Source organism: Aeromonas taiwanensis (assembly GCF_000820165.1).
Taxonomy (GTDB): Bacteria; Pseudomonadota; Gammaproteobacteria; order Enterobacterales; family Aeromonadaceae; genus Aeromonas; species Aeromonas taiwanensis.
In genome coordinates this window covers 54738-147243 of record NZ_CDDD01000008.1, presented here as the reverse complement: position 1 = coordinate 147243, position 92506 = coordinate 54738, and the positions used below count along the sequence as shown (strand labels likewise).

The following is a 92506-nucleotide window of genomic DNA, read 5'->3' as shown; positions in this document are numbered from 1 at the left end:
GGGCTCGCCGCTCACTGGATGGACAAGGTCCAGGGCGCTCGCGTGCAGCATCAACCGTGGCGTCAGCTCGGTGCCGGGCAATCGCAGGCCGCCATAGAGATCGCAGCCGAGGATGGGGTGCCCCAGCCACTGGCTGTGGATGCGCAGCTGGTGGGTGCGGCCCGTCTCGGGGACCAGCCTGACCCGGGTCAATGGGATGTCACCCTGCGCCTCCCGGCGCACCAGGCGCTCCAGCACCTGAAAGCGGGAGCGGGCCGGCTTGCCGCTGACGGCGCAGATGCTCATCAGGGGGAAGAGGGCCGGATCCTTGGCGATGGGGGCATCGATCACCCCCTCGTCTGCCGCCAGATGGCCGCACAGTAGGGCCTCGTAAGCCTTGCTCACGGTGCGCTGGCTGAACTGGTGGCAGAGCAGGGCATTGATGCCCTTGTTCCTGGCCACCACCATGATCCCCGAGGTGCCAAAGTCGAGGCGGTGCACCAGGGTGCAACCGGGGTACGCCTGCACCAGCCGATGGTGCACCGAATCGAGGTTCTGCGGGTTCTTGCCCGAGAGGCTCAGCAGGCCGCTCGGCTTGTTGATGAACAGCAGGTGTTCGTCTGCAAAGAGGATCTCGATGGCGGCGTCGCAGGGCGGGGCAACAAAGGTATCGACGATGACGGACATAGGGCATGCTGGCTGGAAAAGGGGGAAGTGATCATACCCGAACGGTTGAGGCGCGGCGAATCGGGATGCATGAGGCCAGTGGAAGAGGTCAAGTGATTGATCTGACAGGGTGAGTCCGTTTTGTGACTCCCTCCCGAGTTAATGGGGCCGCCGCTTGCTAAGGTATGGCTCCCTGTCATGTTGCAAGGAGTCCGTCCATGGCGCTGCCCGTTATTCTCGATTGCGATCCCGGCCACGATGATGCCATCGCCCTCATCCTGGCGCTGGCGAGCCCCGAATTGCAGGTGCTGGCGGTCACCACCAGCGCCGGCAACCAGACGCCGGACAAGACCCTCAACAACGCCCTGCGCATCCTGACCCTGCTGGGGCGCCGCGACATTCCGGTTGCGGCGGGGGCCCCCAAGCCCCTGGCCCGGGAGCTCATCATCGCCGACAACGTGCACGGGGAGTCGGGCCTCGATGGCCCGAAATTGCCGGATCCCGCCTTTGCCCCACAGGCGATGACGGCACTCGAATTGATGGTCAAATGCCTGCGCGAGAGTCCCGAGCCCGTGACCCTGGTGCCGACCGGTCCGCTTACCAACATCGCCCTGCTGTTGGCGGCCCACCCCGAGCTCAAGCTCAAAATAGCCCGCATCGTGCTGATGGGGGGCGCGGCCGGACCGGGCAACTGGACCCCGGCGGCGGAATTCAATATTTATGTGGATCCCGAGGCGGCCGATATGGTGTTCAACTCAGGGATCCCCATCACCATGTGCGGGCTGGACGTGACCCACGAGGCCCAGGTGATGGACGAAGATATCGCGCGGGTGCGCGCCATCGCCAATCCGGTGGCCCGGTGCGTGGCGGAACTGCTGGACTTCTTCATGATCTACCACCGGGATCCCAAGTGGGGATTTGCCGGTGCCCCGCTGCACGATCCCTGCACCATCGCCTGGCTGCTGGCCCCCGCGCTGTTCCACGGGGTGGAGTGCCGTGTCGATATCGAGACGCAGGGGGCACATACTAGCGGCATGACGGTGGTGGACCGCTACGGTCTCACCGGCAAGCCCGCCAATGCGCTGGTGTTGCTGGGGCTGGACAGGACCGGGTTCATCGACCTGCTGGTGCAGCGGCTGCGATCATTTGGCTGACATCTTGGACATCGAATAAGGGGCTGGGAATGTGGAAAGGGACGTTGGCACTGCTGACATGTATGCAACTGGCGGGCTGCGCCAGCCCGTTCGAGACCATGTGGCAGGGGCTGGCGACCTGCGAGCTGGACGACCTCCATCTCGACAGCGAGAGCGGGGCCCCGGTGCATCCGCAGCTCGCGAAGTACACCCCGGACAAGGTGAGCGACGGTTTTGCCTGGTACAAGGTCCATGAAGAGCTGCACGGCCTGCCCATCGTCGGCTTCCTAGTGCCTGCCTCCACCTTCGAGGTGCACGCCCTCTTCGTGGATACCCCCATCGCCAACGCGCGCCGGCTGACCCACAACGCCTATGGCAGCGAGTTTGCCGACGAGGCGCTGCACGATGAAGGGGAGGCTCCCTTGCTGCTGCGCGACCCCAACAACCCCAAGCGTTCCATCATCGACTGTACCCGGGCGGAGTCGGCGGAACCGCCGTCGGAAGAGTCCTTTGACGAAGGGGAATGAGCGTCCGGCATTTGCAGAAGGGATAACCGGCCAGACAAGAGAGGGGCCAGCCGCAAGGCTGGCCCCATTGTTATGGGATGCGGACGGGGGAGTCAGGGATAACCCAGGGTCTCCTTGATGACGGGCAGCTGCGCGTTGATCCAGGCCGGGTTGATGGGCCCCCAGTCGCTGATGCGATAGTGCCCCTGCAGGTGGCGAGCCCCCTCGGTCTGCTCGAAGCCACAACAAATGTCGAGTTCCGCCAGGGCGCTCAGGGTGTCCTGGGCGGTGCGGCGAGGCATGCCGGTGGCCGCCATGATGGCGGGCACGGTGTCCGTGCCCTGGCTGATGAGGTGAGCCACGTAGAGCCGGCGATAGAAGCTGGTGCGCGTCTTGCTCGGCTCGCTCATATCTCGTCCTCGAGACGATCGAAGTAGCGCCAGGTGGCGATGGCGGCCTTGCCCATCACCAGGGCCCAGACGCCAAACCAGAACCAGCGGAAGAAGCTCCAGGTGGAGGCATCGGGCTCGGCGCTCTCTATCTTGGTGACGTTGGGGAAGAGGGAGAACATGTTCACGCGCCAGCCGTAGGAGGTGATCATGGCCAGGCGCTTCTCGAACTCCATGGACTTGGCCTTGGCCTGGACGTCGGCGGCGTTGAACTTGAAGTAGAAGGGCCAGCCCCAGAGCGTGTCCTCGTTGCGGAACACCCGGATCTTCTCGCCGGGGCGCTCGGTATAGATGTAATAGACGTCCACTGTGGGGCCGTCAGCCGGGTTCTTCTGGCTGATGGGGCCATCCTTGTCGGTGCGTTTTACCTCCACCCCTGTGATGGTGGCGATGGTGTGTTCCGGCAGATAGAAATCGAGCCAGATCGCGGAGAGCAGGGCGATGAGGCCGAGCGTGACAAAAGCGGGTTTCTTGAACTTCAGGCTCATGATGGTCTCTAGGTGAGGGGGAATGACGTGCCTCTACCATACCCATATTTGCGGACACAGCCCAGCCCCCAATGACACCTTGATGGCAAAAACCCGTTTTAAACAGCGAACTATGGGAGGGGGGGCGCTCACGGGGCCCGTGGCGGGCCCCGGTGTGCCGAGTGGCGGGATCAGAGCTGGAACTGGGCGAGCTGCTTGCGCTGCTGCTCGGCGAGCTGTGACAGTTCGTGACTGGCGGCGGCACTCTGGCTGATGCCGGCCGCATTCTGGTTCACTATCTCGTGGATGTTGCCGAGGTTGCGGCTGATGTCGGCGGTGACGCAGGACTGCTCCTCCGCCGCGGTCGCTACCTGGGCGTTGGCCCCGTTGATCTGGTTGACCGCCTCCGTGATGCCCCCCAGCAGATCCTGCACCTCGGCGGAGAGGCGCTGGTTGTGACCGAGGATCTCCAGGGTCTCCTGCACGCCGCTGTTGGCGGAGAGGGACTGACTCTGCAGCTGTTCGATGATGGCCTGGATCTCCTTGGTGGAGTCCTGGGTGCGGGCGGCCAGCTGGCGCACCTCGTCGGCCACCACGGCGAAGCCGCGTCCGCTCTCCCCGGCGCGGGCCGCTTCGATGGCGGCGTTCAGGGCCAGCAGGTTGGTCTGCTCCGAGATGCCCTGGATCACCTCAATCACCTTGCCTATCTGCTCGGACTGGGACTTGAGCCTGGCCACCACGGTGGCGGCATGTTCGAGGCTGCCCGCCATGCGGCTGTTGGCCTGGATACTCTCGGTGAAGAGCGCCAGCCCCTGTTCGACCCGGCTGTTGGCATCCCGTGCCAGCTCGTCGGCCAGGGCGGCGTTGTGGTTGACGTTGTCGGCAGTGCTGGCCAGCTCGGTGACCGCCGAGGCCACCTGCTCTGTCTCGCTGCGCTGCTGCTGGGCATTGACCTCGGCCTGGGTCATGACGGCGGCGAGCTCGGTGGCGGCGGAGGCCACGTTGCCGCTGATGCCGGTCAGGGTCCGGATGGTGCTGCCAAGCTGGCCCAGGGTCTGGTTGATGTCCCTGGCGAGCTGGCCCAGCTCGTTGCTGCCTTCGGCGCTGGCCCGCACGTTGAAGCGGCCCAGGGCGACGGCGTGCATCACCTCCTGCAACTGGCCGATGGGCTGGACGATGCGCCCGGAGATCCACCAGCCGCCCAGCAGGGCCGCGATCAGGGTGGCGGCCATCAGCAGCAGGGTACGCAGCAAGGTGGCGTGGTAGTGGGACTGCTCCAGGGCTATCTCGGCCTGGATCAGCTGGTTGATGTGGCCTGACATGGCGTCGATCTGTTTGATGAGCGCCTCACCCAGATCGCGAAAATGCAGCCGGGCCTGCTCGTAGGCGGCGGGCTCGACCCCGTCACTGTACTTCTGGGCCAGCAAGGGCAGCATGTTGCTGCGCGTGTGGCCGAGATAGGCCTGCAGGGCGGCCGCCACCTGGCGGTTGTCCTGCTCGGCGCCGGTGATGGCCAGCCTGGTCAGGATGGTGCCAATCTCCTGCTCGGCGGCGGAGAGTTGCGCCGGCAGCTGGGGGAAGCGGGCCTGATCGTAGAGGCCGTAGATGGCGTTGGTGCGCAGCCGGTAGGTGGCGTGGATCAGGGCGGCGATGTCGTCCTTGTGGCGGGTGACGCTGGCGGTGGTTTCGTTCATGTCCTGGATTGCCCCGTCGATCTCTTGCTTGCTGATCACGGCCATCAGCAGCATCAGCAGGCTGGCGAGGAGCAGGGGAATGAGCACTTGAAGGCGGATGGAGAGATTATTCAACGACATGAGGCTGCCTACTAACCCTAAAGAGGAGGAAGACGGCATCTTACACAGGCGCGACAGCTCTTGTCACAGAGTTTTTAAGTCTGAATCCGTGCTGAATGAAAAGGTTTTTCTTGTGTTAAAAGGGTGTGCTGGGCATGATCGTCTGCTTGTTACCATGGAGGTGTAGTGTGTCCGACTGGATTGATCCCGCCATCTTGGCGCTCTTTGTTCCTACGTTCTTTTTTGTCTCTGTGACTCCCGGCATGTGCATGACCCTGGCGATGACTCTGGGGATGAGCCTGGGGGTGCGTCGCACCCTGCACATGATGTGGGGTGAACTCATCGGCGTCGGCCTGGTCTCCGTGCTGTCCGTGGTCGGGGTGGCGGCGGTCATGCTCAACTACCCGGCCCTGTTCTCGGCATTCAAGTACGTGGGAGGGGCCTACCTGGTCTGGCTCGGCATCCAGATGTGGCAGGCCAAGGGCAAGATGGCCATTCCGGCGGATCTCTCGGCCGCTCAGGAGACCAGGCCGCTCGGGCTCGCGCTGCAAGGCTTCGTCACCGCCATCGCGAATCCCAAGGGATGGGCCTTCATGGTCTCCCTGCTGCCTCCCTTCATCAACGCGGCCAAGCCGATGACACCCCAGATAAGTGCCCTGGTGGCCCTCATCCTGATCATCGAGTTCTCCTGCCTGCTGCTCTACGCGAGTGGTGGCCGCACCCTGCGCCACTTCCTCGCCAAGAGCGGCAACGTCACCCTGATGAACCGCATAGCGGGTTCCCTGATGTTGTTCGTGGGCGTCTGGCTGGCGCTGGGCTGATCGGCTGGCGATGAAAAAAGCCCCCTCCTGGTCAGGGAGGGGGCTTTTTTGTGGGCGGCGTCAGGGCCTGAGGCGCCTGACCCAGGGATTGGCGCTCACCCCGTGCAGTATGACGCTCAAGATAATGGTGCAGAGCACGGTGGCAATGACAGGGTGCTGGCCCGTGAGGGCCGGCTGGTGCTGCAGCACCATGACGGCGAAGACGATGCTGGCGAGCCCCCTCGGGCCGAACCAGCCGATGAAGAGCTTGAGTTCCGTGGATTGACCCGTGCCCAGCAGACTCAGCCAGACCGGCACCATGCGCAGCACGGTGAGGCTGGCGGCCCCATAGAGCCAGAACTGCCAGTGCAGCAGGGTGGGCAGCAGGGGCACCATGATGGCGCCGAACACCATCCAGATCACCACGGAGAGCAGGTCCCCGTACCCCTCACAGCTGTCCATCCAGGCGTGCTTGTGCTCCCCGAGCCGGTGGCCGATGAGCAGTCCCCCCACAAAGGCGGCGATAAAGCCGCTGCCCCCCAGGGTCTGGGCCAGGGCAAAACAGAGCAGGGCGAGCCCCGGCATGGTGAGCTGGCGCCAGAGCGGCAGCTGCCAGCCGTTGAGGTAGGAGAGCCTGAGCAATCGGATGGTCAGGGTGCTGAGCACGAAGGCCACCAGCATCCCTATGCCTATCTCCTCCAACAGCAGGGTCACGGCCAGGGTGGCGGTGCCCGCATGCTGCTCGGTGGGAGCGATCAGGGCGAGCAGCAGGAGCAGGACGGGCACGCAGATGCCGTCGTTGAGGCCACTCTCCTGGTTGAGCCCTTCCCGCACCGGGGCCGGTACCGCCGGGTTGCTCACCACCGCCTTGCCAAGCGCCGCATCGGTGGGGGCCAGTATGGTGGCGAGGATGGCCACCTCCAGCAGCGGGAGCTTGGGAAACAGCAGACGACCGAACAGGGTGCCCGCCAGCAGGGTCAGGGGCAGGCCGATGAGCAGCAGCCGGACGGGGAGCTGACGGTTGGCCAGCAGCACCTGCCAGTTGGTGTTGGCGGCGTCGTTGAACAGCACGATGACCAGGGCCAGTTCGGCCAGCAGCTTGAGCCCCTCGCCGTCGATGTTGAGGGAGAGCAGGCCGAGGCCGCCGTCACCCAGCACGCCCCCCACCAGCAGAAACAGCAGGGGGCCGTTGATGAGCCTGGATTCGAAGCGCCCGGCAATCAGGCTGTAGAGCAGCAAAAAGGCGGCGAGCACCGCCAGGTTCTGGTAGATCAGCGACGCATCCACGGGCGCTTCTCCTCGTCACCCCCCTCTCGGGGGACCTCAATCGGTCAGACAGTCCGGATCGAACACGTATTCGCCATCCAGCCAGCGCAGGATTTCGTCCACGCAGGACTGGTCATGGAACGGCTGGTAACGGCTCCTGAGGTGGCCTATCTGCTCCGGGGTGAGCTGGGCCAGGCCGATGTCCTGGAACAGGGGCAGGTCGGCCTGGATCATGGCGGAGATCTGCGGCCCGCAGGTGGCGTTGAGGGAGGCGTGCAGCGCCTTGTCCGGATCGTACTGGCGGCCGAGCCTGTAGCTCATGGGCAGGGTGGCGAGCGGCAGGGCCGATAGCGCTGCCTGCTTCATGGGGTTGACCGCGTGGCCGCTCACGAGATCCGCCAGCTCCGCCGGGCGGTTCTCGAAGGCGCGCAGGTGCAGGAAGCTGCTCGCCTTGCTGCCGTCGTTGACCGGGTAGTTGTCCCAGAGGAAGGGCTTGCGGTGCAGCCAGTCGGCGGCCTGGCGCAGGTGGACGGCCGGGTACTCGGTGGAGCAGACCCTGGGGCCGGTCCAGAAGATGTCGATGCGCCTGTCCAGCCCCTGACCGAGATCGGTGAGGTAGTGGGGGGGCATGGGGCCGAACACCTTCTCCAGCACGGGATCCGTGGAGTAGTAGCTGGGGCAGAACAGCAGTCGACCGGCGCTGGTGTGGGCCGCGATGTCGTGGGCGATGGTGAGCTGCCAGTGGGCGAGATCCGGGGTGTCTCCCTTCATATCGTCAAACAGCACCGCCAGGATGTCGGGTTTGAGCACCTCCTCGATGACCCTCACCTTCTCCAGCAAGGCGGGGCGCTGGCGCTCATAGTCGTGATGCGCCCCCATGGGGCTCAGGCCCACCCCGAAGGCGAGGCCGTTGTCCCGGCACTGCTGGGCGAGCTGGCGCAGGGCCTCGAGCTGGGCGGCGGGCCAGGGCTTGGCCCAGTGCTTGCGCAGGTAGCCATCTTCCTTGGGGGCATAGAGGTAGAAGCCGTAGCCGTGGCGGGGCAGCCACTGGGCATAGCGGGCGCGGGCCTCCCAGCTCCAGCCCTTGCCGAAGAATCCCTCGATGAGGCCCAGCTTGGGCGAGGGAGGATACAGACCAGACAACTGGGTTTGATAAGGCATGGGTCACTCCCTTCTCACTGAGTAATGGCGGCGCAGGGCCGGTGCCTAGACGGGGTCTTCTTCCAGGAAGCGCACCCCTATCTTGCGGGGTTCGCCATCCTCCATCTCCGCCACGGTCCAGAGCAGGCCCTGCCAGGCGACATGGTCACCGACAACCAGATTATCGCCCAACTGATGGGCAATAAAATCGCCGAGAGTCTGATCCGCCACCTCGCTCACATCCAGGCCGTACAGGGGGGCGAGATCCACCAGTCTGGCGGTCGCCTCCAGCAGGAAGTCGCCGAAGAAGCGGGGGCCCAGATCCTGTTCTGGCGCCTGGCTGAACAGCTGGCCGAGGGCGGGGAGATCCCGTTCGTGGCCGATGACGCAGAGGATGTCGTCCGATTGCAGCCGGGTACTGCCCGAGGGGTGCAGCAGCTCCTGACCGCGGAACAGGGCGCAGATGCGGGTACCCTGGGGCATGCGCAGCTCCCGCAGGGGAGAACCGATGCACCACTTCTCGGCGCTCAGGCGATAGACGAAGGTCTCCCACTGGCTGTCGAGATCGATCTCGAGGCCGGAGCGGTTGATGGGGGAGGGGGGGGCCGGCACCTCGACCCGCGCCAGGCGGGAGGCGAGCGGCAGCGAGCTGCCCTGCAGGATGAGGGAGACCAGTACCACGAAGAAGGCGACGTTGAAATAGAGCTGGGCGTTGGGCAGCCCCGCCATCATGGGGAAGACCGCCAGGATGATGGGCACGGCGCCGCGCAGCCCCACCCAGGAGATGAACCAGCGCTCCCGGGGGGCGAAGTTCTTGAACGGCAGCAAGCCGATCCACACCGACACCGGGCGGGCAAACAGGATCATCCAGGTCGCCAGCGCCAGCGCCGGCAGGGCGATGGGCAGCAGGTTGCTCGGGGTGGCGAGCAGCCCCAGCACCAGGAACATGCCGATCTGGCTGAGCCAGGTCAGGCCGTCCAGCACCGACAGCGTGGTGCTGCGGCTACGCAAGGAGAGGTTGCCAAGCAGCAGCCCCGTGAGATAGATGGCGAGGATGCCGCTGCCCCCCACCGCCGTGGTGATGGCGAAGATGAGCAGGCCGCCGCTCACCGTGAGCAGGGGGTAGAGACCGGGCGCCAGGCGGGCCGTGTTGATGAGTTTCCACAGCAGCCAGCCTCCCGAGAGGCCGATGCCGGCGCCGAGGCCGAACTGCTTGATGAGTTGCAGCAGCAGGAAGCCGGCGTCCAGCCCCTGCTGGGCGCTGGCCAGCACCTCGATCAGGGTAACGGTGAGAAAGACCGCCATGGGGTCGTTGCTGCCGGACTCTATCTCCAGGGTGGCGCTGACCCGCTCGTTGAGGCTGCGCCCGCCGAGCAGGGAGAAGACCGCCGCCGCGTCGGTGGAGCCGACGATGGCACCGATGAGCATCCCCTGCAGCAGGTTGAGGTCGAACAGCCAGGCGGCGGCCAGCCCTGTCAGGCCGGTGGTGATGGCCACCCCGACGGTGGCGAGCGACAGGGCGGGCCAGAGTGCCACCCGAAACGAGGAGACCCGGGTGCGCATGCCGCCATCGAGCAGGATGATGGCGAGCGCCAGGTTGCCCACCAGGTAGGCGACCGAGTAGTTGGCGAAGTGGATGCCCCCCGGGCCATCCTCACCGGCCAGCATGCCGACGGCGAGGAAGATGACCAGGATGGGGATGCCGACCCGGGACGAGAGTGCGCTCAACAGGACACTGGCTCCCACCAACAGGGCACCGATAAAGAAGAAACTGTTGATGGTGACGGCATCCAAGGGCGAACTCCTTCCTGGCTGGTGTAAAGTAGGCACATTATATGCAGGAAATGTGACAAAGTGGCGATTTTGTGTCTTGAATTTGCAATTTATTACACTTCTCCGCCTCTGGCCGGACGCCGTTTGTCGGTACACCTATGAAGCCCTTCCTCCAACGCCGCCGATATACTGCCATCCCGCAAGCGGTTGTTGTCCTGTGGCTTACCCCACTCGATTCGCATCGTTCGCCCGTTATGCGACCCCCGTCCGGTTTTCAAGATCGCTATTGCTTGAAATGTTAATAAAAAGCCGTTTTCCAGCCCGAATTTGGGTATATTCCACCCATGATGAAATAGCCCCTTGAATTGGAATAATAATGTTACAACTCAGACGGTTATGGTGGCTTCTCGCCCTCTTGATGGTGGCCTCGCTGCTCCTGGTCGCACTGTTTGAGTGGGGCCCCAGACGTCATCTGGTGATAGTCCCGAGTGATCAGTGGGAGGTTGCGACCATCGACGATCGCCCCGCGGGTGGGGACTCGGTGGCGACCCTGGCGCAGCAAGGTACCGGCATGACATGCGAGCTGGGGAGCCAGTATCGCTGGCCCTATTGCGAACTGGCGATCACCCTGGCCTCCCCCGAGCTGGGGATCGATCTGTCTGACTACGATAACCTGATCTTGCAGTTGGCAGGGGAAGGGCCGAGTAACACCGCCTGGCGGATCTATCTGCGCAACTACCACCCGGACTACTCGCGGGACGGGGATCCTGTCTCCCACAAGGTCAACGCCATCTTGTTCGATCCCGGGCAGTACCCGGGGCGGGTCGAAGTGCCTCTCAAGCTCTTTACTCCTGCCACCTGGTGGCTGACCGACTACGACATTCCCCTGATGCAGCAGGGCCAGGATCTGAGCCGGGTCTTCGCCATCGAACTGGCGACGGGGTCGGGGGCGGCCCCTGGGCACTACCGGCTGAAGGTGGAGACGCTGCTCTTCGAGGGACCCTGGATGCCGCCCAGCCTCTTCTATCGCGCCCTCTTCATCGGCTGGAGTCTTGCGGTGATCTCCCTGCTGCTGATGGATTATCTCGGGATGCGGCGGCGTCTGGTGAAGATGAGCAGGCAGGCCAGGCAGACCATGGCGCGCAACCGGGATCTGGAGCTGGAGTACCGCATGGCCAGCAATCAGGTGCGTTATGACCCTTTGACCGGGGCCCTGAGCCGTTATGAAGGGGAGTCCCGACTGGTGCACCACGATGGCGAGATGACCCTGGTGTTTATCGACATCGACCACTTCAAGCAGATCAACGACAGCCAGGGCCATCCGGTAGGCGATGAGGTGCTCAAGTGTCTGGTGAGCGAGCTGTTGCTGCAACTGGAGGAAGGAGACATGCTCTGCCGCTGGGGCGGGGAGGAGTTCGTGCTGTTGCTACCCGGGCGTTCATTGGTTTGGGGCCAGGCACTGGCCGAGCGTCTGCGCCTCGCGGTGGCCGGGAGTCGCAACTGGCCGAATGGGGTGGCGGTCACCGCCTCGTTCGGGGTGGCGAGCCGCCAGCCTGGCGAGCCGATGCCCAAGACGCTGCAGCGCGCCGACATGGCGCTCTATCGTGCCAAGGGGGCGGGGCGCAACCGGGTAGAGGTCGCTGACTGAGATGGATGAAAAAGCCGCGGCCAGTCTCTGCTGGCCGCCTGTGTGCGTCGTGGTGGCTCGGGATGCGGGTATCCATCGGGCCAGGTGTATTCGGGCTGTCAGTCGTCCTCGTCGTCCTTTACTTCCCGTATCTTGTCCTTGTACTTGGGCAACTGCTTCTCGAGCTGCTTCATGTCCTTGATGGCGTTGAGAAACAACCCGAGCAGGAACAGCAGCGGCAGGCCTATCCATAACCACAGACTCATCAGATTCTCCTTTCGCTGTGACCCAGGGTGACGTAACGGGCCAGTATCTCGTCGAGATGGGCCAGTATGCACCCCTTGCCTTCAATATCCGCCTGTTGCAGGCAAAGTGCCAGCGCCGCCGGATCGAGCATGAGCTCGTCCGACTCGGGCGAGAAGCTCAGATGCCAGGGCTCGTAGGCGACCCCCTGAGCGGCACCGACCGGCCTGGCATAGGGCAGGAAGAAGCCGAAGTCGTTCATCCGATCGCCGAGCCATTCGCTCAAGTCGGCAAACCAGCCGTCCGCCTCGTACTCCCAGGGCTCCAGCGCGAGCCGGGTGCCAGCGGGCAGGCAGTCCGGATCATAGATGTCGAGATCCGTGCCCCAGTGGTGACGGCTGGTGCCAGGCAGGGCACTCCAGCGCAGGATGGCGTGCAGCCGGGCCTCGTCGCTCAGCTGCAGAGCGTCGATGGGCTGGCTGGCGGCATCCAGCAGCGGCCGCTCCCCGCGCCACTTGCCGTTCCAGATGGCGAGCTGACGCTCGAAGCTGCGCCAGCTGGAGGCCGCCTGCAGGTTGAAGCCGTCGTGGGCGGCGGCCACCTGCATGTCGTTGAAGGCCGCCGCAGTGGCGGCGGTCAGACGATGGGGCCCGCGCCCCACCAGGATGAGGTGGCTCTCGTCGAGCCCCAGCAGTTGATCCTGGGTCATGGTTGCATGGTCTCCCGTGTCAGCGGTGGCGCCATTGGCTGGCGAAAGGTCCTCATGCCAGCAACCGCGCCAGCACCCCTTGGTACATGTCCGCCAGGAGATCCAGATCGTCCGCCTTCACGCACTCGTTCACCTTGTGGATGGTGGCGTTGACCGGGCCGAGCTCGATGACTTCCGCGCCGGTCGGGGCGATAAAGCGTCCATCGGACGTTCCCCCCGTGGTGAGCAGGGCCGGCTGCTGGCCGTTGACCTGCGCGATGGCGGCGACGGTGGCCTCCAGCAGGGCGCCGGTGTCGGTGAGGAAGGGCTGGCCGGAGAGGGTCCACTTCAGGTCGAAGTCCAGGCCGTGGCGGGTCAGCAGCGTCTCGACCCGCTCGCGGATATCCGTGTCGGTGAGCTCGGTGCTGAAGCGGAAGTTGAACTGCACGTGCAGCTCCCCCGGGATGACGTTGGAGGCGCCTGTCCCGCCCTGGATGTTGGCGATCTGGAAGCTGGTCGGGGGGAAGTAGGCGTTGCCTTCATCCCAGACGGTGGCGGCAAGTTCCGCCAGCGCCGGTGCCGCCTTGTGGATGGGGTTGTCCGCCAGGTGGGGATAGGCGACGTGGCCCTGGACCCCGCGCACCACCAGATCGCCGGTGATGGAGCCGCGCCGGCCATTTTTCACCACGTCACCCACCAGGGCGGTGGAGGAGGGCTCGCCGACGATGCACCAGGTGATCTTCTCGTTGCGCGCCTCCAGGGTGTCGATGACGCGCACGGTGCCGTTGATGAAGGGCCCCTCTTCATCGGAGGTGATGAGGAAGGCAATCGACCCAGCGTGATCCGGATGCTCGGCCACGAAGCGCTCGGTGGCCACCACCATGGCGGCCAGCGACCCCTTCATGTCGGCGGCTCCCCGGCCATAGAGCATGCCATCCAGGATGGTCGGCTCGAACGGCGGCGTGTGCCACTTCTCCAGCGGACCGGCGGGCACCACGTCGGTGTGGCCGGCGAAGCAGAAGAGCGGACCTTCACTGCCACGGCGTGCCCAGAGGTTGGTGGTGTCTTCAAACACCATGGGTTCGATGACGAAGCCGAGGCGCTTGAGGCGCTCTGCCATCAGGGTTTGGCACCCTTCGTCCAGGGGGGTCACGGAGGGGCGGCTGATCAGATCCTTGGCCAGTGTGATGACGTCCGACATCGGTGTTCCTTAACAGAAAGATTTAACGAGAGAAGAGGGATTGATAGTGGTCGGCCTTGAAGCCCAGGGTCAGCTCGCCATCCTTGTCCAGCAACGGGCGCTTGATCATGGCGGGGTGGGTCAGCAGCAGGTCGCGGGCCCTGGCGGTGTCGAGCCCCTGTTTGGCCTCCTCCGGCAGGGCGCGGAAGGTGGTGCCACGGGTGTTGAGCAGGGCTTCCCAGCCGAGGCGCTCCAGCCAGAGATCGAGCTGCTCCGGGGTCAGGCCGTCGGCCCTGTGGTCGTGAAAGCGGTAGTCGATACCCGCTTCATCCAGCCACTTGCGGGCCTTCTTGATGGTGTCGCAGTTCTTGATGCCATAGAGGGTGGTGGCCATGAGGGATCCTTTGTCTGGGGGCCTGGGGCCCTGAAATCCGAAGGTGGAATCATGCAAGGGCCCGATTCTGGCATTGTGGCGATCCCATGGCAACGCTCGCGGCCAGACTCGCTGGTTTTACCAGTAACGAAGGGGAAGGGGGAGAGGCTCAAAACGCGCCAGAGGGCGCGTTTTGACAAGGTAAAGATGCGGCAGGATCAGTGCAGCGTGGTCCACTCGTGGTCGAAGACCCGGGCCCGCTCCCAGGGCGCGTCCGGCAGGCTGGAGGAGAGGCCGGCGTATTTGCCCACGTCATCCACCACGATGGCGGAGAGGATCGGCAGATGGTTTTCGGTGCAGTACATGCGGATGCGTTGCAGCAGGGTGCGCAGCTCGTCCTGGCACTGCTCCAGCCCGGCCTGCCTGGCCAGCTTGGAGTAACGAATGGTGGTGCGTTCCTTTGCAGACTCGACGAGGATGTCCCACAGCTTGTAGTCGCAGGTCGAGGTGCCCGCGGTGGCTTGGTTTGTCATAACTCTCTCCGGTGCGAAATGGTCGCTCTGTGTCGACGGGCATCTTGGCCACTTCATGCCCGATGGACGTTGATCCAACGCAAACAAAGTGGAGGTTGTCGGCCTCTATGCCTCGGGAGGCATTCTAGTACGCCTTCATCAGAGTTAAATGTTGTTATTTGACTCATTACTGGCCTTTAAAACTAAAATCGTTTGCCTTTATTGGTTTTATCTGTGGTTGTGGCAGGAGGAACATAGAGAGCAAGAGAATGGGGGCTGAGACGGTCGAAGGGGGATCGACGCAAAGGCACGCCACGAGAGAGGGCTGTCCTCTGTGGCGTACCCGCCGGCGTTCATGGGGGGATGGTGTCCCGTGGGACGGCGGCTCGCAGGGACTGGCCGGCGTGTCAGCCCTCCGTCTCCGCCAGGTAGGCGAGGTGATCCTGACGGGCAACCAGCCAGTGGCCTAGGATCACGGGCGCCGCAAAACCCGGGCCGTCGGTCACCATGGTGTGGTACTCCCCCTGCTCGCCGCAGGCATCGAAGCCCCGGGTGGCCGCCAGCTGCTGCAGCTCGGCGAGGGCTCCCTTGTCCAGCACCCGCCCCACCCAGTCGGGGGCCAGCACCCGGGTGTCGACGCAGGAGAGGTGAGCGACGATGCCCCGGGCCAGCAGATCCGCCAGCAGCGCCTCGCGGGAGAGCTGCCAGAGCGGGGTGTGGACGGCGATCCCCAGCGGCCGGCAGCGCTCGCGGATCCAGTTCGGCGCACCGCCCACGCTGTCGATATCGCCGGTGACGACCCCATCGAGGCGCCACTCCTCCTTAAGCTTTGCCAGTGCCCGCTCATAACCCTGGTCGAACGGCGCCTCTATGGTGACCAGCCGGTGGGGCAGCCCGAGGGCTGCGGCCTGTCGCTGCACTTGTGACAGGGGATGGGCGAGAAAGCGGGGCGAAGGGGGGGCAAAGGTGACCAGGGCCACCACCTGATGACCCGCTTCGCGGGCATGGCAGAGGGCCTGCATGGCATCCTTGCCGCCGCTCCAGAGCACGATGACGCGAGACATGGGGACGGTTCCGTTGATGAAGGAGGAAGCATGCTACCCAGTGCGCGGGCGGTTGGCAAAGCGGGAAGGTGAGCGAAAAGCACAGGCCCCCGAGCGGGGGCCTGTGGAACCGATTGAGCGGCGTGACACCGTCAGAGAAGGATGCTGGTCAGGATGAAGCCCAGGGTACAGGAGGTCACCACCCCGATGAGGCCGGGAATGATGAAGCTGTGGTTGATGATGAACTTGCCGATGCGGGTGGTGCCGGAGCGGTCGAAGCCGATGCAGGCGAGATCGCTCGGGTAGGTCGGCAGCACGAAGTAGCCGTAGCTCGCCGGCAGGAAGGCGATCAGCAGCTTGGGTTCGACCCCCAGCGCCAGCCCCATGGGGGCGATGGCGGTCAGCGCCGCGGCCTGGCTGTTCACCAGCTTGGAGATGAGGAAGAGCACCAGGGCGTAGGTCCAGGGCTGGGCCTGCACCACGTGGGCCAGGGTCTCTTTGAGCAGCGGCATGTGGGCCTGGAAGAAGGTTTCGCTCATCCATGCGACCCCGAACACGGAGAAGATGGCGACCATGCCCGCCTTGAAGACGGCGCCGTTGGCGATCTCCCCCGGCTTGACCTTGCAGCGCATCAGTATGATGGCGCCGGCGATCAGCATCATCATCTGGATCACCAGGTTCATGGAGAGGGGGCCCGTCTTCTCCTTGATGGTAAAGACGGGGCGCAGTGCCTCATCAGCACCCAGCAGCACCACGGCGGCGATGGCGGCGAAGAAGATCCAGGTCGACCAGTAGGCCTCTTTCGGGAACTTGGTATTGAGCAGGGTCTCGCCACCGCCGTAGATGAAGTCGCGCTGGGCGGGGTCCTTGATCTTGGCCTGGAACTCCTCGTCCTTGTCCAGATCCTTGCCGCGGCGCAGGCTCCACAGGGCCGCGACCATGACGCCGGTCAGGGAGGAGGGGATGGCCACCATCAGGATGTCCAGCAGACCGTAGGCCTGACCCACGCCGTGGGCCGCCGCCAGGATGGAGACCATGGAGACCACGGCCACCGACACCGGCGAGGCGCAGATGGCCATCTGGGAGGCAACGGAGGCCACCGCCATGGGGCGCTCGGGGCGAATGTTCTTTTGCAGCGCGATGTCGGCGATGATGGGGAACATGGTGTAGACCACGTGGCCGGTACCGCACAGGAAGGTGAGGGTCCAGGTGGTGAGCGGCGCCAGCAGGGTGATGTACTGGGGGTGGCGGCGCAGCAGGCGCTCGGCCACCTGCATCATCAGGTTGAGGCCACCGGCGGTCTGCAGGGTGGCGGCGCAACCGATCACCGCGAGTATGGTCAGCATCACCTGCACCGGCGGTTCGCCCGGCACCAGGCCGAAGACGAAGGTCAGCAGGAAGAGACCGATGCCGCTGATGAGACCCAGCCCCATGCCACCAAAGCGGGTTCCCAGCAGCAAGCAGCCGAGTACCACCAAAAATTCCATCAAGATCATTCCATTACCTCGTGTGGTTGAATCCATGTCCCCATCGGCCAGGGCCCCGGGATCATCTGCCGTTATTTACCCCTTTAGGGAGTGATGTCATTCTGCCCTCCCTAAAGGGGTAAAAATTTGCGTTGCTTCAACAACTCGCCTTTTTCCGATTTAAGTGCATAAAAACTACGGCAGACTCGCTTTACCGGGGCGAAATCTGGTCCCGCTTCAGGGGCAATGGGGATACGAAGGGGAAACGACGGGCACAAAAAAGCCGACCTGGGGTCGGCTTTTTGCGATTCGCGTGTTGTCCGCGATCAGAACTCGGCGGTACGGGGGGTACGCGGGAAGGGGATCACGTCGCGCACGTTGCCCATGCCGGTCACGTAGACCACCAGACGCTCGAAGCCCAGGCCGAAGCCGGAGTGCGGCACTGTGCCGTAGCGGCGCAGGTCGCGGTACCACCAGTAGTCTTCCTTGTTCAGGCCCATCTCGGCCAGACGGGCATCCAGCACCTCGAGACGCTCTTCACGCTGGGAGCCGCCGATGATCTCGCCGATGCCCGGGGCCAGCACGTCCATGGCGGCGACGGTCTTGCCGTCGTCGTTGAGGCGCATGTAGAAGGCCTTGATGTCTTTCGGGTAGTTCTTCACCACCACCGGGGACTTGAAGTGCTCCTCGGCCAGATAGCGCTCGTGCTCGGAGGAGAGGTCGATGCCCCAGGAGACCGGGAACTCGAAGCTCTTGCCGCAGTTCTTCAGCACTTCGATGGCGTCGGTGTAGTCAATCTGGGCGAAGTCGGAGGCAACGAAGCGCTCCAGACGGCCGATGGCGTCCTTGTCCACGTGCTGGGCGAAGAACTCCAGATCGTCGCGGCGTTCCGCCAGCACGGCGTTGAAGACGTACTTCAGCATGGCTTCGGCCAGGGCGGCGTTGTCTTCCAGGTTGGCGAAGGCCACTTCCGGCTCCACCATCCAGAACTCGGCCAGGTGGCGGCTGGTGTTGGAGTTTTCGGCGCGGAAGGTCGGCCCGAAGGTGTAGACCTTGGACAGGGCGCAGGCGTAGGTCTCGACGTTCAGCTGGCCGGACACGGTCAGGAAGGTCTCCTTGCCGAAGAAGTCCTTGTCATAGTCCACCTTGCCTTCGGGGGTGCGCGGCAGGTTTTCCATGTCCAGGGTGGAAACGCGGAACATCTCGCCGGCCCCTTCGGTGTCGGAGGCGGTGATCAGCGGGGCCGCGATCCAGAGGTAGCCCTGTTCGTGGAAGAAGCGGTGAATGGCCTGGGAGAGGCAGTTGCGCACCCGGGTCACGGCGCCGACGATGTTGGTGCGGGCACGCAGGTGGCCCTGCTCGCGCAGGTACTCGATGCTGTGGCGCTTGGCAGACATGGGGTAGGTGTCCGGATCTTCGACCCAGCCCACGACCTTGACGTCGGTGGCCTGCAGCTCGAACGCCTGGCCGCTGCCCTGGGATTCCACCACCAGGCCGGTCACTTCGACGGAGCAGGCGGTGGTCAGACGCAACACTTCATCCTCGTAATTGGCCAGGGTATTGGGGACGACTGCCTGCACCGGATGGAAGCAGGAGCCATCGGAAATGGCCAAAAATGAGATCCCCGCCTTGGAATCGCGGCGGGTCCGGATCCACCCTTTGACTGTCTGGGTGGTGCCGACCGAATACTTACCGGCCAGCACATCTACTACGGATGCGTGCGTCATCGAAATATTGTCTCCAGCTTGTTCTTGCAGCGCTATTTGCAACACTTGGGGTCTGGCCCGGGCGCAGTTGGCCCACCATGGCAGACTAAGCCGTTCATCTTACCCGCGCGGGTTTGATAAACAAGCAAAAATGTCGGACCCTTGCGGGGATTTCCCCATGCATCCTGCATGGATCCTGACGGTATGGCGGGGGTGAGGGTGAAGGAACGCAGGCGCGGGCCGGATGGCTGGATACGGGTACTGCAGGGGCTGGTGATCCTCTGCTGGGGCGGGTTCATCGCCCTGCTCTCCCTCTACCATTTCGCACGGCCACAGGTGGCCTACGGCTTTCTGGTTTATGGCGGGGTCAGGGTGCGCCAGGGCTGGGATCCCCTGCTCACTCCCTGGTTGGAGCACGGGCTCTGGGCCTGCTCCCTGCTGACTCTGGCGGTCTTGCTGCTGGAGCGCAGGCGCAGCCGCCGCCAGGAGGACGCCCTGCACGTCAACCTGCTCATCCTGCTGCTGATCCTGCTCGCCAGTCTGCTGTTCTACTACCGGGGGTGATCGCCGGACGCCTCGTCCCGGGGCGGGGTTGCGGTGCGCTTGCCGAGCCTTCGCTCCACGCTGTCGAGCATCTGGTTGTAGGCGATCGCCACCCGGCCGATCTCGTCTCCCTCGTCCACTTCCAGCCGATGGCCGAAGTCGTTGCGATCGGTGGCCTCCTCCATGGAGCGGGTCAGCTGGTTGAGGGGACGGACTATCCAGGTGCGGATGACCCAGAGGGTGAGCAGCAGCCCCAGACCGAAGATGAGGGTGAGGCTGAGCGCCGAGGTGAGGATGTTCTGTTCGACCCGGGTGAACAGGGTGTCGAGGGAGTAGTCAAAGCGCACCGCCCCCAGCACGGTATTCTCCGGCACCTGGTGGCAACTGGTGCAGTCGGTGCCGCGAAAATCCTTCCTGGCCAGCAGCGGGCGGGTCACCACCAGGCGGCTGTGCATGCCGTCGTGCTCTACCTCCAGGCTGCCCTTGCCCGCCAGCGCCAGGGCATCGTATCTGTCTTTGGGGGCCTCAATGTCGCGTCCCGGCCCGTACTGCTTGTTGACTGCCGCCCCACGTACGATGCGGGCATCCTCCACGTGGGCGTGATCGAGAAACTTGGCGCGCAGGGTGTCGCGGGCATCCATCTTGCCGGTCAGCATCAGCATGTTGAGGCCGTCGAAGTAGGCCTCGGTCTGCTCGTGGCTCTGCTCCTTGATGAGGCCCAGGATGAGATCCCGCTCGCGCACCGCCTGATAGGCCGCGGAGAACACCAATACCATGGAGAAGATGAAGAGCAGGAAGAAGTTGAACTTGGCAGCAATGGAGAGGCGCATGGGACTGGTACATCTGTTGGGTAAAACCCGCGCAGTGTACCTTGCCGGGTCAGGGTCTTTTGATAGTTTGCTCACATTATGATGAAAAAGAGCCAAAGGGCCCCGTCGTAGTGGCGGGGCCCATGCCAGATCAGCGCAGCCGGATTCAGAACTCGCCGGTGGTGATGGCCTCGCCGATAGCGCAGGTCAATACCCGCAGCTCCTCTGGGGTGATGACGAAGGGGGGCATCAGGTAGATAAGCTTGCCAAACGGGCGGATCCAGGCCCCGAGCGCCACGAACTTGCGCTGGATGCGTGCCACGTCCACCCGCTCCTTCATCTCCACGACCCCGATGGCGCCGAGCACCCGCACGTCGGCCACCGCCGGGTGCAGGGTCAGCGCCACCAGCTCGGTGCGCAGCTGGTGTTCGATGGCGCGCACCCGCTCCTGCCACGGGGAGGCGAGCAGCAGGTCGATGGAAGCGTTGGCCACGGCGCAGGCAAGCGGGTTGCCCATAAAGGTGGGCCCGTGCATAAAGACGCCCGCCTTGCCGTCGCAGATGGTGCGGGCAACCTGCTCTGTGGTCAGGGTCGCCGACAGGGTGAGGTAGCCCCCGGTGAGGGCCTTGCCCAGACACATGATGTCGGGGCTGATGCCGGCCCAGTCACAGGCAAACAGCTGACCGGTGCGGCCAAAGCCGGTGGCAATCTCGTCGGCAATCAAGAGCACGCCGAACTCGTCGCACAGGGCGCGCACCCACTGCAGGTAGCGGGGGTGATAGAAGCGCATGCCACCGGCCCCCTGGACGATGGGTTCGAGCACGATGGCGGCGATTTCCTCGTGATGATCCGCCATCAGGGTGGCGAGCTCCACCACGCAACGCTCGTCCCACTCGGCGTGGAAGCGGCAGCTCGGGGCTTCCACGAAATGGTGCTCGGGCAGGAAGCCCTTGTAGAGCTCGTGCATGCCGCCATCCGGATCGCACACGCTCATGGCGCCGAAGGTATCACCGTGATAGCCGCTCCGCAGGGCAACGAATTTGGCTCTGGGCGTGCCCCTGGCGTGCCAGTACTGCTGCGCCATCTTGAGGGCCACCTCTACCGCCACCGAGCCGGAATCCGCCAGAAACACCCTGTCCAGCCCCTTTGGGGTGATCTCTACCAGCTTGCGGCACAGCTCCACCGCAGGGGCATGGGTCAGGCCGCCAAACATCACGTGGGACATCCTGCCGAGCTGGGCGGTGGCGGCGGCGTCGAGCTCCGGCACCTGATAGCCGTGGACGCAGGCCCACCAGGAGCTCATGCCGTCCACCAGCTCGCGCCCGTCGCTGAGGGTGAGGGTCACCCCTTTGGCGCTGGCCACTTCGTAGCAGGGCAGGGGATGGGTGAGGGAGGTATAGGGATGCCAGACGTGGTGCAGGTCGAATTCTTGATTGTTCATTTTGCGTTCTGTTGTCAATTTATTTGATCTGGTTGGTGTTGACAGTCTACGCGTGCTCTCTACACTAGCCAACAATTTCAGCCACTTGGCATCGTGCACCCGTTCTGCGCACGGCCTGGTGGCGGGTTCAGCGGCCGCGCATTCCACCTGGCGGCGCAGGATCCCACCAATAACAACCGGAAGCCATGTATGAATGCTCTCACCGCGGGCGGTCACGCCCTTCGTCACGACTGGACCCTGTCCGAGGTTCAGGCCCTCTTTGCCCTGCCATTCAACGATCTGCTGTTCCAGGCCCAGACGGTGCACCGCGCCCATTTCGACCCGAACGAGGTGCAGGTGAGCACCCTGCTCTCCATCAAGACCGGCGCCTGCCCGGAGGACTGCAAGTACTGCCCCCAGAGCGCCCGCTATCACACCGGGCTCGAGGCCGAGCGGCTGATGGAGGTGGAAAAAGTGCTGGAGCGGGCCCGTGAGGCCAAGGCCAACGGTTCGTCCCGCTTCTGCATGGGGGCCGCCTGGCGCAACCCCAAAGAGAAGGACATGCCCTACATCCTGCGGATGATCGAAGAGGTGCGCGGGCTCGGCATGGAGACCTGCATGACGCTAGGGATGCTCACCGCCGATCAGGCGGCGCGCCTCGGGGCGGCGGGGCTCGATTACTACAACCACAACCTCGACACCTCGCCGGAGTTTTACGGCGACATCATCACCACCCGCACCTACCAGGACCGCCTGGATACCCTGGAGCACGTGCGCGGCGCCGGCATGAAGGTCTGCTCCGGCGGCATCGTCGGCATGGGGGAGCAGGCAAAGGATCGGGCGGGCCTGCTGATGGCGCTCGCCAACCTGCCGCGCCACCCGGAGAGCGTGCCCATCAACATGCTGGTCAAGGTGAAGGGGACGCCCCTGGAGAACCAGGAGAATCTGGACCCGTTCGAATTTATCCGCACCATCGCCGTGGCGCGCATCATGATGCCGGCCTCCCACGTGCGCCTCTCCGCCGGGCGGGAGAAGATGAACGAGCAGATGCAGGCCATGTGCTTTATGGCGGGGGCCAACTCCATCTTCTACGGCTGCAAGCTGCTGACCACCCCCAACCCGGACGAGAACAGCGACATGCAGCTCTTCAAGCGGCTCGGCATTCGCCCCGCCCAGCGGGCCCAGAAGCCGGATCAGGTTCAAGAAGAAGAGCTGCTGGCCGAGGTGAACCGCCAGCGCGAGCCGAATGAGCTCTTCTACGATGCCACTCGCCCCCGCGCAGAAGCCGTCCGCACATGATGACCCCTGTTGTCACTGGTCCCTTTGCACTGGGGCAGGCCCTGGCCGAGCGTGAGCAGGCCGCCCTGCTGCGCCGCCGCACCCCGGTGGAGGCCGCGAGCGGCGGGCGGATCCGGGTCGGTGGGCGCGACTGCCTCAACGTTTCTGGCAACGACTACCTGGGGCTCGCCGGTCACCCCGCCATCAAGGCCGCCTTCGCGGCAGGCGTGGCGCAATATGGCGCGGGCGCCGGCGCCTCCCCCCTGGTGACCGGCTACAGCCGTGCTCATCAGCAGCTGGAGGAGACGCTGGCCGAGTGGCTCGGGGTGGAGGCTGTGCTGCTGTTCAACTGCGGCTTTTCCGCCAATCAGGCGGTGCTCAAGGCCCTGCTCGGCAAGGAGCATCTGCTGTGGCAGGACAGGCTCAACCACGCCTCCCTGCAGGAGATGGGGAGCCAATTGCCCTGCAAGATGAAGCGCTTTGGCCACAACGACATGTCCGCTCTTGAACGGCTGCTTGAGCCAAGCCGGGGCCTGATCGTCTCGGAGGGGGTCTTCAGCATGGACGGGGATCAGGGCCCCTGGGGTGAACTGAGCCGCCTGGCCGCCCGGAGCGGCAACTGGCTGATGATCGACGATGCCCACGGCCTCGGGGTGCTGGGGCCGGAGGGGCGTGGCACCCTGGCGGCGCAAGGAGTCAGTCCGGGCAGCGTACACATCCAGATGGGCACCTTTGGCAAGGCGCTCGGGGTGGCCGGCGCGTTTGTGGGTGGCAGCCGCGAGCTGGTGGAGTATCTCGTCAACTTCGCCCGTCATTACGTCTACAGCACCCATATGCCTGCCGCCCAGGCGTGCGCCGTGCGCCAGAGCATCGAGCTGGTGCGTGGGGCCGACGAGGCCCGTGCCCACCTGACTCGCCTTGTCGCCCGGTTCCGGCAGGGGGCGCAGGCATTGGGCTGGCAGCTTGGGGCAAGCGACACCCCCATCCAGCCGTTGCTGGTGGGGGAGAGCAGTGCCGCCCTGCAACTGGCCGAGCGACTGCGTGAGCGCGGCGTCTGGGCCGGCGCCATCCGCCCGCCCACGGTGCCGGCCGGCACGGCGCGCCTTCGCATCACCCTCTGCGCCGCCCACGGCGAGGACGACGTGGATCGCCTGCTCGAGGCGCTGGGTCCCCGCCCGGTCGACGAGAGAGGAGGCGCCCATGCTCCATGAGCGTTTCCAGTCGGTGGACAAGGCGCAGCTTGCCCGCCGCTTCGGGGCGGCGGCCCGCCACTACGACGCCCATGCCCGCTTCCAGCAGGAGGTGGGGCAGGCGTTGCTGGGGCGGATGAGCGAGGAGGGCATAGCGGAGGAGCACCGGGGTCAGGGGCTGGATCTGGGCTGTGGCACCGGCTTCTTTCTGCCCCAGCTGGCCTCTCGCTGCAACGGACTGACGGGGCTGGATCTCGCTCCCGGCATGCTGGCCCAGGCCGCATTGCGCGGCAGCGGCGCCCGCCTGGTGTGCGGCGATGCGGAGGCGTTGCCCTTTGCCGACCAGAGCCTGGACTGGGTCTTCTCCAGCCTGGCCCTGCAGTGGTGCGAGCGCCCCGCCCAGGCCTTTGCCGAGCTGCACAGGGTGCTCCGGCCCGGCGGCCAGATCTTCTTCTCGACCCTGCTGGCGGGGTCTTTGTGGCAACTGCGGGAGGCCTGGCGCTCCGTCGATGGCCGTGCCCATGTCAACCGCTTCCTGACGCTGCCCCGGCTGCAGCAGGCCGTCGACGCCGCGGGCTTCACGGCGCCCGAGCTCTGTCCCGTCACTTGGTCCCTCGCCTACCCGGAGATCGGCGGTCTGCTGCGCGACCTCAAGGGCATAGGCGCGAGCCAGGTCAACGACGCGCGCAATACCGGCCTCGGCCATCGCCAGCGCCTGGTGCGCCTGGGAGAGGCCTACGAGCGCTACCGCCAGCCGGACGGCCTGCTGGCCGCCACCTATGAGGTTTGCCTCGGGCGCCTGGTGCGCCGCTGACCCGAAAGGCCCGGCGCCTCGGTCACAGGCCGGGGCTGGCCGCCATCGGTGGCGGGCGCAGGGTCGCCCTTATCCCATCTCGAAACGGGGCGTGATGGCGCGCCCCTGCATTGCATCAAGGAGTCATCATGACCAGATCCTATTTCGTCACGGGCACGGACACCGACGTCGGCAAGACGCAGGTTGCCCGCACCCTGCTGCAGGCGTTCGCCGCTCGGGGCATTCGCTGCGCCGGATACAAGCCCGTGTCGGCGGGCTGCACCCCGACCCCGGAAGGGCTGCGCAACCTGGATGCCCTGCTGTTGCAGCAAGCCGCCAGCCTCCCGCTGCCCTATGAGCGGGTCAACCCCTATGCCTTCGAGCCCCCCATCGCCCCCCATATCGCCGCCCGGGAGGTGGGGGAAAGCATCTCCTTTGCCGGGTTGTCGGCGGGACTGCGGGAGATCGAGGCAAGCGGTGCCGAACTCGTGATCGTCGAGGGGGCGGGGGGCTGGTGCCTGCCGCTGGATCACCAGCATCTGCTCTCGGACTGGGTGGCCCGGGAAGACCTGCCTGTGATCCTGGTGGTGGGGGCCAGGCTGGGGTGCCTCAACCATGCCCTGCTCACCGTCGCCGCCATCCGCCAGCAGGGGCTGAGGATCGCCGGCTGGGTGGTCAACCGGGTGGATCCGCACATGAGCCGCTATGAAGAGAACCTGGGGACCTTGAAAGCCTTGCTGCCGGCCCCATTTTTGGGTGAGATACCCTTTGTCGAGGCCGTGCACGAGGCGGACTTGTGCGGGTATCTCGACGTTGAACCCCTGCTCTGACGCCAGACATTCAGCAAACATTCATCGAGTCTGTCTATTATCGGGGGCAAGTATGGGCTGGGTCTCCCTCCGGGGTGGCCCGAACCATGCATCCATATCTCACAAGGAGTCAATATGAAGCGAATTATGCTATTCCTGGTGACCAACCTGGCCGTCATGCTGGTGCTGGGGGTGGTGCTCAACATCCTGTTCTCGGTTCTGGGGATCAACAAGTCCAGCATTTCCGGTCTGTTGGTGTTCTGCGCCGTGTTCGGTTTTGGGGGTTCCTTCATCTCCTTGCTGATGTCCAAGTGGATGGCCAAGCGCAGCTATGGCGTCCAGGTCATCGAGCAACCCCGCAACGAGACCGAGCACTGGCTGGTGAGCACCGTTGCCCGCCAGGCTCGTGAAGCGGGCATCAAGATGCCGGAAGTGGGGATCTACGACTCCCCCGAGATGAACGCCTTCGCCACCGGCGCCCGTCGCGACGACTCCCTCGTCGCCGTGTCGTCCGGTCTGCTCTACAGCATGAGCCGCGACGAGGCGGAAGCCGTGCTGGCCCACGAGGTGAGCCACGTGGCCAACGGCGACATGGTGACCCTGACCCTGATCCAGGGGGTGGTGAATACCTTCGTGATGTTCTTCGCCCGCATCGTGGCCGGCGTCATCAGCAACTTCTTCAGCTCCAACAACGAGGAAGAGAGCAGCAGCACCGGCGGCTTTGCCTACATGATCACCGTGTTCGTGCTGGAGATGGTGTTCGGTGTGCTGGCCTCCATCATCGTCATGTGGTTCAGCCGTCAGCGTGAATTCCGCGCCGACGCCGGTGCTGCCAAACTGGCCGGCCGCGACAAGATGATTGCCGCGCTGGAGCGTCTCTCCCGCGGTGCCGAACCGCAGATGGAGGGCTCCATGATGGCGTTTGGCATCAACGGCAAGCGCTCCATGAGCGAGCTGTTCATGAGCCACCCGCCCATCGAGCAGCGCATCGCCGCCCTGCGTGGCTGATAGCAAGACGCGATAGCAAAAACGGCTGCCCCTGGGCAGCCGTTTTGCATTACGGGACGGGGCATTCTTGCCCCCGATCACCCTATTCGACCACGAGATCCGTGAGAGGCACGGCGCAGCAGGCGAGGAACTTGCCCTCGGCCCGCTCGGCGGCGGTGATGGCGGGGGCATCCGGGTGATCCACCTCACCTGTGATCAGGGTGCGCTTGCAGCTGCCGCAGATGCCGGCGCGGCAGCTCCAGGGCATCTCCACCCCCTGCTTGTTGGCCTGATCCAGTACGGTACCCTGGTTGTTGCCGGCAAACTCCTGCTCCCCGATGCGCAGTTTTACCGCTTTGTGGGGACGGGCCACCGAGAGGATGGCGCCGCCAAAGCTCTCCTGGCGGATGCGCCCAGCCGGTACGCCGAGGGCGGTCAGCCGGTTGGCAGCATCGGCCATAAAGCCCAGGGGGCCGCAGATAAAGACCTCCCGCTCGGCCAGCCCCTTGACCTGGCCGAGGTGGCTGTCATCCAGTCGCCCCCTGAGCCCCTGCCAGTGAGCCTCGGGCTGGCTCAGGATCAGGGTGAGGGTCATCCCCAGCTGCGCCATGGCGTGCAGCTCGCGGGCGGCGGGAATGTCCGTCTCGCTGCGACACAGGTGCATGAAATGGACCTCGTCGAGTTCACCGCGAAGGTGCAGGGTGCGGGCAATCGATAGCATGGGGGTGACGCCGGAGCCTGCCGAGAGCAGCAGCAGCTTGCGCTCGGACCCCAGATGAAATTCGCCGGCCGGGGAGGCGGCCAGCAGACGATCGCCCACGCTCAGCTCATGGTGCAGCCAGGGGGAGAGGCGGCCATCGGCCTGCTTCTTGACGCTGATGCCGTAACGCTCGGGCTTTTCCGGGGTGGAACTCAGGGTGTAGCGGCGCTGCACCCGCTCTCCCTTGATGTCCAGGCTGATGGGCAGGTGCTGGCCCGGCAGGTAGTCGGGCAGGGGCTCGCCGTCGGCCGCCTCGAACCAGAAGGTCTCCAGATCCCGTGCCAGGGGTTCCCGGGCTACACACACCAGCTCCCGTTTCTTGGGCGCCGCGTTGGGGTAGATCGGCGGGCGTACCCGCTCCAGCACTTCGATCTCGCTGCCCGCCTCGATCCACCCCTCGTTCAGGGCTACCAGGTTCTGGCCGAAATAGACCTCCCCATCCTCGCCACGGCGATAGCGGGTGAGGGTGGCGAGCGGCTCTTTCAGGGCATTGAAGCGATCCGTGCCCGCCTCCACCGTGGTCATGATGCAGCGGCTGCACGGCTTGGCCACCAGAAACTCCACCTCGCCGATGCGGATCCGCCTCCAGCCGTCCTCCTCGAACGGACTGGTGCCACTCGCCACCAGGTTGGTACGAAACTGGCTCATCTGGTGCAGGGCATCGGATCTCAGATTGAGATCCTCAAGGGAACCCTGACCGATCAGCAGCAGGGGATAGCCGTCGGCAAAGCTCACCCGGGTGCCGGTCTTCTCCCGATAGCGGTTCGACTCCTCGCCGAGCCAGAGCAGCTGAACAGGCTCCCCCGCCACCCGGCTCAACCACTCATCGGCGCGGGTGTGGGTGTGCAGGGCGTTGAAGCTGTCGCTCCAGACGCCGGTGGCCTGCGGGGTGAGAGTGAATTCGTGCTCCAGCAGTGTCAGCGGCTCGCACCCCGGATAGCGCAGCAGGAGGCCGCCCTCCACCGGAGTGGCGACGACCAGTTGCAGCTGGGGGTGGGTACGGGCGGTGATGAAGCTGCCATCCGGTTTGACCACCATGTAGCGGCGATCCCCGGCGAGCCCCTCCTGGGTCACCAGGGCGCGGGCCAGTGGCATGCCTGCCGTCGACTTGATGGGGTAGAGATGTATGCTGGCGAGAGTCGGCATGTCCGGGTCCTTGTGCTGTGGCGATTCCTGTGAAGAGGGCAAGATAACGATTCCTGCCCCGTGCGGCAATCTTCTCTGTCTCCCATGATGGGGGGGGCCGATGCCGCTGGCGTGGTGAACGCAGAGCAGAGACTGCTCGCGGTCAGATCAGCAGAGCAGAGGGATGACCGGATAGAAAAGCGGGCCCAATGGCCCGCTTTGGATGGCATGAACAAGGACGTCGGGATCAGGGCTGGGTCACACGCGGCACCTTGAGGTGCAGGGTACGTTCCTGATGGGCCGCTATCTCTTCATCGGTAAAGCGCATGGGCTGCCACTGCTGGCGGGCGAACAGCTCGGTCTGATCCGTGAAGTGGGGACTTTCGGGATCGTGAGACTGGCCATAGCTCAGGAAGCGTTCCGCTTTGGGACCCGCGGCATCGAACTGCAGGGCCAGCACGAAGCTGGAGCCGTAGTTGGCGCGATATCGCAGCTCGGGCTGGCCGTCACCGTCGTCATCCAGGCTGCGCAGCGTGGTGCCTGCCACACTCTTGCCGGTCACAATGTTGGCGAAATCCGAGGTGCTGCGCGAAGGCATGTTGGTTTGCACCATGTTGAACAGCCCCTCGAACGAATTGCCCCCAGGCAGCGGGATCGGGGTCAAACCGGCGGCCTTTTGCACGAATTGCAGCGCACCGAGTTCGGCATCCGGCGCGATACCGGCCGCCTGCAAGCGCTGCTGGGCCCGAGCCAGCGCCAGCAGAGCGGGATCCTGATCAGGGGCGCCGTTCCAGGGGGCCAGTCCGCTTGGGGTGGTGGCGGCCCTGGCCGGATCGAAGGGGATGGCAAACAGGGCATCCTGGATGTCTCTGTGCCCGCTGGTGCGAAACGCCGTCAGCCATTCGCGCATCAGGTGGGCGCCCCGGCTCTCCAGCTGATACTCGCCATCCCAGTTGGCGAGTGCCTTGCAACTCGGGGTCAGATCCAGGGAACCAGCGTCCAGCTGGATCAGCGGGTGCGCCTGGCAGCGGGCCAGCAGAGGCTCCCTGAGCTCGCGGGCAAACAGGGCGCCGTTGTGAGTCACCACTCCCTGCAGGGTTTGCAGGGTGAAGCGGCGATCGGCACCGGTCAGCCCCATGCTCTCGGGGGTGCTGATGAGCTGGGCGTTGTAGCGGGTACGCGGGCTGCGCACCGTCTGCTCCGGCCCGTAGAGGATGGAATAGCCTTCCAGCGGTTCAGTCAGGTTGGTCAGCCAGTGGCTGCTGTTGGCGTTGTAGACGTAATCGCTTCGGGTCTGGCGTGGGGCCTGGCTCAGCGGGATCAGTCCGGGGGTGCGGGTCAGGCCGCTGTCGACCCACTCGAAGTCGGGGTCGTTGCCTGGCAGCAGCACGCTGCCCTCGCCATCCAGCCAGACGGGAGCCAGTTGCGGGCTTTGGGAGGCCGCGCGCCACCAGGCTTCGGCCTTGGCGCCGAGGCGGGGAACCTGGGTCGCGTCCACGTAGCTGGCCTGGCCCGCCTTGTCGATGAGCAGGGTATTGACCCAGGGCACGCCCTGATGCTCGGCCAGCGCATCGAAGAAGGCCGGAGTGCTTTGTGCCTTGGCCATGGCCAGCCACTGCTCCAGCATCCGGTAGTTGCCGACGTTGGCATCGCGCAAGCTGATGGCGCTGCTGCTGGTCCAGCCCAGGGCGGGAGAGAGGGAGGCGAGGTTGACCATGGGGCCGAAATGGCTGGCATAGAGCGTCTGGACATAAGGCTGCAGGCTGCCGTCGGCCTGCCGTACCTGTACGGTGATCTCTTTCTGGCTCATCTCGCGCCACTGGTCGCCATAGCGGTAGCGCAGCGGATTGGCGGGGTCCAGGGTGAGCTGATAGAGGGTGAATCGCTTGGACTGGGAGACGGTATGAGTCCAGCCGAGCCGCTCGTTGAAGCCGATCAGGATGGCGGGAAAGCCCATCATGGTGGCACCGGTCACGTTGAGCTCGCCCGGGATCTGCAGATGCTGTTCATAGAACCTGAGTTCGCCATCCCAGGGGAAATGGGGATTGCCGAGCAGCAGGCTGGTGGCGTTGCTGGTGCGTTCCGCCCCCAGCGCCCAGCCGTTGCTGCCGATCCCCTCCGAGGTCAACAGCGAGACGGGATCCTGTGCGGGGGCCGGCAGGGTGGCACGCGCCTGTGCGCCGACAGGGGGCTGGGCACTGGCCATGGCGCTGATGAAGCTGCGGCCGCTGGCCAGCTGGGCGAGATCCAGGTGATAGGCCAGCAGCTGGACCGGGGTGATGGGTTCGACCCACTCGGCCCCGCGGCAGGGGGAGGGGTAGTCCGCCGGATCGGCCCGCTCGGTGAGCGAGTGATTGAAGCCCGCCACATAGCCCTCGATGAGGTCCTTCGCCTCCGGGGCCAGCTTCTCATACAGGGTGGCGGCTTGAGTCTGCAGATCCAGGGAGCGATAGCCCAGGTCCGAGAGCAGGTTGCGCTGCTGCTCACCGGCGCCCAGCCAGCGGGATTTTTCTCCCCGCAGCTTCATGATCTGCTCGCTCAGGGTGCAGAGGTTCTCCTCGGCGTGGGCGTATCCGGATCCGAAACCGAGGCTGGCATAGTTGCTCGCCTTGATGTGGGGTACCCCCTGCTCCGTGTAGGTGAGCGTGACGTCGTAGTGGCGGGCGGGATCCGGCTGGCTGTCGTTATCCTGACAGCCGGCCAGTACCAGAGTGCCGAGCAGGGAAAGGGAAAGAGGAAGAGGGGTTCGCATCTTGATTCCTTCTGTGGTGTTGATTTGTTAATGTTTTGTTTCCTTTCAGTCGATGCAGCAGCTATTCAAGCGCAGCCCTCCCCTTGGGTCGCCCGACTGGATGGAATCGGTCATGGAATGAAAAACCAAATAAAAACAAGGATGAACAGGTGTGTCTCGATGGAGCCGTACCTGCAGGAGGAGTGTTATGCAGTGGGAAAATATGGCCGCCGTGCTCAGTCTGGGTCTGGCCGGCATGCTGGTGCTGGCGAACGTGGGATGGTTGCGGCGCACGCGTCGGGATACCGCCGCCGGCTATCTGCTGGCCCTGCTGACCCTGAGCGGCCTGCAGGCGCTGGAGTATCTCTATCACCAGCAGCAGTGGTTTCTGGCCCGGCCCCATCTGCTCAAGCTGATCGATCCCCTGGTGGTGATGCTGCCGTTCTGTCTCTATGGCTATATCAGGGCCGTGCAGGGGGAGGGGGTGCTCGCTCGCTGGCGCGATCGGCTGGTGCACGGGTTGCCCCTGCTGCTGGTGGCTGCCCTGGCGTTGCCCTACTGGCTGTTGTCTGGCGACGAGAAGGTTCGCTGGATCCTGCTTGGCAGCCAGGAGGAGGCCCTGTGGCCCGGCATGACCCTCTATGGCAACCGCTATCTGGCCTGCATCGCCCTGCTGGGGCTGGCCTACTGGTGGCAGCAGCAGCGCCTCGGGGTCGTCAGCCGCAAGCCGGCGCTGCGCGCCTGGGTCAACCAGTTGCAGGGCCTGCAACTGCTGGTCGCCCTCCTGCTGCTCGGCCGTATCGCCCTGAGCTGGCTTGGCTGGCCGCTCTCAACGGTGTATTTGCAGGCCCCCGTCACCGCCTATCTGTTGCTGCTGGTGCTGGCCCACGCCCGGCTGCCCCAGCAGGACACCATGGGGGAGGGGCGCGAGCGCGGTGCCGAGGGGATGCCGGCGCCGGTGCAGGATGAGTCGCTGCAACCCCTGTTCGAGGCGCTGGAGGGGGAGCTCGGGCGAGGAGCCTTCCGGGATCCTGCCCTCTCCCTTGGCAAGCTGGCACAGCTGTGCGGCCTGAGTACCCATCAGGCCTCCAGCGCCATCAATGCCTGTTCGGGGGGCAACTTCTACGACTGGCTCAACCGCCATCGGGTGGAAGAGGCCAAGCGGCTGCTGCAGGAGAGTGACGAGACGGTGGCCACTGTCTGCTATCAGGCCGGCTTCAACAGCAAATCCACCTTCAACACGGCTTTCCGGCGCCACACCGGCCAGACGCCCAGCGAGTTCCGACGCAGGCGGCCGGATGAGCTCTGTGCCACATCCTCATGAGCGGACAACAAAAAGCCCGGCGTCGGGCCGGGCTGGAGGATAAATTGCTTATCCGGGCATTCGTCAAGGCGTCTAGTTTGGATGTTGTCTGAGGATGTCGTATATCTCCTCTTTCAGTTTAAGTTTCTGTTTTTTCAGATCCTTCACCTCGGCGCTGTAGTCGCTGGCGTGGTGCTTTTCCAGCTTCTGGATCTCCGCATCCAGGTCGTTGTGCAAGTCAAACTTCTTCTGAAAATGGGCATCACTGACCTTCAGTTTCGAGATGAGATCTCTGTACTCTGGAAACATGTAATGAAGCCTCCTTGTTGTCGTTTGATGTGCCTTGACCTTCAAGCTACGCCTTCCCCCGGGAGATAAACGTGATCCGGATCCAATTCGGGGACATCGTTTTGCAGCATGGAGGCGACGATTTTTAACTGTTTGAATCACAAGCAGATTGGCGGATAAATGGTGGGCAGGAGAGGATAAAACCGGGATCCTGTTCACATAATTGCACTGGGGAAAACGGGGAAAGGACGGGCGGCGGACAGCGGCGGCGGACAGCAAGAAGGGGCGCGAGGCCCCTTCCGGATAACGAGCGTGGTGTTTACTCTTTTTTCTTTTTCTTCTCGGGCAGGGGCTTGCCGTCCCGGGCGATCACCTTGCCCACCTCGAAGCCTATTTGTGCCGCCAGCTCTTCCAGATCCGGCGCCTTGGCCTCGTTGCCGATGGCGTACTGGTAGTTGGCGATGGTGATCTTCTCCGCCACCGGCGTGCCCGGGACGATGGGCTCGCGCCAACCCTGACCCACATGAGCCACCAGGGTGCCGTTCATGATGAGCTCGCCGACGATCTCCTGGGTGGGAATGCCCTTGCCGTAGGTGAGGCCCTGGGCATGCTTCTTGCCGACCAGCGGTTCGGTGCTCGCGGGCATCAGCTTGGTGCGGATCAGCCACTTGGGCTCCTTGGTCTTGCCCACTGCCTTGCCGGTCTGATACTCGTTGATCTTGATGGTCTTGATCATCTGGGCCATGAACTCCTTGGTCAGGGCCTTCTGGGCTTCGCTGGTCTCGTCGATGACGATGGGGGCCACATACCAGGTCTGGGGAGCCTGCGCCTTGGGCGCTGCCGGGGCGATTTGCGCCATGGCGAGCGGGCTGAGCAGGATGGCCGTCAACAAGAGTCCGATTTTCTTCATGATGATTCCGCTTATGTTTCGACAAGAATTTTGTTTTGCCAGCGACGACTGCGCCAGCGCCAGAACATGGCCAGACCGCGCACCCACTCGTCGCAGGCGAGGGCCAGCCAGATGCCTACCAGGCCGTAGCCCTGCATGATACCAAGGAAATAGGAGAGGGGAACGGCAATGCCCCACATGGAGACGAGCGCCATGTAGAGCGGGAAACGGGCATCCCCAGTGGCGCGCAGGGCGTTGATCACCACCAGGTTGAAGGTACGGCCTGGCTCGAGGATGAGGCTGATGAGGAACAGCTGGGCCACCTGGGTGATGATGTCCGCGTCGTCGGTGAACAGGCTGATGATGGCACGGCCGTTCAGGGCGGCGGCGACGGCGATGACGGCGGTGACGATGAGGCCGAGTTTCAGACTCTTCATCAGCTGGCGATAGGCCTGATCGAAGCGTCTGGCTCCCGCCAGATGGCCGATGATGATCTCGTTGCCAAGGCCGATGGAGAGGCCGAACAGCAGGATGAACAGGCAGATTTGGAAGAAGTAGGACTGGGTCGCCAGCGCCTTGTCGCCGAGCAGGCCGACAAAGGCGGTCACCACCATGAACTGCAGCATCCAGGAGAGGTTCTCCCCCGCCGCGGGCAGGCCGATGTGCAGCACCTTGTCCAGCATGGCGCGACTCGGGCGGACGATTTCTGGCAGACGCAGCCGGATGCCGGTCTTGCGCGCTACCAGCCACACCAGCAGCACGACCCCGACGATGCGGCCCGCCACCGTGCTGATGGCGACCCCGGCGACCCCGAGCTGGGGCAGGCCGAACCAGCCGTAGAGCAGCAGCAGGTTGCCGACGAAGGTGATGAGGTTGACGATGAGGGTCACGTACATGGCCTGGCGGGTGTGGCCGTGAGCGCGCAGGGTGGCGGCCAGACAGAGGGCCGCCGCCTCCGGCAGCAGGCACAGGCCGATGATCTGCAGATAGAGGCTGCCGTCGCTCATCAGGTGGGCGGGCAGGTTCATCAGCGCCAGCATGGTGCCGGCCCCGGCCATGACCCCGACGGCGGCCACCAGCCCCACCAGCAGGTTGAAGCCGATGGCGGTGTGAATGACGACCCGGGCCTTCTCCTTGTCCCCAGCCCCCAGATACTGGGTGATCACCACGCTGGTGCCGATGCTGACGAAGCTGAACAGGGTGATGGCCAGATCGAACACCTGGTTGCCGACCGCGAGCGCCGCCACCCCCTGGTAGGAGACGTGACCCACCATGAAGGTATTGAGGGCCCCGGTCAGAAAATGCAGGGCGAGATCGATGAACAGTGGCCAGGTCAGGGAGAAGAGGGAGCCCGGCCCGGCGTGGGATTGAGTCTGCATGGAATATCCAGATGCTGGTGGTGGCCCTCGTCAGGGCCAGCTGGACGGGCATTTAACACCAAGCGGGTGCGGGGCGCAATCCTGGTGGCAGAGAAGAGGGCCGGCGGGTTGGGGCCGCCGGCCGTGGCGCCTCACACCGGGGTCGTGCCGGCCTCCTGCTCGCAGGGGTGGGTGAGACGCGCCGAATCGGGCAGGGCCTCGTCCTGGGGCCAGCGGGTGATCAGGGCGTCCGTGGTGCTCTCCACCACCTCGTCATCCTTGAACACCGGCTCCCGGTAGCAGCGGGTCATGCGCAGGGCCTGATACATGTCGGGGCAGAGAATGATGCCATCCTCGCCGACCCGGATCCCCGCCTGCCTGAACCACTGGCTCAACTGGCCGTGGCGACCGGCCATCACCATGTGGATGCCGCGCCGCTTGAGCTCCTTGTGCAGCTCTCCTACCATGCTCATGACGCTGATGTCCTGGTGGGTGAAGCAGGCCACCGCGTCCACCACCAGGCACTGGGGACTGTGGGGATCCTGCACCAGCAGCGCCAGCACCCGCCGCTTGAAGTAGGGGGCGTTGAAGTAGGTCAGCGGCGAGTTGAAGCGATAGACCAGGATGCCGGGAATGGCCTTGGCCTGCTCGTTGTCCCCCAGGGTGCGCACCACCCCTTCGTCATCCATGCCGAGCAGCTGGTCGGTGGGGCGCATCACGTTGCGCAGGAACTGGAACAGGCCCAGCAAGACCGCGAGGGTGATGCCCGGAATGACCCCCATGGTCAGCACGCTGATGAAGGTGATGAGGGCCAGCCAGAAGGCGGCGCGGTCCGAGTCGCGCAGGGCCCAGAGGCCGCGAAAGTCGGTCAGCGACAGGGAGGCCATGACCAGCACCACCCCGAGGGCGGCGGTGGGGATGTATTGCAGCGGCCCCGTCAGGTAGAAGGTGACCAGGGCGATGACGGCGGCGGCGATGATGGAGACCAGTTGGCTCTTGCCGCCGTTGGCATCGTTGACCGCGGTGCGCGAATCCGCTCCGCTGATGGCAAAGCCCTGGGAGGCCGCCGCCGCCAGGTTGGCCATGCCCAGCGCCCGGAACTCCTTGTCCGCGTCTATCTCGTAGCCGTTCTTGGCGGCGAAGCTGCGGGCGGTGAGCATCATGGAGACGAAGCTCACCATGGCGAGGTTGAGGGCCGGCAGCACCAGCTCCCGCATCAGGCCAGGGGGGAATTCCGGCATCTGGAAGGCGGGCAGGCCCGAGCCGATGGCCCCCAGGGTGGCGATGTCGACACTGCCGAGGTTGAACAGCCACACCAGCGCCGCCGTCACCACCATGGCCACCATGGAAGAGGGCCAGGCAGGCTTGTAGCGCTTGGCCAGCAGCAGGGTGAGCAGGGCGGTCAGACTCATGGCCAGGGTGGGCAGATGGGTCTGGGTAAGGTAGTTGGTGCCGTTGAGGATCCGCTCTATCAGATAGCGTTCGCTGAAGGTGAAGCCGAAGATCTTGGAGAGCTGGCCCACCATGATGGTGATGGCCACCCCGTTGAGCAGCCCCATCAGAATGGGGCGGGAGAGAAAGTCCGCCAGCACCCCCAGCTTGAAGCGGCTGGCGATGAGGCACCAGAAGCCGGTCATGGCGGTCATGGTCATCACCAGCTGCCAGTGGCGGGTGGGGTCCCCGGCGGCGAGGGGGGTGACCACGGCGGCGATGACGGCGCAGGTGGCCGCGTCCGGGCCGACGATGAGCTGACGGGAGGTGCCGAACAGGGCGTAGACCACCATGGGCAGGATGCAGGAGTAGAGGCCGACGATGGCCCCCACCCCGGTGAGTTCCGAGTAGGCGATGGCCACGGGGAGCGCCACGGCCGCGACCGAGAGGCCAGCGCGAAGGTCCGGCATCAGCCAGGCCCGCTGATATTGCAGCAGGGCGGCGAGCCCCGGCAGCCAGCGTTCGAGAGAGAAGAAGTCGCGCATTATTTAACCCATTGAGTTACAAACAGCTTTTTCGTAGTGTGCCCAAGGTTGCCGAAACATTGCAATCCGGTCATGGCCAGTTCACGACAAGGTCAGGCCAGATCTGCTGCCACCCCTTGGCCTTGACGCGCTCGGTAAAGACCCGGCTCTCCTGGCGACAGCGCGGGTTGGGGTCCACCCGCAGGGACCAGTTGGGGGCAAAGCCGTAAGGGGCCAGCCACTCGAACCCGTCGTCTGCCAGCAATCTGACCCCGATGCAGGTGGGTACCTCCACCCAGTGTCCTAGGGCCTCCAGAGTGCTGCCAAAGGGGGGCACTTGCTGGCGCACATGCATGCGGGTCTGGTTGCGCACCTCCCAGCGTTGGTCAGGCAGTCGGGCATTCAGCCAGGCCTCGTGATCGGCCTCCTTCAATCCAGTCGGATCAGCACTGTCCAGATAGATAAGATCGATGTCGTTGAGCGGGGTGGGCTCGGCCTTGTGATGGAGGTGATCCCAGATGAGGTTGCGCACAAACCCCGCCCCCAGCGCCCAGTCGGGCAGGGCCAGCGCCCGCGCGGCCCGCAGGCAATCCATGCGCCGGTCATCGGCCCGCAGCAGGGCCTCGGTGCACGCCTGCAAAGCGGCTTCCTGATTGGCCTGCTCAGCCGGCATTGCGGCGAAGCCAGACGTCGATATAGCTGCAGGTCGGCACTATGGTGAGCCCCTCTGCCAGAGTCCAGTTGTAGAAGCTGCGGGCCAGCCGATCGGCGATGCCCTGTCCGCGCAGCTCGGCAGGGACCTGGGTGCTGTAGGCGTCGACGGTGGTGGCGTCCAGCCTGCGATAGGCGAGACGGGCGAGCTTGCCGTCCACGGTGCAGACGAACTGCTGCTGTTCCGGCTGGTGAAGAATGTCGCTCATCTGGGATCCTCTCTGGGTGAATGGGGTGATCAGAACATGGCGGGCACGCTTTGCCAACGTCATTCTTTGCCGCCGTGGCGGGCTCGCTTACACTGGCCGGCCTGCGAATGGTCGCATGGCAAGGTATAGAACACAGACAGAGGATGGATCCCCATGGCCTTCGCCACCCTGGAAGATCTGATAGGCAACACCCCCCTGCTGGCGCTGCGCCACATCAATCCCTACCCCGGTGTGACCCTGCTGGTGAAGCTGGAGGGCAACAACCCCGCCGGCTCGGTCAAGGACAGGCCGGCCCTGAACCTCATCCGGTGCGCGGAGGCGAGCGGTCACTTAGCGCCAGGGGCACGGCTCATCGAGGCCACCTCCGGCAACACCGGCATCGCGCTGGCCATGGTGGCAGCGGCCAGAGGCTACCGGATGCGCCTCATCATGCCTGACACCATGAGCCAGGAGCGGCGCGACGCCATGCAGGCCTATGGCGCAGAGCTGGTGCTGGTGGAGGGCGGCATGGAGGCGGCGCGCGACCTCGCCCTGGCCATGCAGGGGCGCGGGGAGGGGCTGGTGCTCGATCAGTTCAACAACCCGGCCAACCCGGATGCCCACTACCTCTCCACCGGCCCCGAGATCTGGCGCCAGAGCGGCGGGGCGGTCACTCACTTCGTGTCGGCCATGGGGACCACGGGCACCATCATGGGGGTCTCCCGCTACCTCAAGGAGCAGAACCCGGCGGTAGAGGTGATCGGCCTGCAACCGGCCGAGGGGAGCCAGATCCCGGGCATTCGCCGCTGGCCCGAGGCCTACCTGCCCGCCATCTTCGAGCCCGCCCGGGTCGACCGGGTGCTGGATGTGACGCTGGAGGAGTCCCTCACCACGATGCGCCGGCTGGCCCGGGAGGAGGGGATCTGCTGCGGCGTCAGCTCGGGGGGCGCCGTGGCCGGCGCCCTGCGGGTCGCCGCCGAGATTGGCGAAGGGGTGGTGGTGGCCATCATCTGCGATCGGGGGGATCGCTACCTCTCCACCGGGGTCTTTACCCCCGCGTCCTGACCTCCGGGCGGGCCCTGGAGCCCGCTATTCCCACACCCGTTCCAGCAGTGCCAGCAGCTGCGCCCTGTCTGCATCCTTGCGGTTGTAGAGCAGGGCGCCGTCGTTGATGGCGAGATCCCGGATCTCGGGCAGCAGACCCTTGTCGGTGAGACCCGCCTCCCGCAGGGTGCGTGGCAGCCCGACCGCCTGCCACAGGGTGTCGCGCAGGGCATGGAGGGCATCCAGGGTGGCCTGGGCCCGCAGGGGGGGCGGGGTCGCCGCGAAGCGCTCCGGTCCCGCGAGTGGCAGCAGCAGGCGGGCGAGGGCGTCATCTATCTCCGGCCTGTTGTAGTCGAGCACCGCAGGCAGGAAGAGGTTCATGCACAGGCCGTGGGGCAGGTGGCAGCGGGCCCCCAGGCTGTGGCCGAGGGCGTGCACCAGCCCCACCATGGAGTTGGAGAAGGCCATGCCCGCCAGGGTGGAACCCTCCGCGAGCTGCAGGCGCAGGTGTGGATCCTGGGGCTGCTCCAGCACCTTGGGCAGGGCGGTGGCTATCTTCTCCACCGCCATCAGGGCCAGGGCGTCGCTGACCGGGTTCCTGGCGTTGCCGATGAAGGCCTCGATGGCGTGGGTCATGGCGTCCATGGCGGTGGCGGCGGTGATGTTGAGCGGCAGCCCCCGGGTGAGGCGCGGGTCCAGTACCGCCAGCCGGGGCAGCAGGAAGGGGGAGGTAAAGGGCACCTTGCGCCCGCTCGCCTCGTCCTTGATCACCGCCACCAGGGTCACCTCGGAGCCGGTGCCCGCCGTGGTGGGCACCACCGCCAGGGGATTGAGGGGGCGGGTCAGGCAGCCTGCTCCGGCATAGTCCAGCAACCTCCCGCCCCCTGTCTCACCGTCGCGCGGCGCCAGGGTGGCCAGGATATTGACCGCCTTGGCGGTGTCGATGACGGAACCGCCCCCGAGCGCCACCAGGCTGTCGCAATCCAGCTCCCGGTAGTGGCGGGCTATCCGCTCCACCACGGCGGTGGAGGAGTCGGCCGGGATCTCGTCCCAGATGGCGGCGACTGCAAGCCCCCCCTCGGCCATCACCCCGGCCAGCAGGGTGGCGAGCCCGGTGCCGGCGACCCCCTTGTCGGTGAGCAGCAGCGGGTGGCGCGCCCCCAGCGCCATCAGCTCGTCAGGGAGTTGTTCCAGCGCCTGCTCCCCCGCCATCAGCTTGACCGGGCAGAAGAAATCGTAATAGCGGCTCATGGTGTTCCTCTTGGTGTTCAACCGGTCAGCAGACCCAGGTAGATGTGGCAGGCCCGTGCCAGCTTGTGGCGCGGACTCGGATAGTGGCGCAGCAACGGTCGCGCGATGAAGGCGGGCAGGATCAGGCTCTGCAACTGCTCCAGCGCGCGCACCAGGTGCATGGCCGCGCTGAGATCCCCCTCCACCTGCAGGCGGTTTTCACAAAACGCCTGGTTGATGCCGAGGCGAAAGCTCAAGGTGCGAAACGCGATGGCGGGGTGCTTGAAGTGCACCCGCAGCGGGTGGGGGGCGGCCTCATCCGGCTGCGGTGCCGCGCCCGTGCGCCAGCGCCCCCCCGCCTTGTGAATGGTCAGCCCGCCCGCCAGACCGTTCACCGACAGCTGGATGCTGAGGCCGTCTGGCAGGGGGGCGAGCTCGCGGCGCACCGCCTCGTCGACCCTGGCGGCGCGGCACAGGGTGCGGCCGATGACCCAGAGCAGGCTCCCGATCCAGAGGCGTCTGCCGGTGGCGAGCAGGGAGTCAGCGTGCATGGCGCCCTCCCGCGATGGCGGACCAGAAGAGGGAGAAGGCGCTCTCCCGCCAGTGGGGATCCTCGCCAAGCTCCGGCTGGTCGACGAACAGGGAGGCGCAGGTCAGAAACTGGCTCTGGCACACCTCCAGCATCAGCAGGGGCGGCCCCTGCATCAGCTCGCCACTGGCCTGGCCTTGGGCCAGCAGGTGCGGCAGAAAGGGCAGGGTCTCCCCCAGGATCTGGCTGCGCAGGGAGCGGGCCAGCAGGGGGGAGTGGAAGAAGCCCAGCACGAACTTGAGCTCGTGGGGATGGGCCTGCATCCAGGCCATTGCCTGCTGCCAGTAGTGGCGGGTCTGCTCCTCGAGAGAGAGGGTCGGATCCGCCTCGCTGATGGCGGCGCCCAGGCGCCCCTTGATCTCCTGATAGAGCTGCTGGATCAGCACCTCCTTGCTGGGAAAGTGGTGAAACAGGGTGCCGTTGGCCACCCCGGCCGCCTTGGCGATGCGAGCGGTGGCGGCGCCCTGCAGGCCGTCTTCGGCGCACAGGGCGAGGGCGGCATCCAGGATCTGGCGGCGTTTGTCGGTCATGGTCTCTCGCATCTTGCCTCCTAGCGCAGGAACAGGGCCATCATCAGCCGCTGATACCAGCGTCGATAAGGCGGGTGGATAAGCCCCCCGGGGCTGAAACGCCCGCGGCGCAGCACGGTTTTCGCCTTGGAGAAGGTGAGAAAGCCTTCGCGGCCGTGGTAGTGACCCATGCCGGAGGGGCCGATGCCGCCGAAGGGCGCGTCGTCCGCCGCGGCCTGGAACAGGCTCTCGTTGATGGCCATGCCGCCGGCGTGGGTCTCCCGGATGAGACGGCGCTGCAGGGGCTCATCCAGGCTCATCAGATAGAGTGCCAGCGGGCGGGGTCGCGCCGCCACATAGGCGATCGCCTCGTCCAGCGAGTCATAAGGCACGATCGGCAGCAGGGGGCCGAAGATCTCCTGCTGCATCACCTGGCAATGGTCGGGCACCTCGGTCAGGAGGTGGGGCGCCAGGCGGTGGGCGCTGTCATCCCGGGCAGGCGAAGTGCAGGGGTGTACCTGGGCCCCCGCCTGCCTGGCTTCATCCAGCCAGGCCGTGAGCCGGGCATACTGCTGCGCATTGACGACGGAGCCGTAGTCCGGGCTCGCCAGCCCCTTGGGATAGAGGCGCGTGAAGTGGCTGCGGTAGGCCTCGATAAAGGCCTGCTCCTGGCCGCGCGGCAGCAGCACATAGTCGGGGGCCACGCAGATCTGGCCGGCGTTGAGGCTCTTGCCGAAGATCATCCGCTCCACCGCCAGCGCCATGGGCATGTCGGGGGCGACGAGGCAGGGGCTCTTGCCACCGAGTTCCAGGGTGAGGGGGGTGAGGTGGGGCGCGGCGGCAGCCATCACCCGCCGACCCACGGCGGTGGAACCGGTGAACACCAGGTGATCGAAGGGGAGGGCACTGAAGGCGGCCGCGAGCTCGGCATCCCCCTCGATGACCATCACCTCGTCATCAGCAAAGACCTCCCCCAGCAGGGTACGCAGCACGGCATTGGTGCGGGGCGTGAACTCGGAGAGCTTGATCATGGCGCGGTTGCCGGCGCCGATGGCACCGATGAGGGGGCCGAGGCTCAGCATCACCGGGAAGTTCCAGGGGACCATGATGCCGACCACGCCGAGGGGCTGGTAGTGCACTTCGACCCTGGCGGGGGCCAGCAGCAGGCCTGGGTGGCGGCGCTCCGGTCTCATCCAGCCCTTGAGCCGCTTCAGGCTGTAGTTGATCTGCATGACGCAGGGGAGGATGTCGGCAATCAGGCTGTCATAGCCGCTGCGCTGGCCGTAGTCCAGGGCCAGGGCGTCGCACAGGGCCTGCTTGTGGGCCAGCAGGGCGCCCTTGAGTTGGGTGAGCCTGGTGCGGCGCTCCGCCAGGCTCGGCATGGGGTGTGACAGGCAAGCCTGCCTGAGGCGGATCAGCTGATCGGGCAGGGAGAACTTGTCCGATGAGGTGAGGGTGGTATTCATGATGATCTCCGCACAGAAAACAACCGACTGATTAGTCGGTCCAAATCTAGCGGCTCATCAGCCCCGTGTAAACAGGGTGGCGGGACAGGGGAGAGGCTTTGCCTGGAACTGTGCTCGGGCTCTCACTTCTGGGGCATGCAGATTGGCTGTCTATCCAATAAGGGGTAATTTTGAGCTTCAACTCAGAGGGAGAACTGGACATGACCAGGGAATTGCACAGTCTGCTGGCCAGGCTGGACGACGTCATCGCACGGATGCCGGACAGCTTCACCACCTATGAATTTGCCCAGAAACTGGCGTTGCAGCATCAGCGGGAGTATTTCGCCGCGGGGCACTCCCTGGCTGATCAGGAGAAGAACCTGCTTCGCCTGCTCCACGAGAAGATAGCCCTGGCGCTGGCGAGCCATGACGGGGTGATCGAGGGAGCCCTGCTGCCCTGCACGACCCCCTGGGGGGAGCGCGCCACCTCCCCCCGCTGGCACCGCAAGCACTGAGGTATGGATGACAAAAAAGGCCCCTGGGGGCCTTTTGTTTTTCAGGGCTTTCTACTGAATCAGCCTGCGGGCCTGCCAGTAGCGGCTGTTCCAGTAGACGTTGTCGAGGCGCGAGCGGATCACTCCCTTGCTGGTGGAGGCGTGGATGAATTCCCCGGCTCCGGTGTAGACCCCGACGTGGTACTGCTGCCAGCCGGTCTTGAAAAAGACCAGATCCCCGTGCTGCAACCGGTATCTGTCCACCGGGCGGCCGAGGCTGGCCTGGGATTCCGTGGTGCGGGGGAGGCTGAACCCCAGCACCTGGCTGTAGGCGAGCTGGGTGAAGGCGGAGCAGTCGAGGCCGGCACGGCTGGTGCCGCCGATGCGATAGGGGACACCGCGCCACTGTTGATAGAAGCTGTCGAAGGCGCTGCTCTGGCGCACGGGGGGTGGCGGCTCCGGTGTGCTGGAGCAGGCGGTGACAAGCAGGGCCAGCAGGGGCAGCAGCAAGGTGCGGAACATCTCAACTCCTTGATAGGGCTCGGGATTCATCATAGACGATGATCCTGCCTGGTACCTGAATGAGAGCATAACGGCTTGCCGCACGCACAACTGCGCACGGCAAGCGGGTCTTAATCGTCCCCCTTGGGGTTGATGAGCGGCGCGAGCAGCTCGGCAATCTTGTAGAAGGTCTGCACCCGGGTGGTGCTGGGGCGCCACACCAGGCCAATCTCCCGATAGGGCTTCTCCCCGGGCAGGGGAATAGCCACCAGATCCGAGTTGTCGAGGATGCCGGCATCTATGGCCATCTGGGGCAGGAAGGTGGTGCCAAGGCCGGCGCCCACCATCTGCACCAGGGTGTGCAGGCTGGTGGCGGCAAACGGGTTGATCTTGCTCTTGTCCCGCAGCCGGCAGGCGCTCACCGCGTGCTCGGTCAGGCAGTGCTCCCGCTCCAGCAGGAAGATGCTCTGGTTGGGCAGCTCCTTGTAGTCGAACGGCATGTGCAGCCCCGCCGCCATGTGGGAGGGCATCACCATGTGGAAGGGATCCTGGCCGACCGTCTTGCTGTGGAAGCCGCCGATCTCCACCGGCAGGGCGAGGATCAGCAGATCGAGCTGCCCCTGCTCCAGCTGCTTGAGCAAATTGGTGGTGGTGTCTTCCCGCAGCAACAGCTCCAGCTCGGGATAGGCCTTGCCGCACACCTGCAGCAGCTTGCTCAGCAGGAAGGGGGCTATGGTGGGGATGCAGCCGAGGCGGACGGTGCCGTGCATGACGCCCCCCTGCTGCTGGCCCAGCTCCATCAGATCCCGGGCATCGGAGAGCAGGTTGCGCGCCCGCGCGACGATTTCCATGCCGACCGGCGTCATGATGAAACTCTTGTGATCCCGCTCCACCAGCTGCAGGTTCATCATGTCCTCCAGGGTCTGGATCCCGGTACTCAGGGTGGACTGGCTGACATGGCAGGCCTTGGCGGCGCGGTTGAAATTCTTGTGCTCGTCCAGAGCGACCAGATACTGGAGCTGTTTCAGGCTGGGCCAACGTTGCATAGGAGAAACCCGATCGATGCTATCTATTTGATTTGATTAATCTACCATCGAGAGACCCCGTTGTCGCCGACAAATCGGTGCCCCCTGGCAGGCGCACTGCCTCATGCACATGGGGTGGCCTGCGCCGATGGGCTGGCGACCCCCTCATTCGTCTGGAGCTTATCCCCTTGTAGCGCGCCGTTGAAGGGGCGCCGCCGGGGGATGTGACGGGGATCGGCCTTCCCCGGCTCCGGTGAGGAGCGGCCATAAAAAACGCGCCAGGGGCGCGTTTTTGCAAGGGAAGGACGATGTCATCGCCTACTCGTCGAAGATGCCGAAGTGATCCTTGGCGAAGTTGACCCGCTGCTCCACGTTCATCTTGACCTGGCCCAGCTTCTCTATGGTTTTGAGGTTCGGCACCAGGCCGCGGCCGTTGGCGATCTGGATGGCGAGGCCGGGACGGGCGTTGAGCTCCAGCAGCATGGGGCCGCGGAACTTGTCCAGCACCATGTCGGTGCCGATGTAGCCCAGGCCCGACATCTCGTAGCAGGAGGCCGCCAGGGTCAGCAGGGTGTCCCAGTGGGGTACCTTGAGATCGTAGAGATCCAGGCCTGTGTCCGGGTGATGGCGCAAGGGGGCGCCAAACTGCACCGCCCGCAGGGCGCGGCCGGTGCGCAGGCACAGACCCACCCCCACGGCGCCCTGGTGCAGGTTCGCCTTGCCGTCGGAGGCCGAGGTGGAGAGGCGCATCATGGCCATCACCGGGAACCCCTTGAAGATGATCACCCGGGCATCGGGCACCCCTTCGAAGGAGTAGCCGTCGAACACGTCGTCGAAGTTGATGAGCCCTTCCACCAGCGCCACGTCGGGCTTGCCGCCCAGGGAATAGAGGCCCGCCAGTATGTTGGAGACATGGCGCTCCAGATCCTGGCCGTTGCAGGCGCTGCCGTTGGGCTTGTAGAAGAGGCCGTCCTCCTGGCGCAGGATCACCAGGATCCCCTTGCCGCCGGAGCCGCGGGCCGGCTTGATGCAGAAGCCCGGCCACTCCTTGACCAGCGCCGTGATGCGGCCCACGTCGTGCTGCTCGCGGATGGTGCCGATCAGTTCCGGCACCGTCACCCCGGCGTCCAGCGCGATGCGCTTGGTCTTGAGCTTGTCATCCACCAGCGGGTAGAGACGGCGCGGGTTATAGCGGCTGATGTAGGAGTGGTTGCGCTTGTTCATGCCGAGGATGCCTGCCTGGGACAGGCTCCACGGACTGGTGTATTTCTGCCAGAACCACATCTGTTACTTGTCCTTACCCGGGGTGGCACCAGACTTCATCTCGTCCACCAGCGGCTTGAAGCGCTTGAGTTCGCTCAGCTTGTAGCCGGTGTAGTTGCCCATCAACAGCACGGTCGCCATCAGCACCAGCTGCAGGCCGAGGAAGTTGAAGGTGAGGTGACGGATGAGCTCGTTGTCCATGGCGAGGTAGGCGATGACGGCCACCAGCAGGGAGCCGCCGCCCTGGCGGAACACCTCTTTCGGGCCCTCTTCCTCCCACAGGATGGACATGCGCTCTATGGTCCAGGAGAGGATGATCATCGGGAAGAAGGTGATCTTCATGCCGTCGGTCAGCCCCAGCTTGAAGGCGAAGGCCGAGAAGATGCCGATCATCGAGATCACCATGATGATGATCGCCGATATCCGCGCCACCAGGAGCAGGTTGAGCCGCGAGAGGTAGGAGCGGATCACCAGACCCGTGCCGACGATCAACAGGAAGCCCACCAGACCGGTGACGAGGGAGGTCTGGATGAAGGCGACCGCGATCAGCACCGGCATGAAGGTGCCCGAGGTTTTGATCCCCACGATGACCCGCAGGAACACCACCATCAACACGCCGATGGGGATCAGCAGCAGCCCCTTGAACAGGGCCTGCTCTTCCAGGGGCAGGCTGTGGATGGAGAAGTTCATCATCTCCGATTTTTCAAACTTCTGGGCCAGGGCCACGTTCACCGGCTGCTCCTGCTCGATCATCGAGAAGGTGACGCGGGAGTTGTGGCCGCCGGTGACGTCCAGCAGGGCGCCGGAGTTGTACTCCCACAGCAGCAGGTTGGCCGGTTGACCCTGTTCACCGCTTTGCGGGTTGAACAGCTTGTAGTCGGTCGGGCTGTTGAACACCTGCAGGTAGTCCACCAGCTCCTGACGGCGGCGGCCATCTTCCAGGCTCAGGGCATGGACGACGCGGGCCGGGACGTCGGCGTTGTTCAGCAGCTCGGCGATCAGGTTGGCACGGCTCTTGTGGGATTTCAGCAGCTCGGCGTTCTGCTCCTGCTTCTCGATCTCCTTGATGATCTCGCGGGTCAGGGTGTAGCCGTCGGCGGAACGCTCCTGGGCGCGCTCCAGGATCTGCTTCATGGCGGTGGCGTAAGGCTCGCTCTCGATCTGCTTCTCGATGGCGGGCGGCTGCGGATTCGCGGCCGGCTTGGCGTGGGCATCCGCCATCATGTCGACGCGGTAGTAGAGCTCCTGGCGGCCGGAGGCACTGCGGATGGACCACTCGGCGCGGGCATCCCCGTCCTTTTCCACGAACGACAGGCCATAACCCGGGCTCGCGGCGTTCTCGTTCATCAGGGTGAAGCCGGGCTGGGTGCCCGGAATGGCCAGGGAGGCGATGACGGGTTCGCCGGTCGCCTCGAACTCGAGCTTGGCCTCGATGGACCAGATCTGACGTTTTTCACCGGGCGTGAGGGGCACGTCCAGGGCGACATGGTGATAAAACGTCATTCCCAGGCCGACGATGAACAACAGGGCGACCAGCAGATAGAACGGCTTACGGGAAACCATGGATTATTTCACATCCTTGAGCTTGGGTTTGGGTTGGATATATTCGCGGGCCACGTCGACCACGGCGATGTCTTTGAGGAACTCACGGCCCAGCAGCACGGGGAAGGTCATGTCGCTGCGGTCTTTCAGGGTAAACTCGGCCTTCTCGGTCATGTCGCCGATGCGCACGGTGAGGCGCACCACGGGACGGCGGTCGAGGTCGTCGGCGGAGGCCTGGCGCACCCGCACGTGGCGCACCAGAGGCGCCTCGATCTGGATCTTGTCGTCCATCTCCTGGTGGCTCAGGAAGAAGCGCACCCAGTTCTTGCCGTTGCGCTCGAAGATGGTGATCTCCTGGGCGCTGATGGAGGAGGTGGTGGCACCGGTATCGACCCGGGCCTGGAAGGCGTCGTTGGCGGCGTCAACCCAGATCCACTCGGCTTCACCCACCAGCAGCTTGCCGTCGACCGTGTGACCCTGGCTCGGGGCTGGGCACTTCTCGGTGGGGATGGGCATGGCCTTGGGCGGCTCTGGCGGCAGTTGATCGAGCTTGCTGTCGACTTTGTTCACGGACTCTTTCATGTTGGTGACATCGGTGTTGAGCTGAACCAGCAGGTGCTGTTGCTGCACGTACTGCTTCTGTTGCTGTTCCATGGATGTTTGCAGGCGTTGCTCGCTCAGGGCAATCTCGTTGCGCAGCTCGGCCAGCGTCAGGGTCGGGACCGGGGGGGCTTTTTCCATACTGACACACCCGCCGAGACTGAGCAGGGAGAGCAGGGTCATTCCTTTTAATTTGCTTTTCATGTCATTCATTTAACTGTGCTTCCTGGAATTGGGTCAGTGTAACTTCCACAGCCGCCATCGGCTAGTCTTTGGCCTTTCTGGCGATCAGTACGGCACGCTTGGGTGCCGGGTATCCTTCGACCGTGAGTGCGGGATTGTCTGGGTCCAGATAATCACTCAGGGATTCGTTAATCATCCAGTCGGTACGACGCTGTTCGTCGATGCTGGTCATATTCTCGTCGACGATGCGCACCTCGGTGAAGCCGCAGCGCTCGACCCAGCGCTTGAGGGCGGCGCTCGAGGGGAGGAACCAGACGTTGCGCATCTTGCCGTAGCGATCCGCGGGCACCAGCACCTCGTTCTCGTCGCCGTCCACCACCAGCGTCTCCAGCACCAGCTCGCCGTCGTCTTTCAGCTGGTTGCGCAGCTGTTCGATGTGCTCGATGGGGGACTTGCGGTGATAGAGCACTCCCATGGAGAAGACGGTGTCAAACGCCCGCAGCGCCGGCAGCTCCTGGATGCCGAGGGGCAGCAGGTGGGCGCGCTGGTCGCCACCCATGAAGTGGCGAATGGCCTCGAACTGGCAGAGGAAGAGCGGGCTGGGGTCTATGCCGACCGCCAGTTTCGCCCCTTCCCCCACCATGCGCCAGAGGTGGTAGCCGCTGCCGCAGCCCACGTCCAGCACATAGCGCCCCTCGAGGGGGCTGATGTGGGGCAGCACCCGATCCCACTTCCAGTCGGAGCGCCACTCGGTGTCGATGTGGATGCCGTGCACATGGAAGGGGCCCTTGCGCCAGGGCATGAGCTGGCGCAGCAGGCTCTCGGTCTTCTTGCGCTCCCCCTCGCCCAGGCTCTCGTCCCCGCCGATGGCGACCCGCTCTTTGAGCTCGATCTGTCCGGGGGGCACGACCGGCAACTTGGCGAGGGCGCGGTTCCAGCGCGGCAGATCCCCGTGCTGGTTGTCGTGCTGCCAGGCGTGCAGCTGGGCCGGCAGGGTGTGCAGCCAGTGGCTCAGCCGGTTCTTGGCGATCAGTTGATAGAAGTTGGCGAAGTCGATCATGGCTGGGTCGGGTCGCTGGCTTTGATGGCGATCATGGAGCCGAAGTTGAAGCACTGGAACCAGAGATCCAGATGGGTGAAGCCGGCGTCCCGCAGGCGCGCCTGATGGACCGCCAGGGTGTCGGTGCGCATCACGTTCTCAAGGGCGGTGCGCTTCTGGCTGATCTCCAGCTCGCTATAGCCGTTGGCCCGCTTGAAGTCGAGGTGCAGGTCGATGAGCAACTCGTTGACCTGCTCGTCATCGAAGCGGAACTTCTCGCTCAGGATCAGGATGCCGCCGGGGCGCAGGCCATCAAAGATGCGCTGGATCAGGGCGGCCCGCTTCTCGGGCGCGACGAACTGCAGGGTAAAGTTGAGCACCACCACGGAGGCGTTCTCGATGGCGATGTCGCAGATGTCCGCCTCGATGAGCTCCACCGGTACCTCGGACTTGAAGCCGGAGAGGTGGGCGCGGGCCCGCTCTATCATGGGGTGGGAGAGATCCACCGCCGTGATGCGGCAGCCGGGCTGATTGACGTGACGGCGCATGGCTTGGGTCGCGGCGCCCAGGGAGCAGCCGAGGTCATAGAGGCGGCTCTGGGGCTGGGCGTAGCGGGCGGCCATCATGCCGATGGCGGAGATGATGTTGCTGTAACCGGGCACCGAGCGCTGGATCATGTCGGGGAAGACGTCGACGACCTGCTCGTCAAAGCAGAAGTCTCCCAGACGGGCGATGGGGGCGGCAAAAATCTGATCGTGCATGCTGACGCAACCTGACAGCCGGTGGAGTCCACGGCTGTTTTGTTCAATTGAATCTTGGGTAGACGGGCATCGAAATGGCGTCGTCACCGGTTGACGAACGGGGTGGCTTGCTCCGGGATCCTTCGGGCTTGCCCTGCTCGCAACGGGCCATGGTCCGGGCCCTGCCTTGGTGCCGGGCACTGGTGGGCAACGCATTGCCATGCACCCAGGGCCGGGACCTTACTTGGGGCGCTAGTGTAGAGGAAAGGTCGGCGTTTGTCTTGACGCCAAGCCCCGTGGGGCCACAAAAAAACGGCTTTTTTTAGCGTCGGGGAAGGGGCGGGGAGAGCGCCGCTCAAAAGGGCAGCACACCCTGGTGCGCGCGATCGTTTTCTCCCGGCCAGGGGGCCATCTCTTGCCCCAGCAGACGGGTCACCTGGCGGGCCAGTGCGGGGGCCTGGACGTTGTCGGCGGTGTGGATGAAGAGGTAGAGATCCTTCCCCTCGGCCAGCCACTGCTGCCAGCGGGGGAGCCAGCCCGGCAGGAAGGGGTGGTTGGCGGCGGGATCCGGCAGGCCGATGAGCCGCACCACGGGGGCGCTGGCGGTGGCCAGCAGGTGCACCGGTAGCCTTGGCTTCTTGCCCTGGGCATCCACCAGGGCGGCCGAGGTGGCGGGCACCGAGAAGAGCGGCCGGCTGTCGAGCATGATGCGGTTCACCCCCTTCTCCATCAGCATCCGGTTGAGGGCACGCTCGGCCTCCCCCTTGGCGAAGAAGTCCGGGTGGCGCACCTCGAGAGCGTAGCGAAACTCCCCCGGCAGGCGCTCGAAGAAGGCCTGCAGGCGTGGCAGCCCGTCGGGGCCGAAGCGGGCGGGCAGTTGCAGCTTGAGCAGCCCCAGCTTGTCGTGCAGGGGGGCCAGCAGGCGGATAAAGTCGCTGACCTGTTTGTCCGCGCTCACCAGATCGCTCTGGTGGCTGATGGCCTGCGGAAACTTGAAGCTGAAGCGAAAGTGGGCGGGAACCGCATCGGCCCAGCGCTGCACCGTCTCCGGGGTCGGCGAGGCGTAGAAGGTGGTGTTGCCCTCCACGGTGTTGAACACCCGGGCGTAGTGGGCGAGGTGTTCGGCGGGTTTGACATTCATGCCCAGAAGTTGACCGGGCCAGGCCGGATGTGACCACTGGGGCAGGCCCAAATAGAGGCTCATGACGGTTCCTGTCTGCGTGGTGAGGGGGTTTCTCCTCCTTTTTGCGCGAGAACAACAAAAAACAGGGCAAAGGAGGCTGCGGGCCATTTTACCCAAATGGAGGTTTTCCTCTATAATGCCAACCCTTTTGTTTGCCAAATTGTTGTGACGCGCGCGGCCGTCCACCCCGGGTGGCGATGATCGCGGCCCGGCAGTTGCCAGACAACGACGCTTGCCAACGCCTTCGCCCCCATTCGTCATCCCGCCGGGATCGCGGGGACGCGCCGGCATTGGCGGCAAGAGTCCGGCTCGGGGAGCCGGACGACCCGAGACAGATTTCAAACCGGGCAAGAAGCAGGATCTGGCCAGCTGTGAGACAGACGGTGCTTGCCAGTCGTGCCCGGCGACCCAGGATGAACCGTCTCTCTACCATTTCGAAGGAAGAAGTCCATGCGCTCTATCTATTGCGGACAGGTCAATGAGGCCCATGCCGGGCAGACCATTACATTGTGCGGTTGGGTCCATCGTCGTCGTGATCTCGGCGGCCTCATCTTTATCGACATGCGCGATCGTGAAGGCATCGTGCAGGTGTTCTTCGATCCGGACAAGCCGGACGCCTTTGCCCTGGCCTCCGAGCTGCGCGGCGAGTTCTGCATCCAGGTGACCGGCGTGGTGCGCACCCGTCCGGAGTCACAGCGCAACAGCGACATGGCCACCGGCGCCATCGAGGTGTTCGCCCACGAGCTCACCATCATCAACCGTGCCGAGCCGCTGCCGCTGGACTTCAACCAGGTCAACAGCGAAGAGGTGAGCCTCAAGTACCGCTACCTGGACCTGCGCCGTCCCGAGATGGCCAAGTACCTGAAGACCCGCGCCAAGGCCAGTGCCTTCGTGCGTCGCTTCATGGACGAGCACGGCTTCCTCGACATCGAGACCCCGATGCTGACCAAGGCCACTCCGGAAGGGGCCCGTGACTACCTGGTGCCGAGCCGCGTGCACAAGGGCAAGTTCTATGCCCTGCCGCAGTCCCCCCAGCTGTTCAAGCAGCTGCTGATGATGTCCGGCTTTGACCGCTACTACCAGATCGTCAAGTGCTTCCGCGACGAAGACCTGCGTGCCGACCGCCAGCCGGAATTCACCCAGATCGACGTGGAGACCTCCTTCATGACCGCGCCCCAGGTGCGTGAGATCATGGAAGAGATGATCCGCAAGCTGTGGCTGCACATCCTGAACGTGGATCTGGGCGACTTCCCCATCATGACCTTCGACGAAGCCATGCGTCGTTTCGGCTCCGACAAGCCGGACCTGCGTTTGCCGATGGAGCTGGTGGATGTGGCTGATCTGCTGACCTCCGTCGAGTTCGCCGTGTTCGCGGGCCCCGCCAACGATCCGAAAGGCCGCGTGGCGGCTCTGAAAGTGCCGGGCGGCGCCGAGCTCTCTCGCAAGCAGATCGACGAGTACACCAAGTTTGTCGGCATCTACGGTGCCAAGGGCCTGGCCTGGATGAAGGTCAACGAAGCGGCCAACGGCATCGAAGGCGTGCAGTCTCCGGTGGCCAAGTTCCTCTCCGACGCCATCGTGCGCGAGATCCTGGCCCGCACCGGTGCGATGGATGGCGACATCATCTTCTTCGGCGCCGACTCCAAGAAGGTGGTGTGCGACGCCATGGGCGCCCTGCGTCTGAAGGTGGGCCGCGATCTGGGCCTGGTGGAGAACGTCTGGAAGCCCCTGTGGGTCATCGACTTCCCCATGTTCGAGGAAGATGGCGAAGGCGGTCTGGCTGCCATGCACCACCCCTTCACCGCGCCGAGCAACCTGGGCCCGGACGAGCTCAAGGCCAACCCGCTGGGTGCCTACGCCAATGCCTACGACATGGTGATCAACGGCTACGAAGTGGGTGGCGGTTCAGTCCGTATCCACAACAGCGAGATGCAGTCCACCGTGTTCGACATCCTGGGGATCACCCCGGACGAGCAGCGCCTGAAGTTCGGCTTCCTGCTGGATGCCCTGAAATACGGCACCCCGCCCCACGCCGGCCTGGCGTTCGGTCTGGATCGCCTCAGCATGCTGTTGACCGGTACCGACAACATCCGGGATGTCATCGCCTTCCCGAAAACCACTGCGGCCGCCTGTCTGATGACAGATGCCCCGAGTTTTGCCAACCCGGCCCAACTGGGCGAGCTGGCGATTGCGACCACCGTCAAGGGCGACGAATAAGCCTTCACAGGCACCGAAGGCCGCAGCAATGCGGCCTTTCCCGTTTCCCCCCGCGCAGTCGCAACCTGTGTTACTGAAATTTCAAACTATAACGGAGAGTCCCTATGGCAGGTCACAGTAAATGGGCCAACATCAAACACCGCAAGGCGGCGCAAGACGCCAAGCGCGGCAAGATCTTCACCAAGCTGATCCGCGAAATCACCACCTCCGCGCGTCTGGGTGATGCCGACCCGGCCAACAACCCGCGCCTGCGTGCCGCGGTGGCCGCCGCCCTGACCAGCAACATGACCCGTGACACCATCAACCGTGCCATCCAGCGTGGCGCCGGCGGTGGTGACGGCGAACAGCTCGAGACCATCGTGTACGAAGGTTACGGCCCAGCCGGTTCCGCCGTCATGGTGGAGTGCCTGACCGACAACCGCAACCGCACCGTGGCCGAAGTGCGTCACGCCTTCAGCAAGTGCGGCGGCAACCTGGGGACCGACGGCTCCGTGGCCTATCTGTTCACCAAGAAGGGCGTATTGACCTTCGTGGGTGCCGATGAAGATGCCCTGATGGACGCCGCCCTGGAAGCGGGTGCCGACGACGTGGTGACCGAAGAAGACGGCACCATCGAGGTGTACACCACCCCGAACGACTTCGGCACCGTGCTGGACGGTCTGGAAGCCGCCGGCTTCAAGCCCGAGAGCGCCGAAGTGACCATGATCGCCTCCACCGAGGCGGAGCTGGATGCGGAGACCGCCCCCAAGCTGATGCGCCTCATCGACATGCTGGAAGATCTGGACGACGTGCAGGAGGTGTACCACAACGGCTCCATCTCCGACGAAGTGGCGGCGACCCTGTAATCCCGCCCTGGAGGGGGCCGCAATGGCGGCATCCCCCTTCGGCGAGGCGGCAACGTCCCTGAGCGTCCACCTCGCAACCCGCACCAACAACGGCAGCCACAGGCTGCCGTTTTTTTATTCGCCAGACTCTGCCTGCTCCCGCTTTTCTGCGCGCCACCTCCCTTAATGTCCGCTTAAGTTTGCCCCTCTAGGATCAGCTTGCATCCTGGCCGCTCCGGTCATCGCTCCACTCGGGAAGAGGGAGGGGATGCGCACAACGGAGCCTCCTTGCAAGGCTTCAGAAATCACTGGTTTGTCGGAGTCTCTCTATGCGTCTCACTCTGGGAGTGATGAAGGTCAATCTGTTGCTGGTGCTGCTCTTTGCACTGCTCTTCAACTGGCCCATTTTTATGCACTTCTACCGTATCCTCACCGCCCTCGAGCATGTGAAGGCGGGGTTCGTGCTCTCCATCCCCTTCGTGTTGATCGCCGCCCTCAACGCGGTCTTTCTGCCGTTCACCTTTCGATACCTGCTCAAGCCCTTCTTTACCCTGTTGATCCTGACCGGCTCGCTGGCCAGCTACGCCATGCTCAAATACGGGGTCATCTTCGACGTGGGCATGGTGCAGAACATCATCGAGACCAACAGCGGGGAAGCGGGCTCCTACCTCAACGGGTCTGTCATGCTCTGGTTCCTGCTGACCGGCGTGCTGCCCGTACTCTGCCTGCTCTGGATCCGCATTGACTACCCGAGCCGCTGGTACAAGGGGCTGGGGCTGCGCCTCGGCGGCATCGCCTGCTCCCTGCTGTTCCTGCTCGGGGTCGGCGCCCTCTACTACCAGGATTACGCCTCGGTCGGGCGCAACAACCACAACATCGTCAAAGAGATCGTGCCCTCCAACTATGTGCGCGGCGTCTATCGCTACTTCCGGGACATCGTCTTCGCCACCCCCATCCCCTATGAGCAGATTGGCACCGATGCCAGGATAGTGGCCAAGAGCGACAAGCCGACCCTGATGTTCCTGGTGGTGGGGGAGACGGCCCGCAGCCAGAACTACTCCCTCAACGGCTACCAGAAGGAAACCAACGGCTTTACCGCGAAGGAGCAGGGCCTCGTCTCCTTCAGGGACGTGCGCTCCTGCGGCACCGCTACCGCGGTCTCGGTGCCCTGCATGTTCTCCAACCTGACCCGTCGCGGCTATGACGAGACCCTGGCCAAGTCCAGGGACGGCCTGCTGGACGTGCTGCAACACGCCGGTGTCTCCGTGCTCTGGAAGGAGAATGACGGCGGCTGCAAGGGGGTGTGCAAGAACGTGCCCACCATCGAGATCGAGCCCAAGGCGTTCCCGCAATATTGCGAGGGGGAAGCCTGCCATGACGAGGTCCTGTTGCAGGGACTGGATGAGCAGATCGCCGGAATGCGGGGCGGGCAGGGCGGCAAGCTGGTGGCCTTCCACCTGATGGGCAGCCACGGTCCGACCTATTATCGCCGCTACCCGGCCGCCGATCGCGCCTTCCTGCCGGACTGCCCGCGCAGCGACATCGAAAACTGCACCAATGAAGAGCTGGTCAACACCTATGACAACACCATCCGCTACACGGACAAGGTGTTGTCCGAGCTCATCGGCAAGCTCAAGACCCTGGAGAAGGAGTACAACGTGGGGTTGATCTACCTCTCCGACCACGGGGAATCCCTCGGGGCCATGGGGCTCTACCTGCACGGCACACCCTACAAGTTCGCGCCGGACGATCAGACCCGGGTGCCGCTCCTGACCTGGTTCTCCCCCCAGCTGCAGGCGGATCGCCAGTTGAACCTGGACTGCCTGCAACAGGAGGCGACCGCCAAGCGCTTCTCCCACGACAACCTGTTCCATTCAATTCTGGGGATCATGGATGTGCAGACCCGGGTGTATGACGGCAAGCTGGATGTGTTCAAACCCTGCCGGGCAGGGTAGTGCGGCAAAAACGCACACAATAAAAAACGGCAGCCAAGAGGCTGCCGTTTTTGTTTCTCAAGGCTTTGGCCCTACTTCTGCTCCATGATGATCTGCAGCAGATCCCCTTCCAGCAGGGAGCGCTTGACCAGGGCGAAGCCGCCGATGGTAGGCTGGTTCTGGAAGCGGGCCTTCACGATGGGCAGGCCACGGTGGAAGCTTGGCAGGGACTGGTGCTCGACGCAGCGGCGGATGGCCGGGATCAGGATCTCCTCGGCGGCGGTGATTTCACCGGCGATCAGCACCTTCTGGGGGTTGAACAGGTTGACCGTGATGGCGATGGCGCGGCCAAGATGTTCCCCCACGTTTTCGATCACGCTGCGGGCCAGCTCGTCGCCGGCCAGGGCCGCCTTGCACACCTCCTGGATGGTGATGTGCTTCTCCTGCAGCGAGCTCAGGTGGCCGCGGCTGATGAGCTCCTTCACCTTGTCGACGATGGCCTCGTTGGAGGCGATGGTCTCGAGGCAGCCGAAGTTGCCGCAGTGGCAACGCTTGCCGAGGGGCTCGACCTGGATGTGCCCGATCTCGCCGACGTTGCGGTTCTGGCCGAGGAACACCTTGCCCTTGGTGATGATCCCAGATCCCGTCCCCTGGTGGACGCTCACCAGGATGGAGTCCATGCAGTCGCGGGACTCGCCGAAGAAGTGTTCGGCCAGTGCCAGCGAGCGGGTGTCGTTGCCCACGTAGCAGGGGAGGTTGAAGTGGTGCTCCAGGAGCTTGGCGAGCCCCAGGTTTCGGATCTGGTAGGTGGGGGTGTAGATGACCATGCCGGATTCCGGGTTGACCAGGCCCGGCATGGTGAGCGCGATACTGATGAGGTTGCGGCTGCGATCCTGATTGGCGTCGATGAAGGCGCCAATCTCCCGCAGCAGCATGTCGACCACGGGTTGCTGTTCGATCTCGGTCACCTGGGTGACGTGCTGATCGAGCTCCTTGCCGTCGAGGTCATACAGGGAGAGCTGCAGATAGCCGCGGCCAAGCTTGGCGGAGACAAACTGGAAGCGATGCTTGATGGTGGTCAGGGAGATGGCGCGGCGCCCGCCGGTGGAGGCTTGCGGCGATGTTTCCCTGATCAGCCCATGCTCGATCAGTTGCCGGGTTATCTTGGTCACGCTGGCCGGGGCCAGCTGACTCAACTCGGCAATTTTGACCCGCGAGATGGGGCCCTGCAGGTCGATGAGCCGATAGACGACTGCACTGTTCACCTGCTTGATGAGATCTACGTTTGCTATTTGTCCGCCAGTCATAGTGTCACTGTGTTGTGTAGTGTCCGTTAACCACGGTCCCGCAGACCGTGAAGGCCTGATCAAAGACGGTGAGGTTGGCAATTTTTCCGACCTGGATACTACCGAGACGTGAGTCCCATCCAATGGCGCGCGCGGGGTAAAGAGTGGCCATTCTCAGTGCTTCGTCGAGCGGCAAACCGACCTGTTTGACCAGATTCTCCACCCCTTCGATCATGGTGAGGGCGGAGCCGCCGAGTGTACCATTCTCGTCGACGCACTGACCATCGCGGAAATAGACGGTTGCGCCGCAAAAATCAAATTTCTCAAAGCCTTCCGGTGCCCCGGCCGCCGCGGTGGCGTCGGTGACCAGCACCAGTTTCTCCCCCAGCATCCGGTGCGCCAGGCGCACGTTGGCCCAGTGCACGTGGTGGCCGTCGACGATGATGCCCGCATAGACATCCTTGCGATCGTAGATGGCGCCGACCACGCCGGGCTCGCGCCCGTTCAGGGTCGGGGTCATGGCGTTGTAGAGGTGGGTCGCAAAGCGCATGCCGTTGTCAAAACCGTCCATGGCCTGGTCGTAGTTGGCGGCGGTGTGGCCGGCACTGACCAGAATGCCGGCCTCCACCAGGCGGCGGATGTGCTCGGGCTTGTTGCGCTCCGGCGCCAGGGTGATCTTGGCGATGGCATCCGCATTGGCGCAGAAGAAGTCGATCATCTCGTCAGCGGGCTGACGGATCTGCTCGGCCGGGTGGATCCCCTTGCGCTTGAGGTTGGTGTAGGGGCCTTCCAGATGCACGCCCAGGACTTCGTTGGGATGCGCCGCCATGTAGTCGCGGGTAACCGACACCGCCTGCTTCATGTCCGCATCCGGGCTGGTGATCAGGGTCGGCAGGAAGCTGGTGGTGCCGGATTTCAGGTTGGCCGCCTGCATGGTGGCCAGGGTCTGGGTGGTGATGTGGCCGTTGAACATGACGCCGCCGCAGCCGTTGAGCTGGACGTCGATGAAGCCGGCGCTGAGGTTGGCGCCCTTAAGGTCAATCCGCTCGAGGTTCGCAGGCAGCTCCGCCTCGCGGGAGATGGCGACAATCTTGTCGCCATCGATGACCACACCATAACCGGTCAGCACGCAGCTGCCGGTGTAGAGAGTGCAATGGGTCAGTGCGTACATGGGGGCTCCTCAGAGGTGCTTGATGTTGTCGGCTTCCAGCTGCTGGAAGTAACGCACCGTCTTGACCTTGAGCTCCATGGTGGAGGGCTCGTCGCACACGACGATGCCTTTCGGGTGCAGCTGCAGGGTGGAGATGGTCCACATGTGGTTGACGCTCCCTTCCACCGTGGCCTGCAGGGCCTGAGCCTTGGCATGACCGATCACCAGGATCAGGATCTCTTCGGCGTCCATCAAGGTTCCCACGCCCACGGTCAGCGCCAGCTTGGGCACCTGCTCCATGTCGCCACCGAAGAAGCGGGAGTTCGCGATGCGGGTGTCCTCGGTCAGGGTCTTGACCCGGGTGCGGGAAGCCAGGGAAGAGGCCGGCTCGTTGAAGGCGATGTGACCGTCATTGCCGACCCCGCCCATGAACAGGTTGATCTTGCCGTAGGACTTGATCTTGTCCTCGTAGCGCTGGCACTCGGCCACCAGATCCGGCGCGTTGCCGTTGAGGATGTTGATGTTTTCCGGGCGGATGTCCACGTGGTTGAAGAAGTTGTTGTACATGAAGCTGTGGTAGCTCTCCGGGTGCTCCTTCGGCAGCCCCACGTACTCGTCCATGTTGAAGGTGACCACGTTCTGGAAGCTCACCTCGCCGGCTTTATGCAGTTCAATCAGGCGCTTGTAGGTATTGAGCGGCGTGCCGCCGGTGGGCAGGCCCAGTACGAAGGGGCGCTCGGCTGTCGGCTTGAACGCATTGATGCGGTCAACGATGTAACGGGCGGACCAGAGACCCACCTGGCTGGCAGACTTCAACGGGATCAGGCGCATTATCTATACCTCTATACGGGTTGCAGCTGTCTATTGACGGCAAGACTAAAAGACACATCTAAGTTGTTTTATAGCGTAAATAAAGATTGCGAACTAAGCCACATCAATCCACTACCTTTATGTCTGATGAGTGATAATGATCACGAATGCGGGTTTATTAATTTGCGCAGCGAAATAAAAGCCCTAGACTGCCAATCAAGCCTTGATGGCTTATGCGTCGAACGTGATAAGCACTTAATTTCTAGAAAATCATCAACTAAGGAGAGGAACCGTGAACATTCTCGGTTATTTGCAAAAGATCGGCCGCGCCCTGATGGTGCCGGTAGCGGTATTGCCTGCCGCCGCGATCCTGATGGGGATTGGCTACTGGATTGACCCGAACGGCTGGGGTGGCGGAAGCCCTCTGGCTGCGTTTCTGATCAAGGCGGGCGCCGCCATCATCGACAGCATGCCCATTCTGTTCGCCGTGGGCGTGGCGTATGGCATGTCCAAGGATAAAGACGGCTCCGCCGCGCTGGCCGGTCTGGTCGGCTTCCTGGTCGTCACCACCCTGCTGAGCCCGGGCGCCGTTGCCCAGATCAAGGGCATCCCGGCCGACCAGGTACCGGCAGCCTTTGCCAAGATCAGCAACCAGTTCGTCGGCATCCTGTGCGGTGTCATCGCCGCCGAGCTGTACAACCGCTTCAGCAGCGTGGAGCTGCACAAGGCACTGGCCTTCTTCTCCGGCCGTCGTCTGGTGCCGATCGTGACCTCCGTGGTGATGATCGTGGTCTCCTTCATCCTGATGGCCGTCTGGCCGGTCATCTACGGTGGCCTGGTGAGCTTCGGTGAATCCATCGTCAGCATGGGCTCCACCGGTGCCGGCATCTACGCCTTCTTCAACCGTCTGCTGATCCCGGTCGGTCTGCACCACGCCCTGAACTCCGTGTTCTGGTTCGACGTGGCCGGCATCAACGACATCCCGAACTTCCTGGGTGGCCAAACCTCCATCGACGCCGGTAAAGCGGTCGTGGGCGTGACCGGCATGTACCAGGCCGGCTTCTTCCCCATCATGATGTTCGGTCTGCCGGGTGCCGCGCTGGCCATCTACCACGCCGCGAAGAAAGAGAACAAAGAGAAGGTTGCGTCCATCATGATCGCCGCCGCCTTTGCCGCCTTCTTCACCGGGGTGACCGAGCCGCTCGAGTTCTCCTTCATGTTCGTGGCGCCGGTGCTGTATGTCATCCACGCCCTGCTGACCGGCCTGTCCGTGTTCATCGCCTCCAGCATGCACTGGATCGCCGGCTTCGGCTTCAGCGCAGGTCTGGTGGATATGGTGCTCTCCAGCCGCAACCCGCTGGCCACCCAGTGGTACATGCTGCTGGTACAGGGCCTGGTGTTCTTCGGCCTCTACTACGTGGTCTTCCGCGCCGTGATCGCCAAGTTCAACCTGAAAACCCCGGGTCGTGAAGACGACGAAGCCGTGCCGGTACAGGCTCAGACCACCGACCGCACCGAGTTGGCCAAGCAATATCTGGAAGTGCTGGGCGGCCAGGAAAACCTGGTGACCATCGATGCCTGCATCACCCGTCTGCGTCTGACCCTGAAAGATCGCAGCATCGTCGACGAGCGCAAGCTCAAAGCCCTGGGCGCGGCCGGTGTGGTCAAGCTCGGTGAGCAGAACCTGCAGGTGATTCTGGGTCCCTTGGCCGAGATCATCGCCGGTGAGATGAAAGCCCTGCGTTAATCGAGCGTGAGCTCACCTCAAGTCTAAGTCCATTGTTGACATAACTAAGGGCCCCGCCTCGGGGCCCCATATAAAAAAAGCCAAGAAAATCCAACCTTTACTTCAAACGAGAGCAGCAGTTATGAACTTCAAACATTCTCTGTTAGCCATTGCCATGTCTACCGTTTGTGCCGCCCAGGTACAGGCAGCCGATGCCGCCAAGCAAGCCGTGGTCGATTCCCTCGCCAGCAACCTCGTCGTCAAGTACGAAGTCGTCACCAATGACGGTGCCGGCGCCGGTCTCGACTGCCAGGCGCTGGGCTCCGAGTGGGCGAGCTGCGGTGTGGCCAAGCTGCACCTGACCAATACCGGTGCCGACGTCACCTCCAAGGACTGGAGCATCTATGTCTCCTCCATCCGCCGCATCCAGCGGGTGGACAACGACCAGTTCACCATCACGCACCTGACCGGCGACCTCTATCGTTTGACGCCGACCGAGAAGTTCCAGGGCTTTGCCAAGGACGCCACGGTCGAGGTGCCCCTGGTGGTGGAATACTGGGTACTCTTTGAATCTGACATCATGCCGAACTGGTACGTCGCCAGCGAAGGGGCCGAGCCGAAAGTGCTGGCCAGCATGAGCAACATCGACGACGCCACCACCTACGAGAAGCCGATGCCGGCCGACGGCTGGAAGCGCACCAAGGATGACAACAACATCCTGATGAACAGCGAGACCCGCTTCGCCGCCAACCAGACCAGCACCCTGCTGCCGGCTGGCAAGATTGACGACCAGATCCTGCCGAGCCCGATGAAGCAGGTGGTGAAAGCCGGCCCCCAGGTCGACTTCTCCACCATCAAGCTCAATGCCCTCGACCTGCCGAGCGACCGCGCCGAGGCCCTGAAGGCGCAATTGACCAAGCTGGGTGTTACCCTCTCCGACACCGGCTACCCGGTCACCATCAAACTCGGCAGCAAGCTCAAGCAGGCCGAAGGCTACGACATGACCATAGGCCAGAAGGGGACCGTCATTCAGGGGCACGACGTTGACGGCGCCTTCTGGGGGGCCCAGTCCCTGATCTCCCTCCTGGGAGTTGACGACAAGCTGGTGAGCCAGATGAGTGTCGAGGATGCCCCGCGCTTCGAATACCGTGGCATGCAGACCGACGTGGCCCGTCACTTCAGAAGCCCGGAAACCATGAAGAAGCTGGTGGACCAGATGTCCGCCATGAAGCTCAACGTGCTGCACCTGGGATTGACCAACGATGAAGGCTGGCGCATCGAGATCCCGGGCCTGCCGGAGCTGACCGACGTCGGCAGCAAACGCTGCCATGATCTGTCCGAGACCCAGTGCCTGCTGCCGCAGCTGGGCTCAGGCCCCACCAGCGACAACATGGGCACCGGCTTCTACAGCAAGGCGGACTACATCGACCTGGTGCGCTATGCCAAGGCCCGCGGCGTGACCGTGATCCCCGAGATCAACATGCCGGCCCACGCCCGTGCCGCCGTGGTCTCCATGGAGGCGCGCTACCAGCGTCTGATGGCAGAGGGCAAAGAGGCTGAGGCCAACCAGTTCCGCCTGACCGACCCAGAAGACACCTCCAACGTCACCTCGGTGCAGTTCTACGACAAGATGTCCTTCATCAACCCCTGCCAGCCGGGCGCCGCCACCTTCGTGGCCAAGGTGATGGACGAAGTGGCCCAGATGCACCAGGCCGCCGGCCAGCCGCTGACCGCCTGGCACTACGGTGGTGACGAGGCGAAGAACATCATGCAGGGTGGTGGTTACCAGGATCCGGCCGTCACCAAGAAAGAAGAACTGGTGGCCTGGAAGGGCAACGTCGACTCCAGCAAGCAGGACAAGCCGTTTGGCAAGTCCCCCATGTGCCAGAAGATGATCGATGAGGGCAAGATCAAGGACGTGGCTGAGCTGCCGGTCCATTTCGCCAAGGAAGTGAGCGAGATGGTCAAGGGCCACGGCTTCTCCACCCTGCAGGCGTGGGAAGATGGACTGAAGTACGCCACGGATGCCAGCGTGTTCGCCACCGACAAGACCCGGGTCAACTTCTGGGAAACCCTCTACTGGGGTGGCTTCAACGAGGCGATGAAGTGGGCGCACAAGGGCTATGACGTGGTGCTCTCCAACCCGGATTACCTCTACTTCGACTTCCCGAACGAGGTACACCCGGCCGAGCGCGGCTACTACTGGGCCACCCGCTTCAACGACACCCGCAAGGTGTTCGCCTTCGCCCCGGAAAACCTGCCGCAGAACGCCGAGACCTCGGTTGACCGCGACGGCAACGCCTTCGTGGCCAAGGGTGACCAGGACCCGGTCAAGTTCAAGGGGATCTCCGGTCAGCAGTGGAGTGAAACCGTGCGCACCGACGCCCAGTACGAGTACATGGTCTACCCGCGCATCTTCTCCGTGGCCGAGCGCGCCTGGCACAAAGGGGGCTTCGAGCTGGACTACGTGAAGGGTCGCGAGTTCTCCGGTGAGACCAAGCACGTGAACAAGGCCACCCTCAACAAGGAGTGGAACCAGTTTGCCAACGTGCTTGGCCAGCGCGTGCTGCCGAAACTCGACCAGGCCGGTGTCGAGTACCGCCTCTCCGTACCGGGTGCCAAGGTGGTGAACGGTGTGCTTGAAGCGAACGTGGATCTGCCGGGCCTGCCCATCCAGTACAGCCTGGATGGCAAGAGCTGGAGCGCCTACGACGCCGCGGCCAAGCCAAGCGTCAACGGCAAGGTCTACCTGCGCACCGTCAGCTTCGATGGCAAGCGCACCAGCCGCGTCACCGAGCTGAACTGATGAGCTCGGGTCATTGACACAGGGCGGGTCGCAAGACCCGCCTTTCCCAAGGGCGATAAGCATCGGGCTTGGGAAAGGTTGACTGTGCATGTGAGCCTTTGTTGTGTGTGTGTTTTGTCTGTTTTTCATCACTTGTTGCCCCGCCTCGTGCGGGGCTTTTTTTGACCCGGATCCCTGCCCGTTTGCCCGCTTCGCCGTTTTTGGTGCGCCAATGCCCCGGATCGGCCAAATTCAGGTTGAGGCAGGGCGCGTAATGAGGGATCATACCCGGCTTGACGGCGGGGGGTTGAGGGTGCCAGCCGGCACAACTTCCGCCAGTGACGCTTTTTTGAGGTGAGCCATGAGTCAGGCGAACAGCCCAACTAACTTTATTCGTCAGATCATTGATGAAGATCTGGCCAGCGGTAAGCACACCCGCGTGCATACCCGTTTTCCGCCGGAGCCGAACGGTTATCTCCATATCGGCCACGCCAAATCCATCTGCCTGAACTTCGGCATCGCCCGTGACTATCAGGGCCAGTGCAACCTGCGCTTCGACGATACCAATCCGGCGAAGGAGGACATCGAGTTCGTGGAGTCCATCAAGCAGGACGTCCAGTGGCTCGGCTTCCAGTGGAGCGGCGAGATCTGCTACTCCTCCGACTATTTCCACAAGCTGCACGGTTACGCCATCGAGCTCATCGAGAAGGGGCTGGCCTATGTGGACGAACTGACCCCGGAGCAGATGCGCGAATACCGTGGCACCCTGACCGCCCCGGGCAAGAACAGCCCGTTCCGCGATCGCAGCGTGGAAGAGAACCTGGCCCTGTTCGCCAAGATGAAGAGCGGCGAGATGGCCGAGGGCAGCGCCTGCCTGCGCGCCAAGATCGACATGGCCTCTCCCTTCATGGTGATGCGCGACCCCGTCATCTATCGCATCAAGTTTGCTCACCACCACCAGACCGGTGACGAGTGGTGCATCTACCCGATGTACGACTTTACCCACTGCATCTCGGACGCCCTGGAGGGGATCACCCACTCCCTGTGCACCCTGGAATTCCAGGACAACCGCCGTCTCTATGACTGGGTGCTGGACAACATCTCCATCGAGTGTCACCCCCGTCAGTACGAGTTCTCCCGTCTGAACCTCGAATACACCGTCATGTCCAAGCGCAAGCTGAACCTGCTGGTGACCGAGGGGCACGTAAGCGGTTGGGACGATCCGCGCATGCTGACCGTCTCCGGGCTGCGCCGCCGCGGCTATACCCCGGCCTCCATCCGCGAGTTCTGCAAGCGCATCGGCGTGACCAAGCAGGACAACATCGTCGAGATGAGCATGCTGGAAGCCTGCATCCGCGACGATCTCAACGAGAACGCGCCGCGCGCCATGGCAGTGCTGCACCCGGTGAAGGTGGTGATCGAGAACCTGGCGGCCGACGAAGTGCTGACCGCGCCGGCGCATCCGAACAAGCCGGAGATGGGCAGCCGCGAGCTTCCCTTCACCCGCGAGATCTTCATCGACGAGGCGGACTTCAAAGAGGAAGCCAACAAGCAGTTCAAGCGTCTGGTACTGGGCAAGGAAGTGCGCCTGCGCAATGCCTATGTCATCAAGGCCGAACGGATCGAGAAGGATGCCGATGGCAAGGTCACCTGCATCTACTGCTCTTACGACGCCGACACCCTGGGCAAGGATCCGGCGGACGGTCGCAAGGTGAAAGGGGTGATCCACTGGGTCAGCGCCACTCACTCCCTGCCGGCCGAAGTGCGTCTCTACGATCGCCTGTTCAAGGTGCCAAACCCGGGTGCCGAAGAGGACTTCGAGGCATCCCTCAACCCCGAGTCCCTGGTGATCATCGCCGGTGCCCGTGTGGAAGCCTCCCTCAAGGACGCCAAGCCGGAGTCTGCCTACCAGTTCGAGCGTGAAGGCTACTTCTGCGCCGACAACAAGCTCTCCAGCCCGGAACACCTGGTGTTCAACCGCACCGTCGCCCTGCGCGACGTCTGGGGCAAGGCCGAAGCCTGATAGACGAAAGGGCAGGGGAGACCCTGCCACTTCTGATCCGGATTACGGACACAAAAAAGCCAGCGTGATGCTGGCTTTTTTATATTGTGCTGACCGGTGCGATCACTCGTCGTGCTTGCAGTCGCCGTTGGCGCAGTGGCCGTACAGGTAGAGGCTGTGGTTGGTCAGGCGGATGTTGTGTGCCTTGGCGATGTCGCGCTGACGCTGCTCGATCACCTCGTCGGAGAACTCGATCACCTTGCCGCAGTCGAGGCAGACCAGGTGGTCGTGGTGCTCCTGGGTGGCCAGCTCGAACACCGACTTGCCCCCTTCGAAGTGGTGACGGGTAACGATACCGGCATCATCAAACTGGTTGAGAACGCGATAGACGGTAGCGAGACCAATCTCCTCACCCTGATCGATCAGCCGTTTGTACAGATCTTCCGCACTGGTGTGCTGGCAGTCCGGCTGTTGCAGGATTTCCAGGATCTTGACGCGGGGCAGGGTAATCTTGAGCCCGGCCTTTTTTAACGCTTGGTTGTTGTCTGCCATATTCTATGTATTCGCATTCTCGAAGGTGTGGTTATTCTGATTGACTGCCGAGGGAATGGCAACCACGAACTCGTATGGCCTGTCATTATAGGTCGTAGCCAAGTTAAAAATAAACCCAGTAATTCAATGGGTTTAGCACATTTCCCCCGCCGGGAGATTAATCCGGCCCGCTTGCTCCGCCAGAGAATGTTGATACTATGTGATCTCTTTATAATCTGGTCGGATGAGATCCATGGATTGGCTTTTTGGCAACGCAGCCTGGGTTCGCTGCGCCCTCAACGCCTGGCCCCCCTTCTGGGGCGCCGGCATCAAGATAGAGACCCTGAGCCCCGATTTTCGCTTCTGCCGGGTGACGCTCAAGTCCCGCTGGTGGAACAAGAATGCCAACCGGACCCAGTTCGGCGGCAGCATGTTTGCCATGACGGATCCCATCTATCCGCTGATGCTGATGGGCCATTTCAAGAACCGCTATTACGTCTGGGACAAGGCGGGCAGCATCAACTTCACCAAGCCCGGCAAGGGCAAGCTGGTGGCGGAGTTCACCCTGACCGACGGCAAGCTGGCCGCCATCGTGGCCGCAACCGAGGGAGGCGACAAGCACTTCCCCGAGTTTGAGGTGACGGTGCAGGACAGCCAGGGCGAGCTGGTGGCCCAGGTCAAGCGGACGCTCTATGTGCGGGCCCGGCCAGAGCACCGGCAAGGCGCAGAGTGACGCCGATGCAGAGACAGAAACAACAAGGGCCCCGACGGGGCCCTTGTTGCATGGAAGGGGAGGGAGATCACTCCAGCTCGCTCAGGCACATCTCTTCGTGCAGCTGCTTGCACCAGCCCTTGACGCGCTCGGCGGTCAGCTCCGGCTGGCGATCCTCGTCGATACCCAGACCCACGAAGTGCTTGTCATCCACCAGGGCCTTGGAGGCTTCGAACTCGTAACCGGCGGTCGGCCAGTGACCGATGATGATGGCGCCCTTGGCTTCGACGATGTCACGCAGGGTGCCCATGGCGTCGAGGAAGTACTCGGCATAGTCTTCCTGATCGCCGCACCCGAAGATGGCGACCAGCTTGTTGGTGAAGTCGATCTCTTCGAGCTCGGGGAAGAAGTCGTCCCAATCGGCCTGGGCCTCGCCGTAGTACCAAGTCGGGATACCGAACATCAGCAGATCGAAGCTGTCGATGTCGGCCTTGCTGCTCTTGGCAATGTCACGGACTTCAATCAGTTGCTTGCCCAGTTCTTTCTGGATCATCTTGGCGACAGCTTCGGTATTACCGGTATCGCTGCCGAAAAACAGACCTACACTAGCCATAGTGTTTAGTTACCCGTATCTGGTGTTGATTCTTAACGGTTCAGATTGCGATGCCTGCTGCGTGAGCAGACTCAATCTGTTGCTTCAGGATAGATTGGATCAGCTCGGCTCGGCTGACGTTCTGTTGCAGCGCAAGTTGGTTCAGGCGCTCCAGCAACTCGGCTTCCACCTTCAACTCGACCCGCTTCAGCCCGTTCTCCCGATCGCGCTTGAGCTGGTTGCGCTTGTTGATCTTGAGCTGGGTCTCACGGGGGAGTGGGTTGGTCTTTGGCCTGCCGGGGCGCTTCTCAGTTGCGAACAGATCCAGTGTTGTTCGATCAGTTTGCTGTTTGGCCATACATCACAGATGAAAAGTAGTTAGCCGATCCCTGAGCCTTCCCAGCCCATTTCGATCAGCCCCTTGGCGACAAAACCCGCGCAACCCAGAAACAGCACCAGCCAGACGACGAAGCGGCCAAACCGGGGCACGTTGCCGCGTTTGAGCACATCGTGAATGGCCAGACCAATCAGCAGGAAGATGGCCACGAAGAACAGTTTCAGGCCCAGACTCTCGATGAGATCGATGTGTTCACTCAGCATGGATTGCGCGCACTCCTAATGACGGGCGCACTATATCACAAAGGATTTGAAACTGTTAACCGCCTGTCGACAGGAAATCCACAACCAGTTTGTTGAACAAAACCGGCTTTTCCGCGTGTAGCCAGTGACCGGTGCCGGCGATGATGCGGGCCTTGGCGGCGGGGAACTGGGCCATCGCGGTCCCGGTGTATTCGGGCAGCATATAGTCGGACTCTCCCCCCTTGATGAAGAGCGTCGGGCCTTCGAAGCGGCGTTCATCGTCGGGCCAGCCCATGATGTTGGCGTAGTTGCGCTCAAGGGCCGGCACATTGAAGCGCCAACCCCAGCCTGACTCCCCTTTGGCGAAGGACTTGAGCAGGAACTGGCGTACCCCGGGGATCCCGATGTGCTCGGCCAGGATGGCTTCCGCCTCGCTGCGGCTTTGAGGAGCATGCTCGAGCGTGGCGTTGAGACCGGCGAAGACATCCTTGTGGCGGGCGTGGGGATAGGCCACGGGGGCGATGTCTGCCACCACCAGCTTGGCGACGCGCGTCGGTGCCTGCTTGGCGAGCTGCATGGCGACCTTGCCGCCCATGGAGTGGCCCACCAGGGCGACCTTATCGAGCCCCAGGAAGTCCAACAGGGCGAGGACGTCTGCCGCCTGCGCCGGGTAGCTCATCTCGTCGCTGTGGAAGGAGGCGCCATGGTTGCGCAGATCGACGCTGATGACCCGGTATTGCTCGCCGAGCGGGCGCGCCAGCAGGCCCAGGTTGTCCAGGCTGCCGAACAGGCCGTGGATCAGGACGACGGCAGGACCCTCTCCCTGATCCTTGAAGTTCAATCGTGAATTTTGTTGCAAAATGACACCTTGTCGGTCGTGGGCGATGTCGCCATATTTTTTAACACACTGAAAGAAAAGGATTTCACTCCGACATGGGGATATTTTTTGTGGTTTTTTTTCAAAAAAATCCTCCGAGATCGGTTATCAGTGCGGGGGATCACACACTTGGCCCGTCATTATGCCGTATTCTCGGGGAGATTCATGCACATCTGCCAGCCCCTCCCTTGGGCTGCCGGGTCTGCCTATGTATAATCGCCGCATCCGAATTTCGACGAGTCCAGCGCATCCTTATGAAAACCATCGAGCTTGATGACGATCTCTACTTCTTTATCGCGAGCCAGACCCGGCACATCGGCGAGAGTGCGTCCGATATCCTGCGTCGCCTGCTGGAGCAACCGGCCCAGACCCGGACGGCGACTGTGACGGCGGCCCCCGCGGTCCAGCCGCAGCCCGTGGCCGATGCCATGGGACTGGAGGCCCTGCTGGATTCCGGAGCGTTGCAGAAAGAAGAGAAGTCCATCAACCGCTTCATGCTGGTATTGAGCACCCTCTACCGGGACAACCCGGAGGGCTTCACCCAGGCGACCGAGATAAAGGGGCGCAAGCGCGTCTATTTCTCCCGTGACCCCGAGGCGCTGCGGGCCAGTGGCAGCACCACCAAGCCCAAGCAGGTGCCACAAACCCCGTTCTGGGTGATCACCAACACCAATACCAGTCGCAAGCAGAACATGGTGGCCCAGCTGATGAGCAGCATGGGGTATGACGAGGAACTGACGGCTCGGGTGTGCGGCGCCGTTTAACGCATCAACGACTCAAGGCCTTGCCGGGCAAGGCTCAGCACAAGGAAAACGCCATGGCACAGCATTCTCACGCCGGTCAGCCGGCTCGTCTTTGCGATCTGACCAACATCCCCCGTCTGGTCAGCGCCTACTACCTCAACAAGCCGGACATGAGCCGCCCCGAGCAGCGGGTTGCCTTCGGTACCTCAGGCCACCGCGGCAGCGCCCTGCACAGTGCCTTTACCGAATCCCATATCCTGGCGGTGACCCAGGCCCTGGTGGAGTACCGCCAGCAGGCCGGTATCACTGGGCCGCTGTTTGTGGGCATGGATACCCATGCTCTGTCCGAGTCCGCTTTTGCCAGCGCGGTGGAAGTGCTGGCGGCCAACGGTGTCGAGACCCGCATCCAGGCCGGCCTCGGCTTCACACCGACTCCGGTCATCTCTCACGCCATCCTGCGCCACAATGCAGGCAAACCCGTGGCGCAGGCTGACGGCGTGGTGATCACCCCGTCCCACAACCCGCCGGAAGACGGTGGCTTCAAGTACAACCCGCCCCACGGCGGCCCCGCGGAAGGGGAGATCACCAAGTGGGTGGAAGACCGCGCCAACGCGATTCTGGAAGCGAACCTGGCCGGCGTGAAGCGCATGCCGTTCGCCGAGGCCCTGGCGAGCGAGTTCGTGGTGGAACACGACTATGTCACCCCCTATGTGGATGATCTGGAGAACGTGCTGGACCTGGCCGCCATCAAGAAAGCAGGCATCAAGATCGGGGTGGACCCGCTCGGCGGCTCCGGCGTCGCCTACTGGGACGTCATCGCCAAGCGTTACGATCTCGACATCGAAGTGGTGAACTACAAGGTGGATCCCACCTTCTCCTTCATGACCCTGGACAAGGACGGCAAGATCCGGATGGACTGCTCCAGTCCGTTTGCCATGGCGGGTCTGATCGCCCTCAAGGACAAGTTCGACATTGCCCTTGGCAACGATCCGGACTACGACCGTCACGGTATCGTCACCAAAGCGGGGCTGATGAACCCGAACCACTACCTGGCGGTGGCGATCCAGTATCTGTTCACCCACAGAACCGGTTGGGCGAAAGAGGCGGCCGTCGGCAAGACGCTGGTCTCCTCTTCCATGATCGACCGGGTCGCCGGCGAGATTGGCCGCACCCTGAAAGAGGTGCCGGTCGGCTTCAAGTGGTTCGTGGACGGTCTCTACAGCGGCGAGTTCGGCTTTGGCGGCGAGGAGAGCGCGGGCGCTTCCTTCCTGCGCAAGAACGGCACCGTCTGGACCACCGACAAGGATGGTTTCATCCTGGCGCTGCTGGCCGCCGAGATCCTGGCCGTCACCGGCAAGGATCCCCAGGCCCATTACGACGCCCTGGAGGCGAAATTCGGCCGCTCCAGCTACCGCCGCATCGACGCCCCGGCCAACAGTGCCCAGAAGGCGGTGCTCTCCAAGCTGGATCCGGCGCTGGTGGAGGCTTCCATGCTGGCGGGTGACCCCATCACCGCCAAGCTGACCAAGGCCCCCGGCAACGACGCCGCTATCGGCGGTCTCAAGGTCGTGACCGAGCATGGCTGGTTCGCGGCGCGCCCCTCCGGCACCGAGTCCATCTACAAGATCTACATGGAAAGCTTCAAGGGGGAGGCACACCTGGACCTCATCCAGCAGGAAGCCCAGCAGATTGTCTCCGCTGCCCTGGCCAAGGCCGGCGTCTGACCCTTCTGGCATCAACCCAAGTGAAAGAGGAGCCCTGGTGGCTCCTCTTTTTTATGTCGGGTTGATCGCAGATCAGCCGTTGTCGACGCCGCCGGTGGCGGCCTTGCGGTTCTGCCAGCGCTTGAGGAAAGGACGGGCAGGCAGCTTCATCAGGAAGAGGGAGAGCAGGATCACCGCGATGCCGAGCCACTGTCGGCCGTCCAGTGTCTCGCCCACCAGCAGCACGCCGCCTGAGACCGCCACCATGGGGTTGGTGAGGGCCAGCATGCCCATCACCTCGGGGCCGTGGCGTTTGAGCCCCCAGAGCCAGGCCCAGTAGGCGAGCGCCGTGTTGAGCAGCACCAGCCAGAGCAGCCCCGGGGTGCTGGCGGCATGGGGCAGGGGCATGGGGCCCGCCAGCCACCAGGCGAGCGGGATCAGCATCAGGCCGCCCAGCAGCAGCTGCCAGGCGGTCAGTGCCAGCAGATCGCTCACCGGCCAGCGTTGCATCCAGCGGCTGGACTGACCGATGAGAACGGTGGCGAGCAGGGCGCAGGCCACGCCGACGGGATCCAGATTGGCGGAAGGGTTGAGCAGCAGGAGCACACCGGTCAGCCCCATGAGGCCCAGCAGCAGCCACTTGAGGGTCGGCCGCTTGCCATCCTGCAGCCAGGCCAGCGCCATCAGGATGAGGGGCAGGGTGGCGCCCAGGGTGCCCGCCACGGCGCCGGGCAGGCGGAAGGCGGCCACGAACAGCAGGGCGAAGAAGGCGGTGATGTTGCAAAACGCCAGCAGGAACTGGCGGTTCCAGCTGAGGGGCGGCCAGCGCGGATGCAGCATCAGCAGCAACACACCGGCGGGCAGGGCTCGCCACACGGCCACCCAGTAGGGCGAGTAGTCGGTCAGGTAGAGACTGACGACGGCATAGGTGCTGCCCCACAGCAGGGGGGCGAGCAGGGCGATCATTAGCGGCATGGTTGTCTCACAAAAAAGTATCTTTAAGAAAAGATAAGCTAGCCGCGAGTTGGTTTATTATCAAGTATCTTTATGAAAAGATAATGGAGCCATGATGGAGACAGATCACGTGGACCAGCTGTTGGGGCAGTGGGCCCGGCAGCGGCCGGATCTCGACTGCAGCCCCATGGGGGTGTTTGGGCGGGTGGCGCGTATGGCGGCCATCGCCGGGCGCGAGATCAATGACGAGCTGAAGGAGTGCGGCCTGCTGGGGTCGGACTTCGACATTCTGGCGACCCTGCGCCGGGCCGATGAGCCACTCACTCCCACGGCGCTCTACCAGTCCGCCATGCTCACCTCGGGGGCCATGACGGCCCGGCTCGACAAGCTGGCCGAGCGGGGCCTCATCGAGCGTCAGGCCGCTCCGAGCGACAGGCGAAGCCTCTTGGTCTGCCTGACGGCAGAGGGGCGGGAGCTCATCGATGTGGCGGTGGCGCGGCATGTCGCCAACGAGCGTCGCCTGCTGGCACCCCTGAGCGAGGGCGAACAGGTGCAACTGGCGGCCCTGCTCAAACGCTGGCTGCTGGAGAACGAATAGCAAAACGGGCCCATGGGGCCCGTTTTCACATCGGCAGGGGGATAGCCTCAATAGCCGCCCCTGGCCTCCTTGGCCGCCAGCCCCAGCTGCCAGACCGCCATGGCGTAGTGGGTGCTGTGGTTGTAGCGGGTGATGGCGTAGAAGTTCGGCAGACCGTACCAGTACTGGTAGCCGGTGCCCACGTCCAGACGCAGCAGGCTCGCCTCCTTGTGGTTGCCCAGATTGCCGGTCGGCGCCAGGCCGGCGCCACGCAGGGTGGCCACGGGGTAGCGGGTCTGGAAGCCGTGTTCATAGCCGGGCAGCTGGCCCTGACCGCGCACCGCCACCGGTTGCCCCTTCTCCCAGCCATGGGCCTTGAAGTAGTTGGCCACGCTGCCGATGGCATCCACCGGATCCCAGAGGTTGGTGTGGCCGTTGCCGTCAAAGTCCACCGCATAGCGCTGGAAGCTGGAGGGCATGAACTGGCCGTAGCCCATGGCACCGGCGTAGGAGCCCTGGGGCTCGGTGGGATCTATCCCCTCGTCCCGGGCCATCACCAGGAAGGCCTCCAGCTCGCTCGTGAAGAAGTCGGCGCGGCGCGGATAGTCAAACGCCAGGGTCGCCAGGGCATCCAGGATGCGGGTCTTGCCCATCACCCGACCCCAGCGGGTCTCCACCCCGATGATGCCGACGATGATCTCCGGCGGCACGCCGTAGATCTGTTGGGCGCGGTTGAGCTCGCTCTCGTATTCGCGCCAGAAGTTGACGCCGTTTTGCACGTTGTCCGGGGTGATGAACTTGGCGCGGTAGCGATTCCAGGCGCCGGTCGGGCCGGTAGGCGGCGTGGTGGTAGGCGCCTGGGCGTCCATCAGCTTGATGATCCAGTCATAGCGCTGCGCCTGCGCCAGCAACTGGTGCAGCTCGGCGCCGTTGAAGCCGTGCTTGGAGACCATGCGCTGCACGAAGTTGTCCACATTGCTGCGGTTGGCGAAGTCCCCCCTGCTGACGCCCGGCTGGCTCACCTGGCCGTAGAAGGGTTTGCTCGGCGGTGTCTGGTTGATGAAGGCGCTGTTGGGCTGGGGTTTGACCACGGGCTTGGGCGCCGGGGTGCTGCTGCAGCCATAGAGCAGGGGAAACAGGGAGAGGAGACAGACAAGGCGACGCATAAGGTTCTCGTGAGCCTGAAAAAGAGTGCCGTCATGGTAAAACATTGGCGTCCATGCGCAAGTGCTCCGTGCAGTGGCATTCCCTCTTTCCCACTGTCTCCCGCCTCCTCAACGCAGGGTGTGATAGCCGCTCCAGAGCCGGGTCAGGGTGGTGATGAGGCAGAGCAGGGCAAAGCCGTAGGCGAGGGACACAAAACCGGCGGGCCACAGACACATCAAGACGAACAGGGCGATGGTCTCGCTCCCCTCGGTCAAGCCGCCGAGGTAATAGAGCGACTTGTGGTGATAGACGGGGTTATCGATCCCCCGCTTGCCCGCCATGATGGCGAAGGCGAGAAAACTCGAGCCCGTGCCCATGAAGGCAAACAGCAGGGTGGCGGCGGGCAGGGCGTTGGCGGGGTCGGCGAGGGCGAACCCCAGCACCACGGCGGCGTAAAAGATGAAGTCGAGGGTGATGTCGAGAAAACCGCCGCAGTCGGTGATCCCCGTCTCCCGTGCCACGGCGCCATCCAGCCCGTCCAGCATGCGGTTGAGCAGGATGGCGAGCAGTGCCCAGAGATAAAGGTTGAAGGCCAATAGCGGCAGCGCCAGCATGCCGATGGCAAAGCCGGTGAGACTCACCTGGTTGGCGCTGATCCCCATGCGCCGCAAGGGTCTGGCCAGCCGGGTGAGGGGGCTGCGAATGAAGGGGATGAGGTAGCGATCGAACAAGGTCAGGATCCTCGGGAAACAGGGATGGAAAGGGTGAGGTCGAGGATGGTGCCGGGAGCATCCTCTTCATCGTGAGTGACCAGGATGGCGGGGATCGCCAGCATCCTTATCTGCTCGAACACCAGGGCGCGAAATGCCGCCCGCAGCGGCTTGTCGAGGCGGGAGAAGGGCTCGTCCAGCAGCAGGGCGTGCGGTTCGGCCAGCAGGGCCCGCAGCAGGCTGACGCGCGCCTTCTGGCCGCCGGAGAGCGCCCTCGGCAGCTTGTCTGCCTGATCCGCCAGCGCCACCTGTGCCAGGGCCTCCAGCGCTTTCGCCCGCCGGGCGCCGCTTCCCTTGAGGGAGGCGGGCATGCCGAACATCAGGTTCTCGGCCACCGTCAGGTGGGCAAACAGCAGGTCATCCTGAAACAGCATGCCGATGCGCCTCGCCTGCGGAGGCAGCGGGGTGAGCCGTCGCTCGCCGAGCCGGACGTCCCCCTCCAGCCGAAGGGGCCCCATGGGGGGCAGGACGCCCGCCAGCGCCGCCAGCAACGAGCTCTTGCCGCAGCCACTGGGTCCCATCAGGGTCAGCACCTCGCCGGGGGCGATGGCGAGTGCGGGTAACGACAGCAAGGGCGCTTGCCCAAGGTAGAGGTGAAGGGGCGTGGTGCTTAGCATCGAGACGTTCCCGTGTTTATCGGGCGCCCTTGAGCGCCGGGTTGAGGCGACCTGGCAGCCAGAGCGCCAGCAGATAGATTGCCAGTGGCAGGAGCAGTTGCAACAGGCCGTAGAGCCCGGCCAGCCGCCGGTTGAGGCCGCTGCCGATGGCCACCGCCTCCGTGGTGATGGTGACCACTCGACCTGCGCCAAACAACAGGGTCGGCAGATATTGGGCGAGGCTCACCGCCGCTCCCACCGCGAACGAGAACAGCAGCGGGCGGGCCAGCAAGGGCCCCTTCACCCGCCACCAGGTGTGCCAGGGGCTGGCGCCGAGCAGGAGCGCCGTCTGGGTGAGACGGGGATCGAACTGGCGATAGGGGGCGTGCAGACAGAGATAGACGTAGGGAAACACGAACAGCAGCTGGCTCCAGAGCACCCAGCCCCAGCCAATTCCGCCACCAAGCCAGTCGAGTCCGAGCCGGATGCCAAACAGCAGGCTGGCCTGGGGCAGCAGCAACGGCAGGCAGATGAGCCAGAGCGGCCAGGGGCGACGCCCCTGCTGCGCCTCCAGACTCAATACCACCAGCAGCAGGGCCAGCGCCGCGCCCGCCAGGGCCAGCAGGGCGCTGTCGACTAGCAGGGGCATCAGGTCCGGCAGCAGCACCAGCCAGTGCTGGCCGCTCCACTGGCTTGGCCACAGATCCGGGAAGGACCAGCGCCGCGCCAGCGACCAGAGCAGCAGGGCCGCCAGCACCGCCAGATTGATGGCAAACAGGGCGGCCACACAGAAGCTGGCCAGCCTGGCCGCCAGGGGGCGCGATGTGCGGCGCTGTCCGTCGAGCCAGGTCTGCTTGCCATACCGCTGATGAGCCCACTCCAGCAGGCGCAGCGCCGCCAGCAGCAACAGGCTGATGGCCAGCAGCAGCAGGGCGCCGCTGGCGGTGACGCCGCGCCAGCCAAGATCCGGATCCTGATACCAGAGCCACAGCCTGACTGCCAGCGGAGCGGGGGCATCCGGGCCCAGCAGCTGGGCGAGATCCACCACCGCCACCCCGTAGGCGGCGACCGCATAGAGGGGCAGGCGCAGGGCGGGCCAGAGGGCGGGCAGCAGCAGACGCCACCAGATCTGGGGGGCGCTGAAGCCCAGGCTAGCCCCGAGCCACTGCTGGCGCGCCAGTTTGGCGGGCTCCAGGGCCGCCAGCGCCATCAACAGCAGAAACGGCGTCTCCTTCATGATGAGGGCCAGGATCAGGCCAAGCCCCCAGGGATCCCGGATGGTCTGCCAATCGGGGGGAAACTCGAACCCGGTCAGGGAGGGAGAGACGAGGCGTAGCAGCCAGCCGGAGGGGGCGAGCAGAAAGGCAAAGCCGATGGCGAAGGCGACGTGGGGCAGGGCCAGCAGGGGGGAGAGCAGGCGGCGCAGCCAGCGAAAACAGGGGCGCTCGTCACCCTGCTGACCGCTTTGCGCCAGCAGCAGGGCGGTCAGCAGCAGGCTGCCGAGGGTCGAGGCCGTGCCAATCCACAGGCTCAGGGCCGCCGAGTGCCAGAGTCCGGGCTGGGCCAGCAGGCGATGAAGGTTTAGCTGGCTTAGCCCGCTGCCCAGCAGTTGCCACAGCCCCGCCAGCACGGGCGCCGCCAGCAGGAGGGCGCAAGCGCAGGTGAAGAGGGGACGCCAGCCTGGCAGCCGGTTGTCGGTGGTTGATGGCATCAGTGGCCGTAACGTTCGGCCCAGGCAGCTTCAAGCCTGAGTTGCCAGCTGGGGTGGGGCTCTGCCACCGCCTTGAAGCGCAGGGCCGGCGTCTGGCTGGCCGAGGCGGGCAGGGCGTCGGTCCGCAGCACGCTGGGATCGCCCCAGAAGGCGGGATCGGCCTTGCGTGCCTGGGCTGCCGGGCTTAGCAGAAAATTGACCGCCACCTTGGCCCCGGCACGGGCGCTGGCGTTGAACGGAATGGCGAGAAAGTGGCTGTTGGTGAGCGCCCCCTTTGCCATGGCCACCGCGACCACGCCAGGTGGCAGGGCACCGTTTTGCACCGCGCTCCGGGCCTCTCCCGGGTTGAAGCTGATGGCCATGGCCAGCTCGCCGTCATCCAGCAGCTGGCGGGTCTCGGCGGCGCTGGCAGGGAACAGCTTGCCCTTGCGCCATAGCGCCGGGTGCAGCGCATCGAGCCAGGTCCAGAGGGGCGCCGTCAGACGCTCAAACTCGGCATCGGTCGCCTCCCGATAGAGGGGGGCGGGATCCGGGGTGAGCTCCAGCAGGATTTGCTTGAGAAAGCTCGAGCCGTGGAACTGGGGTGGCTTGGGATAGGTGAAGCGGCCGGGGTTGGCCCTGGCCCAGGCGAGCAGGGCGGCGGCCGAGGTGGGGGGCGTGGCGACCTCCTCTCCGTTGACCATCAGGTTGAGCTGGCCTATGCCCCAGGGGGCCTCGAGCCCCGCTACCGGCACGGTGAAGTCCTCACTCACCGGCAGATTCATATCCACTAACGCCATGTTGGGCAGCTCCCCGGTGAACGGCACCCCCAGCAGCCCCTGTTCCTTGAGCGCCTTGAAATTCTCGCCATTGACCCAGAGCAGATCGATGGGGCCGCCCGCGAGTTTGCCCGCCTGTTTGTTGGCAAGCAGCTGGCTGACGCTCTGGGCGATATCATCCACCTTGACCTGCACCAGCCTGACTCCGTACTGGCGCTCGATCTCCTGCCCGGCCCACACCAGATAGCCGTTGATCTCCGGGCTGCCGCCCCAGGCGTTGAAGTAAACAGTCTGGCCCTTGGCCTCGTCCAGCGTCTGCTGCCAGCGGGCATCGGGGGCCGGGTTCTCGCCGGCAAACAGGGAGCCGCTTGCCAGCAGGGGCAGGGCACAGACCAGGGTTTTGAGCAGGGGCAGGGTCTTGAACATGAGTGTCACCTAAGGGATCAGGCGCCGCGGCGCCAGCTGTGATAACGGGCCAGCAGGGCTAGGATGCGGGTGGGCTGGTGGGCCCGTTTCCACTCGCCGGCCACGTATTTGTTCCCCTCCATCAGGGTGGGATAGGCGTGGAGGGTGGCGAGGATCTTGCCAAGCCCCAGCTTGTGGCGCATGGCGAGGACGAACTCGGCAATCCGCTCGCCGGCGTGAGTACCCACTATGGTGGCACCCAGGATCTTGTCCTTGCCCGGCACGGTCAGCACCTCGACAAAGCCCTCGCGCTCACCGTCGGCGATGGCGCGATCGAGCTCGGCCAGATCGAAGCGGGTCGCCTCGAATGCAATGCCCTGCGCCTCGGCCTCCTTGCGATTGAGGCCCACCCGGGCAATTTCTGGCGTGGTGTAGGTAGCCGCCGGGATCACCCGGTAGTCGGCGCGAAAGCGCTTGAACTGGCCGAACAGGGCGTTGACGGCGGCATACCAGGCCTGATGGGCGGCAAAGTGGGTGAACTGGTAGGGGCCGGCCACGTCCCCCACCGCCAGAATGCTGGGGTAGTTGGTGGCCAGAAAGCCATCGACCGCGACTGTGCCGCGCGGCGCCAGCGTGACTCCCAGCTCCTCCAGCCCGAAGCCGCTCACGTTGGCGACCCGGCCCAGCGCCAGCAGCAGCTGATCTCCTTCGATCACTTGGGTCTCGTCACCCCGGCGCAGGTGCAGCCGGATGGGCAGCCCAACCCGCATATCCTCTTCGGGCTGGTATTCCGCCCGTTCGGCGCGCCAGCCGGTGAGAAGGGTGGCGCCGTCCCGTTCCATCTGCTGGCACAGCGCCTCGGCCACTTCCCGCTCTTCTCGCGGCAGCAGCTGATCGGCCAGCTCCACCAGGGTGACGGGGATGCCGAGCAGGGCGAAGCTCTGGGCCAGCTCGCAGCCGATGGGGCCGCCGCCGAGCACCAGCAGGCGGCGCGGCGGGGTGCGCAGTTGCCACAGGCTGTCCGAGGTGAGGTAGGGGACGTCGCCAAGACCAGGCAAATCGGGCACCAGCGGTCTGGCGCCGGTGGCGATGACCACGTGGCGGGTAGTGAGGCGCCGGCCGTTGACGTCGACCTCCCAGGGGGAGACCAGCCGCGCCGCCCCCTCGATGCACTCCACCCCCAGCCCCTGGTAACGCTCGACGGAGTCGTGGGGCTCGACCTCCCTGATCACCTGGGCGACCCGCGCCATCACGGCGGCAAAATCAGCCTCGCTCTGGCTCGGGCTAAAGCCGAGCTCGCCCGCCTTGCGCTGCTCGGCAGCAAAGCGGGCAGCGCGGATCAGCGCCTTGGAGGGGACGCAGCCGGTGTTGAGGCAATCTCCCCCCATTTTGTGTTTTTCAATCAGGGCCACTTTGGCCTTCACCGCCGCGGCGATATAGCTGGTGACCAGGCCGCCGGCGCCGGCACCGATCACCACCAGGTTGTAGTCGTAGCGGATCGGCTTTTGATAGGGGGCGTGCAGGCGGCGCAGGGCGAGCCTGCGTTGCAGCCCCCGCATCAACCAGGGCATGAGGCCGAGCAGGGTCAGGGCCGCCACCAGGCCGGGGGAGAGGATGTTGCCCGTGCTGGTAAGGGTGGCCAGCTCGCTGCCCGCCAGCACATAGACGAAGGTGCCCGGCAGCATGCCGAGCTGGCTCACCCAGTAGTAGGTACTGACTCTGATGGGGGTCAGCCCCATCACCAGGTTGACCAGGAAGAAGGGGAAGAGGGGGATGAGGCGCAGGCTCAGCAGATAGAAGGGGCCATCCTTTGCCATGCCGGTCTGAAAGGTGGCCAGCTTGTCACCAAAGCGCGCGCTTACCCAGTCCCGCAGCAGGAAGCGGGCACTGAGAAACGCCAGGGTGGCGCCGAGCGAGCTGGCAAAGGAGACCAGCAGCAGCCCCCACGCCACGCCAAAGACCGCGCTGCCCGCCAGGGTGAGCAGGCTGGCCCCCGGCAGGGAGAGGGCGGTGCTGAGCACATAGATCATCAGAAACAGCAGGCTGGCCGCGACAAAATGGCGCTCTACCCAGAGCGCCAGGCTCGCCTGGCGAGCCTGCAACTGGGCGAGGCTCAGATAGTGGCCGAGATCAAGTGCGAAAAAGGCGCCGATGAGGCAGCCCATCACCAGCAGAAGCAGCAGACGGGCTCGCGTCATTTGGCGTCCTTGCCTGCGTTGGCATCGGCGGGGCGCACGGGCTGTACCGGCAGCTGGCAGAAGCCCTGGGGGGCGATGTCGAGGGCGGCGTTGAACTTGGCCGACATGTTCTGGAAGGCGATGAGGCCGGTGAGCTCCACCATGGCATCGTCATCGAACCAGGGCTTGAGACGGGCAGCCTGTTCATCGCTCACACCATCCAGCCCTGTCATCGCCTCTGTGTAGTCGAGTACGGCCCGCTCCCGCTCGTCGAACAAGGGGCTTTCGCGCCACTCGGCCAGGGCTTCCACCTTCTCGCTGGAGCCGGCCCGCTTGATGAGGGTCATGGCGTTGATATCGACGCAGAAGCGGCACCAGTTGAGCTGGGAGACCCGTACCGTCACCAGGGAGCGCAGCACGGGATCGATGGGAGAGCGCTTGCGGTTGATGACGCCATAGAGGGTCGCGACGGCGGCGAACAGGCGGGGGGCGCGGCCCCAGCACTTGCCGGGGATCAGCACCTGGCCGTAGTTGCGCTTCTGCAGCCAGAAGAAGGGGCGGATGAACCAGGCATAGGCACTGTCCGGCTTGACCTCAATGCGCATTTTGTTCCTCTTGAAGTTTTTGCATCTTGGGCTTGTAGGCGCCCCCCAGCCGTTCGTTGAGCCGGTTCAGGAAGTCCAGGATCCGTGCCCGGTTGGCCCCCAGATCGCTGCGCCCCTGACGGGAGGCGGATCGCATGTCGATGCGGGTCTCTTTCGGCCCGGCGAAGACCCGCAGCGCCACGTCATCCTGAAAACCGAACCAGCTCGTGGTGACGACGGCATCCAGGCCGTCCGGGCTCGGGTGCACCTGCCAGCCGAGCTCCGTCATCAGCTCATCCGCCTCGGCGAGCACCTCGGCGGGAGAGGCGCGGGTATAGAGAGGACCGGGGTTGCCGGGAAAAACTTGCAGGGGAGGGACGCTGACGGGGAGATCCTGCGCCGTTCTCAGCTGCGCGGCCCACTGGAGGCGGGGAGGGTGGTAGGGATCCGTGCTGACGTCGTTGGTGAGCGGCGAGCGCAAGGCCTGAACAATGAACAGCAGGGGCAACAGCAGGGGGGCGATGCCCCAGGCATCGGGCCACAGGTTGGCGGTGCGGCGATAGCGCCAGGGCAGGCGCAGCAGCAGCCACAGGCTGATCAGGGCGCTCGCGAGGCAGAGGGTGAAACCGAGCCACCAGGGCCAGAGGTGGGCACGGCTGCCAAGGGCGCCCCCGAGGGGCAGCAACCAGGCCAGCAGGGGCCACCACAAAGAGCTGTGCATAAGAAGGATCCACTGGTCAGGATGGAACTATGCCCAGAGGATAAACTTAATTGACTGATAACGTTAGTAAATTATCATATTGCTTCGGTATGGTGCCGCCCCGGGACGGGGCACGTCTGGGGCGGGGCGCCAGCAAGCCGGCGTGGGCTGGAGCGATGCTCGGGCAAGGTCTCAGCTGCGGTAGAGCACCTTGATCAGGTGGAAGCCGAACTTGGTGCGCACCGGTCCCAGGACCTTGAGCAGCTCCCCCTTGAAGACGGCGTCGTCGAAGGATTTGACCATGTCCCCCTTGGAGAACTCCCCCAGATCCCCGAAGCGCTTGCCGGAGGGGCAGGTGGAGAATCGCTTGGCCATCTGGCCGAAGTCGGCACCCTTCTCGATCTTCTCCTTGATCTCCAGACACTGTTTCTCTGTCTTGACCAGGATGTGCTGGGCACAGGCTTTTTTCATCGGGAGGCTCCTCGGTGGCGGTAAAGGGGCGCAAGATTACTCCAAATGGGCGCCCGCGTCAGCCCTCGGTGTTCGGGCTCAGCCCCGGGCCCCGGCGGCCAGGCGTGCCCTGGGTCGGGACTGCCAGATAATCTCCAGCCCCAGCAGGGCATAGAGGCTCCAGATGGCCAGGGGATTGAGCCACTCGCCACCCATCTGCAGGGTGAGCAGGGCACCGCCGACCAGCAGCAGCGACACCCCGGGCAGGCGCCAGTGGGCGGGCAGCGGCGCCAGCAGGGCCATGCCCAGCAGCAGGGCGAGGCCGAAGGGCAGGTTGAGGGCGGTGAAGGCCAGCGCCTGTTGGCCGTTCATGCCGGTCAGCAGGGCCAGCAGGGCGCTGCAGCAGGCCAGGAAGGTGATGAATTCGAGTCGGTCGGCGATGTAGTCAGCCAGTTGTTCGCTGCGTAAGGTCATGGTGTCTCTCCTGCGATGAATGGGATCAGTGTGAGGCAGGCGGGAGAGCAGTGGCAGCGGGATAAATCGATTGGATTGAACGAAGCTTTAGTGCCACCCATCAAGTTATTGATTTACACTTATTTTCCGGTTCAATAGCAGGCATGATGGCGCTGGCGTCAGACGATGATGTCAAGTCGGCTAGACGGCGTCCCCTCGCAAAGTCCGGGGCGCTTCGACAGGAATTGTCGCGCACCGGAGGGCGGCGGACGGGGGATGGCGGTGGATGAACGCAGGCGGAGTGCACCGGATGCGCGTGTTTTTTATACGCCCCTTGCCGCAAGCGTGTGCAATCGGCTCGGCCCGGCCGGGGAAGCGCCCCGCGCGCCGCCGTTTGGATGGCGATTTAGGGGGGAAGGGCCGTCACCCCGATTGGGGCCCGGTCGGGGGATTTCGCGACCCTGGTTGTGCTAGGATGGGCGAGTTTGGTCGGGGTGAGTCCCGCTATCGTTCTGAAGTTAACACTCTTTTAATCATGTTATTCGGGGAAATAGACGTTTGACAGGATGCTATCCTACTTCTCCTGCCGGGAGCACCGCATTCCGGCCATCCCGCCGTTACGGGGCCGGCGCCTTGCTGCTCGCCCTCTGCTTCTGGCTGCTGGCAACCCCCGCCCTGGCGGCCAAGCTGACCTATCAGGTCAAGGGGGTAAAGGGGGAGCAGAAGGACAACGTCGAGGCCTACCTCAACGCACTGCCCGTCTATCAGGAGCGCCAGTTCAGACCCGCCCGGGTCAAGATCACCGAGAGCGTGCAGAAGGCCCTCCAGGTCTATGGCTACTACCAGCCCAAGATCACCCTCAACCGCGACAAGAAATCCCCGGCCAGGGTCGTGATCGAGATCGAGCGGGGAGAGCCGGTGATTGTCTCGCGCCTCGACATCCTGCTGGAGGGGCAGGCGGGCAGCGACGAGGTCTACAGCGAGCTGCTGGACAAGCTGCCATTAAAAGAGGGGGATCCCCTCAACCACGGCAAGTACGAATCCATCAAGGCGGATCTGGGCAGCCTGGGGCTGGCACGGGGCTACTTTGACGCCAAGATCAGCAAGAGCCAGGTCAAGGTCTTCCCGGAGCAGGGCAAGGCGGAGATTTACATCCTGTTCCGCTCCGGCCCGCGCTACCACTTTGGCGAGATCCACTACGACGCGACGCCGGAGGCCCTGCGCCTGATCCGGCCGCTCGTCAACATCAAGAGTGGTGACCCCTACCTGGCGATCCGGCTGGCGGAGATGTCCCAGGATGTCTCCTCCACCAAGCTGTTCAAGCAGGTGGACATCAAGCCCCTCATCAGCCAGGCCGAGAACAACCTGGTGCCGGTGCAGGTGACCCTCAGCAACCGGGTCGACCACGAGATTGAGACGGGTATCGGCTACGCCACCGACGTGGGGCCGCGCCTGAGCGCCACCTGGGAGAAGCCCTGGGTCAACCGTTACGGCCACAGCCTCTCCAGTACCGCCAAGATCTCGGCCCCGGAGGCGGAGCTGAGTTTCGACTACCAGATCCCGGTGGGCAACCCGCTGCGGGACTACTACTCCCTGCAGGCCGGCTACCAATACACCGACAACAACGATACCCGCTCCGATCTGGCCACCTTCGGCGTGCACCGCTGGAAGCGGCGGCCCGACAGCTGGGACAGGGACGTGTTCGTGCGGCTGGAGAACGAGCGCTATGTGCAGGGCACCGACGAGGGGAACAGTCTGCTGCTGATCCCCGGTGTCTCCTGGTCGCGGCTGCGGGTGCGCGGCGGCCTGGTGCCGGACTGGGGGGATCGCCAGCAGCTGACGGTGGAGTTCTCCAGCCCCTATTGGGGGTCCGACATCAACTTCATGCGGGTGTGGGGGCGCAGCAAGTGGCTGCGTACCCTTGGGGAGGATCACCGCTTCCTGATGCGGGTCGAGCAGGGGGCCATCGTCGGGGATGACTTCTCCCTGGTGCCCCCTTCATTGCGTTTCTTCACCGGTGGCGACCAGACCATCCGCGGCTACGGCTACGAGACCGTCTCGCCGCGGGACGAGGAGGGCAAGCTCACCGGGGGCCGCTACACCAGCGTGGGCAGCCTGGAATACAACTACCGCTTCAGTGACAAGTGGCTCGGCGCCCTGTTCGTGGATGGGGGGACCGCCACCGTCGACTACAGCGAGGCCTGGAAGATAGGCACCGGGGTCGGGGTGCGCTGGGTGACCCCCATCGGCCAGGTCAGGCTGGACTTGGCGGTGGGCATCTCCGAAGAAGACAAGCCGCTGCGGCTGCACTTCGCACTGGGGCCAGAACTATGATCCGGTGTGAACGCGCTTCTTCTCTTCATTCTCTTTTCTGGCCGCTGCGGCTGAGCTTCTTGCAGGGGTCTGCATCGTGATCTGGGTAAAACGCATCGTCTTGTGGCTCATGGGCCTCATCTTCCTGCTGCTCATCGGCGTCAGCCTGCTGGGCTTCACCCACCAGGGCAACAAGTGGCTATGGCAGCAGGCCAGATCCGCACTGCCCTCCCTCAAGGGGGAGCTGGTGGCGGGCCAGCTCGGCTATGGCTGGACCCTGGAAGGGGTCGGCTGGCAGGACGAACTGGTGGACGTCACGGTCGAGCGTGCCGTGCTCGACTGGGATCTGGGCAAGCTGTTGCAGGGCAAGCTCTGGATCAAGTCCCTGGCGGTCACCCACCCCGTGGTCAAGGTCGCCGACTCGGAACCTGCGCCGGAAGAGCCGTCAGAGCCCTTCGTCTGGCGCCCGTTGCCGCTCAAGATCCAGATAGACAGCCTCCAGGTGGCCGACCTCGATCTGGCCGTGCCCGGCGTGGCGGTGACCCTCAAGGATCTGGAGATAGGCGCCACCCTGGATCGCAAGGGACTGATCGTGCGCGGGCCCGTGCTCGATGGCCTGAACGTGGTCCTGGCAGAGAGCGCGGTTGCCGAGAACAAGGCGGCAGAGAGCAAGCCAGCCGATAGCAAGCCAGCCGATAGCAAGGCGCCACAGCAAGCCACACCGGCCGTCTCGGGCGCCGCGAGCACCGCGCCTTCCAAGGACGAGACCAGGGTGACCAGGAGCTCGCCCGCAGAAGGCAAGCCGAGCGAGGCTGACAGCAAGGGCAAGGCTGTTCCTGCCAAGCCCGAACCCATAGCCCTGCCCGCCATCCGCCTGCCTTTCCCCGTCCAGCTGGAAGGGGTGACGCTGACCCGGGTGCGCTACCAGCAAGGAGAGCTGGTGGAGGGGCTCGACAAGCTGCTGCTGTCGGCCAGTGCCCTGGAGGAGCGCATCGACATCCGGGAGCTCTCCCTGCGCCATGCCATGGCGGATCTGGCCCTGAGCGGTCATGTACGCCTGGTCGATGACTATCCCCTTTCCCTGACCCTGGATGCCAAGGGCCGCAAGGGACTCAAGCCGTGGGAGCTCGAGACCGAGCAGGCCACCCTCCAGCTGGATGGCTCAGTGGGCAAGCTGGCGCTGGCCCTGCAAGCCAAGGGGCCGGTGAGCGCCAATATCAAGGGCACGCTGGCAGCGCTGGATCCCGAGCTGCCCTTCGATCTGGCCCTCGACTGGAAGCGCCTATCCTGGCCGCTGCACAAGCCGGCCAAGGATGAACCCAGCTACCGGTTGGACAAGGGGACCCTGAGCGCCAAGGGCAAGCTCTCCGGCTACCGGTTTGCCCTCGAGACTTCGGGCAAGGGCACCGATGTGCCGCCCTTCAAGATCGCGCTGGAAGGGAAGGGGGATCTGGAGCGACTCAGCAAGATCGCCTTGCGGCTCAACGCCCTCAAGGGGGAGCTCAAGCTAGACGGCAAGCTGGCCTGGAGCAAGGGAGTCCAGTGGCAGGGCAACGCCGAATTCAAGGGGATCAACCCGGCCGAGCTGGTGCCCGAGATCGAAGGGGCGCTGGCGGGCAAGATAGCGAGCCGCTTCGAGCTTGACGAGACGGGTCACTGGCAGCTGGCACTGCCCGAGCTCAAGGTTGACGGCAAGCTCAACCAGTATCCCCTGGCCCTGCAGGGGCAGCTCAGCGGCAACGACAAGATGGAGTGGACCATCCCGGCCCTGGCGCTGCAAAGCGGCCCCAACCGGCTGCAGGCCAGGGGGTCGCTCACGGCCCAGGCCTGGAAGCTGGATGCGGATCTGGATGCGCCCAAGCTCGGGGGCATCTACCCCGGTCTTGGCGGGGACATCAAGGGCCAGGTGCGGGTCACCGGCAGCCAGCAGGCGCCGCGCGTGAATGTGGATCTGGCATCGAGCCGCCTCTCCTATGCGGGGACAGTGTTCAAGGAGACGGCCATCAAGGGCAATGCCCTGGTGGGGGACAAGCCTGCGGGCGAGCTGGCGGTGACGGTGGCGAGCCTGGTGCAGGGCAGCACCGCCCTCTCCCAGATGGCCCTGAACCTGAACGGCGATCTCGACCGTCACGGGCTCACCTTGACCATGAAGGGGGATCCGGTGGCCGCCGATCTGCGCCTGAGCGGCAGCCTGCGCGGGGATCGCTGGCGTGGTTCCCTCTCCGAGCTCAAGCTGAAGACCCCGCTCAAGCGCTGGTCGCTGACGGCGCCCTGGGCCCTGGACCTGGATTTGCCGAAGCAGCAGCTGACCATGGGGGATCTCTGCCTCGGCTCCCAGGGGGCCAGCCTGTGCGTCAAGGGCAGCCGGGTAGCCCCGGCCCAGGGCAGCCTGGAGTTCGCCCTGAGCGCGTTCGATCTCAAGCGGCTGCGTCCCTGGTTGCCTGACAACTTCCGCTGGCAGGCGGTGCTCTCCGCCGATGGGCGTGCCAGCTGGCGCGGCAGCCAGCCAACCCTGCACGCCACCGTGCGCACCACGCCGGGTACCTTCGTGGCTGACGATCTCAAGACCGATTACCAGCGCCTGGAGCTGGGGGTGGACTTCGAACGCCAGCAGGCCGCCATCCGGGTCGATTTCGCGTCCCAGCAGATCGGCAACATCGACACCGATCTGCTCATCCGGGATCCCGCCGGGCGCGGCAACCTCTCGGGACAACTCAGGTTCGATGACCTCAAGCTGACCACCTTCGCCCCTCTCATCCCCGAGGTGCGCTCCCTGCAGGGGATCATCTCGGCAGATGCCCGCTTCGACGGCACCCTGGCCACTCCGCTGCTGTTCGGGGAGCTGAACCTGCGGGAGGGGGAGGTGCAGACCCACTCCGACATGGTGACCCTCTCAAAGCTGGTGACCCGTCTCAAGATAAACGGCAACCGGGCTGAGCTCGACGGCTCCATGATGGTCGGCAAGGGGCCGCTGGCGCTGGGGGGCTGGCTGAGCTGGGCCAAGCAGCCTGTCACCGGCAGCCTCACCATCCAGGGCAAGGAGCTGGAGGCCCAGTATCCGGGCATGGGTCGCGTCAGGGTGACCCCCGACATCGCCATCACCCTGGGGGAGGAGACCCGGATCAGCGGTCAGGTGGACATTCCCTGGTCGCGCATCCTGGTCAAGACCCTGCCCGAGAGTGCGGTGGCGGTCTCCGATGACGTGACCGTCATCTACGAGGACATGCCGCCGCTGCCCAAGGCGGAGCCGCTGCCCATGGAGATCAAGCTGGCCATCCGCCTCGGCGACGATGTCCGGCTGGAGGCCATGGGGCTCAAGACCAAGGTGACGGGGGCGCTCAATATTCGCCAGGATCCGTCCAAACCACTCTCCGGCAACGGTCAGCTGGAGCTAAAGGACGGGCGCTTCAAGGCCTACGGCCAGAACCTCATCATCAAGGAAGGCAGGATCACCTTCTCCGGCCCCATCGATCAGCCCTATCTCAACATCGAGACCTACCGGGATCCTGACACCATAGAGGACAACGTCACCGTGGGGGTGCGGGTGACCGGACCGGCCGCCAAGCCGAAGATCACCGTCTATTCCGAGCCGCAGATGGCGCAGTCCGAGCAGCTCTCCTACCTGTTGCGGGGCAAGGGGCTCCAGACCAGCGGTGAGGATGGCGGCTTCAACGGTCTGCTGGTGGCGGGGGCCGTGAGCCAGGCGAGCGGGGTCGTCTCCAGTATCGGGGAGTCCCTCGGCATGAGCGACGTGTCGCTCGACACCGCAGGGAGCGGGGATGACACCCAGGTGACATTGTCGGCCTACCTGCTGCCAGGCCTGCAGTTCCAGTACGGGGTCGGGGTGTTCAGCCCCATCGCCGAGTTCAAGCTGCGCTACGAGCTGATGCCCAGGCTCTACCTGCAGGCCATGAGCGGGGTGGCCCAGGCGGTGGACATCTTCTATCGCTTCACCCTGTGAGCGAGTCATGACGAGACGGGAGGCCTGGCCTCCCGTTTTTTATGTCCCGGGCGCGAAGGCCGGTACATGGGGAACAAACCAGGGAAGCGGAAAAGCGAAAACCCGGCACGAGGCCGGGTTTTCTTGAATGATGGTGGAGGGAGAAGGATTCGAACCTTCGAAGGCAGAGCCGTCAGATTTACAGTCTGATCCCTTTGGCCGCTCGGGAACCCCTCCACGGGGTATTGCCTGATTGTGCGCACTTGAATGGTGGAGGGAGAAGGATTCGAACCTTCGAAGGCAGAGCCGTCAGATTTACAGTCTGATCCCTTTGGCCGCTCGGGAACCCCTCCCCAAGTGCGAGGCGCATACTAACAGATCTGTCGCGCTTGTGAACCCCCGGGCAAGGATTTTTAATGCTTAAAGGATCGGGTTGATGGCCGATAAGCAATGAAACCCTTATTTCCAAGATTTATCTTATGCTGCCCAGTGCAATCCGTGACCGATGGCTCGTCGATGAAACCCAGTTGGGGCAACGGCTCAACCAGGATCTCCGCCTGGGGGACAGGGCCGACTTCAGGCTGCACCTGGCGCTGCTGACCGATGCGGTGGAGGAGCAACCCTGGTTTGACGACACGCCCAGGGCGCAGGCCGCAGAGACGTCGTGGCGTGCCCGCTTCGGTCTGATGCCGCAAGCGGCCCTGGAAGGGGCAGGGGACGAGAGCGGAGCCGGCGCCATCAACGAGCGATTGCAGCAGGGGGGGAGCATGGTGGATGTCAGGCTGTGGCTGGCGCTGCGTACGCCTCCGCTGGTGAGCAAGACGCCGGCGCTGGCCCCCGCCGTCTATGACAACCTCTCGGCGCTGGGGCGTGCACGCTGGCAGGGAAGGCAGGCTGCAAGCCCGATGAATGCCGAGCCCAGGGGGGAGGCGCCCCTGCTCATGTTGCCACTGCTCGATGAGCTCTCGCGCGGGGTAGATGCCCGGCTGCACTGGTTGGGATGAGAGGCGCCTGGATGGCGGAATGCAAAAAGGCGGGATAACCCGCCTTTTGCTCGATGAATGCTGTGATGGAGAGGGATCAGGCGTCCGCTTCATCCGGTTCGGTCTGAGGGACTTCCTTGCCGGCGGCACGGCGGGCGAGGGGTTTCTCCGTGTGACGGTTGAGCTGGCGTTCCAGCTTCTGGCCCAGATCCGTGATGGCGGCATAGAGATCCTCATGCTCTGCCTGGGCAAACAGTTTGCCGTTGGGAATGCCGGCGGTGGCTTCGACGATATACATCAAACGCTCTTTGGAGATGATCACATGGGGTGTGATAAGAGGCACCTGAAGACGCTCGAGCTTTTCAAAACGGGATTCAATGCGCTCGCGGATGGCTGGGGTGATGTCAATGATTTTGCTGGTCATTTCAATTTTCATATTGGCCCCCTTCGGGTCGTCTTGCTTGTGTCTTCACCCTCAGATTACCCATGTGGTCAAATCAAAATGTGATCTGTGTCACGAAATATCCCCCTGGGGATCCCGCACCACCCAAATTGTGAGCTTTTCCCGTTTCATGCCAAAAACCGCTTGAGCTCAGTGAAACAGGCAGGCAGTATCAGTGAATAGGATCGTTTCTGTCCCCCCTGGCAGCGCCTTGTGTCGACCCGATATCTGGTTTTAGCCGCACCGTCTCGCATTTTCTCGACCCACATCGCATTATCCCATCGCAGAAGATTGCCATGCGCCCGTGGAGATATGCCCGTGAACGGATATGCTTTCCTGCACGTGTCGGGGGGATGACGTGGTTGTAGTGTCGGAGTCGTCAATGAAGCAACAAGCCACCCAGATGATGTGGTTTTATGATCGGCAGCATGAGCAGTGGAGCCTGTCGGATCATCTCTCTTGTGAGCCCTGGATTGGTGAGGGGTCTCATCCCTGGGCCGGGCAGCTGCTGCGGGAAGATGACGCGGGTTTTACCGATTTTCTCGCCAGACTCCACGACTCCGGTCAACCCGGTCAGTTTATCGGCCACCTCTGTGACGACGCCGGTAATGTACACCATGTGCTCTGGTATGGTCAGTATGTGCCGACCCAGCGGCTCTGCTGTGGCTGGCTGGCCCCGCTCGAGATGCTTCATCGCGAGATGAACCGTGCCGAGCCTGCCGCCGGGATGGCCCCGCCGATGCCCCAGCTGCAGGCCCCCCTGCTGGCCAAGCTGGCACAGGCGCTCTCCGCCAAGACCGGACTCGACTTCTGCCAGACCCTGGTCAATGAACTCGCTCATATCCTGGGGGCCGATGCTGTCTGGCTGACGGAGCGGGTCGGCCTCGACCGGCTGCGGGTGCTGGCGAGCCACGGCATGGACGTCAAGGAGTACGCCCTGGCCGACATGCCCTGCCAGCAGCTCTATCGTCAGGGGGCCGCCAGTGCTTCCCCCCTTAGCGAGCCCATGGGCGACGGCTATTGCCTGCCGCCCGGCCAGCACTATTACGCCCAGCCTCTGCTGGATCGCGGCGGCCAGATCCTGGGGCACCTTGCCCTGCTGTTTCCGAGCCAAACCCGGACCGCCGATCTGGGCTCCGTGCTGACCATCTTCTCGGTGCGCATGGTGGCGGAGCTGGAGCGGCTGCAGAGCGATGCCCTGATGCGGTTGTCGGCGGTGGCGTTCGAGACTCATGAAGGCATCATCATCACGGACCCCGACTTCAAGATCCTGCGGGTCAATTACGCCTTCAGCCAGATCACCGGCTTCGACAGCCAGGGGGTGATCGGCCTGCACCTGGGCAATGACCTCTGGTCCGGGCTGGGCTACGAGCTCAATGCCCTCGACCGCTGGCAGGGGGAGACCCTGCGTCTGCACGCCGATGGCCGCAGTTATCCCCAGTGGGAGATAGTCACCCCGGTTCAGGACGACAAGGGGGGCATCAGCCACTACGTCATCTTCTTCGAAGACATCTCCGAGCGTAAGGCGGCGGAGCGCCGCATCCAGGATCTCGCCTATTACGACGAACTGACCGGCCTGCCCAACCGGCGCCAGCTGCACGAAACCCTGGCGCAGGCGTTTGCGGAGGCGAGCCAGGATCACCTTATCGGCGCCCTGCTGTTCATCGATCTCGACCACTTCAAGACCATCAACGACTCCCTCGGCCACGCCACCGGCGACTGGCTGCTCAAGGAGGTGGCCA

84 protein-coding genes and 2 tRNA genes (1 of these 86 running past the window's edge) are annotated in these 92506 nt (G+C 64.2%); 27 read left to right on the top strand and 59 right to left on the bottom strand.

The annotated features are described in order from the left end of the window. The coding region (locus tag BN1136_RS01705) for an RluA family pseudouridine synthase (RefSeq protein WP_043807956.1) at positions 1-666 on the bottom strand (666 nt) is incomplete at its 3' end. 197 nt (positions 667-863) lie between these two features. Between BN1136_RS01705 and rihA the strand changes: the two genes are divergently transcribed. Together rihA and BN1136_RS01695 are read left to right on the top strand one after the other, a co-directional pair. Further along, complete coding sequence (gene rihA, locus BN1136_RS01700) at positions 864-1799, top strand: pyrimidine-specific ribonucleoside hydrolase RihA (protein WP_043761919.1); 936 nt, start codon at positions 864-866, stop codon at positions 1797-1799. A 29-nt stretch (positions 1800-1828) separates the two neighbouring features. Beyond that, the gene (locus tag BN1136_RS01695; RefSeq protein WP_043761918.1) at positions 1829-2305 is read left to right on the top strand and encodes a hypothetical protein; all 477 of its coding nucleotides are present in this window, start codon (positions 1829-1831) and stop codon (positions 2303-2305) included. A 92-nt stretch (positions 2306-2397) separates the two neighbouring features. Here BN1136_RS01695 and BN1136_RS01690 read toward each other — a convergent pair whose 3' ends face one another. The 3 genes from BN1136_RS01690 to BN1136_RS01680 form a co-directional block, all read right to left on the bottom strand. Beyond that, entirely contained in the window at positions 2398-2694 is a 297-nt protein-coding gene (locus BN1136_RS01690) for a winged helix-turn-helix domain-containing protein (protein ID WP_043761913.1), read from the bottom strand. Then, positions 2691-3221, bottom strand: coding sequence for a DUF1523 family protein (locus BN1136_RS01685; RefSeq protein ID WP_043761911.1), 531 nt, complete (start codon positions 3219-3221; stop codon positions 2691-2693). Before BN1136_RS01685 ends, BN1136_RS01690 begins: the two co-directional genes overlap by 4 nt. Before the next feature lie 170 nt (positions 3222-3391). After that, positions 3392-5014, bottom strand: a complete 1623-nt coding sequence (locus tag BN1136_RS01680; RefSeq protein ID WP_043761909.1) for a methyl-accepting chemotaxis protein — start codon at positions 5012-5014, stop codon at positions 3392-3394. 167 nt (positions 5015-5181) lie between these two features. On the opposite strand from BN1136_RS01680, the gene BN1136_RS01675 reads away from it, so the two are divergent. Beyond that, positions 5182-5814, top strand: coding sequence for a LysE family translocator (locus BN1136_RS01675; RefSeq protein WP_043761907.1), 633 nt, complete (start codon positions 5182-5184; stop codon positions 5812-5814). 60 nt (positions 5815-5874) lie between these two features. Here BN1136_RS01675 and BN1136_RS01670 read toward each other — a convergent pair whose 3' ends face one another. The 3 genes from BN1136_RS01670 to BN1136_RS01660 are packed head-to-tail and all read right to left on the bottom strand — an operon-like array spanning position 5875 to position 9993. Beyond that, positions 5875-7080 carry a cation:proton antiporter gene (locus BN1136_RS01670; RefSeq protein WP_043761906.1) on the bottom strand — a complete coding sequence of 402 codons (1206 nt, stop codon included), beginning with the start codon at positions 7078-7080 and terminating at the stop codon, positions 5875-5877. 36 nt (positions 7081-7116) lie between these two features. Next, complete coding sequence (locus tag BN1136_RS01665; protein WP_043761904.1) at positions 7117-8220, bottom strand: beta-N-acetylglucosaminidase domain-containing protein; 1104 nt, start codon at positions 8218-8220, stop codon at positions 7117-7119. A gap of 45 nt (positions 8221-8265) precedes the next feature. After that, positions 8266-9993, bottom strand: coding sequence for a potassium/proton antiporter (locus BN1136_RS01660; protein ID WP_043807954.1), 1728 nt, complete (start codon positions 9991-9993; stop codon positions 8266-8268). A 355-nt stretch (positions 9994-10348) separates the two neighbouring features. Here BN1136_RS01660 and BN1136_RS01655 point away from each other — a divergent pair, with 355 nt between their 5' ends. Beyond that, positions 10349-11620 (top strand): GGDEF domain-containing protein, encoded by a 1272-nt coding sequence (locus BN1136_RS01655; protein ID WP_043761902.1) that lies wholly within the window; start codon positions 10349-10351, stop codon positions 11618-11620. Positions 11621-11718: 98 nt separating this feature from the next. Here the strand turns inward: BN1136_RS01655 and BN1136_RS19575 are convergent, their stop codons facing one another. The 8 genes from BN1136_RS19575 to asnS all read right to left on the bottom strand — a co-directional run bounded on the left by BN1136_RS19575 (position 11719) and on the right by asnS (position 18831). After that, positions 11719-11865, bottom strand: coding sequence for a hypothetical protein (locus BN1136_RS19575; protein ID WP_010674048.1), 147 nt, complete (start codon positions 11863-11865; stop codon positions 11719-11721). Continuing rightward, the gene (locus BN1136_RS01650; protein ID WP_043761901.1) at positions 11865-12551 is read right to left on the bottom strand and encodes a M15 family metallopeptidase; all 687 of its coding nucleotides are present in this window, start codon (positions 12549-12551) and stop codon (positions 11865-11867) included. Before BN1136_RS01650 ends, BN1136_RS19575 begins: the two co-directional genes overlap by 1 nt. A gap of 52 nt (positions 12552-12603) precedes the next feature. Beyond that, complete coding sequence (dapE, locus tag BN1136_RS01645; RefSeq protein ID WP_043807951.1) at positions 12604-13731, bottom strand: succinyl-diaminopimelate desuccinylase; 1128 nt, start codon at positions 13729-13731, stop codon at positions 12604-12606. Between the two features lie 22 nt (positions 13732-13753). Further along, the gene (locus BN1136_RS01640) at positions 13754-14104 is read right to left on the bottom strand and encodes an ArsC family reductase (RefSeq protein ID WP_043761899.1); all 351 of its coding nucleotides are present in this window, start codon (positions 14102-14104) and stop codon (positions 13754-13756) included. A 197-nt stretch (positions 14105-14301) separates the two neighbouring features. Continuing rightward, positions 14302-14616: a hypothetical protein gene (locus tag BN1136_RS01635; RefSeq protein ID WP_197068409.1), complete on the bottom strand. Its 315-nt coding sequence runs from the start codon at positions 14614-14616 to the stop codon at positions 14302-14304. 386 nt (positions 14617-15002) lie between these two features. Further along, a complete protein-coding gene (locus BN1136_RS01630) occupies positions 15003-15659 on the bottom strand; it encodes a Dph6-related ATP pyrophosphatase (RefSeq protein WP_043761895.1) in 657 nt (218 codons plus the stop codon). 131 nt (positions 15660-15790) lie between these two features. Then, positions 15791-17134 (bottom strand): anaerobic C4-dicarboxylate transporter, encoded by a 1344-nt coding sequence (locus BN1136_RS01625; RefSeq protein ID WP_043761894.1) that lies wholly within the window; start codon positions 17132-17134, stop codon positions 15791-15793. Positions 17135-17430: 296 nt separating this feature from the next. Beyond that, the gene (gene asnS / locus BN1136_RS01620) at positions 17431-18831 is read right to left on the bottom strand and encodes an asparagine--tRNA ligase (RefSeq protein ID WP_043761892.1); all 1401 of its coding nucleotides are present in this window, start codon (positions 18829-18831) and stop codon (positions 17431-17433) included. A gap of 183 nt (positions 18832-19014) precedes the next feature. Here asnS and BN1136_RS01615 point away from each other — a divergent pair, with 183 nt between their 5' ends. Then, positions 19015-19374: a hypothetical protein gene (locus tag BN1136_RS01615; protein ID WP_043761891.1), complete on the top strand. Its 360-nt coding sequence runs from the start codon at positions 19015-19017 to the stop codon at positions 19372-19374. Here the strand turns inward: BN1136_RS01615 and BN1136_RS01610 are convergent. Then, positions 19362-20183 (bottom strand): HAMP domain-containing protein, encoded by an 822-nt coding sequence (locus BN1136_RS01610; protein WP_043761890.1) that lies wholly within the window; start codon positions 20181-20183, stop codon positions 19362-19364. The two genes, BN1136_RS01615 and BN1136_RS01610, sit on opposite strands and share 13 nt — an antisense overlap. Before the next feature lie 145 nt (positions 20184-20328). Then, positions 20329-21603 (bottom strand): adenosylmethionine--8-amino-7-oxononanoate transaminase, encoded by a 1275-nt coding sequence (gene bioA, locus BN1136_RS01605; RefSeq protein ID WP_043761889.1) that lies wholly within the window; start codon positions 21601-21603, stop codon positions 20329-20331. 189 nt (positions 21604-21792) lie between these two features. Between bioA and bioB the strand changes: the two genes are divergently transcribed. From bioB to htpX, 5 genes are all read left to right on the top strand, one after another. Continuing rightward, positions 21793-22881 (top strand): biotin synthase BioB, encoded by a 1089-nt coding sequence (gene bioB, locus BN1136_RS01600; protein ID WP_043761887.1) that lies wholly within the window; start codon positions 21793-21795, stop codon positions 22879-22881. Beyond that, positions 22878-24071, top strand: coding sequence for an 8-amino-7-oxononanoate synthase (bioF, locus tag BN1136_RS01595; RefSeq protein WP_043761886.1), 1194 nt, complete (start codon positions 22878-22880; stop codon positions 24069-24071). Before bioB ends, bioF begins: the two co-directional genes overlap by 4 nt. Further along, positions 24061-24864, top strand: coding sequence for a malonyl-ACP O-methyltransferase BioC (bioC, locus tag BN1136_RS01590; protein ID WP_043761884.1), 804 nt, complete (start codon positions 24061-24063; stop codon positions 24862-24864). The genes bioF and bioC overlap by 11 nt, the downstream gene beginning before the upstream one ends. A gap of 128 nt (positions 24865-24992) precedes the next feature. Beyond that, positions 24993-25673, top strand: coding sequence for a dethiobiotin synthase (bioD, locus tag BN1136_RS01585; RefSeq protein ID WP_043761882.1), 681 nt, complete (start codon positions 24993-24995; stop codon positions 25671-25673). Positions 25674-25787: 114 nt separating this feature from the next. After that, a complete protein-coding gene (gene htpX / locus BN1136_RS01580) occupies positions 25788-26660 on the top strand; it encodes a protease HtpX (RefSeq protein ID WP_043761880.1) in 873 nt (290 codons plus the stop codon). Positions 26661-26742: 82 nt separating this feature from the next. Here the strand turns inward: htpX and BN1136_RS01575 are convergent, their stop codons facing one another. Beyond that, positions 26743-28545: a hybrid-cluster NAD(P)-dependent oxidoreductase gene (locus BN1136_RS01575; RefSeq protein ID WP_043761879.1), complete on the bottom strand. Its 1803-nt coding sequence runs from the start codon at positions 28543-28545 to the stop codon at positions 26743-26745. A 226-nt stretch (positions 28546-28771) separates the two neighbouring features. Beyond that, positions 28772-31276 (bottom strand): penicillin acylase family protein, encoded by a 2505-nt coding sequence (locus BN1136_RS01570; protein ID WP_043761877.1) that lies wholly within the window; start codon positions 31274-31276, stop codon positions 28772-28774. 187 nt (positions 31277-31463) lie between these two features. Between BN1136_RS01570 and BN1136_RS01565 the strand changes: the two genes are divergently transcribed. Beyond that, a complete protein-coding gene (locus BN1136_RS01565; RefSeq protein ID WP_043761875.1) occupies positions 31464-32579 on the top strand; it encodes a helix-turn-helix domain-containing protein in 1116 nt (371 codons plus the stop codon). A 72-nt stretch (positions 32580-32651) separates the two neighbouring features. On the opposite strand, the gene BN1136_RS01560 is transcribed toward BN1136_RS01565, so the two are convergent. The 6 genes from BN1136_RS01560 to BN1136_RS01535 all read right to left on the bottom strand — a co-directional run bounded on the left by BN1136_RS01560 (position 32652) and on the right by BN1136_RS01535 (position 37968). Continuing rightward, complete coding sequence (locus tag BN1136_RS01560) at positions 32652-32867, bottom strand: HP1242/YdcH family protein (RefSeq protein ID WP_043761874.1); 216 nt, start codon at positions 32865-32867, stop codon at positions 32652-32654. A gap of 298 nt (positions 32868-33165) precedes the next feature. Then, complete coding sequence (locus BN1136_RS01555) at positions 33166-33756, bottom strand: hypothetical protein (RefSeq protein ID WP_043761873.1); 591 nt, start codon at positions 33754-33756, stop codon at positions 33166-33168. Positions 33757-33767: 11 nt separating this feature from the next. Beyond that, positions 33768-35114, bottom strand: coding sequence for an MATE family efflux transporter (locus BN1136_RS01550; RefSeq protein WP_043761872.1), 1347 nt, complete (start codon positions 35112-35114; stop codon positions 33768-33770). 131 nt (positions 35115-35245) lie between these two features. Then, positions 35246-37069: a SulP family inorganic anion transporter gene (locus BN1136_RS01545; protein ID WP_043761871.1), complete on the bottom strand. Its 1824-nt coding sequence runs from the start codon at positions 37067-37069 to the stop codon at positions 35246-35248. A 70-nt stretch (positions 37070-37139) separates the two neighbouring features. After that, positions 37140-37721 (bottom strand): nucleotidyltransferase family protein, encoded by a 582-nt coding sequence (locus tag BN1136_RS01540; protein ID WP_043761870.1) that lies wholly within the window; start codon positions 37719-37721, stop codon positions 37140-37142. Continuing rightward, positions 37711-37968: a GNAT family N-acetyltransferase gene (locus BN1136_RS01535; RefSeq protein ID WP_043761869.1), complete on the bottom strand. Its 258-nt coding sequence runs from the start codon at positions 37966-37968 to the stop codon at positions 37711-37713. Before BN1136_RS01535 ends, BN1136_RS01540 begins: the two co-directional genes overlap by 11 nt. 153 nt (positions 37969-38121) lie before the next feature. On the opposite strand from BN1136_RS01535, the gene cysM reads away from it, so the two are divergent. Beyond that, positions 38122-39012, top strand: coding sequence for a cysteine synthase CysM (gene cysM / locus BN1136_RS01530; protein WP_043761868.1), 891 nt, complete (start codon positions 38122-38124; stop codon positions 39010-39012). A gap of 24 nt (positions 39013-39036) precedes the next feature. On the opposite strand, the gene BN1136_RS01525 is transcribed toward cysM, so the two are convergent. From BN1136_RS01525 to BN1136_RS01510, 4 genes are read right to left on the bottom strand one after another with little or no spacing between them, the layout of a single operon-like run. Continuing rightward, the gene (locus BN1136_RS01525) at positions 39037-40242 is read right to left on the bottom strand and encodes an iron-containing alcohol dehydrogenase (RefSeq protein ID WP_043761867.1); all 1206 of its coding nucleotides are present in this window, start codon (positions 40240-40242) and stop codon (positions 39037-39039) included. 17 nt (positions 40243-40259) lie between these two features. Next, the gene (locus BN1136_RS01520) at positions 40260-40772 is read right to left on the bottom strand and encodes an SCP2 sterol-binding domain-containing protein (RefSeq protein WP_043761866.1); all 513 of its coding nucleotides are present in this window, start codon (positions 40770-40772) and stop codon (positions 40260-40262) included. Next, positions 40762-41352: a TetR/AcrR family transcriptional regulator gene (locus BN1136_RS01515; protein ID WP_043761865.1), complete on the bottom strand. Its 591-nt coding sequence runs from the start codon at positions 41350-41352 to the stop codon at positions 40762-40764. The genes BN1136_RS01520 and BN1136_RS01515 overlap by 11 nt, the downstream gene beginning before the upstream one ends. A gap of 8 nt (positions 41353-41360) precedes the next feature. Further along, positions 41361-42785 (bottom strand): coniferyl aldehyde dehydrogenase, encoded by a 1425-nt coding sequence (locus tag BN1136_RS01510; protein ID WP_043761864.1) that lies wholly within the window; start codon positions 42783-42785, stop codon positions 41361-41363. A 200-nt stretch (positions 42786-42985) separates the two neighbouring features. Between BN1136_RS01510 and BN1136_RS01505 the strand changes: the two genes are divergently transcribed. Continuing rightward, positions 42986-43279, top strand: a complete 294-nt coding sequence (locus tag BN1136_RS01505; RefSeq protein WP_043761953.1) for a hypothetical protein — start codon at positions 42986-42988, stop codon at positions 43277-43279. Between the two features lie 51 nt (positions 43280-43330). On the opposite strand, the gene BN1136_RS01500 is transcribed toward BN1136_RS01505, so the two are convergent. From BN1136_RS01500 to BN1136_RS01465, 8 genes are all read right to left on the bottom strand, one after another. Next, on the bottom strand, positions 43331-43780 hold the full coding sequence (locus BN1136_RS01500) for a C40 family peptidase (RefSeq protein WP_043761862.1): 450 nt from the start codon (positions 43778-43780) through the stop codon (positions 43331-43333). A gap of 110 nt (positions 43781-43890) precedes the next feature. Next, positions 43891-44805, bottom strand: coding sequence for a hydrogen peroxide-inducible genes activator (locus tag BN1136_RS01495; protein ID WP_043761861.1), 915 nt, complete (start codon positions 44803-44805; stop codon positions 43891-43893). 297 nt (positions 44806-45102) lie between these two features. Next, the gene (locus tag BN1136_RS01490) at positions 45103-46068 is read right to left on the bottom strand and encodes an alpha-L-glutamate ligase-like protein (RefSeq protein WP_043761859.1); all 966 of its coding nucleotides are present in this window, start codon (positions 46066-46068) and stop codon (positions 45103-45105) included. 3 nt (positions 46069-46071) lie between these two features. Beyond that, positions 46072-47610 (bottom strand): inactive transglutaminase family protein, encoded by a 1539-nt coding sequence (locus tag BN1136_RS01485; RefSeq protein WP_042077309.1) that lies wholly within the window; start codon positions 47608-47610, stop codon positions 46072-46074. A gap of 3 nt (positions 47611-47613) precedes the next feature. Then, a complete protein-coding gene (locus BN1136_RS01480; RefSeq protein ID WP_042077311.1) occupies positions 47614-48402 on the bottom strand; it encodes an ATP-dependent zinc protease family protein in 789 nt (262 codons plus the stop codon). A gap of 52 nt (positions 48403-48454) precedes the next feature. Continuing rightward, positions 48455-49432, bottom strand: a complete 978-nt coding sequence (gene cmoB, locus BN1136_RS01475; RefSeq protein WP_043761858.1) for a tRNA 5-methoxyuridine(34)/uridine 5-oxyacetic acid(34) synthase CmoB — start codon at positions 49430-49432, stop codon at positions 48455-48457. Then, entirely contained in the window at positions 49429-50172 is a 744-nt protein-coding gene (gene cmoA, locus BN1136_RS01470; protein ID WP_043761856.1) for a carboxy-S-adenosyl-L-methionine synthase CmoA, read from the bottom strand. Before cmoA ends, cmoB begins: the two co-directional genes overlap by 4 nt. Positions 50173-50506: 334 nt before the next feature. Continuing rightward, positions 50507-51355: a DUF72 domain-containing protein gene (locus BN1136_RS01465; RefSeq protein ID WP_043764274.1), complete on the bottom strand. Its 849-nt coding sequence runs from the start codon at positions 51353-51355 to the stop codon at positions 50507-50509. Positions 51356-51784: 429 nt separating this feature from the next. Here BN1136_RS01465 and aspS point away from each other — a divergent pair, with 429 nt between their 5' ends. From aspS to BN1136_RS01450, 3 genes are all read left to right on the top strand, one after another. Next, entirely contained in the window at positions 51785-53551 is a 1767-nt protein-coding gene (gene aspS, locus BN1136_RS01460) for an aspartate--tRNA ligase (protein ID WP_043807949.1), read from the top strand. A 104-nt stretch (positions 53552-53655) separates the two neighbouring features. After that, a complete protein-coding gene (locus tag BN1136_RS01455; RefSeq protein ID WP_042077319.1) occupies positions 53656-54396 on the top strand; it encodes a YebC/PmpR family DNA-binding transcriptional regulator in 741 nt (246 codons plus the stop codon). A gap of 308 nt (positions 54397-54704) precedes the next feature. Then, a complete protein-coding gene (locus tag BN1136_RS01450) occupies positions 54705-56330 on the top strand; it encodes a phosphoethanolamine transferase (RefSeq protein WP_043761845.1) in 1626 nt (541 codons plus the stop codon). A 71-nt stretch (positions 56331-56401) separates the two neighbouring features. On the opposite strand, the gene nagC is transcribed toward BN1136_RS01450, so the two are convergent. Genes nagC through nagB form a run of 3 tightly spaced genes read right to left on the bottom strand, consistent with a single transcriptional unit; the run spans position 56402 to position 59576 of the window. After that, positions 56402-57616 (bottom strand): DNA-binding transcriptional regulator NagC, encoded by a 1215-nt coding sequence (gene nagC / locus BN1136_RS01445; RefSeq protein ID WP_043761844.1) that lies wholly within the window; start codon positions 57614-57616, stop codon positions 56402-56404. A gap of 4 nt (positions 57617-57620) precedes the next feature. Beyond that, positions 57621-58766, bottom strand: a complete 1146-nt coding sequence (nagA, locus tag BN1136_RS01440; RefSeq protein WP_043761843.1) for an N-acetylglucosamine-6-phosphate deacetylase — start codon at positions 58764-58766, stop codon at positions 57621-57623. Positions 58767-58775: 9 nt separating this feature from the next. Next, positions 58776-59576 (bottom strand): glucosamine-6-phosphate deaminase, encoded by an 801-nt coding sequence (gene nagB / locus BN1136_RS01435; RefSeq protein WP_042077325.1) that lies wholly within the window; start codon positions 59574-59576, stop codon positions 58776-58778. Between the two features lie 271 nt (positions 59577-59847). On the opposite strand from nagB, the gene nagE reads away from it, so the two are divergent. The 3 genes from nagE (at position 59848) to glnS (ending at position 66089) form a co-directional block, all read left to right on the top strand. Next, positions 59848-61302, top strand: coding sequence for an N-acetylglucosamine-specific PTS transporter subunit IIBC (gene nagE, locus BN1136_RS01430; RefSeq protein WP_043761842.1), 1455 nt, complete (start codon positions 59848-59850; stop codon positions 61300-61302). A 121-nt stretch (positions 61303-61423) separates the two neighbouring features. Then, entirely contained in the window at positions 61424-64087 is a 2664-nt protein-coding gene (locus BN1136_RS01425; protein ID WP_043761840.1) for a beta-N-acetylhexosaminidase, read from the top strand. A 340-nt stretch (positions 64088-64427) separates the two neighbouring features. Then, positions 64428-66089, top strand: coding sequence for a glutamine--tRNA ligase (gene glnS / locus BN1136_RS01420; RefSeq protein ID WP_043761839.1), 1662 nt, complete (start codon positions 64428-64430; stop codon positions 66087-66089). Between the two features lie 102 nt (positions 66090-66191). Here the strand turns inward: glnS and fur are convergent, their stop codons facing one another. After that, complete coding sequence (fur, locus tag BN1136_RS01415; RefSeq protein WP_042077333.1) at positions 66192-66620, bottom strand: ferric iron uptake transcriptional regulator; 429 nt, start codon at positions 66618-66620, stop codon at positions 66192-66194. Between the two features lie 232 nt (positions 66621-66852). Here fur and BN1136_RS01410 point away from each other — a divergent pair, with 232 nt between their 5' ends. Beyond that, a complete protein-coding gene (locus BN1136_RS01410) occupies positions 66853-67332 on the top strand; it encodes a DUF4442 domain-containing protein (protein WP_043761837.1) in 480 nt (159 codons plus the stop codon). A 67-nt stretch (positions 67333-67399) separates the two neighbouring features. On the opposite strand, the gene fldA is transcribed toward BN1136_RS01410, so the two are convergent. The 4 genes from fldA to BN1136_RS01390 are packed head-to-tail and all read right to left on the bottom strand — an operon-like array spanning position 67400 to position 69323. Further along, positions 67400-67924, bottom strand: coding sequence for a flavodoxin FldA (gene fldA, locus BN1136_RS01405; RefSeq protein ID WP_042077336.1), 525 nt, complete (start codon positions 67922-67924; stop codon positions 67400-67402). Positions 67925-67964: 40 nt separating this feature from the next. After that, positions 67965-68261, bottom strand: coding sequence for a LexA regulated protein (ybfE, locus tag BN1136_RS01400; protein ID WP_005325670.1), 297 nt, complete (start codon positions 68259-68261; stop codon positions 67965-67967). A 20-nt stretch (positions 68262-68281) separates the two neighbouring features. Further along, a complete protein-coding gene (locus BN1136_RS01395; protein WP_043761836.1) occupies positions 68282-68503 on the bottom strand; it encodes a DUF2788 domain-containing protein in 222 nt (73 codons plus the stop codon). A 55-nt stretch (positions 68504-68558) separates the two neighbouring features. Continuing rightward, on the bottom strand, positions 68559-69323 hold the full coding sequence (locus tag BN1136_RS01390) for an alpha/beta fold hydrolase (RefSeq protein ID WP_043761835.1): 765 nt from the start codon (positions 69321-69323) through the stop codon (positions 68559-68561). Between the two features lie 290 nt (positions 69324-69613). Here BN1136_RS01390 and seqA point away from each other — a divergent pair, with 290 nt between their 5' ends. Both seqA and pgm read left to right on the top strand, forming a co-directional pair. After that, on the top strand, positions 69614-70123 hold the full coding sequence (seqA, locus tag BN1136_RS01385; RefSeq protein ID WP_043761834.1) for a replication initiation negative regulator SeqA: 510 nt from the start codon (positions 69614-69616) through the stop codon (positions 70121-70123). A 53-nt stretch (positions 70124-70176) separates the two neighbouring features. Then, positions 70177-71826: a phosphoglucomutase (alpha-D-glucose-1,6-bisphosphate-dependent) gene (gene pgm, locus BN1136_RS01380; RefSeq protein WP_043761833.1), complete on the top strand. Its 1650-nt coding sequence runs from the start codon at positions 70177-70179 to the stop codon at positions 71824-71826. Positions 71827-71898: 72 nt separating this feature from the next. Here pgm and BN1136_RS01375 read toward each other — a convergent pair whose 3' ends face one another. Further along, the gene (locus BN1136_RS01375; RefSeq protein ID WP_043761832.1) at positions 71899-72780 is read right to left on the bottom strand and encodes a DMT family transporter; all 882 of its coding nucleotides are present in this window, start codon (positions 72778-72780) and stop codon (positions 71899-71901) included. A 94-nt stretch (positions 72781-72874) separates the two neighbouring features. On the opposite strand from BN1136_RS01375, the gene BN1136_RS01370 reads away from it, so the two are divergent. Continuing rightward, positions 72875-73357 carry a MarR family winged helix-turn-helix transcriptional regulator gene (locus BN1136_RS01370; protein WP_043761831.1) on the top strand — a complete coding sequence of 161 codons (483 nt, stop codon included), beginning with the start codon at positions 72875-72877 and terminating at the stop codon, positions 73355-73357. A gap of 47 nt (positions 73358-73404) precedes the next feature. Here the strand turns inward: BN1136_RS01370 and mltB are convergent, their stop codons facing one another. From mltB to BN1136_RS01320, 10 genes are all read right to left on the bottom strand, one after another. Next, the gene (mltB, locus tag BN1136_RS01365) at positions 73405-74502 is read right to left on the bottom strand and encodes a lytic murein transglycosylase B (RefSeq protein WP_043761830.1); all 1098 of its coding nucleotides are present in this window, start codon (positions 74500-74502) and stop codon (positions 73405-73407) included. Between the two features lie 108 nt (positions 74503-74610). Further along, entirely contained in the window at positions 74611-75213 is a 603-nt protein-coding gene (locus tag BN1136_RS01360; RefSeq protein ID WP_043761828.1) for a CDP-alcohol phosphatidyltransferase family protein, read from the bottom strand. 2 nt (positions 75214-75215) lie between these two features. Continuing rightward, positions 75216-75869, bottom strand: coding sequence for an ATP-binding cassette domain-containing protein (locus tag BN1136_RS01355; RefSeq protein WP_043761827.1), 654 nt, complete (start codon positions 75867-75869; stop codon positions 75216-75218). Positions 75870-75885: 16 nt separating this feature from the next. Further along, complete coding sequence (locus BN1136_RS01350) at positions 75886-77559, bottom strand: ABC transporter permease family protein (RefSeq protein WP_043761825.1); 1674 nt, start codon at positions 77557-77559, stop codon at positions 75886-75888. Continuing rightward, entirely contained in the window at positions 77559-78743 is a 1185-nt protein-coding gene (locus BN1136_RS01345) for an ABC transporter substrate-binding protein (RefSeq protein WP_043761823.1), read from the bottom strand. Before BN1136_RS01345 ends, BN1136_RS01350 begins: the two co-directional genes overlap by 1 nt. Positions 78744-78760: 17 nt before the next feature. Next, positions 78761-80920, bottom strand: coding sequence for an FAD-dependent oxidoreductase (locus tag BN1136_RS01340; protein WP_043761822.1), 2160 nt, complete (start codon positions 80918-80920; stop codon positions 78761-78763). Beyond that, positions 80917-81504 (bottom strand): carboxymuconolactone decarboxylase family protein, encoded by a 588-nt coding sequence (locus BN1136_RS01335; protein ID WP_043761821.1) that lies wholly within the window; start codon positions 81502-81504, stop codon positions 80917-80919. The genes BN1136_RS01340 and BN1136_RS01335 overlap by 4 nt, the downstream gene beginning before the upstream one ends. Next, positions 81494-82204, bottom strand: coding sequence for a DUF1499 domain-containing protein (locus BN1136_RS01330; protein WP_043761820.1), 711 nt, complete (start codon positions 82202-82204; stop codon positions 81494-81496). Before BN1136_RS01330 ends, BN1136_RS01335 begins: the two co-directional genes overlap by 11 nt. 171 nt (positions 82205-82375) lie before the next feature. Then, the gene (locus BN1136_RS01325) at positions 82376-82654 is read right to left on the bottom strand and encodes a peptidylprolyl isomerase (protein ID WP_043761819.1); all 279 of its coding nucleotides are present in this window, start codon (positions 82652-82654) and stop codon (positions 82376-82378) included. A gap of 78 nt (positions 82655-82732) precedes the next feature. Further along, on the bottom strand, positions 82733-83107 hold the full coding sequence (locus BN1136_RS01320) for a hypothetical protein (protein WP_043761818.1): 375 nt from the start codon (positions 83105-83107) through the stop codon (positions 82733-82735). Between the two features lie 537 nt (positions 83108-83644). On the opposite strand from BN1136_RS01320, the gene tamA reads away from it, so the two are divergent. Both tamA and tamB read left to right on the top strand, forming a co-directional pair. After that, complete coding sequence (gene tamA / locus BN1136_RS01315; protein WP_043761817.1) at positions 83645-85420, top strand: autotransporter assembly complex protein TamA; 1776 nt, start codon at positions 83645-83647, stop codon at positions 85418-85420. A gap of 76 nt (positions 85421-85496) precedes the next feature. Further along, complete coding sequence (gene tamB, locus BN1136_RS01310; RefSeq protein ID WP_043761816.1) at positions 85497-89360, top strand: autotransporter assembly complex protein TamB; 3864 nt, start codon at positions 85497-85499, stop codon at positions 89358-89360. A 131-nt stretch (positions 89361-89491) separates the two neighbouring features. On the opposite strand, the gene BN1136_RS01305 is transcribed toward tamB, so the two are convergent. After that, positions 89492-89576: transfer RNA gene (locus tag BN1136_RS01305), tRNA-Tyr, on the bottom strand. Between the two features lie 31 nt (positions 89577-89607). Then, a tRNA-Tyr gene (locus BN1136_RS01300) sits at positions 89608-89692 on the bottom strand. Between the two features lie 126 nt (positions 89693-89818). Here BN1136_RS01300 and BN1136_RS01295 point away from each other — a divergent pair. Beyond that, positions 89819-90343, top strand: a complete 525-nt coding sequence (locus tag BN1136_RS01295) for a VC2046/SO_2500 family protein (protein ID WP_043761815.1) — start codon at positions 89819-89821, stop codon at positions 90341-90343. A gap of 76 nt (positions 90344-90419) precedes the next feature. Here the strand turns inward: BN1136_RS01295 and hpf are convergent, their stop codons facing one another. Next, positions 90420-90758, bottom strand: coding sequence for a ribosome hibernation-promoting factor, HPF/YfiA family (hpf, locus tag BN1136_RS01290; protein ID WP_043761814.1), 339 nt, complete (start codon positions 90756-90758; stop codon positions 90420-90422). 388 nt (positions 90759-91146) lie between these two features. Here hpf and BN1136_RS01285 point away from each other — a divergent pair, with 388 nt between their 5' ends. Further along, on the top strand, positions 91147-92506 hold the 5' portion of the coding sequence (locus tag BN1136_RS01285) for a putative bifunctional diguanylate cyclase/phosphodiesterase (protein WP_043807945.1). 1151 nt of this gene lie beyond the right edge of the window; only the first 1360 of its 2511 coding nucleotides appear in the window; it begins with the start codon at positions 91147-91149; its stop codon lies off the right edge, out of view.

Coding starts and splice junctions, on each gene's coding strand:
- BN1136_RS01500 (WP_043761862.1), bottom strand. CDS start 43,780: ATGTTCCGCACCTTGCTGCTGCCCCTGCTGGCCCTGCTTGTCACCGCC.
- BN1136_RS01495 (WP_043761861.1), bottom strand. CDS start 44,805: ATGCAACGTTGGCCCAGCCTGAAACAGCTCCAGTATCTGGTCGCTCTG.
- BN1136_RS01555 (WP_043761873.1), bottom strand. CDS start 33,756: ATGAAGAAAATCGGACTCTTGTTGACGGCCATCCTGCTCAGCCCGCTC.
- BN1136_RS01615 (WP_043761891.1), top strand. CDS start 19,015: ATGGCGGGGGTGAGGGTGAAGGAACGCAGGCGCGGGCCGGATGGCTGG.
- BN1136_RS01515 (WP_043761865.1), bottom strand. CDS start 41,352: ATGCGAGAGACCATGACCGACAAACGCCGCCAGATCCTGGATGCCGCC.
- hpf (WP_043761814.1), bottom strand. CDS start 90,758: ATGAAAATTGAAATGACCAGCAAAATCATTGACATCACCCCAGCCATC.
- BN1136_RS01545 (WP_043761871.1), bottom strand. CDS start 37,069: ATGCGCGACTTCTTCTCTCTCGAACGCTGGCTGCCGGGGCTCGCCGCC.
- BN1136_RS01505 (WP_043761953.1), top strand. CDS start 42,986: ATGACCAGGGAATTGCACAGTCTGCTGGCCAGGCTGGACGACGTCATC.
- BN1136_RS01395 (WP_043761836.1), bottom strand. CDS start 68,503: ATGCTGAGTGAACACATCGATCTCATCGAGAGTCTGGGCCTGAAACTG.
- BN1136_RS01480 (WP_042077311.1), bottom strand. CDS start 48,402: ATGAATGACATGAAAAGCAAATTAAAAGGAATGACCCTGCTCTCCCTG.
- BN1136_RS01640 (WP_043761899.1), bottom strand. CDS start 14,104: ATGGCCACCACCCTCTATGGCATCAAGAACTGCGACACCATCAAGAAG.
- BN1136_RS01340 (WP_043761822.1), bottom strand. CDS start 80,920: ATGACGCGAGCCCGTCTGCTGCTTCTGCTGGTGATGGGCTGCCTCATC.
- BN1136_RS01625 (WP_043761894.1), bottom strand. CDS start 17,134: ATGATCTTGATGGAATTTTTGGTGGTACTCGGCTGCTTGCTGCTGGGA.
- BN1136_RS01355 (WP_043761827.1), bottom strand. CDS start 75,869: ATGCTAAGCACCACGCCCCTTCACCTCTACCTTGGGCAAGCGCCCTTG.
- BN1136_RS01560 (WP_043761874.1), bottom strand. CDS start 32,867: ATGTTTCCAGAGTACAGAGATCTCATCTCGAAACTGAAGGTCAGTGAT.
- BN1136_RS01465 (WP_043764274.1), bottom strand. CDS start 51,355: ATGAGCCTCTATTTGGGCCTGCCCCAGTGGTCACATCCGGCCTGGCCC.
- BN1136_RS01425 (WP_043761840.1), top strand. CDS start 61,424: ATGAACTTCAAACATTCTCTGTTAGCCATTGCCATGTCTACCGTTTGT.
- BN1136_RS01335 (WP_043761821.1), bottom strand. CDS start 81,504: ATGCGCATTGAGGTCAAGCCGGACAGTGCCTATGCCTGGTTCATCCGC.
- cmoA (WP_043761856.1), bottom strand. CDS start 50,172: ATGCACGATCAGATTTTTGCCGCCCCCATCGCCCGTCTGGGAGACTTC.
- BN1136_RS01550 (WP_043761872.1), bottom strand. CDS start 35,114: ATGCAGACTCAATCCCACGCCGGGCCGGGCTCCCTCTTCTCCCTGACC.
- BN1136_RS01455 (WP_042077319.1), top strand. CDS start 53,656: ATGGCAGGTCACAGTAAATGGGCCAACATCAAACACCGCAAGGCGGCG.
- BN1136_RS01345 (WP_043761823.1), bottom strand. CDS start 78,743: ATGTTCAAGACCCTGCCCCTGCTCAAAACCCTGGTCTGTGCCCTGCCC.
- BN1136_RS01575 (WP_043761879.1), bottom strand. CDS start 28,545: ATGCCGACTCTCGCCAGCATACATCTCTACCCCATCAAGTCGACGGCA.
- BN1136_RS01510 (WP_043761864.1), bottom strand. CDS start 42,785: ATGAATACCACCCTCACCTCATCGGACAAGTTCTCCCTGCCCGATCAG.
- bioD (WP_043761882.1), top strand. CDS start 24,993: ATGACCAGATCCTATTTCGTCACGGGCACGGACACCGACGTCGGCAAG.
- nagB (WP_042077325.1), bottom strand. CDS start 59,576: ATGCGCCTGATCCCGTTGAAGTCTGCCAGCCAGGTGGGTCTCTGGTCC.
- BN1136_RS01525 (WP_043761867.1), bottom strand. CDS start 40,242: ATGAGCCGCTATTACGATTTCTTCTGCCCGGTCAAGCTGATGGCGGGG.
- mltB (WP_043761830.1), bottom strand. CDS start 74,502: ATGCGTCGCCTTGTCTGTCTCCTCTCCCTGTTTCCCCTGCTCTATGGC.
- BN1136_RS01540 (WP_043761870.1), bottom strand. CDS start 37,721: ATGCCGGCTGAGCAGGCCAATCAGGAAGCCGCTTTGCAGGCGTGCACC.
- dapE (WP_043807951.1), bottom strand. CDS start 13,731: ATGTCGGACGTCATCACACTGGCCAAGGATCTGATCAGCCGCCCCTCC.
- BN1136_RS19575 (WP_010674048.1), bottom strand. CDS start 11,865: ATGAGTCTGTGGTTATGGATAGGCCTGCCGCTGCTGTTCCTGCTCGGG.
- BN1136_RS01630 (WP_043761895.1), bottom strand. CDS start 15,659: ATGTCTCGCGTCATCGTGCTCTGGAGCGGCGGCAAGGATGCCATGCAG.
- BN1136_RS01410 (WP_043761837.1), top strand. CDS start 66,853: ATGGATTGGCTTTTTGGCAACGCAGCCTGGGTTCGCTGCGCCCTCAAC.
- BN1136_RS01325 (WP_043761819.1), bottom strand. CDS start 82,654: ATGAAAAAAGCCTGTGCCCAGCACATCCTGGTCAAGACAGAGAAACAG.
- fldA (WP_042077336.1), bottom strand. CDS start 67,924: ATGGCTAGTGTAGGTCTGTTTTTCGGCAGCGATACCGGTAATACCGAA.
- BN1136_RS01680 (WP_043761909.1), bottom strand. CDS start 5,014: ATGTCGTTGAATAATCTCTCCATCCGCCTTCAAGTGCTCATTCCCCTG.
- BN1136_RS01565 (WP_043761875.1), top strand. CDS start 31,464: ATGCAGTGGGAAAATATGGCCGCCGTGCTCAGTCTGGGTCTGGCCGGC.
- nagA (WP_043761843.1), bottom strand. CDS start 58,766: ATGTACGCACTGACCCATTGCACTCTCTACACCGGCAGCTGCGTGCTG.
- ybfE (WP_005325670.1), bottom strand. CDS start 68,261: ATGGCCAAACAGCAAACTGATCGAACAACACTGGATCTGTTCGCAACT.
- BN1136_RS01350 (WP_043761825.1), bottom strand. CDS start 77,559: ATGCCATCAACCACCGACAACCGGCTGCCAGGCTGGCGTCCCCTCTTC.
- fur (WP_042077333.1), bottom strand. CDS start 66,620: ATGGCAGACAACAACCAAGCGTTAAAAAAGGCCGGGCTCAAGATTACC.
- BN1136_RS01610 (WP_043761890.1), bottom strand. CDS start 20,183: ATGCGCCTCTCCATTGCTGCCAAGTTCAACTTCTTCCTGCTCTTCATC.
- asnS (WP_043761892.1), bottom strand. CDS start 18,831: ATGACGCACGCATCCGTAGTAGATGTGCTGGCCGGTAAGTATTCGGTC.
- BN1136_RS01695 (WP_043761918.1), top strand. CDS start 1,829: ATGTGGAAAGGGACGTTGGCACTGCTGACATGTATGCAACTGGCGGGC.
- BN1136_RS01665 (WP_043761904.1), bottom strand. CDS start 8,220: ATGCCTTATCAAACCCAGTTGTCTGGTCTGTATCCTCCCTCGCCCAAG.
- BN1136_RS01570 (WP_043761877.1), bottom strand. CDS start 31,276: ATGCGAACCCCTCTTCCTCTTTCCCTTTCCCTGCTCGGCACTCTGGTA.
- BN1136_RS01635 (WP_197068409.1), bottom strand. CDS start 14,616: ATGACAAACCAAGCCACCGCGGGCACCTCGACCTGCGACTACAAGCTG.
- BN1136_RS01520 (WP_043761866.1), bottom strand. CDS start 40,772: ATGCACGCTGACTCCCTGCTCGCCACCGGCAGACGCCTCTGGATCGGG.
- BN1136_RS01690 (WP_043761913.1), bottom strand. CDS start 2,694: ATGAGCGAGCCGAGCAAGACGCGCACCAGCTTCTATCGCCGGCTCTAC.
- BN1136_RS01375 (WP_043761832.1), bottom strand. CDS start 72,780: ATGCCGCTAATGATCGCCCTGCTCGCCCCCCTGCTGTGGGGCAGCACC.
- BN1136_RS01685 (WP_043761911.1), bottom strand. CDS start 3,221: ATGAGCCTGAAGTTCAAGAAACCCGCTTTTGTCACGCTCGGCCTCATC.
- BN1136_RS01320 (WP_043761818.1), bottom strand. CDS start 83,107: ATGACCTTACGCAGCGAACAACTGGCTGACTACATCGCCGACCGACTC.
- BN1136_RS01650 (WP_043761901.1), bottom strand. CDS start 12,551: ATGACCCAGGATCAACTGCTGGGGCTCGACGAGAGCCACCTCATCCTG.
- glnS (WP_043761839.1), top strand. CDS start 64,428: ATGAGTCAGGCGAACAGCCCAACTAACTTTATTCGTCAGATCATTGAT.
- bioC (WP_043761884.1), top strand. CDS start 24,061: ATGCTCCATGAGCGTTTCCAGTCGGTGGACAAGGCGCAGCTTGCCCGC.
- BN1136_RS01535 (WP_043761869.1), bottom strand. CDS start 37,968: ATGAGCGACATTCTTCACCAGCCGGAACAGCAGCAGTTCGTCTGCACC.
- bioA (WP_043761889.1), bottom strand. CDS start 21,603: ATGAACAATCAAGAATTCGACCTGCACCACGTCTGGCATCCCTATACC.
- BN1136_RS01330 (WP_043761820.1), bottom strand. CDS start 82,204: ATGCACAGCTCTTTGTGGTGGCCCCTGCTGGCCTGGTTGCTGCCCCTC.
- nagC (WP_043761844.1), bottom strand. CDS start 57,616: ATGACTGGCGGACAAATAGCAAACGTAGATCTCATCAAGCAGGTGAAC.
- rihA (WP_043761919.1), top strand. CDS start 864: ATGGCGCTGCCCGTTATTCTCGATTGCGATCCCGGCCACGATGATGCC.
- BN1136_RS01295 (WP_043761815.1), top strand. CDS start 89,819: ATGCTGCCCAGTGCAATCCGTGACCGATGGCTCGTCGATGAAACCCAG.
- cysM (WP_043761868.1), top strand. CDS start 38,122: ATGGCCTTCGCCACCCTGGAAGATCTGATAGGCAACACCCCCCTGCTG.
- htpX (WP_043761880.1), top strand. CDS start 25,788: ATGAAGCGAATTATGCTATTCCTGGTGACCAACCTGGCCGTCATGCTG.
- bioF (WP_043761886.1), top strand. CDS start 22,878: ATGATGACCCCTGTTGTCACTGGTCCCTTTGCACTGGGGCAGGCCCTG.
- BN1136_RS01370 (WP_043761831.1), top strand. CDS start 72,875: ATGGAGACAGATCACGTGGACCAGCTGTTGGGGCAGTGGGCCCGGCAG.
- cmoB (WP_043761858.1), bottom strand. CDS start 49,432: ATGATCGACTTCGCCAACTTCTATCAACTGATCGCCAAGAACCGGCTG.
- BN1136_RS01655 (WP_043761902.1), top strand. CDS start 10,349: ATGTTACAACTCAGACGGTTATGGTGGCTTCTCGCCCTCTTGATGGTG.
- pgm (WP_043761833.1), top strand. CDS start 70,177: ATGGCACAGCATTCTCACGCCGGTCAGCCGGCTCGTCTTTGCGATCTG.
- bioB (WP_043761887.1), top strand. CDS start 21,793: ATGAATGCTCTCACCGCGGGCGGTCACGCCCTTCGTCACGACTGGACC.
- BN1136_RS01485 (WP_042077309.1), bottom strand. CDS start 47,610: ATGGTTTCCCGTAAGCCGTTCTATCTGCTGGTCGCCCTGTTGTTCATC.
- seqA (WP_043761834.1), top strand. CDS start 69,614: ATGAAAACCATCGAGCTTGATGACGATCTCTACTTCTTTATCGCGAGC.
- BN1136_RS01490 (WP_043761859.1), bottom strand. CDS start 46,068: ATGTGGTTCTGGCAGAAATACACCAGTCCGTGGAGCCTGTCCCAGGCA.
- BN1136_RS01450 (WP_043761845.1), top strand. CDS start 54,705: ATGCGTCTCACTCTGGGAGTGATGAAGGTCAATCTGTTGCTGGTGCTG.
- aspS (WP_043807949.1), top strand. CDS start 51,785: ATGCGCTCTATCTATTGCGGACAGGTCAATGAGGCCCATGCCGGGCAG.